Raw genomic sequence first — 111,364 nt, forward strand, 5'->3', positions numbered from 1 at the left:
CACTTTGAGCGTCGCGCCGCTGGCGCGGGCACGCCAGGCGGCCGAGCTGTGTCCGGGGTGGGCCGCAATCTTCGCCAAGGCCTTCAGCCTGGTGGGGCGCGACCAGCCGGTCCTGCGCACGCTTTATGTCACCTGGCCGTGGCCGCATCTGTTCGAATTGCCGCACAGCATCGCGATGGTGGCGATCGCGCGGCAATGCGACGGCGAGGACTGCGTGATGACGCAGAAGCTGATCGGCGCCGACGCCATGGCGCTGGCCGAGATCGACGCCGCGATCCGCCACGCCAAGACCGCGCCGATCGGCGAGGTGCGGGCGTTCCGCAAGATGCTGCAGGTGACGCGGCTGCCGCTGCCGCTACGCCGGCTGGCCTGGCTGTTCGCGCTCAATGTCGGCCGCCAGCGCGCCAACCATTTCGGAACTTTCGGCCTGTCCTCGGTCGCCGCCTTCGGCCCCGGCGCGCTGTATCCGATCGGGCCGGGACCCTTCATCCTCAGCTACGGGGCGGTGTCGGCCGAGGGGACCATCGACGTGGTGATCCGCTTCGACCATCGGGTCACCGACGCTGCCCTGATCGCCACCGCCATGACCCGGCTGGAACAGGCGCTGAACGGCCCGATTGCGGAGGAATTGCAGGCCCTGCCGCGCATCGTCGACAAACCGGCACGGGCAGTCCGAGGTTAAACCGGCTGATCCGCGCCCCGGATGCTGCGCAACGCTCCGCAGGGCGGCGCGGTGCGCTGCTGATCCGGGGCCCGGCGCCGGCGAATCGATTGACTTGATGACGGTTTCTCCCTAGAACCCGGCTGCTCGCGGGCCGTTTTGGCCCGCGAAGCGTTTCGCACCCGTGGATCGTGCTTCAGCTTGAAGTCCGAGCCTGTCGGCTCCGGGATCGTCCCGGAGCGTAGGAGGGCGCGTCTCCTCATCATCACCAAATCGAGGACGCGATGACAAAGCGCAATGAAGCGAAGTATAAAATCGACCGTCGTATGGGCCAGAACATCTGGGGCCGTCCGAAGAGCCCGGTCAACCGCCGCGAATACGGCCCCGGCCAGCACGGCCAGCGCCGCAAGGGCAAGCTGTCCGACTTCGGCGTGCAGCTGCGCGCCAAGCAGAAGTTGAAGGGCTATTACGCCAACATCTCCGAGCGCCAGTTCCACAGCATCTATGTCGAAGCCGGCCGGATGAAGGGCGACACCGGCGAGAACCTGATCGGCCTGCTCGAGCGCCGCCTCGACACCGTGGTCTATCGCGCCAAATTCGTCGCCACCATGTTCGCCGCCCGCCAGTTCATCAATCATGGCCACATCAAGGTGAACGGCAAGCGCGTCAACATTTCGAGCTACAAGGTCAAGGTCGGCGACCTGATCGAGATCAAGGAATCCTCCAAGCAGCTCGCGATCGTGCTGGAAGCAGCTCAGCTCGGCGAGCGCGACGTGCCCGATTTCATCGAGGTCGATCACAACAAGGGCACCGCCAAGTATCAGCGCGTCCCGGTTCTGTCCGACGTGCCGTTCGCGGTGCAGATGGAGCCGCATCTGATCGTCGAATTCTATTCGCGCTGATTTCGTTTCAGCGACAGACGGTATCAGGCCCCGGTTTTACCGGGGCCTTTTTCGTATGAGCGCTGTTTCTTATGAGCACTGTCATTCCGGGGCGCGAGGCCGCAGGCCGAGCGAACCCGGAATCTCGCCACAGGCAGGGCGCTTGCCCCGCCGCAAGATTCCGGGTTCGCCCGCAGCTTCGCTGCTCGCGCCCCGGAATGACCAGGCAAATTTCTCGTGGCGAAAATCGTCTATGCTCGGTTGAACCAGTTTTCATGAATCGAGAGTGCCATGGTCCACTACACTCCTGCCCCGCGTGATCCCGCCCTGCCGCCGGTCCGCATCAATCTGTTGTCCGATACCCAAACCCGGCCGACGCCGGCGATGCGCGAGGCGATGGCGCGGGCGGAGGTCGGCGACGAACAGGGCGGCGACGATCCCACCGTCAATCTGTTGAATGAGCGCGTCGCCGAATTGCTCGGCAAGGAAGCCGCGGTGTTCCTGCCATCGGGCACGATGTGCAACGTCACCGCGACGCTGTCGACCTGCCGGCCCGGCGACGAAATCCTGGCGCATGCGACCGCCCATATCCTGTCGCGCGAAGGCGGCACCCATGCGGCGCTCGGCGGCTTCCAGATCACCGCGCTGCCAGGGCCGAACGGGCAGTTCTCGCTGGAGGCATTCCGCGCCGCGCTGCATCCGCGTAACCGCTACGAGCCGCCGCAGACCCTGGTCAGCGTCGAACAGACCGCCAATATCGGCGGCGGCACGATCTGGCCCAAGTCCGTGCTCGACGACATCGCCGAGGCCGCCAGCGCCGCGGGTCTCGCCACCCATATGGACGGCGCCCGGCTGCTGAACGCCACCGTCGCCACCGGCATCAGCGCGCGCGAGATGACTGCGGGCTGGGGCTCGGCCTGGATCGATTTCAGCAAGGGATTGGGCGCGCCGGTCGGCGCGGCGATCGCCGGCTCGCGCGACTTCATCGATCAGGTCTGGCGCTGGAAGCAGCGGCTCGGCGGATCAATGCGCCAGGCCGGCATCATCGCGGCGGCCTGCATCCATGCGCTCGATCATCATGTCGCGCGGCTGGCCGACGACCACGACAACGCCCAGGCGCTGGCGCAGGGGCTCGCGCAAATTCCCGGCGTCACCGTGCAGCCGCCCGAAACCAATCTGGTGTTTTTCGATCCGAGGGACGCCGGCATCGACGGCCAGGCGATGGTCGCGGCGCTGCGGCAGCGCGGCGTTCTGCTGGCGACGATGGACGGCCGGATCCGCGCCTGCACCCATCTCGATGTGAGCAGCGCCATGATCGACGAGACGCTCGGGCTGATCCGCGACATCGTGCGCGGCGTCTAGTAGCCGCCGCGACGGCACAAACAGAAGCGGGCCCGATCTGACGATCAGGCCCGCTTGAGAGTCGCAAAGTCGAGGTAGCTTAGAGGCAGATCCGGACACCGGCGGCATTGATGAGGCAGCCGCCGCGGCCACGGCCACGACCGCGACCGCGATCGCCACGACCACGTCCGCGATCACCACGGGCACGGCCACGGCCACGCCCACGATCACCACGACCACGACCATCGCCGCGCTGCGCCTGAGCCGACGTGCTGGACACGCCGAACACGACGGCGGTCGCGCCGATGAGCGCGAAGCTATAAATGCCCGTCAGAATGATCGCCGCGATCGCGCGCGATACGATGCTGGCTCGACCAGGTTGTTTATACGACATCAGATTCCTTTCTGGTTGCAAAAGCCATGCGCGAGCATGGCAAGCAAGGCGCGCCGACGACGCCGGGGCCTTGGTGGTCCAGTCAAATACGCAAATTGAGAAAGATGACTAACCCGCCTGCGACGACTCACTGCCGAAGATGGCAACGAGAATGCCGGAAGGCGTCGATGTTACTGCAGTCCGGTCGGCAATCAGCACGACCGCGCCCGAAACCTAGGCGGAATGTTTGAAAATGTATACAGGGTTGTCGCCGCAGCGATTGCTGCGGGGCAATGCGGAACCGGGCGAGAGCGGCGAAGCCGTGAGCAAAAGGAACTCCCGCGGCGATGACACATCACCTTCAGCTTTGGGCCTGAACTTCAAGCCTGAGCTTCAAACCCGCCGGCCCGCCCCGCTTCAATTCTCCATCGCTTCGTAGATCAGCTTCTTGGTTTCGCGCTGGATCGGCTGGCGCTGCGACGGGGTCTGCTGCATCAACACGAAGAACATGTCCTGCTTGGGATCGACCACGAAATAGCAGCCGGTGGCGCCGTCCCATTTCAATTCGCCCAGGGAACCGGGCGGCGGCGGCTTGGCGTTGCCGGGATCGGTGCGCACCGCCAGACCATAGCCATAGCCGAAGCCGTCGCCGGGGAAATAGAAATAGTCGCGCTCGATCCCCGACGTCGGGCCGATATGGTCGGTGGTCATCAGTTTGAAGGTGGCCTCGCTGAGATAGCGCTTGCCGTCGAGCTCGCCGCCATGCAGCAGCATCCGCACGAAGCGGATCACGTCATGCGGCGTCGAGACCAGGCCGCCGCCGCCGGATTCCCAGTTCTTGACGATGTCCGGCGTGCTCGGCCGCCCGACATGAAAATCGGCATCGTTGGGCATCGGCTGCGCCATCCGCTGTTTCTGCTCCGGCGTGGTCAGGAAATAGCGGGTGTCGGTCATGCTCAGCGGGTCGAACAGATTGGCCTTCTCGAACTGATAGAAGGACTGGCCCGATGCCACCTCGATGACGCGGCCGAGCACCTCGTAGGAATTGCCGTAGTCCCACAGCGTGCCGGGCTGCTCCTGCAATGGCAATCTGGCGATGCGCTCGGCGAATTCGGCGGTGGTGGGATTGCCGTCATAGATCCTGGCGGCGTCGATCGCCTTGCGCACCAGGCTGTCGCCGAAAAAGCCGTAAGTAATCCCCGACGTATGCAGCAGCAGGTCGCTGATCAGAATCGGCCGTTTCGGCGGCTCGAACACCAGCGTCTTGCTGCCGTCGGCCTGCTTCTTTTCGACGCCGACCTTCACCGTGGCAAAGGCCGGGACGTATTTCGACAGCGGATCGTCGAGCTTGAGCTTGCCGCGCTCGACCAGCATCATCGCCGCGAAGGCGGTGAACGGCTTGGTCAGCGAGGCCAGCCGGAAGATGGTATCGTCGGTCATCGGCTGCTTGGTGGCGGTGTCGCGGACGCCGAAATAGCGTTGATACACCGGCTTGCCATGCTGCTCGATATACAGCACCGCGCCGGGAATCTTGCCCTCAGCGATCTGGCCCTTGAAGAACGCGTCGATCCGCGCCAGCTTTTCCTGCGAGAAATGCGCCCCGGCCGGCAGATCGAAGGTGCCTTGCGCGAAGGCCGCCGGCGCCGCCATCATTGCCAGCAACGCGCCGCCCACCACCGCTCGCATTGCCTGCCGCCACATTCGCATTCCCTCCCGATTGATGTTGCAGGGATCGTAGCGGGGGATCTTATCGATTCAAGTGCCGGGCTTGCTCAGCGTGTCAGGCGGCGGAACCGGCCAGCGCCGCCGCGTGCAGGCGGGCGGACGATTCGGAAAAGCAGCAGAACACCACCTTTGCAACTGCGGGGACGGCGTCAAGCGCGTCGATTGTTGTGTTGATCGCAATGGAAGCGGCGCGCTCGGCCGGAAAACCATAGACCCCGGTGGAGATCGCCGGGAACGCGAGCGAGCGCAGATCGTGGCTCTGGCACAGCGCCAGCGCGCGGCGATAGCACGATTCCAAGGCGGCATCCTCGCCGCCATCGCCGCCGCGCCACACCGGACCGACCGCATGGATCACATGCCGCGCCGGCAACAAAAAGCCTGGGGTGATCTTGGCCTCGCCGGTGGCGCAGCCATTCAGCAGGCGGCACGCGGCGAGCAATTTCGGCCCGGCGGCGCGGTGAATCGCGCCGTCGACGCCGCCGCCGCCGAGCAGCGAATTATTGGCGGCGTTGACGATGGCGTCGACATCGAGCGTCGTGATGTCGGCGACAATCACCTCAAGCCGGGTCGCGCCGAATTGTCGGGCGAACACGCGCGATCAGCGGGGTCAGGCAGACGCCGCCACCGTGACGCCCTTGTCGGCGAGCAGTTTCTGCAATTCGCCAGCCTGGAACATTTCGCGGATGATGTCGCAACCACCGACGAATTCGCCCTTGACGTAGAGCTGCGGAATCGTCGGCCAGTTCGAATAGGTCTTGATGCCGTCGCGCAAATCCGCTGATTCGAGCACGTTCAAGCCCTTGTAGCCGACGCCAACATGGTCAAGAATCTGCACGACCTGACCTGAAAAGCCGCATTGCGGAAACTGAGGGGTGCCCTTCATGAACAGCACCACGTCGTTCGACTTCACTTCGTTCTCGATGAATTGCTCAATGCTCATTTCACACCCCTTTGCGGCACGGTCGTGCTGGCCATCAGCGCTCCGCTCAAACCTACCCTATATCTAGCGTTAAATATCTAGACCGAAACCCCGCCGGCCCCAAGTAAAATGCCGGCGAGGGGAAATTCCGGCCGCAGCCGCCGGGGTTTTATCTGCGACGGGATGACCTATCTGGGTGAAGCCGCTGTCAAAAGCCGCTCTAGGAAGCTGGAACTCGTTTTGGAACTCATCTTCAAAGGTGACGTTACATCCCCAAAACCGGAGATCTTCGTGACAACCATTGTATCCGCTGGCGCCCCTTTGGCGGCCCCTCACGCGTCCGCGATCTCCGCCTCGAGCGATCTGGCGCAAGATCTGGCACGGGCCTATCGCGCGGTCCGCGACGAGACCGAACGCCGCGCAGCGCCGCTGTCGCCCGAGGATCAAGTCGTGCAATCGATGCCGGACGCCAGCCCGGCGAAATGGCACCGCGCCCACACCACCTGGTTCTTCGAGCAGTTTCTGCTCGGCCAGTATTGTCCCGATTATGCGGTCTACCATCCGGACTACGCCTATCTGTTCAACTCCTATTACGTCACCGCCGGCCCCCGCCACAGCCGCGCCGCACGCGGGCTGCTGACACGTCCCGGCGCCGCCGAGGTGACCGCCTATCGCCGCCATGTCGATGCTGCGATCTTGCGATTTTTCGGTGAGGCCGAACCGGCCGAGCTGGCCGCCGTGGCGCCGCTGCTCGAAGTCGGGCTCAATCACGAACAGCAGCATCAGGAACTGATGATCACCGACATCCTGCATGCCTTCGCGCAAAATCCAATTCCGCCGGCCTATGATCCGGCGTGGCAATTTCCGCGCGCGACGCGGCAGGGCGACGATTGGGTGACGCTGGCGGAGGGCATCCATTCGATCGGTCATGTCGGCGACGGCTTTCATTTCGACAATGAAGAGCCGGCGCATCGGGCGCTGGTCGGCCCGGTAAAGCTGGCGCGGAACCTGGTCAGCAATGCCGAATGGCTGGACTTCATCGCCGATGGCGGTTACCGCACCGCCACGCTGTGGCTGATGGACGGCTTCGCAACGGTCGAGCGCGAGGGCTGGGAAGCGCCCGGACATTGGCGCGAGGTCGACGGCGAATGGCAGATCATGACGCTCGGCGGTTTGCAGAAGGTCGATCCGGATGCCCCGGTGTGTCACGTCAGTTATTACGAGGCCGATGCCTTCGCGCGCTGGCGCGGTCAGCATCTGCCGACCGAGATGGAATGGGAAGTCGCAGCGCGCGCCGGCCAGCTCAACGATGCCTTCGGCATGGTGTGGCAATGGACTCGCAGCGCCTATGCGGCCTATCCGGGCTATCGCGCCATCGAGGGCGCGCTCGGCGAATACAATGGCAAGTTCATGATCAATCAGCTGGTGCTGCGCGGCTCCTCTTTGGCGACGCCGAAGGATCACAGCCGACTCACCTACCGCAACTTCTTCTATCCGCATCACCGCTGGCAATTCACCGGACTTCGCCTTGCCGATTACGCCGTCTGATTGCTACTGAACCGCGCCGCGGGCGCAGCAGGAGACCCTCATGAATGTTCACGTTGCCGCGCTGGCGAAACAGCACCAGCTCGATGAATCGACTTCGACATTCGCCCATGACGTGATCGAAGGCCTGTCGCGATCCCAGAAGCGCCTATCGCCGAAATATTTCTATGATGCCGCCGGCTCCGAATTGTTCGAGCAGATCACCGTGCAGCCCGAATATTACCCGACCCGCTGCGAGCTCGAGATCCTACGCGATCGCGGCGAAGAGATCGCGGCGCGGATTCCGGCTGACGCGGCGATCGTCGAATTCGGCGCCGGCGCCACCACCAAGGTCCGCACGCTGCTGCAGGCCTGTCACACCCACGCTTATGTGCCGGTGGATATTTCCGGCGACTTCCTCAACGCCCAGGCCGACGAGCTGCGCCGCGATGTCCCGGGCCTCGCCGTCTATCCGGTGACGGCGGATTTCACCACGCCGTTCGAGCTGCCCGAGGCGGTGGTGGCGATGCCGAAGGTCGGGTTCTTTCCCGGCTCGACGCTGGGCAATTTCGAGCCGCACGAGGCCTGCGCCTTCCTGCGCAGCGCGCGGCGGATTCTCGGCGAGGGTTCGGAGCTGCTGATCGGCGTCGATCTGGAGAAGGACGATCGCGTACTGGCCGCCGCCTATAACGACGACGCCGGCGTTACCGCGCAGTTCAACCTCAACGTGCTGGTGCGGATCAACCGCGAGCTCGGCGGCAATTTCGACCTGTCGGCGTTCAAGCACCGCGCGATTTTCAATCGCGAGCTACACCGCATCGAGATGCATCTGATCAGCCGCAAGAGCCAGAGCGTTCGCATCCTCGGCCGCAATTTCTCGTTCCGCATCGGCGAAACCATCCATACCGAAAGCAGCTACAAATACAGCCTCGAGCGCTTCGGCGCGCTGGCGCAGGGTTCGGGCTGGACCCCGCTGCAATGCTGGACCGATTCCGAGGGGATGTTCTCGGTGCACGTCTTGAAGGCCGCGGAATAGGTCGTGGCCGACAAGGCCGCGCACCCTGCCCCGGTGAAAACGCAAATGAACCATCGCCAGGGCAAGTCCGGCCCCCTTCGCATCCGCGCCGATCAGTGCTGTGCCGCGATCATTGATTACCAGGAAGGATTTCTCGACCAGCTCGAACCGCGCAGCCGCGCGCGGCTGGGGCGCAATATGCGCAGCTTCGCGGCTCTGCTCGGCTATTTTCGGATTCCGACGCTCATCACGCTGGAGCGCCCGGTGGACCGCAAGGGCGCCGAGGCAACCGATCTCATGGCAACGCTCGGCGATGCCGCCAAGGTGTTCGAGAAGGATTTCTTCGATCTCACCAAGGAAAAGCCGATTCGCAGCCATCTGCAGCGCTTGAAAAAACCGCAGATCATTGTGGCGGGCTGTGAAACCGATGTCTGCGTGTTGCAGTCCTGCCTTGGCCTGCTCGATCTCGGCTTCGACGTGTTCGCCGTCGACGAATTGCTGTTTTCATCGACCCACCGCACCGACGACGCCGTCGACAGATTGAAACACGCCGGCGTCGTCTTTGTCACCTACAAGACGCTGTTTTTCGAACTGGTCGAGGCCGTCGACGATTCACCGCATATCAACGCCCTGATCGCTAGGCTCGGCGACTTCCCGGATGATCTTCCGGACCAGGCCGAGCACTGAGCGAGCCGAGGCGTAAATGGGGTCGCCGAGGGCGGCACTTGCCGGCGTCATTGCGAGGAGCGAAGCGACGACGCAATCCAGCAACGTCGTGTGAGCAGCCCTGGATTGCGTCGCTTCGCTCGCAATGACGGGCGCTTGAACTTGCCGGCCGGCAGCGCGGGCGATCAGGCGATTTCCGCCGCTGCCCCGCGCGCGAGGCTTCGGTCCCGCGCCTCGGTCGCACATTTTTCAACATGGACCTCGCGGTTGATCACCTGCAGGTTCGGCAGTCCCCAATAGCCGAGCAGCTCCGGCCACGGCGCGTCGCGGTGCTGGCGCCAGACCTGGAATAGCGGGACGCGGTGGTCGACTTCGGCGGTCCGCCACAGCCGTCCACTGCTCTGCCGACAGCGCCGGCTCTGCAGGCGTCGCAGCAGCTTGGCCTCGCCGCTCGGCGCGTTCCAGAATTGCCAGGCGACCACGCAGGCGCTGTGCCAGTTCGCATTCTTGTTGATGTCGCGATCCCACAGATCGACATGCCAGCCGAAGCGATAGACACCCTGGCCGCAGACGCAGCAAAAGCCCGGGCCCTTGGCGTGGGCCGCTTCGCGATAGGGCGCCGGCGGCGAGCGGAATGTGGCCGGCAGGCCCTCGGCGCGATCGTCGGCGAGCCGCCAGCGCCAGCCCTCGGGGGCGCCGCTGCGCCCAGCCAGCGCGCGGGCCAGCCGGTCGGCGCGCAGCGGATGGTCGCGCCAATAGCCGTCGACCGCCAGCCTGGGCGTCGGCGGAATGAAGCGGCAGGCCAGCGCCCGCGCCAGCACGGCGGCGGGAAACGCCGGCGGCAGCGACTTCTCCAGCCGCGCCAGCGCCAACTGATTGGCCCTCGCTCTGTCTTCCTGCCATTTCGACAATCGGCAATCTCCCAGCCCGCGCGGCACGGTGTCATCGGGCCGTTAAGCCTTCGTTAAGGCAAGTGACGCTGACGCTACAGCTCCGGCGCGCGCGCGGCGGCGCCGAGCGAGAGCGCTTCCCAGGCGCCGACCGCCAGCAGGATCGCGGTGGCGAGGCTCGACAGGCCGAGCGGCGACAGCCAATGCGCCAGCGGCGCCAGCGCCAGCAGCGCCACGATGCCGGCCAGATGCGACAACGCCCAGCGGGCGCGCACGCTGTGCTTGAATGCCAGCATGCCGAGCAGGAACAGCAGCGGCCCGCCGATCATGCTCAGCGTCGCCTTGATGTCGGCGTGGCCGGAGGGATGCGCCAGCAGCAATTCGTCGCCGACCGCGCTGACCACGATGCCGGCCACGATCGGCAGATGCAGATAGGTATAGGCGTTGCGCGCCAGCCGGCCGGGATCGGCGGAATGCGAGATCTTGTCCGATCCCAGATGCACCCCGATGTGGAAATAGATCCACCACATCGCGATCGCGCCGCCAAGCGCCACCGCGAAGGCGGCCAGCGTGATCGGTGTCCAGTCGATCTCCGCAAAAGTGGCGCCGGTGACCACCACCGATTCGCCCAGCGCAATGATGATGAACAGCGCGCAGCGTTCGGCCATATGGCCGCCCTCGACGCTCCAGTCGGTGGTCGCCGAGGCGCCGACCGCCGGCACCCAGAACCGCGCCACCGGCCCGCAATATTCGATCAGCAGCGCCAATAGCCACAGCGCCAGCCGCGCCTCGCTTTGCGCCAGGCCGCCGGCGATCCAGAACACACCGCTGACGCTGAGCCAGATCAGGATCCGGACGAAGCCGAGTTTCAGTTTCGGCTCGCTGCGCGGCACCGCCAGGGCGAAAAACGCGGTGCGGCCGACCTGCATCGCGGCAAACGCCCCGGCGAAGGCCAGACCCCGGCTGTCGAACGCCTTGGGGATCGAGGTCGACAGCAACAGGCCGGCGATCATCAGGGCGAACAGCATCAGCCGCACCGCGGTGCGTTCCGGATCGAGCCAATTGGTGATCCAGGAGGTGAAGACCCAGACCCACCACACCGCGAGCATCAGGATCGCGGCCTGCAACACGCCAAGCGGCGTGAAATGCGCCAGCAGGAAATGCGAGATCTGGGTGATGGCAAAGACGAACACCAGGTCGAAGAACAATTCGACATAGGTGACGCGATTATGCTGCTGCGGCTTGCGTTGCCGCAGCAGGCTTGGGCCGGGCGGCGCCGTCACGGCGTTGTCGTCATCGCTCAGGATTCAGGCACCCCGGTCTGCAGCGCCAGCGCGTGCAGCACGCCGCCCATCTGGCCCTTCAGCGACTGATAGACGATCTGGTGCTGCTGCACCCGGGACTTGCCGCGGAACGATTCGGAGATCACGGTCGCGGCATAATGGTCGCCGTCGCCGGCCAGATCGCGGATCGTGACCTGCGCGTCGGGAATCGCGGTCTTGATCATCGCCTCGATATCGTGGGCATCCATCGGCATTCAATTTCTCCCAAACCGCTTGTGTCGGACCCGGCGGACCCTCGGCGATCGCTGCTCAATCCGGCGCGGCCCCGCGCGGCGCCGTTATCCCGATACTATATTGCGGCGCGGGTCTTTCAAAGCCCGCAGAAAGCGCACATCTGCACGGCAATGCACCCACGAGAGGACCGCCCATGAAAAATCCCGGCCCCGACCATCCGATCGCCATCGTGCCGCATCCGAATCGCCTCCGCATCTCGGTCGGCGGCGTGGTGCTCGCCGACACCACCCGCGCCCTGACCCTGCGGGAGGCGAGCTATCCGCCGGTGCACTATATCCCCCGCGACGACGCCAATATGGCGGTGCTGGCGCGCAGCGCCCGCGTCACCCATTGCCCCTATAAGGGCGATGCCAGCTATTACAGCATCGATGCCGGCGGCACCGCCATCGCCGACGCGATCTGGAGCTATGAGCAGCCGTTCCCGGCGATGGCCGAGATCGAAGGCTATCTGGCGTTCTATCCCGACAAGGTTGAAATCGAGGACGTGCCGGCCGATTGACCGTCGAGGTCGCCGAGCGCATGGCAAGATTGAGCTTGCCAAGATTGACCTTGCGGAGTCCGGCGTGCGACTGCAGCATCTCCTGACGACGCCACCGCGGAGGGGCGGATGATCACCACCATTGCACCACCTGCGGCAGCCGCGCTCGCCCCGGCGGCGGTCCTGTCCGCCAAGCGCAATGCGGCGCTCGACCGCACCCGGACGTTTCTCACCGTGCTGGTGCTGATCCACCACGCGGTGATCCCCTATACGTATTTCGGCCATACCGACCCGAAATCCTGGCTCGGCTTCGACTGCGTCGTGCTCGCCACCGACAGTTTCTTCATGGCGATGTTCTTCATGCTGTCGGGGCTGTTCCTGTGGCCGAGCCTCGACCATCGGCCGGTGCCCGGCGCGTTTGCGCGCGACCGGCTGGTGCGGCTGATGCTGCCCTTCGCGATCGCCGCCGTCACCATCATCCCGATCGCCTATTACGCGCTGGCGCTGCGGCAGGCGCCGCAGATGGGCTTTGGCGCGTTCTGGTGGCACATGATCACGGTGGGGCCGTGGCCGAGCGGTCCGCTGTGGTTTCTGTGGGTGCTGTTCCTCTTCAACATCATCGGCGGCCTGCTGTACCGGATCTCGCCGGGCGTGATCGCGCCGATGCGGCTGCTGGCGCAACACGGCTTCACCCATGCCGGCCGGTTCCTGCTGATCGTGTTCGCCATCACCGCGCTGGTCTATGTGCCGATGCGGCTGTATTTCGGCCCCAGCTATTGGTTCGAATACGGGCCATTCTCGGTTCAGGCCAGCCGGGTGATGTTCTACGTGCTGTATTTCTTCATCGGCGTCGGCATCGGCGCCGGCGGGATCGACGGCGGCGTGCTGTGCGTCGATGGACAATTGGCCAAGGGCTGGTGGCGCTGGGCGTTGCTGTCGCTGCTGCCCTATGGGGCGATGTGGACGCTGATCTACATCAAGCGCGAAATCCTCGGCAATCCCGACATGCTGCCGCAATGGTATGAGCTGTGCTACGGCTTCGCCTTCGCGGGTTTCAGCGCCGCCTTCATCTTCGCCATCCTGGCGTTCTTCCTGCGCTTCCGGCGCGGCGGCTGGAGCGTGCTGGATCCGTTGCAGGCCGACGCCTATGGCATCTTCCTGGTGCACTACGCCTTTGCGCTGTGGATGCAATACTGGCTGTTCGACTACGACCTGCCGGCCATCGCCAAGGCCCTGATCGCCTTCGCGGGCGCGCTGGTGCTGAGCTGGGCGACGACGGCGGCGCTGCGGAGGATTCCGGGCGCGCACCGGGTGCTGTAGACTTGTTAGTTCGCTCCGCGCCGCGATACATTTCTGCTGTCATTCCGGGGCGCGAGCCCATTGGGCGAGCGAACCCGGAATCTTGCGGCACGGCCGAGCGCTTCAGCGAGATTCCGGGTTCGCTCACCGCTGGCGCGGTTCGCGCCCCGGAGTGACAGCCGCGTTGTCGTGAGACGCTGCACAGGGACAGCGCCCCAACGAAGCCGCTGTTACGCCTTGCCCGCCATGTAGTCCGGCAGCCAATGCGCGAAGGCGTGGGTCAGGGCCTTGATGTCGACGGCGCGTTCGCCCGCGATGGCGAGCGCCGGGCCGCCGGTGAGCCCGAGCTGCGTACACGGCACCTCGACGGTCTTCAGCTTGGTCAGCACGGCAAGCAGATCGTCTTGCCGCACGGTGACCAGATAGCGCCCCTGATCCTCGCCGAACCACCAGGCCTGCGGCACCGTCGCCGCCGGGGCGGCGTCGAGCGCCGCGCCAATGCCGCCCGCGATCGCCATCTCGGCCAGCGCCACCAACAGGCCGCCGTCGGACAGGTCATGCACGGCGGTCGCGGTGCCGGAATGGATCATGCCGCGCACCACGTCGCCGTGGCGCTTCTCGCAGGCCAGATCGACCGGCGGCGGGGCGCCCTCCTCGCGGCCGCAGATATCGCGCAGATACACCGACTGGCCGAGCCAGCCCTGGGTCTCGCCGATCAGCAGGATCGCCTCGCCCTCGGCCTTGAAGGCCAAAGTCGCCGATTGGGTGAAATCGTCGAGCACGCCGACGCCGCCGATCGAGGGCGTCGGCAGGATGCCGCGTCCATTGGTCTCGTTGTAGAGCGAGACATTGCCGGACACGACCGGGAAGTCGAGCGTGCGGCAGGCCTCGGCGATGCCTTTGAGACAGCCGACGAACTGGCCCATGATCTCGGGCCGTTCCGGATTGCCGAAATTCAGATTGTCGGTGATCGCCATCGGCTTGCCGCCGACCGCGGTGATGTTGCGCCAGGCTTCGGCCACCGCCTGCTTGCCGCCCTCGTAAGGATCGGCCTCGCAATAGCGCGGCGTGACGTCGACGGTCAGCGCCAGGCCCTTGGGGCCGTCCTTGATCCGCAGCACCGCGGCGTCGCCGCCGGGGCGCTGCACGGTGTTGCCGCCGATGACATGGTCATATTGCTCCCAGACCCAGCGCTTGGAGCACAGCTCGGGCGTCGCCAGCAGCTTCTCCAGCGCATCGATGGTGCCGATCGGCGCGGCGATATCGCGGGCGTGCAGCACCGACAGCTTCGGCGTCTCGACATGCGGCCGGTCATAGAGCGGCGCCTCGTCGCCGAGCTCCTTGATCGGCAGGTCGACCTTCACCTCGCCGCCATGCCGAACCACGAAGCGCTTCGACGCCGTGGTGTGGCCGACGATGGCGAAATCCAGCCCCCATTTCCTGAAGATCGCCTCGGCCTGCTTTTCCTTTTCGGGCTTCAGCACCATGAGCATGCGCTCCTGGCTTTCCGACAGCATCATCTCATAGGCGCTCATGCCGGGCTCGCGGGTCGGCACCGCGTCGAGATCGAGATCGACGCCGAGATTGCCCTTGGCGCCCATCTCGACCGCCGAACTGGTGAGGCCGGCCGCGCCCATGTCCTGGATCGCGATCACGCAATCGGCCGCCATGATTTCCAGGCAGGCTTCCAGCAGCAGCTTTTCGGCGAAGGGATCGCCGACCTGCACGGTCGGGCGCTTCTCGTCGGAATCGTCGCCGAATTCCGCCGAGGCCATCGAGGCGCCGTGAATGCCGTCGCGCCCGGTCTTGGAGCCCAGATAGACGATCGGCATGCCGACGCCGGACGCCGCGGCCAGGAAGATCTTGTCGGCGTCGGCGAGGCCGACCGCCATCGCGTTGACCAGGATATTGCCGTCATAGCGGGTGTGGAACCGGGTCTGGCCGCCGACCGTGGGCACGCCGAAGGAATTGCCATAGCCGCCGACCCCGGCGACCACGCCCGACACCAGATGCCGGGTCTTGGGATGCTCAGGCGCGCCGAACGACAGCGCATTGAGGCAGGCGATCGGCCGCGCCCCCATGGTGAAGACGTCGCGCAAAATGCCGCCGACTCCGGTGGTCGCGCCCTGATAGGGCTCGATATAGCTGGGATGGTTGTGGCTCTCCATCTTGAACACGATGGCCTGATTGTCGCCGATATCGATCACGCCGGCGTTCTCGCCCGGCCCCTGCAGCACCCATGGCGCCTTGGTGGGCAGCCCGCGCAGATGCAGCCGGGAGGATTTATACGAGCAATGCTCGTTCCACATCGCCGAAAAGATGCCCAATTCGGTAAAGCTCGGCTCGCGGCCGATCAATTTCAGAATGCGCTGATATTCGTCCGGCTTCAGGCCATGGCTGGCAACCAGTTCCGGGGTGATTTTCGGCTCAATCGAGGGCATATCGGCGCAATCCTGGGTGCGCCGGAGGGCCCGGCGGGTGCCCGTTGTTTAGAAAGATCGGGCAAGCGGGGAAAGCCCTTTTTGCGGGTTTCTGGGGGCGATGCGCCGGGCGCGATGCGGCGCGCAGCGCTGCGCCGGATCGCAAATCCATCCCGTGTCCCGGGCGCGATGCGGCATTCTTCATGCCGCGTCGCAGAACCGGGACCCCGGTTCAGGCGCCAACAACAGCGGGGCCCCGGTCCTGACGCCAACAATACAGCGGGGCCCCGGATCTGCAGCGCACCACGCCGCAAGGGCGGCGCGTTGCGCTGCGTCCGGGGCACGCAAGACAGTGAACCAGAACGTGTCGGTCTAGGCAGCCACCGCCGGCAATCCGGCCAGCGCCATCGCCAGATCCGACTCGTTGTAGTCCTGATCGACCAGCTTGCCCTCGAAGTAATTGATATAGGCCTGCATGTCGAAATGGCCGTGACCCGACAGGTTGAACACGATGGTCTGCCCCTTGCCCTCTTCCTTGCAGCGCAGGGCCTCGTCGATGGCGCAGCGCACCGCGTGGGTGGCTTCCGGCGCCGGCACGATGCCCTCGTTGCGGGCGAACATCACGCCGGCCTCGAAGCACTTGACCTGCTGATAGGCGCGCGCCTCGATCAGGCCGAGTTCATGGGCGTGCGACACCATCGCCCCCATGCCGTGATAGCGCAGCCCGCCGGCGTGGAAGCCCGGCGGCATGAAGGTCGAGCCCAGCGTGTGCATCTTCACCAGCGGCGTCAGATGCGCGGTGTCGCCGAAATCATAGGCGTATTTGCCGCGGGTCAGCGACGGGCACGCCGCCGGCTCTACCGCGATGATGCGCCGCGTGCGGCCGCCGCGCAGCTGCAGCCCCAGATAGGGGAATGCCAGACCGGCGAAATTCGAGCCGCCGCCGGCGCAGGCGATGACGATGTCGGGATCGTCGCCCGCCATCTCGAACTGCTTGATGCATTCCTCGCCGATGATGGTCTGGTGCAGCATCACGTGATTGAGCACCGAGCCGAGCGCGTATTTGATCTCCGGATTCTTCGCCGCGACCTCGACCGCTTCGGAAATCGCGATGCCGAGCGAGCCGGGACTGTCGGGATGCTCGGCCAGAATGGCGCGGCCGGATTCGGTTTCGGTCGATGGCGAGGCGATGCAGCGCGCCCCATAGGTCTCCATCAGCGCGCGGCGATACGGCTTCTGGTCGAACGACACCCGGACCTGAAACACCAGCACGTCGAGCCCGAACAAGGAGCCGGCGAAAGCCAGCGACGAGCCCCACTGCCCGGCGCCGGTCTCGGTCGACAGCTTCTTGATGCCGGCCTGCTGGTTGTACCAGGCCTGCGGCACCGCCGTATTCGGCTTGTGCGAGCCGGCCGGCGAGACGCCTTCATATTTGTAGTAGATCTTGGCCGGGGTATCGAGCGCCTGTTCGAGCCGGCGGGCGCGCACCAGCGGCGACGGCCGCCACATCCGGAATACGTCGCGCACCGGCTTGGGGATGTCGATATAGCGCTCGGTGGCGACCTCCTGGCGGATCAGCTCCATCGGAAACAGCGGCTCGAGATCAGCCGGGGTGATCGGCTGATGGGTGCCGGGATGCAGCACCGCGGGCATCGGCTTGGGAAAATCCGCGTTCAGATTGTACCAGGATTTCGGAATGTGCTGTTCGTCGAGAACGTATTTGATCTGGTCGCTCACTCTTGGTCTCCCTCATTGGCGCCGACCGGGGAAGCCTATACAGCCGCCGCAAAGCTGGGAATTGCGCAGCATCAATCGGGCCGCCGGCCCCGGCCGCGCCAGATGGCATTGCATTGCAGCGATCGATCGGTTTTATGCACGGAGCATTCGACGAAAGGATCAGACGCGTGACCAAGCAAGCCGACATCGCCCGCGCCCATCGCCCCGATCTGATGATCGCGACCGAGGGCGAATTCGCCGGCTGGCGAACCTGGAGCCGCGACACCTTCGAATCCAATAACGGCCCGTTCTGGCATCGGGTCGAGGCCGACGGCAGCGTGCGCTGCGCTTTCCGGGTCGAGAAGAAGCATCTCAACGGCATGCGCAACGTCCATGGCGGCTGCTTCATGACCTTCGCGGATTACTGCCTGTTTGCCTTCGCGGCGCATGAATTGCAGGCGCCCGCGGTGACGGTGGCGTTCGGCTGCGAATTCCTCGACGCCGCCCAGGAGGGCGAGCTGATCGAAGCCACCGGCGAAATCACCCGCGCCGGCGGCTCGCTGATCTTCATCCGCGGCATGCTGAAAAGCGCCGAGCGGCCGCTATTCACCTTCTCCGGGACGATCAAGCGGGTGAAGAAGAAGCTGCCGCCGAGCGAGGTCGGGGATAGTCACTGAGCGCCGACGGCGCCGCTGGGGGCAATGCTAACGAAGGAATAGCCTGAACAGAATTCCAAAGCAGAGCGCCCAGGTAATTCCGTTCATCCACTTCAGCAGATTGAGGTCGCTCTCGATCTTGTTGAAGCGCCCCTCATAGGCGGCCATCGCTTCGGCCGCCTTGCGCGCCTTGTCCTCCGGCGCGCCGGACGCAAGAAAAGCGTCATAGACCTCGGAAATCATCGTCGCCATGGATGCCTCCTCGGGCCAAGATAGTGGCCTGCCCCGATCGCGTCCAGAGGGCCGCGGCATGACAGGCCTAGCCCAAAACTGTCATTCCGGGGCGTGAGCAGCGATAGCTGCGAGCGAACCCGGAATCTTGCCGCAGGCGATAGCCGACCGTCAGCAGGTACGCTGCGCGAGATTCCGGGTTCGCTCGGCCTGCGGCCTCGCGCCCCGGAATGACAGTGAACGTGGACGGCGAAAATAGTAGCCGCGCTACGCCGCGCGTTCCAGATGCTGCACCAGGCCGGCGAACAACCCGCGGCCGTCAGTGCAGCCCATGATGGCTTCGACGTGGTTTTCCGGATGCGGCATCATGCCAAGCACATTGCCGCGGGCATTGACGATGCCGGCGATCGAGGCCGCGGCGCCGTTGATGTTATGCGCCTCGCCGACTTCGCCCTGCGCTGAGCAATAGCGATACAGCACCCGGCCGTCGCCCTCGAGCAGCTTCAGCGTCTCTTCGTCGGCCTCGTAATTGCCTTCGCCATGCGCCACGGGCACGCGGATCACCTGGCCGGCATTGTAGCCGCGGGTGAACGGACTATCGGAGCGTTCGACCCGCAGATGGACGTCACGGCAGATGAATTTCAGCCGCGCATTGCGCATCAACACGCCGGGCAGCAGGCCGGACTCGCACAGGATCTGGAAGCCGTTGCAGACGCCGAGCACCAGTCCCCCGCCTTCGGCGAAGCTGCGCACCGCGTCCATCACCGGCGCCCGCGCGGCGATCGCGCCGCAGCGCAGATAGTCGCCATAGGAGAAGCCGCCGGGCACCACCACGAGGTCGGTGCCTTTCGGCAATTCGGTCTCGGCGTGCCAGACCATCGCGGGCTCGTGGCCGGAGATCAGCGTCAAGGCCCGCGCCATGTCGCGCTCGCGGTTGATGCCGGGGAAGACGAGGATGGCGGATTTCATCAAATGGTTGCTTCGTTGAGTTCGAGGCGCTGCTCGATTCGATCGAGCCGCAGTTCATGGCGGATCAGCGTGGCGTGGATGCCGGCCAGTTCGGTATGGATACCGGTAATTTCCTGGCGTAGGCCGTTCTGGGAAAACCGAAGCCCTTGCATTTCCTGCTTGAGCTCATCGACCTTGCCATCGACCTGCGCAAGCCGTCCCTGAACGGATTTGAGCACTTCATAAATCAACTCATTGCTGACCTCAGCCATGACCCGATCTCCTAAAGCTCAGCCCTGCACCTCGATAGCATAATTCTCGATCACGGTGTTGGCCAAGAGCTTGTCGGCGGCGTTCTTCAACGCCGCTTCGGCCTTGGCCTTGTCGGCGCCGGGGATCTCGATGTCGAACACCTTGCCCTGGCGGACGCTGGCGATGCCGTCGACGCCGAGCGATTTCAGCGCGCCTTCGATCGCCTTGCCCTGCGGGTCGAGGATGCCGTTCTTCAATGTGACTGTGACGCGGGCTTTCATCTGGCGACGTAACCTATGTTTGCTCCCCTGCGGGAGCTGTCTGCAGCTTCGCCTCCCCCTTCGAGACGCGGGCTCCGCCCGCTCCTCAGGATGAGGCTTCGAGACGCGGGCTGGCCCGCATCTCAGGGTGAGGCTCCAAGACGTGGGCTCGCCCGCGCCTCGGTATGGGGTGTCCTCATGGTGAGGAGCGCGCCCGTTGGCGCGCGTCTCGAACCATGAGGGATGCGTTATCCCTTCACCAGCACCGGGCCGGAGCCGGCCGGGCGCTCGTTTTCCATCAGGATGCCGAGCCGCTTGGCGACCTCCGTATAGGCCTCCAGCACGCCGCCGAGATCGCGGCGGAAGCGGTCCTTGTCCAGTTTCTCGTTCGACTTGATGTCCCACAGCCGGCACGAATCCGGCGAGATCTCGTCGGCGACGATGATCCGCATCATGTCGTTTTCGAACAGCCGGCCGCATTCCATCTTGAAGTCGACCAAGCGGATGCCGATGCCGAGAAACAGCCCGGTCAGGAAGTCGTTGACCCGGATCGCCAGCGCCATGATGTCGTCGATTTCCTGCGGCGTGGCCCAGCCGAAGGCGGTGATGTGCTCCTCGGAGACCATCGGATCGTTGAGCTGGTCGTTCTTGTAATAGAACTCGATGATCGAGCGCGGCAGCTGGGTGCCCTCCTCGATCCCGAGCCGCTCCGACAGCGAGCCTGCGGCGACGTTACGCACCACCACCTCAAGCGGCACGATCTCGACCTCGCGAATCAGCTGTTCGCGCATGTTGAGCCGGCGGATGAAGTGGGTCGGTACCCCGATATCGTTCAGATGCTGGAACAGGAATTCCGAAATCCGGTTGTTGAGAACGCCCTTGCCCTCGATCACCTGGTGTTTCTTGGCATTGAACGCGGTCGCGTCGTCCTTGAAGTGCTGAATCAGGGTTCCGGGTTCGGGTCCTTCATAAAGAACCTTCGCCTTGCCTTCGTAAATGCGACGTCGACGGCTCATGGGGATGTACCGTGTGTTGTTGAAATCCATGGGATTGGTGGGCTCCGTCTGGCGATTACGACCCACGGCGGAGCTGCCGTGAAGGCCTGGTACAGGAAACAGAACAAGAACCTTGCCTGAGGGCAACCTAGCTGATTGGGCACTCCAGCACAATCGATCCGGTGTCCAGGCCCCAAGTTTTACCGATCTGCTTGCGGCATCGCGGCAGTTGTCTTGACCGCGCTTGCTGGTTATCTAGGCATTCAAACAACGCAGCGCAAATGGCCAGCCAAATTATGAGCGGCCGCAAAGGGACCGGAGCCGCAATCATGACGACATTCGACAAGCGTGAGGAAGGCTTCGAGAGGAAATTCGCGCTCGACGAAGAGCAGAAATTCAAGGCCGAAGTCCGCCGCAACAAGCTGCTCGGGCTGTGGGTGGCGGAGCAGATCGGGCTGTCGGACGACGCCGCCGCGGCCTATGCCAAGGAAGTGGTGGCCGCCGATTTCGAGGAAGCCGGCGACGCCGATGTGATCCGCAAGGTCACCAAGGACCTCTCCGACAAGGGCGTGACCCTGACCGAGCAGCAGATCCGGGTGAAAATGGACGAATTCTTCGCCCGCGCAGTGATCGAGGTGAAGGCAGGGACCTGACGCCCCGCCGTCACTGCGGCGCCTTCTCCCTAGGCACAATCCCGGCGAACCAGGCTAGGCGATCGCCATGATCTCGAGTTCCTGATCACCGGCGCCGACCACATCCCCCACGGCTTTGCGCAGCAGCAGCCGGGCCACCGGGGAGACGAAGGAAATCGATCCGGCCTTGGGATCGGCCTCGTCCTCGCCGACGATCCGATAGGTCTGCACCCGGCCGTCGCTGCGCCTGAAGGTCACCTTGCTGCCGAACGCGACGCTGTCGGTCGAGGTGGGATCGGGCATCAGCTCGACGCTGCGCAGCCGCGCGGCGAAATAGCGCGCATCGCGCGAGGGGCTGGCTTCCGCCCGGCGCCGTTCATTGACATCCTCGATCGCCGCGGCGGCCTCGCAACCTGCCTGCGCCTGCGCCAATTGCGCCTCCAGCGCCTTCAAACCGGCGGCGGTGACCCAATTGGGGTGCGACGAAATGGGCCGCTCCGGCAGCATCGTCTCCGACGCCGTCTCGGCACTGTCTTCCTTGGTGAAGGCGACGCTCAATCAACAACTCCGGGTTAGATGGGGGATAGCCCGCCAGCATAGCGGGTTCTCCAAGCCGGGCAACGCGACGAAAGCGCGGTCGTTCCCGACAAGCCGCCAATGCCCCGCCCTCCCCCGTCGCGCCCACATCGCATCGTCCGACGGCCGGAGCAGGCGTGACGCCCCCGAACAGCTCCAGCGCCGCGCTGCACTTGCTCATTTCCGGTTTAGGCTTATATTCCTTTGGCGATCGAATCTCGGCCCCTGGGAGTCAGTATGCCCTATCCTCTTGTCCCTTTGTTCGCCCCCCGCATTCGCGTCATCGATTCCTCGGAGCGGCCGATTCTGGCCACGCAGGATGACGGGCCGCCGCCGGTTCCGGGCGGACGCCCGAAGGGCTGCAAGCGGCTGCACACCAATGCCACCGTCGCCACTGTGCGCCGGCTCATCGAACAGACGACGCTGACCTACAAGCAGATCGAGGCCAGGACCGGCGTCAGCGCCGGCACCGTCGGGCGCTGGGCGCGCGAGGGTGGCTGGCCGCGTCACCCCTTCGCGCCGCGCGCCTCCGACACCGTGCCGACCGCCCGCGCCGGCCGCCGGCTGAAGCTGCGGATGCTCGGCACCAGGCTGCACCAGCTCGCCGAGCGCTGCGTCGACGAGCTGTGGCAAAGCCCGAGCGTCGATCTCGACCGGCTGATCGAGGCGATGCAGGTGCTGAAGATGGCGCGGCTGGAAGCCATGGGCAGCCGGCGCCCGCGCCGCTATCGCGCCCTGGCGGCGCGCAGCGGCCAGGACTGGATCGACCGCGACGCCGCGCTCCGCAAGGCGCTGAAGGATATGCGCGCGGGCGGCGTCAATCTCGACCGCATCCCCGCCGCCGCGATGGCCCTGCTGGAAGACGCCCATACGCCGCCGGACTGGGATCACCCGGCGCTGCGGCCGAGAGGGCCAAGCCGGGGACCAAGGCGAAGGCGATAAGGGTAGCGTTCGCACATGAAGGTGCGGTCGCAGCGGGATCACCCTCCCCCTTGTGGGGAGGGTCGCCCGGCGCAGCGCAGCGAAGCCGGGCGGGGTGGGGGTTGCGGCGAATAGCAGCGCCCGTTGCACGCCCAACCCGGCGCGGCTTCGCAGCGCTTCAAATGCCATCGCCCTGCTGGGCGGGAGGAGAGTGTCGACAGCATGATCGGTGTGCTGCGCGCTGCGCCGATGTGCCCACTCTGATCGGATCACAACTGCCCCATCCGAAATAACACCTTGAAGTTCGGGGCCCTTTGGCCACAAACAATTTAACCGGGACAGCGGCGCCGAGGCGCAGCAAAAACGAATCGAGTTGGGACGGAATGGCCAGTCAGACGCGAAAAGATAAATTCCTGGCTGTCTTGGCCGAACTCGGCGGCGCCGCCGGCAACGGACGCTTGCGCGAGGCGCTGCAATGGCAGGATACCACCTACAACTCGGTGAAGGACGAGCTGGTCGCCGAAGACCTCGTGACGCTCGGCCGCGGGCGCGGCGGTTCGGTGGCCTTGGCTGAGGCCGAGACAATGAAAGTCGTAAAGACCGAAGTCGCGCAGCCGGCGCCGATCGCCCCTCCGGCCAAGGCACCCCGCCCCAATGGCAATGGCAGCCTGGAGGCCGACCTGTTCAAGACCGCCGACAAGCTGCGCGGCAACATGGAGCCGTCGGACTACAAGCACGTCGCGCTGGGCCTGATCTTCCTCAAGCACATCTCCGACGCTTTCGAGGCCAAGCGCGCCGAGCTGCTGGCCGACTATCCGGACGGCGCCGAGGACCCCGACGAATATGCGGCCGAAAACGTGTTCTGGGTACCGAAGGAGGCGCGCTGGTCGCATCTGCAGGCGAGCGCGAAGCAGCCGTCGATCGGCAAGCTGATCGACGAGGCGATGATCGCGATCGAGAAGCGCAACGACAGCCTGAAGGGCGTGCTGCCGAAGGACTACGCCCGGCCTGCGCTGAACGCGGTGATGCTCGGCGAATTGATCGACCTGATCTCCGGCATCGCACTCGGCCAGGAAAAAGGTCAGGCCCGCGACGTGCTCGGCCGCGTCTACGAATATTTCCTCGGCCAGTTCGCCGGCTCCGAAGGCAAGCGCGGCGGCGAGTTCTATACGCCGCGCTCGGTGGTCCGCGTCATGGTCGAGATGCTGGAGCCCTACAAGGGCCGGGTCTACGATCCCTGCTGCGGCTCGGGCGGCATGTTCGTGCAGTCGGAAAAATTTGCGCTGGAGCACGAAGGCCGGATCGGCGACATCGCAGTCTACGGCCAGGAGTCGAACTACACGACGTGGCGGCTCTGCAAGATGAACCTCGCGGTGCGCGGAATCGACGCCGACATCAAGTGGAACAGCGAGGGCAGTTTTCACAAGGACGAGTTGCGCGATCTCAAGGCCGACTACATTTTGGCCAATCCGCCGTTCAATATCTCCGATTGGGGCGGCGACCGGCTGCGCGAAGACGTGCGCTGGAGCTACGGCGTGCCGCCGGCCGGCAACGCCAACTTCGCCTGGATCCAGCACATCGTGCATCACCTCGCGCCGAGCGGCACCGCCGGCGTGGTGCTCGCCAACGGCTCGATGTCGTCGACCCAGAGCGGCGAGGACACCATTCGCCGGGCGCTGATCGAAGGCGTCGACGGCAAGCCCGGCGTGGTCGATTGCATGATCGCCCTGCCCGGCCAGCTGTTCTATTCGACGCAGATCCCGGTCTGCCTGTGGTTTCTCGCCCGCGACAAATCCAACGGCATCGCCCGCGACGCAAAACTGCGCGACCGGCGCGGCGAAATCCTGTTCATCGACGCCCGCAAGCTCGGACATATGGTGGACCGTACGCGGAAAGAGTTTTCGGACGCCGATATCGACAAGATCACGCGGGCTTATCATGCGTGGCGCGGCGAGAGCGACGCTGGCGCCTACGAGGACGTGCCGGGGTTCTGCAAAGCGGCGAAACTGGAGGAAATTGAGGGCCACGGTTACGTACTGACGCCGGGGCGTTATGTCGGCGCAGCCGATGCTGAAGACGAAGAAGCTCCATTCGTCGAGCGATTTTCCACGTTGAAAGCGACACTTAGTGAGCAGTTCATCACGGCAGAGAACTTGACGGCAAAGATTTTTCAAGCATTGGCGAAGGTAACCCCAAATGGTTGAGTGGAGCGTTCGGACGCTCTCCGAACTGACCGAAAATCTTGACGCTCGACGAATCCCGATAAAGGAGACGGATCGCCGATCTGGACCCTACCCCTACTATGGCGCTTCCGGCATCGTTGACTATGTCGACGATTACTTATTTGAAGGACTACATCTTCTTATAGCCGAAGATGGCGAAAATCTTAGGACCCGCAAGCTACCAATCGCTTTTCTAGCCGACGGTAGATTCTGGGTGAACAATCATGCGCACATTGTTAAAGGCAACGATAACGCTGATACTCGGTTTCTATTGTACGCACTTCTGACAGCTGACGTGACGAGCTACTTGTCCGGCTCGACGATGCCAAAACTTACGAAAGGAAATCTCAATCGAATTCCAATCTTTGCGCCAGGCAAAAAGCATCAGCAGGCCATCGCCTCGGTCCTCGGCGCCCTCGACGACAAGATCGAATTGAACCGGCGGATGAACGAGACGCTGGAAGCGATGGCGCGGGCGATCTTCAAGGACTGGTTCGTCGATTTCGGCCCAACCCGCGCCAAGATGGAAGGCCGCGCGCCTTACCTTGCGGCGGATATCTGGTCGCTATTCCCTGACTCAATCGATGATGGCGGCATACCCGAGGGCTGGACTGTTGGCGCTCTGTCGGATGTGGCAAACTTGAACCCAGAAAGCTGGTCCCGGGCGAACTATCCGGCCACGGTCGACTATGTCGATCTCTCCAACACAAAATGGGGGACTATTGAAGCGATCACCCCATTCGCAAGTGACGCAGCACCAAGTCGTGCACAACGCATCTTGCGCCCCGGCGACACGATTGTTGGAACTGTCCGCCCCGGCAACGGATCATATGCTTTCGTTTCCGCACCGGGTTTAACGGGAAGCACGGGGTTTGCCGTGCTTCGGCCGACCAAGAATATCTTTCGGGAAGCTGTTTACCTCGCCGCCACCTCAAAGGAGAACATAGACCGACTCTCGCACTTGGCCGATGGCGGCGCCTATCCGGCAGTACGCCCGGAGCTCGTTGCAGCAACCGAAATTGTTGGCGCTCCCGAAAGCCTCTTCGCGGCCTTCAATGCTGCGACGAGCGCGCTTTTGGATCGCGCGGAAGCAAACAAGCTGGAAAGTCGCACCCTCGCCGCCACCCGCGACCTTCTCCTTCCCAAACTGATGTCCGGCGAAATCCGCATCAAGGACGCCGAGAAAATCGCCGGGGAAGCCGCATGAGTGCTGAGGGCGGCCAGGGGGAAGGCGAACTGATCCTCTACCGCACCGAGGACGGCCGGGACGCGATACAGTTGCGGCTGGTGGACGGGACCGTCTGGCTGACCCAGGCCGAAATTGCGCTGCTGTTCGACACCACCAAGCAGAACGTCAGCCTGCACTTCAAGAGCATCTTTGCCGACGCCGAACTGGCCGAGGGGGCAGTTGTCAAGGAATCCTTGACAACTGCGGCAGATGGCAAGCGCTATGCGACAAAGCTCTACAATCTCAATGCCATCCTGGCGGTCGGCTACCGCGTCCGCAGCGCCCGCGGGGTCCAGTTCCGGCGCTGGGCCACCGAGGTGTTGAACGACTATCTGGTCAAGGGCTTCGTCATGAATGACGACCGCCTGAAGGACCCGGCCGGCACCGACTATTTCGACGAGCTGCTCGAACGCATCCGCGACATCCGGGCATCCGAGAAACGGTTCTACCAAAAAGTCCGCGACCTGTTCGCCGCCACCAGCGCCGATTACGACCCCAAGGCGGAGACCGCCAAGACCTTCTTCGCCACGATCCAGAACAAGCTGGTGTTCGCCATCACCGGGATGACCGCCGCCGAACTGATCGTCGCCCGCGCCGACCCGTCGCGGCCGAACATGGCGCTGACCAGTTGGAAGGGCGAGCGCGTCCGCAAGGCCGACGTCGCGATTTCGAAGAATTATCTGACGGCGGAGGAGATCAGCGACCTCAACCTGCTGACCACCGCCTTCCTGGATTTCGCCGAGCTGCGCGCCCGCAACCGCCAGCCGACCACCATGGCCGAATGGATGGCGCAGACCGATCGCTTTGTCGCCTTCAACGAACGCGCCCTGCTGCAGGGCTCGGGGCGCGTCTCCCATGCCCGCATGGAGCAGATCGTGGCGGAGCGTTTCGACGCCTTCGACCAGCGCCGCCGCGCCGCCGAGACCGACGCCGCCGAGGCAGAGGCAATCAGCGACCTCGCCGAACTCGAGCAGCAGGCGCGGCAATTATCCAAACCGCCTGCCGGCAAAAAGCCGACGAAGAAGTCATCATGATGGACGCCCTCACGGGCTGAACGGAGGTTGGCGTGGCGTACCTGTCCGAAGCCGATGTCGAGGGGATGGTTCTCGATCACCTCGGCAAGCTCGGCTATGCGGTGTCATCCGACGCCGAGATCGGCCCGGACGGCAAGGCCCCTGAGCGGGAAGCCTATGCGGATGTGGTGCTGGTCAAGCGGCTCGCGGCCGCGATCGAAAGACTCAATCCGGCCATCCCGGCGGAAGCACGCGGCGACGCGCTACGCAAAGTCCTCGCCACCGAAAAGCCGTCGCTGATCGAAGAAAACCGTCGCCTGCACAAGCTGCTGGTCGAGGGTATCGATGTCGAATTCTATGGAGACGACGGCACCATCCGCGGCGACAAGGTCCGCCTGATCGAATTCGACGATCCCTCGGCCAACGACTGGCTGGCGACCGGCCAGTTTTCGGTGATTGCCGGCCCGATCAACCGCCGGCCCGATGTCGTGGTGTTCGTCAACGGCCTGCCGCTCGGCGTGATCGAACTGAAAGCGCCCGGTGGCGCCGGCGCCACGCTGGCGGGCGCCTACAACCAGTTGCAGACCTACAAAAGCCAGATCCCAGCCCTGTTCCGCACCAATGCGGTGCTGGTCACCTCGGACGGCATCATGGCGCGGATCGGCTCGCTGACCGCCGACCAGGAACGCTTCATGCCCTGGCGCACCACCGACGGCGAGGTGATCGCCGCCAAGGGCCTGCCGGAACTGAGCGTACTGATCGACGGCATCTTCGAGCGCCGCCGCCTGCTCGACCTCGTGCGCGACTTCACCGTGTTCGGCGAGACCGACAAGGCCGTCGCCAAGATCATCGCCGGCTATCACCAGTTTCACGCGGTGAAGCGCGCGGTGGACTCGACGATCCGCGCTCTGGCGCTGAATGTCGGCACGCAAGCGGCGTCGCCGGGCCTTCAGGGCTTCAGCGAAGACCCCGCCGCCTACGGCCTGCCCGGGGTCGAAAACTACGCGAAAGGTGACAAGCGGATCGGCGTGATCTGGCACACCCAGGGCTCCGGCAAGAGCCTGCTGATGGCGTTCTATGCCGGCCAGCTGGTGCGCCATCCGCAGATGGAAAACCCGACCATTCTCGTCATCACCGACCGCAACGATCTCGACAACCAGCTGTTCGGCACCTTTTCGATGTGCCGCGACCTGATCCGGCAGACGCCGATCCAGGCAGAGAACCGCAACGATCTGCAGTCGGCGCTCAGCCGCGCCGCGGGCGGGGTGATCTTCACCACCATCCAGAAGTTCGCGCCGGCCAGCGGCGAGACGATCTACCCGATGCTGTCCGACCGGCGCAACATTGTGGTGATCGCCGACGAAGCCCATCGCAGCCAGTATGGCTTCGGCGCCAAGATTGCGCAGAAGACCGGTGTGATCGCCTACGGCTTCGCCAAATATCTGCGCGACGCGCTGCCGAACGCGTCTTTCATCGGCTTCACCGGAACGCCGATCGAGCACGACGACGTCAATACCCCGATGGTGTTCGGCGACTATATCGACATCTACGACATCAGCCGCGCGGTCGAAGACGGCGCCACGGTGCCGATCTACTACGAAAGCCGCCTCGCCCGCATCGAGCTTCGTCCCGAAGAGAAGCCAACGATCGACGCCGAGATCGATGAACTGACAGAAGACGAAGCGACCACCGAACAGGAGCGCATCAAGCGCAAATGGGCGACCGTCGAGGCCTTGGTCGGCTCGAAGAAGCGGCTCGAGATGGTTGCGGCCGATCTGGTCAAGCATTTCGAGGACCGGATCGCCGCCCTCGACGGCAAGGGCATGGTGGTGTGCATGAGCCGCCGCATCTGCGTGGCCCTCTACGACCACATCATCGCACTGCGCCCGGACTGGCACAGCGACGATGACGCGTCGGGCGCGATCAAGGTGGTGATGACCGGCTCGGCGGCCGATCCAGAGAGTTGGCAGCGCCATGTCGGCCCGAAATCGCGCCGCGACCTGCTGGCCAAGCGCGCCAAGGATCCGAACGACCCGCTCAAGCTGGTGATCGTGCGCGACATGTGGCTGACCGGCTTCGACGCGCCGTCGATGCACACGATGTATGTCGACAAGCCGATGAAGGGGCACGGGCTGATGCAGGCGATTGCCCGCGTCAACCGCGTTTTCCGCGACAAGCCGGCCGGGCTCGTCGTCGACTATATCGGCATCGCGCAGAACCTGAAGAATGCGCTCGGCGATTATTCCCGCGCGGACCAGCGCCAGGCCGGCATCGACGAGGCCGAGGCGATCGGCGTGCTGCTGGAGAAGTACGAAATCGTCAAGGCGATGTATCACGGATTCGACTATGCGCGGGGCCTAGCCGGTACGCCGCACCAGCGTCTGGTCGTTCTAGCCGAAGCCATCGAATGGATTCTCGCGCGCCAGCATGAGGCCGCGGCGCGGGAAACCAGCGAAGACGGCAAGCGCCGCGAGAACCGCCGCTATCAGGACGCCGTGCGCGCGCTGTCTGTTGCGTTTTCGCTGGCGGCGGCCAGCGACGAGGCTCGTGCGATCCGCGATGAAATCGGGTTCTTCCAGACCGTGCGAATTGCGCTGGTGAAATCAGCCGAAAGCTCAGGTCAGAGCAACGCCCAGCGCGAATTTGCTATCCAGCAGATCCTTGATCGCGCGGTGGTCTCGACCGAAATCGTCGACATTCTCGCCGCCGCGGGAATCTCCACGCCGGATATCTCGATCCTGTCGGATGAATTTTTGGCGGAAGTGCAGCAGCTCGACAAGAAGAACCTGGCGCTGGAGGCGCTGCGTAAACTGCTGAACGATGAAATCCGCTCGCGCAGCAAGACCAATGTAGTCGAGACCAAACGGTTTTCAGAGCGGCTGGAAGCCGCGATCGCCCGCTATCACAGCAACGCCATCTCGACCGTCGAAGTGTTGCAGGAACTGATCGCGCTGGCCAAGGAGGTGCGCGCCGCCCGCCAGCGCGGCGAAGAACAAGGGTTGTCGCCGGAGGAAATTGCCTTCTATGACGCGCTCGCCGAAAACGTCAGCGCCGTCGAGGCGATGGGCAACGATTCGCTCAAGCTGATCGCGCACGAATTGCTCGTCTCCCTCAAGAAGAGCGCTTCAGTGGACTGGTCCCACCGCGAAAGCGCGCGGGCGCGGATGCGCGTGCTGGTGAAACGAATCTTACGCAAACACGGCTATCCGCCCGACTTGCAGGACGAAGCGGTGCAAACAGTGCTGCGGCAGGCGGAGGCACTGTCGGCGAGTTGGGCGGCGTGAAGGCGGCCGGGGTTCCTGTGCTGAGCATCTCTGGATTCCGGGTTCGCTCGAGCTTCGCTCTCAGGCCCCGGAATGACAAGACTACTCCCCCGCAAACAACCCGTTCAGCTCCGCGCCCTTCGCCGCCCCGGCGAATGCCGTGAACGTGCCCTGCTCCGCGATCTCCTGCCCGGCGCGCATGAAGCCGGCCCAGGCGGTGCGGGCCAGCGCGCCGCCGACGCTGATGCGGCGGACGCCGAGGGCGGCCAAGGCGGCGACTGTCATCGAAGGCTGCACGATCAGCACGTTGACCGGCTTCGGATGCACCGCCTTGACGACGGCGGCGATGTCGTCCGCCGCGCTGAGGCCCGGCGCGTAGAGGCAATCGGCGCCGGCGTCCGCGAAGGCGACCAGCCGCGCGATGGTCTTGTTGAGATCGCGCTCGCCGGTCAGAAACCCCTCGCAGCGCGCCACCAGCATCACGGCGGGGTCAGTTGCGTCGATCGCCGCGCGGGCGGCGGCGATGCGTTCGACAGCGAGGCGGTCGTCATACAGCGGCTGGTCGGGCCGGCCGGTTGAATTCTCGATCGACAGGCCGGCCAGGCCGGTGGCGATCGCGCGCGTCACATTGGCGGCGACGCCCTCGGCATCGTCGGCGAAGCCGGCCTCGAAATCGGCATTGACCGGCAGATCGGTCGCCGCGCATAGCGTGGTCAGATGGTCGATGACGTCGGCGCAGCCGACATGGTTATCGGCGCGGCCGGTCGACCAGGCATAGCCCGAACTGGTCGAGGCCAGCGCCTTGAAGCCGGCGTGCTGCAGATAGCGCGCCGAGCCCACATCCCACGGATTGGGAATGACGAAACAGCCATCGTCATGCAGCTGGCGAAACGCCGCGCGCTTGGCGGCAGTCGATTGCGTCATCAGATCCTCCCTCGCATTGGCCGCACGGTAGCATGTGGCGACGCGGCCGCAGCGCCTCAGAGCCACCGCCGATCAGCGCGGCGGCTATGCGCCGAAGCCCCACGCCCGGTGAGCGGCCAGTGCGCCCCGCAAATTCTTCGTTAAAGAATGTAATTTGACTTACATTCTTAAATAGAGAATCATATCCCTCAATTCATTCTCTGGAGAATTGCCGTGGATCTCGCCTCGCTTTCGGTTTTTCGCACGGTGGCAAGGGAGCAAAGCGTGACCCGCGCGGCCGAGTTGCTCGGCCGGGTGCCCTCCAACGTCACCACGCGGATCCAGCAGCTCGAGGCGGAAATCGGCGTGGCCTTGTTCCAGAGGGACCACAAGCGTATGGCGCTGACCGCCGAGGGGCGCACCTATCTCGATTATGCAGACCGCATCCTCAACCTGGCCGACGAGGCGCTGCAGACCGTGCATCCCGGGGCCCCGCTTGGCGTTTTGCGAATTGGCTCGATGGAATCAGCCGCCGCTGCGCGATTGCCGCAGCCTTTGGCGCGGTTCAATGCGACATGGCCCGAGGTGACGATCGAGCTGTCGACGGGCCCGACCCGGCAACTGATCGACGCCTTGCTGGCGCAGCATATCGACTGCGCCGTCATTGCGATTCCCCCCGGCGATTGGGGGCTCGAGCAAGATGCCCTCGATACTGTCGCTTTGTTCAGCGAAGAACTGCTGCTGGTGCTGCCGCCCGGCCACCCCGCGGTCGCGCGCGCCGACGACATCAAGCCGCGCTGTCTTGCGGCCTTCGCGCCAGGCTGCACCTACCGGATACTCGCCGAAGACTGGATGACGGAGTCCGGCTCCAGACCCGCACAGATCCGGTTTCAGGAGGTCAGGTCGTATCACGCCATGGTGGCCTGCACCGCGGCGGGCTCCTGCTTTGCGATCCTGCCGCGAAGCGTGCTCGATCTCGTTCCGGATGCCGAGCGCTTCACCATCAAGCCGCTGATGAAGGTCGAGACGGTGCTGGCCAGCCGGCCCGGATTCAAGACACCGGCATTCATGGCGTTGCGCGGCATGCTGGGCGCGGTCTCGGAGATTGAAAGCCCCCATGCGTCGAACTAATCAGCTTGCGGCGGCGGCCGCGGCCTTGACGCTGGTTGTCGGCATGGGGTTCGGCCGCTTCGCATTCACCGGCCTTTATCCGCTGATGGTCGCTGACGGCCAGATCTCGCTCGATGGCGGCTCCTATGCGGCCTCGGCGAATTATGCCGGCTACCTGATCGGCGCTTTGCTGGCGGGCGTGCTGACGCGGATATCCAGCCGTCAGCTTTGCGCATGGGCAAGTGCCACCACCATCATCATGCTCGGCGTTCTCGCCCTGGCCAATCCGGAGTGGCTGATCGTTGCCATTCGCGGCCTGGCGGGCGGGGCGAGCGCGGTCGCGATGGTGGCCGCCTCGCATTGGCTGATCCATGATCGCCGCCATCACCATGGCGCGCCCACCTTGTTCGCCGGCGTCGGCATCGGCATCCTGGTCTCGGCTGAAATCATCGCGGCCGGCCATGCGGCCGCGATATCAAGCCGTGCCAACTGGTTGACGCTTGCCATCGCCGCCCTGGTGATCGGGGCGATCGCGGTGACGATCCAGTTCCGCATCGATCGCACCGCGCCTCACGACGAGCCTCACGACGCGCCCGCCGCGCAGCAGCCGCGCGCGGCGGCACCGCCTTTCGGTGCGGCCCGGCTGGTGGTGATCTATGGTCTGGCCGGTTTTGGCTACATCATTACGGCGACCTATTTGCCGCTCCTGGTTCGTAGCGCACTCGGCTCGCTCGATCCGGTGCATGTCTGGGCGATCTTCGGCCTCGGCGCTGCGCCGTCCTGCTTCATCTGGCACGCCCTCCACCATCGCTGGGGCACCCGCGCCAGCCTGATGGTCAATCTGGCGCTTCAGGCGATCGGTGTTGCCCTGCCGGTTCTGCACAGCCCGGTGGCCTATATCGGCTCCGCTTTATTGGTCGGCGGCACCTTCATGGGCACCGTGACCATCGTCATGCCGGCGGCGCGACGGCTGGCTGCGACACAGCGTTTCAGCATGCTGGCCGTTTTGACCGCCGCCTATGGGGTCGGCCAGATCATCGGCCCGCTGATCGCCTCCGCGATCCATGGCAGGACCCAATCCTTCGACGCATCCCTTGGCGTCGCCGCCATCGCGCTGGTTGTCGCGGCCAGCCTTTGCCTTGGCGCGAATGCGTCGCGTCGCCCTATGGCAGGCAGCAAGTAGCAAGCAGCCCGCATGAGCGGAGCGATATGCGGGATGGGCGACAACCGGCCGGCCGCCGCCCATCGCTTATTTGGCGCGGGTCCAGGTCGAGGATTTGCAGATCAGCCCGGCCATCGCGCAGCCCTGGGTGGTCAGCGTGCCGCCGGAGAGGCTCATCTTGCCCGTATAGGTCTTGCCGTCCTCGGGGTTGAAGGCGCTGCCGGCCCAGGCGTTCGGGCCGGACGGCTTCATGTCGTAGAACACCCGCTGGCCGACCTTGGCGGGTGTATCGGTCCCGGGCTTGATCCAGACCAGGCTGCCGCACAGCGCGCCGCCGCAGGGCGCGAATTTCACCTTCGAGGCTCCGGTGTCGCGCAGCCAGATGCCGCTGACGTCATCGGCGCGGGCCGGCATGGCCGCCGTCATCGCCATGGCCAGCAGCGCCGCCGCCACGATCCCACCGGCGCCGACCGCCCTGTCGATTTACTTGGCATGTCCCCTCCTTGCACGGCATTCCGCCGCTTGGCGCCCAGCCAATCCCGCGGCGCGGCGCAAGTCAACCGGCCCATCGCGCCCGTCGTGCTCACCCCGCCAGCGCGGTCTCCAGCAAGTAGATGGGGTAACGGGCCGGCCGCTGGAGCCGCACGCTCGCTACGGCGCGATTTGAGAGCGCGCTCGCGTGCGGCTTCCCCGGGAGGCGGTCGTCCCTCAAAATGATGGTGTCAATGAACCGGAGTTGGGCAAGCCCGCTCCAAGCATCATCGAGGGACGACCATGTACCACTATGCAGGAATTGACGTGTCTTTGGAACAGTCTGCGGTTTGCATCGTCGACGGCGCGGGCAAGATTTTGCGCGAGGCCAAGGTCGCGAGCGAGCCGGAGGCGTTGATTGCCTGGTTCGGGTCGCAGGGCTGGACTCTCGAACGGATCGGCCTTGAGGCGGGACCGCTGTCGCAATGGTTATACGCCGGGTTGCGCGGTGCCGGTCTTGCGGTCGAACTACTGGAGACCCGGCATGTCCGCGACGCCTTCAAGGCGATGTCGGTGAAGACCGATCGCAACGACGCCCGCGCCATCGCGCAATTGATGCGGCTGGGCTGGTTCCGGCCGGTTCATTGCAAGTCGATCGAAGCGCAGGAGGTTCGGGCGGTGTTGACCGCGCGCAAGCTGCTGCAGTCGAAGCTGCTCGACGTCGAGAACAGTCTGCGTGGGGTGTTGCGCGGCTTCGGGCTGAAGGTCGGCAGGACCACCGAGCGCAGCTTCGCGGCGCGGATCGAAGAATTGGTCGCCGGACACGCGGCGCTGGCGTCGATTGCGAAGGCGCTGCTCGCGGTTCATGCGGTGCTGCTGCGCGAGTTCAAATGCCTGAACAAACAAGTCGTGCAGCTCGCCAGAGCGCAACCGCAGGCGCGGCTGCTGATGACGACGCCGTCGGTCGGCCCGATCGTGGCGCTGACCTATGCCTGCGCGATCGACGATCCGGCGCGCTTCAACTCGTCGAAGGCGGCCGGCGCGCATTTCGGCCTGACGCCGAAGAAGTATCAATCGGGACAGACCGATTACACCGGCCGCATCACCAAGATCGGCGATGCTTCGGTGCGCGAGGCGCTCTATCAGGCGGCTCATGTCATGCTGACCAAGCCGGTCAAGAACTGCACCGAACTGAAGAGCTGGGCGATGCGGATCGCCCGGCGCGCCGGCCTGCGCAAGGCCAAGGTCGCGCTGGCGCGCAAGCTCGCGGTCGTCCTGCATCGCATGCTCGCCGACACCAAGCCGTTCAACCCCAACGCCAAGGCGCTGGCAGCTTAACAGGGAGAAATCATCGGTTCGGGGAGGCCCACGACACCAGGTCTTCCCCGCGCGAGGTCCCTTCGCCGGGACGATGGATCCGGTCAGGCCGCCATGCGGGAAGTCGGCTCACAACCACGCTTCCGTAGATTGGCCGGCCGGCTCCTCTTACGCACCCCTAAAGGTGACGGCCACCGCGCCGATCCCGGACAGAAGCAAGTCGCCGGCGAGAGGATCACGTAAAAAGGGATTGACTAACCACTGCCCGTTACAGAAGCCCGCATGAGCGCAGCGATATGCGGGAAGTGCGAATACCCGGATCTCGCTAGACCGAGGGTAACACTTATGTTACCCTCTCTGATGCTTGAGATTCGCTACTATCTCTCGGGCGGCGACAGCCCGTTTGCGGATTGGTTCGCGGAAAGGAGCAGGAAATGGCACAGACAAAAAGCTTCAAGGGACTGGTTCAGCACCATGTCAGCGCCGACCCTGCCTTCGCCGACGCGCTGTTGCGCGAGGGGATCGAGGTGATGCTCCGGGGAGACATCGACGCCGGCAAGACCATCCTCCGCGATTACATCAAGGCGACGGTCGGTTTCGAGCAGCTTGGCGCCGCGACCGATACACCACCGAAAAGCCTGATCCGGATGTTCGGGCCGCGTGGCAATCCGCAGGCCAAAAACCTGTTCAGCGTGATCGGCTATCTGCAACAGCGCGCCGGGCTCGAGCTGACATTCAGCAAGGCGCCCCTGGATTAGCGCCAGAGCCGCGTCACCCGATCCGGGGTCCCGGCTCTGCGGAGCGGCATGACGAATACCGCACCGCGTCCGGGACACATCGCGCCCGTAAATGACGCCGCTGCGCTCACCCCGCCAGCGCGGTCTCCAGCCGGCCCAGCACCGCGGGAAGGTCGGTGGTGACGTCGTCGGCCGCGATGCTGACGACGCGGTAGTCGCGGGCCTCGAGCCATTGCTGCCGCGCGGCGCGGTCCTGGCGAATCACATCGGTCTCGTCGGGATTCACCAATTCGATCGCCATGCGGCGGACGAAGGAGACGAAATCCGGGATGTGGCGGCCGACCGGGGTCTGGCGCTTGAAGGTGCCTGCGAAGCGACGGTCGGTGCGCAGCGCGTCCCACAGCAGCCGTTCGGCGTCGGTCGGGTTGCGGCGCAGCAGCCGCGCCAACCCACGCACCGTGCCGCTTTCATGCGGCAGCGCGCTTTGGCCGTGCTCGGCCAAGAGCGCCCGCAGCCTGGTCGCCTGTTCGCCGTCGAGCACGCCGCCCTTGGCCGGGCCCTTGCGGCCTTCCGCGATCGCCATCACCACGCCGTGCAGCGTGTGCATGTCCTGCTTGGTCGGCTCCATCCGGGTGAAGATGTTGCGCAGATTGACCAGCATGGTGTCGCGCTTCTCGACCGGGCGCAGGAACTCGACCTTGTCGAGCTCGCGCACCAGATTGTCGAAGAACGCCTGCATCTGATGCTGCGAGGCGCGCTCGGAGCGCTCGGGCATGCCGAACGGCAGCGCGCCGGCGGTGGCGAGCTTGAACCATTCATAGCCGATCAGCAGCACCGCCTGCGCCAGGTTGAGCGAGGCAAAGGCCGGGTTGACCGGAAAGGTGATGATGCGATCGGCGAGCGCCACCTCCTGGTTCTCCAGCCCGTAGCGCTCGCGGCCGAATAGGATCCCGGCGGTGCCGCCCACCGCCACCTGCGCGGAGATTTCGCGGGCCGCGGGTTCCGGTGCCAGCACCGGCTTGGCCTGGTCATGGGCCCGCGCGGTGGTGGCGAAAAGCAACGTGCAATCGGCGACCGCGGCCTCGACTGTGTCGAACAGCTGCACCGCATCGAGAATGTAATCGGCGCCGGAGGCCGCCCGCCTGGCATGGACATTGGGCCAGCCGTCGCGGGGTTTAACAATTCTTAAGCGGGTTAGGCCAAAATTACCCATGGCGCGGGCGCACATGCCGATGTTTTCGCCCAGTTGCGGTTCAACCAGAATCACAACCGGACCGGCCAGATCGGCCTGCGGCTTGGTCTTATCGGTGCCTGAACCGGACATAGTGCGTCACTTTCTGATTCGGTTTCTGATTCGGGCCGCAGCCTGCCCGGCCATACAGCGCCGCGGCCCCGCCGTCGAACTGGGGCGTTGAGGCAGTGCATCAGGCGGCGACCACAACCGCCCGCCGCACCGGTCCATCCGGCCGCCCAGTTGCGAATGATTTCCAGAGCAAACTCTTGCGCTTACAGCCATTCTTTACGCTTCATTAAGAACTTCAGCCGCGTGCCTTAACGCTTCATTAAAAATCTCAAGCGGCGGGTCCACACCCCCGCCAGGTGCCGATTGCGCCGATTGCGCCCGCCGGTGATGCGATTCCGTCCAGTTTGCATCTCCATTCACCTTCCAGCCCTCGCCGCGCAGTGCTATAGCGGCCTCGGCAATCCACGCCCCATCCAGCCCTTCAAGCGCTGTCTCAAAGAGGCCCGATCCCGCATGGCGAAAATCAAGGTGACCAACCCCGTCGTTGAACTCGATGGCGATGAAATGACGCGCATCATATGGCAGTACATCAAAGACAAGCTCATCAACCCCTTCCTTGATATCGAGCTGATGTATTTCGACCTCGGGATGGAATATCGCGATCAGACCGACGACCAGGTCACCATCGATGCCGCCAATGCGATCAAGAAGGTCGGCGTCGGCGTCAAATGCGCCACCATCACCCCGGACGAGGCCCGGGTGAAGGAATTCGGCCTGAAGCAGATGTGGAAGTCGCCGAACGGCACGATCCGCAACATCCTCGGCGGCGTCGTGTTCCGCGAACCGATCATCTGCAACAACGTGCCCCGCCTGGTGCCGGGCTGGACCAAGCCGATCATCATCGGCCGCCACGCCTTCGGCGATCAATATCGCGCCACCGATTTCAAGTTCCCCGGCAAGGGCACGCTGACGATGAAATTCGTCGGCGAGGACGGCCAGGTGATCGAGCGCGAGGTCTACAAGTCGCCCTCCGCGGGCGTCGCGCTGGCGATGTATAATCTCGACGACTCGATCGCCGATTTTGCCCGCGCCTCGATGAATCAGGGCCTCGCCAAGGGTTATTCGGTCTATCTGTCGACCAAGAACACCATCCTGAAAGTCTATGACGGCCGCTTCAAGGACATCTTCCAGGAGGTGTTCGACGCTGAATTCAAGGACAAATTCGCCGCCAAGAACATCACCTATGAACACCGCCTGATCGACGACATGGTGGCGGCGGCGATGAAATGGTCCGGCGGCTATGTCTGGGCCTGTAAGAACTATGACGGCGACGTGCAGTCCGACACCATCGCCCAGGGCTATGGCTCGCTCGGCCTGATGACCTCGGTGCTGATGACCCCGGACGGCAAGACCGTCGAGGCCGAGGCCGCCCACGGCACCGTGACCCGGCATTATCGCGAGCACCAGAAGGGCAAGGAGACCTCGACCAACTCGATCGCGTCGATCTTCGCCTGGACCCGCGGTCTGTCGCATCGCGCCAAGCTCGACAACAACGCCGCCCTCGAGGCCTTCGCGCTGACCCTGGAAAAGGTCTGCGTCGACACCGTCGAGGCCGGCTACATGACCAAGGATCTGGCGCTCTTGGTCGGCGCCGACCAGCGCTGGCTCTCCACCACCGGCTTCCTCGACAAGGTCGCCGAGAACCTGACCAAGGCGATGGCGCCGGCCGCGGCTTAAGGCGGCTGCGCGGACATCTCGTTCGTCATCGCGCGTCATCGGTCGACGCAAAGCGCCGACCGATGACAATCTCTTGTGTCCCGGGCGCGATGCGGCACACCCGGGTCCGCGCTTCGCGCGGGCCGAGCACGGGCTCCGCGCCGCTTCACAGAACCGGGACCCCGGTGTCAGCGCCAACACCAATAGAGGGGCCCCGGCTTAGCAGCGCACCACGCCGCAAGCGCGGCGCGTTGCGCAGCATCCGGGGCACGCTGCAACACAATTGGCCGAAAGCGCTAATCCCCACTCCGGCGCCGCGAAACATTGCCGCAGTGGGCGACGGAATTTGATCCGCTCGCTCGCCAGCTCCGGCTCACCGTGGTTGAGTTGAGTCATGGCCGCTGCAACTGACATCGGAGTCTATCGCGAAGCGCTGGTGTTTCTCGGCACCGCCGGCGTGGTGATTCCGCTGATGGCGCGGCTGCGGGTGTCGCCGGTGCTGGGCTTTCTGATCGCCGGCCTGGTGCTGGGGCCGAACAGTCTCGGCCGGCTCGACGGCGCCCTGCCCTGGCTCGGCTGGATTTCGATCACCTCTCAGGACGCGGTCGACCGGCTCGCCGAGCTCGGCGTCGCCTTCCTGCTGTTTTCGATCGGGCTGGAATTGTCGTTCGACCGGCTGTGGACGATGCGCCGGTTGGTGTTCGGCTTCGGCATGCTGCAGGTGGTGCTGACCACCGCGGCGATCAGCGCCGTCTCCATCGCCTTCGGCAATCCGGTCGACGCCAGTCTGGTGATCGGTGCCTGCCTGGCGCTGTCCTCCACCGCGATCGTGCTGCAGCTGCTCGCCGAGCAGAAGCGGCTGGCCTCGGTGACGGGACGCAGCATCTTTTCGGTGCTGCTGGCGCAGGATCTGGCGGTAGTGCCGATCCTGTTCCTGATCGTGGTGTTCGGCGGCAACGGCTCCGGCGGCATCGCCGCGCTCACCACGGATTCGGTGTGGGCGGGGCTGGCCTTGGCGCTGCTGCAGGCAGCGCTCGCGATCGTGCTGATCGTCGGCGTCGGCCGGCTGATCCTGCGCCGGCTGTTTCGCCAGGTGGCGCAGACCCACAACCGCGAATTGTTCATGGCGACGATCCTGTTCGTGGTGGTCGGCACCTCGCTGCTGACCCATGTCGCCGGCCTGTCGATGGCGCTCGGCGCCTTCCTGGCCGGGCTGCTGCTGTCGGAGACTGAATTCCACCGCCAGGTCGAAGTCGATATCGAGCCGTTCAAGGGAATGCTGCTTGGGCTGTTCTTCATCTCGGTCGGGATGCGGATCAACCTCGCCGAAGTGGCGAACCAGCCCTTGATGCTGGCGACATCGGTGCTGGGCATGGTGGCGCTGAAGGCGGCGATGATCGTCACGCTGGCGCGGCTGTTTGGCCTCGCTTGGCCGGTAGCGGTCGAGACCGGCCTGTTGCTCGCCGGCGGCGGCGAATTCGCCTTTCTGGTACTCGGCCTCGCCAGCTCCAGCGGGCTGCTGACCCACGATGTCGAGCAATTCATGCTGCTGGTGGCGTCCGGCACCATGCTGCTGACGCCCTATCTGGCCCGGCTCGGCCGCAAAGCCGGGGCGCGCGTCAGCAACAAGGTCGCGGTCGAGGACGGCTATGGCAATCCCGGCCCGATCGAGCCCGGGCGGACCATCGTGGTCGGGCATGGCCGGGTCGGTCGGGTCGTTTGCGACATCCTGCAAAAGCAGGGGCAGCCGCTGATCGCCATCGAGATCGACGCCGATCTGGTGTCGACGAGCCGCAAATCCGACCGCCAGCTGGTCTATGGCGACGCCTCGCAGCGCGCCTTCCTGCGCAAATGCGGTCTGGCCGAAGCTCCCGCGCTGGTCATCACCATGCACGATTCAGTAGCCGCCGAGCGCGTGGTCGCCGCCGCCCGCGCCGAGCGCGCCGACATTCCGGTGATCGTGCGCGCCCGCGACGCCGAACATGCGGTGCGGCTGTTCCGGCTCGGCGCCAGCGAGGTGGTGCGCGAAGTCCTGGAGGCCAGTTTCGAGATCACCAGCACGGTGCTGCAGACGCTCGGCCTGCCGATGGGCAAGGTGATCGCGATCATCCATGAGGAGCGCGACGAGCGCAGAAAACCATTGCGCGAAGGCCGCGCCACCGCCGAGTGATCAGGCGTTGCGGATCGCCGCCAACAGTCTATCTGATGCGGCTTGTGCTACGGCCCGCCCGCGTCAGGAGAGCAAATGACCATTCCCCCCAATCCCACCGACGGCAGCGCCGATCCCTTGCTCTGGCTCGAACAGATCGAGGGCGAGCGCGCGGTGGCCTGGGTCGAGGCGCAGAACGCCCGCACCGACACGGCGCTTTGCGACGATTCCTACCGCGCCGATTTCGACGCCGCGCTGGCGATCCTCAATGCCGACGACCGCATCCCCTTCGTCGGCAAATCCGGCGACTGGCTGTATAATTTCTGGAAGGACGCGGCCCATCCGCGCGGGCTGTGGCGACGCACCACGCTCGACAGCTATCGCAGCGCCGCGCCGGACTGGGACGTGCTGCTCGACATCGACGCGCTCAACGCCACAGAGAGCGTTTCATGGGCCTTCGCCGGAGCCGTGCGCTCGCCCGACAAGAGCCGGGCGCTGGTCAGCCTGTCATTCAACGGCACCGACGCAGTCGAGGTCCGCGAATTCGACCTCGCCGGCAAGAGCTTCGTCGCCGGCGGCTTCGTGCTGCCGCAGGCCAAGACCCAGGTCGCCTGGCTCGACCGCGACACCATCCTGTTCGGCAGCGCCTTCGGCGCCGACGACACCACCGCGGCCGGCTATGCGCGGCTGGTGCGGCGCTGGCGGCGCGGCACGCCGCTCGCCGCCGCCGACACCGTGTTCGCCGTGGAGCCGGACGACGTCGCCGCCTGGTTCGGCGTCAACCATCGGCCCGGCCATGAATCGGTCAGCTATGCGCGCGCGCTGGACTTCACCCGCTCGCAGAGCTTCATCGAACCACGGCACGGCGCTTATGCCGGGCAACGCATCCGGCTCGAGCTGCCCGAGGAAGTCGCCTTCTCGCACGAGGCCGCCACACTGCTGGTCAGCCCGAAACAGGATTGGGCCATCGGCGGACAGACCATCGCGTCCGGCGCGCTGGTGGCGATCGCGCTCGATCGTTTTCTCGCGGGTGTGCGCGATTTCGAGATCGTGTTCAGGCCGGAGCCGACCCGCGCGCTGCAATCCTGGCTGGAGACTCGCCACGGCGTGGTGCTGGAGATCCTCGACAATGTCCGTGGCCGCGTCGTGCTCGCCAGCCGCGGCGAGGCCGGCTGGACCGAGAGCGCGATTCCCGGCCTGCCCGACAACGCCTCGATCGGCGCGCAGGCTTTCGGCGGCGAGGACGATCCTGATCTCGGCACCGACATTCTGCTCACCATCACCAGCTTCGAGCGCCCGACCTCGACCGCGCTGTGGACCGGCTGCGGCGCGCCGCAGCCGCTGAAACAGGCGCCGACCTCGTTCGACGCCACCGGCATCGAGGTCAAGCAGTGCCACGCCGTCGCCGCCGACGGCACGAGGATTCCGTATTTCCTGATCGGCAAGGATCTGGCGGCGAAAGGCCCGCGCCCGACCATCCTGTATGGCTATGGCGGCTTCGAAGTGTCGCTGACGCCGGCCTATCTGGGCGTCACCGGCAAGCTCTGGCTCGAACGCGGCCACCTTTATGCGCTGGCCAATATCCGCGGCGGCGGCGAATTCGGCCCGGCCTGGCATCTGGCTTCGCGCAAGGCCACCAAGCACGTCGCCCATGACGATTTCGCCGCGGTGGCGCGCGATCTCGCCACCAGCGGCGTTACCACGGCGCAGCAGCTCGCCTGCCAGGGCGGCAGCAATGGCGGACTGCTGGTCGGCAATATGCTGACGCGCTATCCGGAGCTGTTCGGCGCGGTGTGGTGCGCGGTGCCGCTGTTGGACATGGCGCGCTACACCAAGCTGTTGGCGGGGCAAAGCTGGATCGCCGAATATGGCGATCCCGACAATGCCGAGGAGTGGGACTTCATCCGCAAATTCTCGCCCTATCACCTGATCGAAGCCGGCCGGCCCTATCCACCGATCTTCATCACCACCAACCGCACCGACGACCGCGTCCATCCCGGCCACGCCCGCAAGATGGCGGCGCGGCTCGAACAATCGAACTATCGGGTCTGGTTCAACGAGACCGTCGCCGGCGGCCATTCCGGCGGGGTCGACAATCTCAAACAGGCGCAGAGCCAGGCCCTCGGCTTCGCCTTTCTGCGCCGGACGATTGCGGTGGCGTGAGCGCGACGTGGCGCGAGCGCGCGACGCGGCACCATTAAACCCTCAAACTGTCATCCCGGGGCGTGAGCAGCGCAAGCTGCGAATGAACCCGGGATCCATAACCCCTGTGCCCGCGTTCGACATCCAAGGCCGACGTCAGCGGGTGATCTTGCACACCGGGAGTATGGATTCCGGGTTCGCTCGGCCTGCGGCCTCGCGCCCCGGAATGACTGGCGGGCGTGATGCGCGTCGCGCCGATCAGCTACCCGGCCGGCGCCCGGCGATAGTGATAGCGATGCAATTCGGTATCGAGCTTGAGGCTGCGATACAGCGCGCGGCCGGCGGCATTGTCGGCGGTGACCTGCAGGCAGGCGGCCTCCGCGCCGCGGGTCGCCGCCCAGGCGAACAGCGCCAGCATCATCCGCGCGCCGAGGCCGGCGCCGCGATGGCGCTCGCTGACCACCACCGATTCGCAGCACAGCAAGCGGTCCTGGATCGCCCCATAGGCGGTGGCGACGATCTCGCCGTCGCGGCGTAGCGCCACAAAGCCGGCCGGCAGCGCGATCGCATCAATCACGCGGCCATAGATCGCGGCCTGCGCCGGCGCATGGTTCTGCAATCGGCTCATCGCCGCGCGCCAGTCGGCGCCGGCCGCCGTCTCGATCGTCACCGCGGCATCGGCCGCCTGGCTGCGGCCGGCAAGGTCGCCATAGAGCGTGCAGCTCTCGCCTTCGGCCGCAAAGCCGAGCTGCTCCAGCTCGCCCGCGATTTGCGGATCGAGCAAAGCCGGCACCCGCACGATCAAGGGCTCGTTCTGCGCGTGATAGAGCTGCGTGAAGAACGGGAGCTCGGCGGCGATCGAGGTGGCATCGCCGCGTAGCGGATTGACCGAATTGGCGCGGCGCGACACGCCCTCGCCGAACCGCGCCAGCCAGCCGCCATGCACCACGCAGCGCAACGCCGGCCAGGCGTTCAGGCAAATCTCCTCGACCCGCCAGCCCAGCGCGCGGTCTTGAGCACGGTCTGATTGCATTGTCATAATCGTCGATCCAGTTTGAAATTGCCCCGTCCGCGCGAGCCGCTCTCTTATTGAGCTTGCCGCATCAATGCAAACCGCAGGTCGGCAAGTCGGCTCAGACCGTCGACGCCGGCTTCGGCCGCTGCAGCGCCAGCGCGACGCCGGCCAATGTCAGCACCAGGGCCGCGACCTGACGCCAGCCCAGCGGTTCGCCCAGCGCCAACGCGGCTGCGACCACGCCGATGATCGGCACCACCAGGATGGCGATCGACGCCGTCGTGGTCGGCAGCCGACCGAGCGCAGCGAACCAGCTGAGATAGCACAGCCCCATCGGCACCAGCGTCATATAGAGCAACACCGCGGCGCCGCCGGCGCTGAGCGCGCCGATATCAGGTCGCTCGAACATCAGCCCGAGACCGATCATCGGCAGGCAGCCGAGCCCGACCTGCCAGGCCACCAGCACAGTCGGCGGCATCGGCAATGCGGTCCGGGTCAGCACGCCGCCCAGCGCGAACAGCGTCGCGGCTGCCAGCGCCAGGCCGACGCCGATCAGCCGATCGGGACCCAGCGCCAGCGACTGGCCGCCGAACAGCACGGCGATGCCGCAGATCCCGAGCAGCAGGCCGACGCCATCGCGCCAGGCCGGTCGTTGGCCGAGCACCGGCCAGGCAAACAGCGTCGCCCAGATCGGCATCGTATAGACCAGCAGCGATCCTTCGCTGACGCTGAGATATTTCATCGCCATGGTGCCGAAGCCCATCCAGGCGAACACATTGGTGAAGGCCGCGAACGACAGCCGGGCGCCGAAACCGCGCGGCACCGCGAGGCTCTCGCCGCGCCCGCGCGCGATCAGCGCCAGGATGATCGCGGCGGCAACGCCCGACACGCCGCGCGAGAACAGCGGCGGCCAATCGGCGAGCAGGATCTTGATCGCCGGCCAGTTCAGCCCCCAGCCGAAGGCGGTGACCGCGAGAAGGGCCAATCCGATCCAGCGATCGTGCGGTCGTCGATTCAGCGATGGCGAAGGCGGCATGGTGATAACTTCCCGCCCGAGGCAGCGTCGCGACGATTCAGCCGGCGCGACCCATTGGGTCGCGCGTCAGGATGCGCCCATCGCGGCCGCGATGGCGTCGAGTGCCGCTGCCGCCTTGGTGCCGTCGGGGCCGCCGGCCTGCGCCATGTCGGGGCGGCCGCCGCCGCCCTTGCCGCCGAGCGCGCCCGAGGCGATCTTGACCAGATCGACGGCGTTGAAGCGCTTGACCAGATCCGGAGTGACGCCGACCACGACGCCGGCCTTGCCGTCGTCGGTGACGCCGACGATTGCCACCACGCCGGAGCCGAGCTGCTTCTTGCCGTCGTCGGCCAAGCCCTTGAGATCCTTCATCTCGATGCCCTCGACCGCGCGCGCCATCAGCTTGACGTCGCCGACCTCGCGCACGCCGGCGCCATTGGCCGCAACACCACCGGCCGCGGCGCCGCCACCCATCGCCAGCCGCTTGCGCGCCTCGGCTAGATCACGTTCGAGCTTCTTGCGCTCGTCCATCAAGGCGGCGATCCGCGCCGGCATCTCCTCGAGCGGGGTACGTAGTTCGGCCGCTGCCGCGCGAGCGGTGGCGATCGCCGCATTGGCATTGTGGCGGGCCTGACGCCCGGTCAGCGCCTCGATCCGGCGCACGCCGGAGGCGACCGCGCTCTCGCCGGTGACCGAGATCAGCCCGATATCGCCGGTGCGCCGGACATGGGTGCCGCCGCATAATTCGACCGACCAGCCCAGCGCATTATTGCCGGTCTCGCGCGCGGTCTTGCCCATCGACACCACGCGGACCTCGTCGCCATATTTCTCGCCGAACAGCGCGCGGGCGCCGGCCTCGCGGGCGTCGTCGACCGCCATCAGCCGGGTGGTGACTTCGTCGTTTTCCAGCACGATCTCGTTGGCGATGTCCTCGACGCGGCGCAACTCGTCGGCCGTGATCGGTTTTTGATGCACGAAGTCGAAGCGCAGCCGGTCAGGCGCCACCAGCGAGCCCTTCTGGGCGATGTGATCGCCCAGCACCTGGCGCAGCGCCTCGTGCAGCAGATGGGTAGCGGAGTGATTGGCGCGGATCGCGCTGCGCCGCGTGTGATCGACCTCGAGCAGCAGCGCCGCGCCGGGTTTCAGCGTGCCGCGCTCGACCGTGCCGATATGAACGAACAGATCTCCAGCGCGCTTCTGGGTCTCGGTGACGTGGAACACGACGCCCTCGCCCGCCATCGTTCCGGTGTCGCCGACCTGGCCGCCTGACTCCGCGTAGAACGGGGTCTGGTTCAGCACGATCGCGCCGGTCTCGCCGGGACCGAGCTGATCGACCTGCTGGCCGTCCTTGACCAGCGCGCCGACCACGCCTTCGGCGGTCTCGGTCTCGTAGCCCAGGAATTCGGTGGCGCCGAGCGTCTCGCGCAGGCCGAACCAGACATTCTCCGAGGCGGTGTCGCCGCTGCCCGACCATGACGCCCGCGCCTTGGCGCGCTGGCGGTCCATCGCGTCGGTGAAGGAGGCGATGTCGACGCTGATGCCGCGGTTGCGCAGCGCGTCCTGGGTCAGGTCCAGCGGAAATCCATAGGTGTCGTACAGCGTGAATGCGGTCTCGCCGTCGAACATGTCGCCCTTTTTCAGGCTGCTGCTCTTCTCGTCGAGAATGATCAGCCCGCGGTCCAGCGTCTTGCGGAAACGGGTTTCTTCCAGCCGCAGCGTCTCCTCGATCATCGGCTCGGCGCGCACCAGTTCAGGATAGGCCTGGCCCATCTCGCGCACCAGCGCCCAGACCAGCCGCCACATCAACGGTTCGGTGGCGCCGAGCAGCTGGCCGTGGCGCATCGCCCGGCGCATGATCCGGCGCAGCACATAGCCGCGGCCCTCATTCGACGGCAGCACGCCGTCGGCGATCAGGAACGACGATGCCCGCAGATGGTCGGCGATCACCCGCAGCGAGGCCTTCTGCGGGCCGTGCGGATCGGCGCCGGTCAGTTCGGCGATGGCGCGGATCAGGGAAACGAACAGGTCGATGTCGTAATTGTCGTGCTTGCCCTGCAACACCGCGGCGACCCGCTCCAGCCCCATGCCGGTGTCGATCGACGGTTTCGGTAGCGCCAGCCGGTTGCCCGGCGCGATCTGCTCATATTGCATGAACACCAGATTCCAGATCTCGATGAAGCGGTCGCCATCCTCATCGAGCGAGCCCGGAGGGCCGCCGGGAATCTTGTCGCCATGGTCGAAGAAGATTTCCGAACACGGCCCGCACGGGCCGGTGTCGCCCATCTGCCAGAAATTGTCCGAGGTCGGGATCCGGATGATCTTGGAGTCCGGCAGGCCGGCGATCTTTTTCCACAGCGCAAACGCTTCGTCGTCCTCGGAATACACCGTCACCAGCAGCCGGTCCTTGGACAGGCCGTATTCCTTGGTGATCAGGTTCCAGGCCAGCTCGATGGCGCGATCCTTGAAATAATCGCCGAACGAGAAATTGCCCAGCATCTCGAAGAAGGTGTGGTGCCGCGCGGTGTAGCCGACATTGTCGAGGTCATTGTGCTTGCCGCCGGCGCGGACGCATTTCTGCGAGGTGGTGGCGCGCGGATTGGTGCGCTTCTCGACCCCGGTGAACACGTTCTTGAACTGCACCATGCCGGCATTGGTAAACATCAATGTCGGATCGTTGCGCGGCACCAGCGGCGACGACGGCACGATCTCGTGGCCGTTGCTGGCGAAGTAGTTCAAAAACGTGGACCTGATTTCGTTAACGCCGCTCATGTTCATCCAATCGCCCAGGATCGCCTCGCGTGTGCCGGTCGGATAGATCGCTTCCTGGCGCACCGCTTTTAGACGCGAGCAACCCCGCTGTCCAGAAAGTGGGCGCGTATTCAGGGGCTTGCCGCTGGCCCCGCGACCTGGCGGCAATCCCGCCGTCACCGGCCGCGCAACTCACCCGCGATATAACAGCCGTTGATAGATACCGCAGCTGCGTTGACAGCCTTGTTCAAGCCGTGTTTGTCTCTTATTTGTAGACTTAAGTCATGTCGGGAGAGATCGGCCGCAAGGCCGGCGCCGAAGGAGCAACCGCCCCGGAAACTCTCAGGCAAACGGACCGCGTGACTTGATGACATCTGGAAAGAGACCGGCCGGCCAAATGGTCCGGCGCGGGTCCGCCGACGGGATAATACTCTCAGGCACAGCGACAGATGGGGCTCTATTGGTTAACGGGAAATAGGTCTCGGGAACCGCGGGAGCCCATTCATGGTTGCGCGTGACGCTAGCCCATTGCCGATCAAACGTACTGCGCTCCACGCGCTGCATCTGGCACGCGGCGGAAAAATGGTGCCGTTCGCCGGCTATGAAATGCCGGTGCAATACGCCGCCGGCGTCCTCAAGGAACATCTCCACACCCGCGCCAAGGCCGGCCTATTCGACGTCTCCCATATGGGGCAGATCGAATTGCGGGCCAAATCCGGCCGGCTGGAAGACGCCGCCAAGGCGCTGGAATGGCTGATTCCGCAGGACGTCATCGCGCTGGCGCCGGGCCGGCAGCGCTACGCCCAATTCACCAATGAAGCCGGCGGTATTCTCGACGATCTGATGGTGACCAATCTCGGCGACCGGCTGTTGCTGGTGGTCAACGCCGCCTGCAAGGACGCCGACGAGACCCACCTGCGCGCGCATCTGTCCGACCTTTGCGACATCGTCGCGCTGCCGGACCGCGCGCTGCTGGCGGTCCAGGGACCGCAGGCCGAGGCGGTGCTGTCGAAATTTTGTGCAGAGATTGCCGCGCTGAAATTCATGGACGTCGCCGAGCTGCGCCTGATGGAGCTGGACTGCGTGGTATCGCGCTCCGGCTATACCGGCGAGGACGGTTTCGAGATCTCGGTGCCGGCCGACGGCGCCGAGGCCTTCGCCACCGCGCTGCTGGAGCATCCCGACATGATGCCGATCGGGCTCGGCGCCCGTGACAGCCTGCGGCTCGAAGCCGGGCTTTGTCTCTATGGCCACGACATCGACACCGTGACCACGCCGGTCGAGGCGGCGCTGAACTGGTCGATCCAGAAGAGCCGCCGCATTGGCGGCGCGCGGCCCGGCGGCTTTCCTGGCGCCGACGCCATTCTGACCCAACTCAATAGCGGTGCGCTGCGCCAGCGCGTCGGGCTCAAGCCCGAGGGCCGCGCCCCGGTGCGCGACAACGCGCCCTTGTTCGCCGCGGCCGACGCCACCACCTCGATCGGCACCGTGACCTCGGGCGGCTTCGGGCCCAGCGTCAATGGGCCGGTGGCGATGGGTTATCTGCCGACCGCGCAGGCCGCCATCGGCGGCACGGTGTTTGCTGAAGTTCGGGGCCAGCGTCTGCCGCTGCGCGTGGCGCCCATGCCTTTCGTTTCCCACGGCTACAAGCGTTGAGGACCTGACATGACCACCCTTTACACCTCCGATCACGAATGGCTGCAGATCGAGGGCGATATCGCCACCATCGGCATCACCGACTACGCGCAGAGCCAGCTCGGCGATGTGGTGTTCGTCGAACTGCCCAAGGTCGGCCGCCAGTTCAAGAAGGCCGAGGCCGCCGCCGTCGTCGAATCGGTCAAGGCCGCCTCGGACGTCTACGCGCCGATCACCGGCGAAGTGCTCGAGGTCAACGAGGCGCTCGGCGCCGAGCCGGCGCTGGTCAATTCCGACGCCGGCGGCAAGGCGTGGTTCTTCAAATTGAAGATCGCCGACAAGAGCGAACTCGACGGCTTGATGGACGAAGCCGCCTATACGACGCACACCGCCTGACGGCGAGGAGATCCCATGAGCACCCAGCATAGACCGGTCGACGCCGCCCATGATTTCGTGCGCCGCCATATCGGCCCGTCGCCGCAGGACATCGACTCGATGCTGCGGACGGTGGGTGCCGGCAGCCTCGATCAGCTGATGGACCAGACCATGCCGGCTTCGATCCGGCAGCGCGCCGAGCTCAAGCTGGGCGCACCCTTGTCGGAAACCGAGGCGCTGGCCCATATCGGGCAGATCGCCGCCCGCAACCAGGTTTTCACCTCGCTGATCGGCCAAGGCTATTCGGGCACCCACATGCCCGCGGTGATCCAGCGCAACATCCTGGAGAATCCGGCCTGGTACACTGCCTATACGCCGTACCAGCCGGAAATCAGCCAGGGCCGGCTCGAGGCGCTGTTCAACTTCCAGACCATGATCTGCGATCTCACCGGGCTCGACATCGCCAATGCCTCATTGCTCGACGAGGCCACCGCGGCCGCCGAAGCGATGGCCCTGGCCGAACGCGCCGCGCAGAAAAAGACCAAGGCCTTCTTCGTCGACCACGACGTGCATCCGCAGACCCTGGCGGTGCTGCGCACCCGCGCCGAGCCGCTGGGCTGGACCCTGATCGTCGGCGATCCGGCGACCGAATTGGCCGACGCCGACGTGTTCGGCGCGCTGCTGCAATATCCCGGCTCCTCGGGCGCGTTGCGCGATCCGCGCGGCGCGATCGCGGCGCTGCACGCCAGGGGCGCGCTGGCGATCATCGCCGCCGACCTGCTGGCGCTGACGCTGATCGCCTCGCCCGGCGATCTCGGCGCCGATATCGCGATCGGCTCGGCGCAGCGCTTCGGCGTGCCGATGGGCTATGGCGGGCCGCACGCCGCCTTCATGGCGGCGCGCGATTCGCTGAAGCGCTCACTGCCCGGCCGCATCGTCGGACTGTCGATCGATTCCCACGGCCAGCCGGCCTATCGGCTGGCGATGCAGACCCGCGAGCAGCATATCCGCCGCGAAAAGGCCACCTCCAACATCTGCACCGCGCAGGTGCTGCTGGCGGTGATCGCCGCGATGTATGCGGTGTATCACGGCCCCGACGGCCTGGCCGAGATCGCCGCGCGGGTGCATCGCCGCGCCTGCGTGCTGGCCGCCGGCTTGAAGAAGCTCGGCTTCGCGCTCGCCAGCGAAACGTTCTTCGATACGCTGACCGTCGATGTCGGCGCCAAGCGCGACGCCATCGTGGCCGCCGCTTTGGCCGAGAAGATCAATCTGCGGATCGGCAAGACCACGCTCGGCATCGCGCTCGACGAGACCACCACGTCGGCGATTGTCGAGGCGGTGTGGCGCGCCTTCGGCGGCACGCTGAGCTATGCGCAGATCGAGCACGACGCCCCCGACACGCTGCCCGACAGCTTGCATCGCGCCAGCGACTTCCTGACCCAGGAGGTGTTCTCGGCCTATCGCTCCGAGACCGAGCTGTTGCGCTACATGCGCAAATTGAGCGACCGCGATCTGGCGCTCGACCGCGCCATGATTCCGCTCGGCTCCTGCACCATGAAGCTGAACGCCACCACCGAGATGATCCCGCTGACCTGGCCGGAATTCGGCGCGCTGCATCCGTTCGCGCCGCGCGGCCAGGCGCAAGGCTATCACGCGCTGTTCGCCACGCTGGAAGGTTGGCTCGCCGACATCACCGGCTATGACGCGGTGTCGCTGCAGCCCAATTCCGGCGCCAATGGCGAATATGCCGGGATGCTGGCAATCCGCGGCTATCACGCCGCGCGCGGCGAGCCGCAGCGCCGGATCTGCCTCATTCCCTCCTCGGCGCATGGTACCAACCCGGCCTCCGCCAGCATGGCGGGCATGGACGTGGTGGTGGTGAAATGCGATTCGCGCGGCGACGTCGACGTCGACGATCTGCGCGACAAGGCCGAGAGCCACGCCGCCGATCTGGCGGCGGTGATGATCACCTATCCGTCGACCCATGGGGTGTTCGAGGAGCATATCGGCGAGATCTGCGACATCATCCACGCCCATGGCGGCCAGGTCTATCTCGACGGCGCCAATATGAACGCCCAGGTCGGGCTGGCCCGGCCCGGCGATTACGGCGCCGATGTCAGCCATCTCAATCTGCACAAGACCTTCTGCATTCCGCATGGCGGCGGCGGCCCCGGCATGGGACCGATCGGCGTCAAGGCGCATCTGGCGCCGTTCCTGCCCGGCCATCCGGCCGAGGGCGAACCGAGCTCCGGCACGCTGCATGGCGGCGGCACGGTGTCGGCTGCGCCCTATGGCTCGGCCTCGATCCTGACCATCTCCTACCTGTATATCGTGATGATGGGCGGCGCCGGCTTGCGGCGCGCGACCGAGGTGGCGATCCTCAATGCCAACTACATCGCGGCACGGCTCGATCCGCATTTCCCGGTGCTGTATCGCAATGTCCGCGGCCGCGTCGCGCATGAATGCATCGTCGACCCGCGCGCGCTGAAGACCAGCGCCGGCGTCACCGTCGACGATATCGCCAAGCGGCTGGTCGATTACGGCTTCCACGCCCCGACCATGAGCTTCCCGGTGCCGGGCACGCTGATGATCGAGCCGACCGAATCCGAATCCAAGGCCGAGATCGACCGGTTCTGCGACGCCATGATCGCCATTCGCGGCGAAATCGCCCAGATCGAACAGGGCCGCTTCGGCGTCGAGGCCTCGCCGCTGCGGCACGCGCCGCATACCGTGCACGACGTCACCAGCGCGGAATGGACCAGGCCCTATTCGCGCACCGAGGGCTGTTTCCCCGCGCCGCATTCGCGCACCGACAAATATTGGTCCCCGGTCGGCCGCGTCGACAATGTCTATGGCGACCGCAATCTGGTCTGCTCCTGCCCGCCGATCGAGGACTACGCGCTGGCGGCGGACGGCGCGCGAAACGGAGCGCTGGCGGCGGAGTGAGCGAGGCGCTCCGCCCGGCGGAGCGCGACGCCATCAAGCGGCACACGCCGAAGCGCTTCACAGGATGCGCCTCATACCAAAGGGCACGGCCTGTCGTTTGTCATGCCCGGCCTTGTGCCGGGCATCCACGCCTGAAAGTCGTACTGGATCATAGACGTGGATGGCCGGGACAAGCCCGGCCATGACGCGTGGATGAGTCGAAGCCAAACGCCTTTGGTATCACATGGCGCGCCCATCAACGAAGCGTCTCACCGGCGCGCCTCGCAACGAGGCGCCTCACGAAGCGCCACCCGTGACGCGCCTCGCAACGATGCGCCTCATGGTGAGGAGCGCGCATCTTAGCGCGCGTCTCGAACCATGAGGATGGTGCGCTCATCCTTCGAGACGCGGCGAAGACGCCGCTCCTCTTGGCTAACGCAAAGAAACTGATCGAACCCCGCCTGATTCCGTCATTGCGAGCGGAGGGCGGCGCGCAGCGCCGTCCGACAGCGACGCAATCCAGGGGCGTCAGCAGACTGGATTGCTTCGTCGCTTCGCTCCTCGCAATGACGGCGTCGAAGGCCTGATTTCGCTGAACGATTATCCTGATTTCGCTGAACGATTATTATGTCAGGCTCTCATGATGAGGTCTGTGCATGACGCGGGCTGCGTCCTCGCAGCGCGGCCGTCGCATGACGCTGCCGTATCGCGCCGGCGCAGTGGCCGACAATCTCAAATGGAAGGTGCGGCAGGCACTGCGGGGCATCGGCAACAGACCCCCACGGCGCCCGCCGCGAAACCTCAATCCTCGGCCGGCTCTTCGCCCTCGGCGTCGCGCTCCGGCGAACCCGCCAGGATCTGCTCGGCGATCAGCCCGGAATTCTGCCGGATCGAGACCTCGATCTTGGCGGTCATCTCCGGATTGGCGCGCAGGAACGCCTTGGAATTCTCGCGCCCCTGGCCGAGCCGCTGGCTGTCATAGGAGAACCAGGCGCCGGATTTCTCGACAATGCCGGCCTTGACGCCGAGATCGAGGATCTCGCCCAGCTTGGAGACGCCCTCGCCATACATGATGTCGAATTCGACCTGCTTGAACGGCGGCGCCAGCTTGTTCTTGACCACCTTGACCCGGGTCTGGTTGCCGATCACCTCGTCGCGCTCCTTGATCGCGCCGATGCGGCGGATGTCGAGCCGCACCGAGGCGTAGAATTTCAGCGCGTTGCCGCCCGTTGTGGTTTCCGGCGAGCCATACATCACGCCGATCTTCATCCGGATCTGGTTGATGAAGATCACCATCGTATTGGACTTGTTGATCGAGGCGGTGAGCTTGCGCAGCGCCTGGCTCATCAGCCGGGCCTGCAGGCCGGGCAGCGCGTCGCCCATCTCGCCTTCGAGTTCGGCGCGCGGCACCAAAGCGGCGACCGAATCGATCACCAGCACGTCGACCGCGCCGGAGCGCACCAGCGTGTCGCAGATCTCCAGCGCCTGTTCGCCGGTGTCGGGCTGCGAGATCAGCAATTCATCGATATTGACCCCGAGCTTGCGGGCATAGACCGGGTCGAGCGCGTGTTCGGCGTCGATAAAGGCGCAGATTCCGCCCTTCTTCTGGCCTTCGGCGACGGTGTGCAGCGCCAGCGTGGTCTTGCCCGAGGATTCCGGCCCGTAGATTTCCACCACCCGGCCGCGCGGCAAGCCGCCGACGCCGAGCGCGATGTCGAGCCCGAGCGATCCCGACGAGATCGTCTCGATATCCATCGAGCGATCGTTCTTGCCGAGTTTCATCACCGAGCCCTTGCCGAACTGCCGCTCGATCTGAGAGAGCGCGGCAGCCAGGGCCTTGGTCTTGTCCATGGAGGATCCTTCGACGATACGCAGCGCAGTGGGGGCAGCCATAGTGAGCTCCTTATGAACGGGATTCGCCAGTGGGACAAACGGCGGCGGACAAAGCCAACAGAAAACAATGTACCCCATTTGTTCTAAGTTCGCAATATGTTCTTTTCGGGAGAAATGGTAGTGTCTCAGTTTGAAAACTGAACTTTTTGCTTAGGGGTTGCGCGGTTGGGTTGCATCACGCGTCTTTGCTGATATTTAGGTCGCATAAATAGGGCGGCTGGCTATGAATACTGTTGTCTATATTTTCCTAAGGTTATTTCTTTGGTGCTTTGGTGTAGCGATCCCCCTGTACCCAACTCTGAGAGAGGCTCCAAGCTATGCCAGATGGGATGACCCTCTCTGGTCGGTTGGAATGGTCAACGATGCTGGCTTATTCAGAGATCTCTTTTTCGTGATAGGTCCAGCATCAGCCATAGCGCTTAGCACCACGCTTGAATATCTATGGACCCACGTTATCCTTCCGAAAAAGCAGATCGTTCCGGCGTACTTTGGGGGGTTGACCGCTGTCTTGGTGCTTCTAAATTTCGTAGTTCTGCTGTCTGGGTTCATTGGGTTTTTGGCCCTGCCAGCTCCATCTGCTCACACTGTACTCGGGCCGCCAGCCCTGTCGCTATATTCTTGGGTGATCGGGCTTGGTCTGCTTGTTTCTTTCGGAACAGAGATGTTGATGGCGGTATCTAATGGAAGGTTCCAGAATAGCGGCCCCGACCACGACACAAACGGCTGAAATAATGCAGCTTGCGATTGAAACTTATGAACTCGTTAAGTCGTTGTCGCCACAAATGTGAAGACGAAAGGAGGGTGCAATGAGTGCTCCAATCTTAATTCTTGCTGTCGAAGGTGCGCTTATCGCGGTTGGTGCGATGCTCGTAGGCATTCACCTTGTGGCTCCGCTGAAGACCCGCGAATGGCTCAACCGGCTATATAAACGGCGACTGCACTATAGATGACAATTAAGGCCACCGAGTTGGTGGCCTTAATTTTTTCTGCGATTTACGACGGTCCCTCGCATCAATAAGCGCAACGATATCCTCCATATCCCAGAGCTTATTAGAAACGCCGGCAGCCATTGCCGGTGCGACTTTCAGCGCCTTATGGATTCGGCAGAAATTGTAGAACATGAAGTAGAGCGCCAGCGCATGGCAGTGGTTGTCGATCTTCTTTGAGAAGGCGTTGGTCAGCCGTGTGAACCGGCGCATTCCCATCCGCATATTGAGGTTCTGGCGTTCAACGTAGGACGTTGAAACGTGCTTCACGTCCGGGTCGCCGTCCACCTTGACCTTCTTGGTGCCGGTGCATTGTGCCGGGCTGTAGCGGCGCTCGTCGCCCCGACCTTCCGGCGCTCCGAACATCTTGATCAGCATGGCGTAGTCAACGCCATCGTTGCCGAACGCTTCCTGAACCGCGTCCAGATACAGCCGCAGGCCGTCCGTGGTCAATTGCATCCGGGTTTTTACTCGGCTTTGCAAATCTTCCATGATGCGTTGTGCGCTCTCCGCATCGCGCCCGCCGACCGCCCATGTGCAGATGAGCTTGGTGTCAGCATCCAAGGCCGTCCAGGTCCAGACGTTGCCGGCGCCTTCCGGAGCGGCTTTGGCGTCCTTCACGTTCTTGTCCTTGGAATAGCAGAACGACCAGATTTCATCGCACTGGACGCGCTTGCAAGTCAGCCCCCGCACATACTGGTCGTGGTAGGCGGCGCAGACCTGACCGGCATCTACCAGCAGTTTTGAAACCGTGTTGATCGACACGTCGCAAACACGCGAGATCGATCGCATCGAGCTTCCCTCGCAGAGCATCGAGAGGATTTGGACACGGGTTTGCAGGGGCAAATTGTTCATGCCCCGAGTATCTGAACTTTTATGCTTAGCGTCAAGCAATATCATAGCAAGCATACTAATTTTTTTATGCTTGCTGAATGATGGGTTCTCGGGCTAAATGCAAGCATTGCAAAACTGAAGGATGCTTGCATGAACGATAAACCTACGGACCCACGTTCCAAGGGCGGCATTGCTCGCCGCGACGCTTTATCCCCTCGGCGCGGGCCGCGATTGCAAAGAAGGCTGCCGCAGCCCGCTGGGGTGTAAAAGCCAGCCATAAGGGCAATTTCCAAGAACAGCTTGGCGTTGATGTCGAATGTTACGTTCTTGAAGACGAACAGAAGACGGCTGTTATCAGCCAAACTGGCATGGGCCGCGCGCTTGGCCTGTCGTCACGCGGCAATGCCTTGCCTCGGTTTTTGTCCAACCAGGTAATGATCGAAGCCGTCGGCGCCGAAGTTAAGGGAAAAATCGAAAATCCTCTTAAATTTCAATGGGCCGACCTCGGCGCCGGCACGCCCCCTGTAACGGTCCACGGCTTCGAATCTTCCCTCTTGATCGACATCTGCAATGCAATCATTGCATCCGAAAAACAGCTCGGGGATCGCTACGCTAACATTGCTCGGCAAGCCCATATCATCGTGGGTGCTTCGGCACGCCTCGGCATCCGAGACCTTGTTTATGCTCTTGCCGGGTACAACCCCACCACTGAAGAAGTTATTGCTGCGTTCAAGCTATACGTGGCAGAGGAAGCAAGAAAATATGAGCCTGAATTTCCAAGCGAACTATACGTCCAGTGGCACCGTCTCTATAACCTTGCGGTGCCAGATCGCGGCAGACCATGGTATTTCAAATTTCTGACCGTCGACCACGTCTACTGGCCTTTGGCCTCAAGTAGCGGCCACATCCTCGAACTAACGCGTGCGCAAAAGGCCGCGCGGAACGAGCGCAGTAAGAAACTCCACCAATTCCTATCAGAGGTAGGCGTAAAAGCTTTGCGTCAGCACCTTGGTCAGTTGCTGGGCATAGCCCAAGTGTCCGCTGATAGGGCAGAATACGAGAAGCACGTTCGCAGGATATTCGGCACTCAGCATGAAATGGATATCTAGGCTTTACCGCCCCAGCGTTTCGCAGCGGCCTTCTTGGCGATCTCCGACCGCTTCTTAGCCGTCATGCCAGCCGCCCGCGCCTTGCCGCCCATGCGCCCCAGCGCCACGGCGGCGGCGTTCTTGCCGTCCTCGGTCTTGGCCGATTCCTCGATTTCCCCGGTGGCGATCCGGGCAACCATGACGGCAGCGCCGATCACGTCGGCGGGGCGCTTCTCGCCTTTAGGGCCTCTAGGCATCAGGATTCACCTCAAATGGCCCTAAGCCGACGCCGTTTCGCGTAATCTGTAGACGAACGCGACGAACGCCATTCTCGGTAAGCCACGTCATGGCGCGCATTATCCCGAGCGCCTTTGCGGCGTTGTCGTCGTCGGCATCGGCGACGTCTATCGGCCCCAAGTCGCGGTAATCGTCCCAATCAAGAAGGACGGCACTGTAATTCGGCACACACGCCTCCTGCTTTCCGCTAAGCATAACACGGTGGCAGGGCTGGCGAAACCGTCCGTCAAGTGGGAATATTTTCAAACTGAGACACTACCGGAGAAATACCTTGCGCCTTAATTCGCGCCATGGTTGAGATCTGACGGAACTCTATCCTCGCGCGCAAGTTGGTGTTGCGAAGGATAATCCATGACAGGCTCGGATCAATTGCGCAGCGCGCGGCAGCTGCAGCTGGAACGCGACCGCGCGCGGTCGGAGGCGCTGGTGCTGGCGATCTGCGAGAGCGACCATCGCTGGGGCGCCGATTGGCTCGCCCAGCTTGCCGGCAAGGTCGGCTGGATCGGCCGCGGCCGATCGGCGGCGCCTGATCGCGCGACCGCTGCCCAACGCGACGGCGCGCAACAGGCTGGCTGCCGCGAACGTGCGGGATGAGCCAGCAAGCTTTGCCGCCTGGACCGCGGCCGCCCCGTCGCGACCCGCAGCTCCGCGTGCCGCTCGGCCTCGTATGATCACGGGGTCAGTCGCAAATCCGACATTGTCACTGGAAACTGACACATGGCGGCAGCATTGTGCGGACATGACCAGTGAAACGAGTGAAGCGTCGTCCCCAACTTGCGATCTCTGCCGCAGTCCGATGGAACTGCTCGGGCGCCTGCCGCGGCGTGGCATCAAGCCCACCGTCGATGTGTTCCGGTGTGCCGACTGCAAGACCGTCGTGTCCGAGCAGCGTCTCTAGCGCAGGATGACTTATCTTCGAATCGTCATCCCGCTCTCACTTGTGTTCGAGCATGGTCTTTTCCGAAATCGGGATCCACGTTGCGGGATCACGCTGTAGCCGCCCGGGCCCTGGCGCGGCCTCATTTGGTCCGTTCGAGGCCCCACATGATCGCCAGCATGATCGGAACCGAGATCGCGGAAAATTTCAGCCATGTCAGCACGCCGGCCCCGACGCCGCGGCGGAAGGCACCGAGAATCCGATAGGTCACGATGATCCAGGGCAGAACCAAGCCGACAAGAATTGCATAAAGATACCAGGTCATTCAGAGCGTCCCGCCAGATCGGCTGCCGGCGCCATCGCGATGGCGCCGGCATTGTGCCGGCATTGTAATGAGCCGCGCCGGCGCGACCAGCCATCCGTTGGGATGACACCCGCCGCACCCGGCCTGGTAATTTTTCCAAATGCGCCGCAACAAAATGAGCAAAATTGAGCAGATAATCGGCGGCGACTTGAGCACCATCATGCCGATTGGCAGCTTGGCGTTGCAAGCTTGGCCAAAGCCAGGACCAAGACCAGAACAGCCGGCGGGGGCTCCGATCCTCACGCCGGTCTGGCGCCTTGATGATGTCCGGTCGCAATCGCGCCGGTCTTGTTTGGTCGTGACCGTGCACGCCCCCGCGCGGTCATGCCCTGGATCCTCCGGGCTGACCGCCGCTCGCCCGGGGGATCCCACTCTCCTGCGCCTCGCTCGGGGATTGACCATTCCGCTGCTGCTCAATGGCGACATGACGGAAGCACACGGCAGCGATCATCGCCAACCCGTGGATCGCCCTCATTGCGCCCACGCCGCTCGCCACAATGGTATTTGATATTACGCAATGCGCCCCTCGGCCTGCCGGCTAATTTGAGCGTCGTCATTGCCGAACTTTCTAGAGGTGGGGAGTTCCGACGCTGACCGAGAGCCCCGGACATGGCCTCGTTCGGGGCTCTTTGACTCCCGCTGCCGCGGGTCATTTCATCCGGTCTCGTTGAAGCCAGTCCGCGGTTCGGCTGGCGCCGTTATGGCCCACCCTGGCAGGCCATCGCGGCGACACGGCGCCATGCCGATTTGACCAAGACCGGGGCGGGTGCTTGTATTCTCATCGCTGTCGGCGCCACGCCGCGGCCGGCGAGCGGTTGCATGCCGGCGACCTTCGAGACGTTCGACCGCCGCGGTTCGGGGGTCACATGTGTGCCGGGTCCGGAATGGTGGCCGTCGCGACCGCGCGCAACTCACCAAAGCATCATCAGAAGCGACCGGGCAATTGCGGCCCAGTTCGCCCGACAGCGTATCGTGTCTCTGACCACCGCAACGTCTGACAAGGGAGTAAGGAATGCGTGTTCCGACATTGATCGTCTTGCTGACCGCCGCCGTCGCACTCGCCGGCTGCAATGAAGGCTCAGGGGCGCCGGGCCCCAAGGGTGAACAGGGAATTGCCGGACCGCCCGGCCCCGCCGGTCCCGCCGGGCCTGCTGGCCCTGCCGGACCCGCCGGCAAGGACGGCGGCACCACGCTGCGCACCACGACGTCGACGAGCTGCTCGGCCGACGGCTGTCCGAGCGCCTGCGCCAGCGACGAGACGCTGATCTCGGCGATCTGCGTCGGCCCGACCGGCGCCAAATTCAGCGACACGCTGGCGATCGAGAACGGCGTGATGACGGCCAAATGCGGGCCGAGCTACACCAGCATCGCGCTGACCTGCGCGAAGAATTAATCAGCGCCCGAAGATCACGGAGGCCGCCATGCAGGCGGACTCCGTGACGCGGCACGTCCTGCTTGCGCTGCCAATCGCCGTCATGGCCGGATCATCGGCGCCGCCGCTGCGGCTTAACCGGCGTAATCATACCAGCACGATTTGCCTCGCTTTCGCGCGCGAGGTGATCGACAGTCGGGCGTCGTCGCAACTGCTGATTTGGTCCGCGGCGACGACAAGCGTGTTGGTCACCGGCTCCGTTCGAGGACAAGCATCGTGCCAAATCACGTGCATAATCACTTGCCGACCCCAACCTGCACGCATCATCGGACCACCGAGATCCGATGCCTGACCTGCCGCCAGCCGATGCGGCTGCTCACCACCGAACCCAGCCTGCCGAATTTCGAACTGCGCAATTATGGCTGTCCGCATTGCGGCACAGACGAGCGGTTCCTGATGTCGATCGAGGCCGCGGCAGGCGCCTCGATCGGCCAGGCGACAAGCTCATCATGACGGCCCGGCTGGGCGCGGCCGGCAAGGCCGCGCGTGCCGGCGTGATCGAGGACCGTTTCCTTGATCTAGATCAAGTCGCCCAAGGCGGCGTGGCGACTATTAGACCAATGGCTCATATCCTTTTCCGTTGTCCTCGGACGAACATGAACGTCCAAACATGGCTGGCGGATGAGCCGCCGTCCGGCCAATCCAAGGCCTTCGAAGCCCTGGATTGTCCGGCTTGCACCCAGTTGCATTTCATCAACCGCACGACCGGCAAGCTGCTGGGCGAGAAAAAGTGAGCGCTCGCCGGCTTGGCCGGCTTCGACGCGCCGCCGGCGATCCGGCTTATTCGTGCTGTTCGGCGATGACCCGAAGGCTCAGCAGCGGCTTGCGGGTGTCGTCCGTGACATCCATGCGCAGCACGGCGCCGGGGGCAACCGCGTGGTTGATCTCGCGCAGCAATTCGCCGGTCGATTTGGTGGCCTCGATCCAGGCGGACTCGAGATCCGGCAGATCGATGCCGTCATGGTCGGTGTTGGTGCGATCGGCGTTGCTGACGGTGAAAAAATAAAGTGGCATCTGCTCAGACCTCGGCGGCCTCGCGCCACGGACCGCACATTGATCGACGCGGTTCGGCCAGTCTGTTCAAAATTGCACGTCCTAGTCAGACCGTTTCCAACAAGGTTACCGGCCGGGCTGCCCCCGGTTGTGAGAGCCGCGGTCCCACACTTGCCGTTGGCCGAAGCGCCGCGATGCCGCTCATTCATAATTCGCGCTGCTCTTGTCGCTTTCGATTCGCGGCTTGTCGTGCAGCACCGCGTTGAGCAAAGAGGTGTGAACCTCGATCCTGCCATTGTAGCTGATGAAGCCGAGCTTGCGGAACTTGTTCATGAAGAAGCTGACGCGCGAGCGCGTGGTGCCGATCATGTCGGCCAGCGTTTCCTGGCTGATCTCGACCAGGATGTGACTGGTTTCGCCTTCCTTGCCGAAATTGGCGAGCAGCAGCAGCAGCCGAGCCAGCCGCTTCTCGCTGGAATTGAACAGCTGATCGACCAGGTCTTCTTCGATCCGACTGTTACGCGCCAGCAGATGGGCCAGAAACATTTCCGCCATCGCCGGCTCGCGATGGATGGTGTCGATCAAGGTGGCGACGTTGACCATGGTGATCTTGCAAGTCTCCATCGCGGTGGTGGTGGAGAGGCGCAGTTTCTGGCCGTTGAGGCAGCCTTCGCCGAAGAACTGTCCCGCTGACAATATCCCGACCACCGCCTCCTTGCCCTGTTGCGACACGACGGTGAGCTTCACCTTGCCGTGCTGAATATAAAGCACCGTGTCGGCGACGTCGCCCTGGGCGAAGATGGTCTGGTTCTTTCGAAAATCCAGAATGGTTTTGCCCGCCCCCACATGGGCGAGGAAAATCTTGGGCTGGAAAATCTCCATAGCGGCACTCGCGGACTGACCGCCATCATGTTGGTCAAATCGTAAGATGAGTCTGTGCATAATTGGACACATCGTTCATTCGCAGCACCGTCTGCAAAACCGTCGATCAGATCATTCCGGAACTGCGCGGTCGCGCGCGGCTTGCCATGATGTGAATTGACGCCAAGAGGGTTAGAGTATGCAGATCAGCAAAAAACCGTCGCCCGCAGGTCACGCCGCAAAGCCGGCGCCGGACCGGACGCAGCAGCAGGCCGCAGCAACGATCCGCCTCGCCAGACCGACGGCGGCGATGAAACGACGGGCGCTCAAGAAGAAGCCATGCCAGGCCGTCACGCCGCCGCATTAGGCCGTCGGTCACCAGATCGACGCATGGGCGACGATTTTCCGCATCCCGCCAACATGGCGCCGAATTTCGAATTGCCACGGCAGCGAACAGCGCGCTGGATCGATGATCGGCGCCATGCCGCAACCGTGAGCGAAAAGGCAAGGCCATGTCGGATCGAATCGAGACACTGAAAAAAGCGCGCGCCCGCATGGTCGAGGACCAGGACGCCTTCGTCAAAGTGCTCGCTGCGCCGTTCGATCGCGGCAATGCCGAGCGCGCGCGGCTGAAATTCATCGAGATCCAGCAGCTGATCGATGCGATCGACCGGGCGATCACCGGCGAGCGCGCCAACGCGGCATCAACCGTTGGCGATGTCAACTGACGGCGTGATCACGCCGGCGCAGCGATGGCGGGTCAGCGTCGGCCGTTCTTCGGCGCCGCGGCGCCGCGCACATTGCCCCACGGATCGGTCGATCCCTTGGCGTCGGGAATCTTGCGCAGCGAATCCCGATAGGCCTGCTCGCGGATTCGGTCCTGCTCTTTTTCCTCGGGAGTCTTGTGGGTGATCTCCGGCATCAGGTTGACGTTCGGCATCTCGGCAAAGGCCGGTCCGGCCAGCACCGCCAGCATCGCGGCTGCGCACAACAACAGTCTCATCAGTCAACTCCCTCGCGGCGGCTCCGCCAGATAGGCAGGGCCAAGCCCGTATGGTCCAAATCGGCCATCGGCGGCGCACATGACGATCAGATCGCCTGCGGCCTCAACCTGTCCACGCGCTGCCCCGGCGACCATAAGGGATGCACCATGGCGTTTTCAAGCCATGCAAAACTGCGCCGGATGGTGGACACTGCGAGAATTCGAACGACCACGGACCCGGATCAACCCGGCGCCGGGTTCAACAGGGGAAGCGGCCAGAATGACATCGGAGCAGTTGCAGGCAGAATTCGACATCGACGAGGCCAGGCGGGTATTGGGCGAAGTATTCGCACCGTGGGTCCAGGACCTCGGGCTGACGGTTGCCAGCATCGAGACCGCGCCGCCGCCCGGCGCCGGCGCCGACTGGCAGCCCGGCGCGGTGCTGCGCATGGGGTTTTCGCAGCGGCTTTGCCGCAAAGACGGCATCGTCTGCGGCCAGGCGCTGATGGCGCTGGCCGACACCGCGATGGTGATCGCCATCATGGCGGCCAACCGCGGCTACCGGCGGATGACCACGGTCGATCAGACCACGCATTTTCTCAAGGCGGTGGTCGCCGCCGACGTGCTGGCGGAAGCCCGGGTGGTCCGGCTCGGGCGCACCATGAGCTTCGGCCGGGTGACGCTGGCCAGCGCCGCCGACGACAAGACCGTGGCGATGGTGTCGAGCGCCTTCGCGATGCTGTGATAGCGGGGTTCGAACCGTCGCCGGCCGCACGCAGTTGGTAAACCAATCCTGAATCGGAGGCGCTGCAGGCCGGCGATCGGATTCAATTGTCCGCAATCCGGTCATGCCAGATTGGGGAAACTTCCACATAGCCGGACCATCACGATGATCGAGAAACGAGCAACGCCCAGGCACAGAGTCTTCAAGCGCGGCACCATCGCCTTTGGCGGCGGCGGCTTCGATTGCACGGTTCGCAATCTGTCGGCGAATGGCGCGCGGATCGAGGTCGCAGGCCCCGTCCACCTGCCCGCGACATTCATGCTGGTGATCGAGTCCGATCAATTCATGCGGCGATGCCGTCCAGTCTGGAGCCAGAGCCAGCGGATCGGCGTCGCCTTCGAATGAAGCCGGCGCTAATTCCGATAGTTGAAGATCCAGATTCCGCCGTCGCTGGCTGACTGCACGCGCACCTGGATCGGACTGTTGCGATCGTCGAAGTCGCCGACCCAGCCGATCTCGAGATCGACCCCGCCGCGGCGCCGGGCGTCCTGGATGCGCCCCTTGAAATCATCCGAGTTCATGCACGGCGCGACCGCGTCAAAAAAATCCAGGCCGAGCGCCGGCCGGCTGCCATAGCCCGACTCGACCGCTTCGGTGGTGTTGTAGACCGCGACAATGCCGGCTGAGTCCAATTTGATCACGCCAAACGGCAACGCATTGATCTCGCCAAGGCTGAGTGTTTCAACCCGTCGCGCCAAATCCGGTTTGCTGAACATCATCGTGCCATCTGCGGATTCTCGGCCCAATACTGGGCCGCGCCCAAATTGGCGCGTGATGCATCAGTGTGTCACGCTTTCTCCGCTTCGCGCCAGCTCGGATCGCCGCCCCCCGCAGAGGCATCCTGTCGCGCCCGGTCCGCCCGGCTGGAGCAATTCCGGTTCTGATAGATCAGAACCGGAGCTCTAGATTCTTATTTTGACGCGTTTCTTTACGCGAACCGGTACCCACTTCGCTCGAAAACGCTCTAGTAGCGGCCGATGCTCTGGCCGCGCCCGCCGCCGCGACCACCACCGTCATAGCTGCCGCGATAACCGCCGCGCGGAAAGCGAATGATCGGACCGCCGCCGATGATCGGCCCCGGATAAATACGAGGAGGACGCCGGACGACCACGTCGTCATCGTAATAATCATCATCCGGCTGCGCCCTGCCGCGCGGCCGCGTCGCGCGCGGCTTCGACCGATCGTCGCGCTCGACCTGCGGCTTGGTCACTCGTCGCTTCGGCCGGTCAGCGCGCTCGACCTGCGGCCTGGCCTTGGGCAGATCGACCTTCTTCTGCAGCACCGGCGGCGTCGGCGGCGGGCCGCATGGGCAGGTCAGCGCGGCGGTGCTGGCCGCGGCGTTCGGCGCCGCCAGCACGGCGATGGTGTTCGGGCGATTGCGGGTGCGCTCCTCCAGCTTGCGCGCGGTCGCGGTCAGATCGCTGTCGGGATATGCGTCCAGGAACGCCCGATACGCCGCGCCGGTGTTGGCGAGCACAGCGTTGTTCCATGCGATCATCCGCGCCCGGCGTTCGAGCCATTCCCTGGCCTGCGGAGCAAACGGCTTGTCGCTGTACAACTCCACGAAGGCCTCATAGGCCGGAGCCGAACCGTCATAGACCACCAGCTCGTTGGCTTGCTGTGCGCTCTTGCCCTTCAACGCCGCGCGCCATTGCTCGACCGTGCGCTTGGCGCCGGGCTCGTTGTCGGCGCGTTGCTGATCGTCCGCCGCCTTGTCCGACACCGGCTTGGGGTCGGATTCGCCGGCGCCGAAGAAACTGAAATCGTTGACCAGCGACGAACTCTCCCACGGCGTCTGGCGACCGTCGGTGGCCTGATTGACGGCCAGCCGCACCCGTTTGAAGGTGTCCTCGATCGGCAGCCCCGGCTCGCGCCCGGCCTTCAGCAGCGCGGTGGTGTAGGGGCTGTTATCGCCGGACCCATCTTCGGCCTCGGCGCCCGGCGAAGTCGAGAACGCCAGCAGCGTGCCGGCGGTGCCGAATTTCACATCGACATGCGCCAGGCCGCGGCCGGCGGTGCCGTTGATGGCGGGAAACGGATTGTTGCGGCAGGCATCGAGCAGGATGATCCGCGTCTTGCTCGGCACCGAGGTCAACGTATTCAGGATGTCATTGAGCCGCACCGCCTGCAGCGGAATATCGGCCTCGCGCTGGGGATCGACGTCGATCGGCACCAGATAGTTCTCACCGTCGATCTGCAGCCCATGGCCGGCATAGAACATCAGCGCGATGGTGTCCGGACCCTTGGCCGCCACTTTGGCGGCGAAGTCGCTGACCTGCTGGCGCAGCTCGATCTGCGACAGATCCGACGCCGAGGTCACCTCGAAGCCGGCATCGCCGAGCATCTGCCCGATCGCCTTGGCGTCGTTGGCGGGATTGGGCAGCGCCGTCACCGCCCGATAGGCCGATTGGCCGATCACCAGCGCGACCCGGCTTTCCGCCAGCGCCAGATCGCCGCCGAACATCATCCCGGCCGCGAGCGTGGCGCCGCAAAGCATCGAACGAAACATGCCCTCACCTCCTGCTTCACCTTGGTCGGGGCCAGCCGGGATCCGGTTCATGCGCGATTGGTCGCAGTACAAAGCCGTAACCGCCCGCAAGCGGTTCCCGGCACCGCATCAACAATCCGCGGTTCATATGACCAGTCAATTTGCCGTCGACGACCCGCGTTGCTTGGCCAGTCTGCATTCGATTTGCAGTTGGCGCGATCGGCGGCGCCGTCGACCGCGTTTCCTCTTCAAGATCGGCATCGACGAGGGTTTCGCCAAATGCTCGCCCGGCGTGCCGCTGATCGAACTGGCGCTACGCAGCTACAATCTGGCGCGCGACATCGTGGTGCAGTTATTGCGGCGCTGAGCCGACCAGCTACTCCGCCGCCTCGGCGTTGATTTCCGCCGAGATCTGACGGATCGCGCGGGCCAGCTTCTGCGGGTCCTGCGCGCCCGACACCGCGTATTTCTGCGCGAACACGAAGGTCGGCACGCCCGAAATGCCCTTGTCGGCGGCGTCCTTGGCCTGCGCCGAGATCAGCTCGACATCCTCGTCGGTGGCGAGCCGGGCGCGGATGTCGTCGGCATCGAGCCCGCAATCGGCCGCGGCCTGCACCAGCACATTGATATCGGTGAGATCGCCGCCGTCGCGGAAATACAATTCCATCAGCCGCTGCTTGACCGCACCGGATTTGCCGGCCGGGTCGGCCCAATGGATCAGCCGGTGGCAATCGATAGTGTTGGGCTGACGCTGGACCAGTTCCGGATGATAGGACAGCCCCTCCTCCTCGGCGGCGGTGACGACGCGGCCGGCGATCTCCTTATAGGCCTCGACCGAACCGAATTTCGCGGTGAGATATTCATCGCGCCCGATGCCCTCGCGCGGCACCCAGGGATTGAGGAAGAACGGCCGCCAATTGATCTCGACCGGCACCTCGGGCGCCAGCGCCAGCGCGTTCTCGATCCGGCTCTTGCCGATATAGCACCACGGGCACACCACGTCGGAGACGATGTCGATCTGCAGCGCTCGGGTCATGGCCGTCTCCTCTTGTTGTTCATCGAAAGGATAGGCGGCGCATGGCGACCCGGCAAGGCCGCTCAGCCAGTTCCGCCCGGATCGGCCGCGGCCCGATCACCGACAGTCTAGGCCGAGGCCTGCGATTCGGCGGCGGCCTTGGTCTTGCCGGAGGACTTGGACTTGCCGGAGGACTTGGACTTGCTGGCGGTCTTGGCCTTACTGGAAGTCTTGGCCTTGCTGGGCGTCTTGCCGCTGGCCTCGGTCGCCTTGACCTTGGTCGCTTTAGCCTTTGCCCCTTTAGCCTTTGTCGCTTTAGCCTTTGTCGCTTTAGCCTTGGCGGTCTTGGTCGCGTCCGTAGCCTTGGGTGCCGGTTTGCCGGCCTCGCGCGCCGCCTTCTTCGCCGCCTTCTTGTCTTCCTTGGCCTTCAGCGCCGCTTTCTCGGCGCGGGCCTCGGCCTGCTTCTTCTTGCGCTTCTTCTCGCAGGCATCGCATTTGCAGCCGATCGGCTTGAGATATTCCTTGAAGTAATCGGTGCCGTAATCGTAGTTGATCTCTTCGCCCGGCTCGATGTTCTTGATGGCGCGGATGATGATCCGGCGCTTGCGCACATTGACATCGGACTCGGCGTTGGGCTTGCAGGCGTGGTTGATGTAGCGCGCGATGTTCTTGCGCACCGAGCCGTCGACGGTCCAACGCTTGTTGATCTGGAACAGATATTTGTTCTCGACCGCGTCGTCCTTCTTCTTCTTGCAATCCAGCATCGGCCCGAAATAGCGGATGATCTTGGTGCCCTTCTTGATCGGCGCGGTGGCGAACAGGCCTAGGCCGGTCTTGGCGCGGCCAACGCGGTATGGCTTCTTCGGCGACGAAACGGGCATGATCGGGGAACTGACACAGCTGATGAACAGGAACGCGAAGCGCAATTCTAAAGCGATTCCGCAGCCAATGTCAGTCCTATCGCGGCGATGTTGTCAACCTTCCCCAGCTTGTCGCGGTCCATTGCGAAGTTCTGGCGCGGACGCCGCCGTGGCCAAGCGCCGCGCAGATCGCCCTTGTTCGCGGCGCCCGCGCCATATTAAGACGGGATCGCCCGCAACCATAATGGTTGGCGCGGGCCGAAGGGGAGAGACAGATGGCGGTTGACGGAAACTGGAAGATCACCATGAGCACGCCGATGGGCGAACGCCAGGCAGACCTGACCTTGACCAGCGACGGCGGCACGCTGACCGGCACCCAATCGGCCGACGGCGACAGCGGCGAGATCTTCGAGGGCACCGTGAGCGGCGACGACGTCGCCTGGAAGCTCGCCATCGTCAACCCGATGCCGCTGACGCTGAGCTTCACCGGCACCGTCGACGGCGACATGATGTCGGGCGAAATGGGCATCGGCCCGATGGGCAGCTTCCCATTCACCGGCGTGCGGGCGTAAGGCGCCACACGCTTTTGCGTGGCGCAGGGAGGCGCCACGACCTGCGAAGTCATCACCGGGCTTGACCCGGTGATCCATCGCTTCAAGTGATGGATGGTCGGCTCAGGCCCGGCCACGAAGGAGGTGGAGGACGCGCCGCCGCGCTTTGCGCCAACACCGCATTCCACCCTCATGGTGAGGAGCGCGCTCTTTGCGCGCGTCTCGAACCATGAGGCCAATGTGGTGCCGACACGCCTCCTCATCCTTCGAGACGCCCGTCTGCGCCCTTCGGGCTGCGCCGGGCTCCTCAGGATGAGGAGCACCCTCACCCCAGATTCAATTCCTTGAAGAAATCATTGCCCTTGTCGTCGATGATGATGAAGGCCGGGAAATTCTCGACCTCGATCCGCCAGATCGCCTCCATGCCGAGTTCGGGATATTCCAGCACCTCGACCTTGCGGATGCAGTTCTCGGCGAGGTTGGCGGCGGCGCCGCCGATCGAGCCGAGATAGAAGCCGCCATGTTTCTTGCAGGCCTCGCGCACCGCGACCGCGCGGTTGCCCTTGGCGACCATCACCATCGAGCCGCCGGCCGCCTGGAACTGATCGACGAAACTATCCATCCGTCCCGCCGTGGTCGGCCCGAAGGCGCCCGAGGCATAGCCCTCCGGGGTCTTGGCCGGGCCGGCATAATACACCGGATGGTTCTTGAAATAATCCGGCAGCGGCTCGCCCTTGTCCAAGCGCTCGCGCAGCTTGGCATGGGCGGAATCGCGCGCCACGATCATGGTCCCTGTGAGCGACAGCCGGGTCTTGGTCGGATAGCGCGACAGCGTCGCCAGAATGTCTTTCATCGGCTGGTTGAGATCGATCTGCACCACCTCGCCGCCCAGCGCTTCTTCGACCGCCGGCAGATATTGCGCCGGATTGTGCTCGAGCTGCTCCAGATAGACGCCGTCCTTGGTGATCTTGCCCAACACCTGGCGATCCGCCGAGCATGATACGCCAAGCCCAATCGGCAGCGAAGCGCCGTGGCGCGGCAGCCGGATGACGCGGACGTCGTGGCAGAAATATTTGCCGCCGAATTGCGCGCCGACGCCGAGCGACTGCGTCATCTTCAGGATCTCCTGCTCCATCTCCAGATCGCGAAACGCGTTGCCGTATTCCGAGCCATGGGTCGGCAGCGCGTCGAGATATTTCGCCGAGGCCAGCTTCACCGTCTTCATCGTGGATTCCACCGAGGTGCCGCCGATCACGATCGCCAGATGATAGGGCGGGCACGCCGCGGTGCCGAGCGTCAGCACCTTTTCCTTGAGGAACGCCAGCAGCCGGTCGCGGGTCAGCACCGAGGGCGTCGCCTGGAACAGGAAGCTCTTATTGGCCGAGCCGCCGCCCTTGGCCATGAACATGAATTTATAGGCGTCGTCGCCCTCGGCATAGATCTCGCACTGCGCCGGCATGTTGTTGGCGGTGTTCTTCTCCTCGAACATCGACAGCGGCGCGACCTGCGAATAGCGCAGGTTGCGGCGCAGATAGGCATCGCGCGCGCCCTCGGAAAGCGCGGCCTCGTCGCTGCCGTCGGTGATGACGTTGAACCCCTTCTTGCCCATGATGATCGCGGTGCCGGTGTCCTGGCACATCGGCAGCACGCCGCCGGCGGCAATATTGGCGTTCTTCAAAAAGTCGAGCGCGACGAATTTGTCGTTGGGGCTGGCGTCCTTGTCATCGAGGATATTGCGCAGCTGCTGCAGATGGCCCGGGCGCAGATAATGATTGATGTCGCCAAACGCCGCCTCCGACAGCGCCCGCAGCGCCTCGCGCTCGATCACCAGCATGTCGCGGCCGAGCACTTTTTCGACCCGAACGCCCTCGGTGGTGATCTTGCGATAGGGCGTGGTGTCCGGCCCGAGCGGAAACAGCGGGGTGTGGCTGTAGGGCGGAACCGGGGTGGCGGCGGCGGGAATCGGCGTGGGGGCGTTCATGGGCATGCCTCGATAGGGAATTTGCGCCCCTGTCTAGGCGGTTTTGCCGGGGTTTTGAAGGGTTCAAATGCGACGGCCGACGCGGCCCTCGAAGGCGTTAACGTCGCCCACCTGCGTCATTCCCTTCCATCGCCACTGGGGGAAACCACCGCCCTGCGGCGCGCCGTCGGGCGAGCTCGGCCACCACATTCTCATGTTTACGATCTAGGCTCTCAAGATAAATGGTCTCGGCGTCCTCCCAGAACGCTATGATTGCGGCAACGAAGTCACGAAGATGATCGAGCGAGACCATCGGAGTCGTAATTTGTGGATTAAGCCAAAAGTCCGGCCGGAGCTTCCGGAGAGCCTTCTCAGAGGCGCCTCCACCATGTCTGGCGACGTTTCCGAGCAGGTTAAGCTCGGTCAGTTTGGGATGGCTGGGAAAGGCACTGAGAGGGATTTGGCGCAATTCCGAGAATGCATTCTCGACTTTCTGCCAGCTTGTATGTTGAGCTTGCTGCTCACATTCGTCACCTGGGCGCAGCTGCGACGCGCAGGCCTGGAGATAAGTCCGCAATTGCCTTTCCCACAGCGACTGCACGGCCAGACTGGACGCCAGTAGAGTCTCGCATCGAACTACTTCCATGTCGCTCAGGGCGAATGGCGCCCATCCCTCTGCGCTTTGCGCAAGATCACTGATACTTGTCTCGATCGCCAAGAGCGCCGGTGCAATCACATTCTCCAGATAGTTGTGAAGCGTTCGAGGATAAAATACAGCATAAATATCAGCCATGCATGTACGCCAAATGAACGGCCGTTCGGCCATGGTTACATCAGATAGCATTACTGTCGGAACCTCGGGTCCAGCTACGATCGAATTCATCCCTTCTCTTCCTGCTTCTCCGCATAGGCATCGACCAATGCGCGGATCATGCGCTGATACGGCACACGGCGCTTCTGCGCGGCGCGCTTGAAGTAGTCCACCGAACGCTGCGACAGGCTCAACGTCACCTTGACGTTGTCCTCGCGCAGCGCCAACCTATCTGGCGACGGCAGAAAATCTTCGACCACCCTCACTCGGCCAATCTCGCCCTTGCTGTATTTAACCGTTGGCTTCTTCATAGATTGCCTTTCCTTTTCGCCAATAACCGGCACCGAAAATCCTGATCACGCCGTTGCGCCAAGTGAAACGAACCGTCAGGATGCCGCCCTCGACCTGCCCGAAACAGAAGTACCGCGGCTCATTCAAGCTGTGATCGAGGTCTTCGGCAATCACACGCCAAGGGTCCAAAAATGCACGCTGAGCCAGCTCGAACGCGACGCCATGCTTGGCTCGATTGAGCCGATCTTTCGCTGGATCCCACTCAAAATCGGGCATCGCCGACTCTCTCGACCATACAATATACCATACGTTTATATGGCTGGAAAGATGGCAGGTTGACGTATCCATCCGCCTGCGACCGCGCATGCCACCCGCCGCTGCCAATTTGCTTTCCCCGTACGCCGCTGTAAGACGTAACAAGGGTTGCGTCGCGTGGAGGACTTAATGGCTGGATTTCGATCATCGCCGGCGCGCGCGGCGTTGCTCGGCGCCGGCGCGTTGCTACTTGCCGCCGCGCCGGCCCGCGCCGATCGCTGCGACGATCTGGCCAAAGAATTGAGATCCCAGATCGACGGCATCACGATCGGGCGCACCGCCGCCAATGTGATCTATCTGTCGCATCCGGCGGCGAAGCAGCTGCGGCTGGGTTGCCGCAGCCGCCGCGTCAGCAACGAGATCTATGGCGCCACCGATGCGCGTAAGCCGTCGCCGGCGTTCCGGCAATTGATCGCCAGCGCCGCCGCGATCGTGTTCACGATCCCGAAGCCGGACACGCTGCGCGGCGTCAATCGCTGCCTCGGCCGCCTCGGACTACTACGTGGCAACGACATCACGACGCGATTCCGCCGGCTCGACATGAATTGCACCCGCTCCAAGACCGGCGCCACCGTGACGATTTCGCGCGGCAGGGACGAGTAGCAGCCCGTCCCGGCACGGTTCATCCGGCCGACGGTCCCGGTCGATCGCATTTGAGCGGCATTTGAACAAGCGCAGGCGCGCAAATTTCACCAGCCGGCCCGATATCGCCGCCTTGGGCCGGCGCGGCGGCCTATTGTTCATGACTATTCGCCGCCATGGCGCGATGATGATCGGAGCGATGCAAAGCAAGGATAGTATGATGAGTAGCATTTCGAGCGTCACGTCGTCGCCGCCGCCGAAGCCGGTCAAGGCCACCGAGCCGCAGCGGCCGGCCGTCAAGGCCGACACCGCCGACAAGGATGCCGACAAGGTCAAGGACGCGTCCCGCACGCCGCCAGCGCAGCCGGCGCCGTTGCCGCCCGGCCAGGGCACACGGGTCAACATCTTCGCCTGATCCGCCGGATTCGCCTGCGATCGGAGCCCCGCCTTGCGCGGGGCTCTGTCGTTTGGGCCATCGGCACATCGATTTCGTTCGGGGACAGTGGACATGAGCGGGCGTCATTGGATCAGAGCGATCGTCCATTGAGTCGAGACGCTTGAACCGCTCAAACCAAGCACGGTCATTCCGGGGCGCGAACAGCGCAGCTGTGAGCGAACCCGGAATCTTGCTGACATGCATTGCCTTGCCGCGAGATTCCGGGTTCGCTCGGCCTGCGGCCTCGCGCCCCGGAATGACAGACGCAAGGCCATGCACCTTCGCAGCACCCGCCGGCTAGATGCGCCGAACGGCCGCGCGATCAGTCGCGGTCGAGCGGTTTGTAGTGCCGGAAGATGCCGTCCTCGTTGAAGGCGATGCGGCGCTCGCTGGCGAGATAGGCGGCGATATTGGGCTGCTGCGCCACCTTGTCGTGCAGCGCGACGAGGCCGGGGATGGTGCGTTCGAAGCGCTCCATGCGGTTAGGAAAGGCGTAGCGCAGCCCGGCCACGATCTGGAACAGCGACAGGTCGACATAGGTCAACCTGCGGCCGGTCAGGTAAGCGCCGCCGCTGCCGGCCTGCAATTGCGCGAAGTAGCCGAGATATTTCGGCACGCGCTGCTGCCAGAATTCGGCGCTGCGTCGCTTGGCGGCGGCGCGCTGGTCCTCGTAATACAAAGACGGCCCGAGCGGATGATGGCTGTCGTGAATTTCCGCCACCAGATCGGCGATGGTGAGCTGCAATTGATGCAGCCACATCTGTCCGGCCGCGGCCTTCGGCGCCAGGCCATGGCGCGCGCCGAGATAGAGCAAGATATTGGCGGTCTGGCCGATGACGAGCTTGCCGGCTTTCAGGAATGGCGGCGCGAAGGGCGGGCCGCCATTCGGCCCGGGCTTCACACCGGCCTTGGTGCCGGCTTTGGCGTCCATCATCCGCATCATCGCGCCGCTGTCGTGGCGCGCCACATCGTCATAATCGGCGCCAGCCTGTTCCAGCGCCAGGCGCACGAATTCGCCGCGGCCCTGAATGCCCGGCCAGTAATACAGCTCATAGCGCATCGGCGATCCCCTGCTCCGGCGTCCGGCAGGGTAACGCAAAGCGGCTGCGACGTTTCCAAAAAAAAGCGCCGCGGTTTTCACCGCGGCGCGCATGACGACATGCAGTCGGCTCAGGCTTGCTCGTCGCCGGTCTGCTGGATCGCCGACAATTCCCAATCCGAGCCGCGGCGGCGCGCGAAGGTCCAGACCTCGGTGGCCTCGATCGGGGTCTCGCTGCCATCGACCAGGCGGTTGGTGCCGCGCTCGAGCGTCTTGTCGATCAGAGAGAACCGCATCGCCACGCTGGCATAGTCGGTTTCACCCTCCCGCCAGGCTTCGGCGAGGTCGCCCTGCAGCAGCTTGACGTCGGAGACCTTGTTGATGTCGTTGTTCTTCTTGTTCTCGGCCAGATCGGCGCTGAAATACGACACCATTTCGGGGGTCGCCAATTCGTGCAGCTTGCCGATATCCTCGTCCGACCAGGCCGCCTGGATCTCGCCCAGCAGCTGTTCGAATTTCTCGTAATCGGCCGGGCCGATTTCCAGCGGCGCGGCGGCCGGTGCGTTGCTGCCAAAGCCGAAGCCGGAGCCGAACCCGGCCTGCTGGCTGGGAGCGGGACCCGTAGCGGGGCCAGCGGCGTTGTTGGCATAGGCCGGCGACGCGGCGCCCTGTTTGCGCCGCTGCCACCAGGACATCGCCAGCCGCGCCACGATCACGATCAGGCCGATCTGCAGGATCAGCCCGATGATCGAGGACAGTCCGCCGAGGCCGCTGAACATGCCGCCACCGAACAGCATGCCGAGCAGGCCGGCGCCGAGGAAGCCGGCGGCGAGGCCGCCGAGCATGCCCATGCCGGGCCGGTTGAACATGCCGCCCTTGGCGGCGGCCCCGGCACCGGCAGCACCGGTCGCCGCGGTCCCCGGCTGGGTGATGGTGCGGTTGAACGGCTGCGCCGCGCTGGGCGCGGTATTGGTCTTCGGCGGCGCCGAGAAGGTCCGCGCGCCGCGCGAACCCATGCTGGAGCGACCGCCGATTCGGGCCTCAGCCGCGGACGAAAGCGTCAGCATCAACGGCAGAGCCAGTGACATAACCACGGCGATTGCACCGACAATGCCGCGCGTGCGATGCGCAAATTTCATAAAATTCCCTCAATCCCCGGCAGGGGGAAGCGACGCTAATGTGGGCACTGTCGGGCGAAAGTGAAGCCGGCATAACGTCTCAGGGCTGCGGCCCTCGGTCGCGGGCATCAGGAGATGGCGACCGGTAGCTTCTGATCCTGAGAATCTGACGCAACAAACCAAGCTTGATGGCGTCATTGCGTGCCGAGGTCGGGCGCGCAGCGCCGTCCGAAGGCGAAGCAATCCAGGAATGCGCGGCGAAGCCTGGATTGCGTCGTCGCTGCGCTCCTCGCAATGACGGCGATGGAGACCGGCGCGCGACAACTGAAGATCGGCGCGCTGCTCACCATGAGGCTATTCCAGCGCCATCGTCTCCTTGACCTTGGCGACCAGCGCGCTGAGCGCGAAGGGCTTGGCGAGGAAGGCGAACTGGTCGGTGGCGCTGAGCATGCTCTTGTCGAAGGCGTCCTCGGCGTAACCGGACACGAAGATGATCTTGAGATCGGGGTTCTTGCCGCGCATCGCCTTCAGCATCGTCGGCCCGTCCATTTCGGGCATCACCACGTCCGAGACCACGAGGTCGACCGCGCCGTCCTGCGCCTCCAGCACCTCCAGCGCCTCGATGCCGTTCTCGGCCTCGAGCACGCTGTAGCCGCGCGAGCGCAGGCCGCGGGCGTTGAGCGAGCGCAGGCCCTCTTCGTCCTCGACCAGCAGGATGGTGCCCTGCCCGGTCAGATCGGCGGCGCGCTGCCTGGCCTCGGCCGGTTCGATCGGCGCGGCCGTGTCGGCCGCGGCCTCCGGCTGCTCGGCTTCCGCTTCGGCATGATGGCGCGGCAGGAAGATGTGGAACGTGGTGCCCTTGTCGGCCTCGGACTCGACATAGACGAAGCCGCCGGTCTGCTTGACGATGCCATAGACCGTCGACAGCCCGAGCCCGGTGCCCTTGCCGACCTCCTTGGTCGAGAAGAACGGCTCGAAGATCTTGTCGACGATGTCGGCGGGAATCCCGGTGCCGGTGTCGCTGACGTCGATCCGCACGTAATCCGCCGCCGGCATGCCCTTGTGGGACAATTGCTCGGCTTCCTGCGCGGTGACATTGGCGGTGCGGATCGTCAGCCGGCCGCCGAGCGGCATCGCGTCGCGGGCGTTGACGGCGAGATTGACGATGACCTGCTCGAATTGCGAGATATCGGCCTTGACCCGCCACAGATCGCGGCCGTGCAGCATTTCCAGCGTCACCTTCTCGCCGATCAGCCGCTTCAGCAGCCGGTCGATGTCGCTCAACGCCTCGCCGAGGTCGAGCACCTGCGGCCGCAGCGTCTGCTTGCGCGAGAATGCCAGCAGCTGCCGCACCAGCGTCGCGGCGCGGGTGGCGTTCTGCTTAATCTGCATGATGTCCTGGAACGACGGATCGGTCGGCTTGTGGGCGTTTAGCAGGAAGTCGTTGGCCATCATGATGGCGGACAGCACATTGTTGAAGTCATGGGCGATGCCGCCGGCGAGCTGGCCGATGGTGTCCATCTTCTGCGCCTGGTTGACCTGGTTCTCCAGGACCCGCCGCTCGGTGGTCTCCAGGATGTAGACGATCGCCACTTCAGAATCGCCTTCGTCCTCCAGCACCGCGGTGACGAAGAACTGGCCCCAGCGCTCGCGCGCGCTTTCCAGCATCGCTTCGACCGGGGCGATGTCGCCCTGCCCCTGCGCGGCCTGGGCGATCGCGTTGACCAGCAGATGGCGGTCGCGGTCGTTGGCCGCGGCGAGGATCGACTTGTTGACGGCCGGGTTGAGGCTCTGCGCCAGCTTGGCGAAACGGGCATTGGCCAGTACCACCGCGCCGGCCTTGTCGACGGTGGCGATCGCCATCGGGGTGTGGTCGAAGAACCGCACGAAGCGGACTTCGGCGGCGCGCTGCGGATCGAGCCGCTCGTCGCGAGCCCGGCTGATCACCAGGGTCCGCGACGCGCCGGGGGCGCCGTCGGCGCCGAATGCCAGCTTGTGATACAGCCGCGCCGGCATGGTCTTGCCGCTGCGCATTTTGAGGTCGATGTCGAACACCTCGGTCTTGACCTCGCCGGGCTCGGGCGGAATCGAAGTCAACAGCGCGGCGCCGTCGCCGGAGACGATGTCGCCGAGCTTCAGCCCGCCGGAGCCGATCTCGGCCAGATCGTGGTCGAGCCAGTTCGCCAAGGTGGCGTTGACATAGACCAGGTTGCCGGCGGCATCGACCGAGAAGAACCCGCAGGGCGCGTGGTCGAGATATTCGATGGCGTGCTGCAATTCCTGGAACACGTCTTCCTGGCGTTCGCGGTCGCGAGTAATGTCGGCCAGCGACCATACCGAATATTTCGACTCGCGCGTGGTGGTGCCAAGGGGGCGCACCCGCATCCGCAGCCAGCGGCCGTGGACGCCGTCCGGACTGGCGACGCGGACCTCTTCCTGCTGGCGCTTGCCTTCGCGCGCCGCCTTCAACAGCCGGAACACGGCCTCGGAGACGTCCGGATTGCCGATGAAGACCCGCTCCACCGGCCGCGCCTCCTCGCGGTTGGCCGCCCCAGTCAGCGACAGATAGACTTGGTTGGCATAGATCACATGGCCGCGGGAATCGGTCACCGCCAGGCCGTCGAAGGCGTGATCGGCGATCGGACGCATGATCGGGTCGTCGGCGGCGCGGTCGGCGAAGCGCACGATGCCGGCCGCGAAGGCGAACAGCATGAACAGGCCGACCATCGCCAATAGCGCCAACAGGCCGAGGATGAACGGCTGCGCCTCGGCGCGGCCGAGCGTCATCAGCGCCACCGCGGCGGCGACAATGGCGCCCGCCACCACCAGGACCAGCACGATGCTGCCGCCGCGTCGCGGTGACTCCTGAGCGGTGCTCAGCGCCTCGGACGAACTGTCGTGGTCGTTGCTGGTCATGAAACCGAACACATTTCCTGGCGCGGGCGCTGCGCCCGCCGCCCCTTGAGTGCCTGAATCGGAGCCGCCAAGGCAAGCGGATCGTGTGGCGACCGGGCGCAATCCGGCCGCATTGTTAAGGAAAACGGCCCGAACCCGGCCTTGAAGCCAACCTTAATGGTGATCTCGACGCTGACCTTGGGGGTCATCTCACGCCCTGCGGCCCGACAGGCCGCGCTTGAGCCCCATGACGTAGCCGATGATCTCAGCGACCGCCTGATAGTGTTCGACCGGGATTTCGGCGTCGACCTCGACGGTGGCGTAGAGCGAGCGCGCCAACGGCACGTTCTCGATGATCGGGATGTCGTTGGCCTTGGCGATCTCCCGGATCTTCAGCGCGATCATGTCCTGGCCCTTGGCGACGCAGATCGGCGCCGGCATGCCGCGCTCGTATTTCAGCGCCACCGAAAAGTGGGTCGGGTTGGTGATGATCACCGAGGCCTGCGGCACCCCGGCCATCATCCGCTTGCGCATCCGCTCGTGCCGCAACTGCCGCAGCTTGCCCTTGATGTGCGGGTCGCCTTCGGCCTGTTTGTGCTCTTCCTTCAATTCCTGCATCGACATCTTCTGCTTCTCGTACCAGGTCCGGTACTGGAAGAAGAAATCGGCGATCGCCACGAAGGCCAGCATCGCCACGACGGCGGTCATCAGCTTCAGCGTCAGCGTCACGATCACGCCCATGATCGCCGCGGTGTCGAAATGGATCATCGCGTCGAGCCGGCCGCGCTCCGGATACAGCACCGCCACCATCACCGCGCCGAGCGCGATGATCTTGAAAATGCCCTTGAGGAAGTTTGCCCCGGCCTGCTTGCCGAACAGCCGCTTGGCCCCGGCCATCGGCGACAGCTTGCTGAATTTTGGCGTGAGCGATTCCGCCGAGAACACCAGGCGGTGCTGCACCAGATTGCTGCCGATCGCCACCAGCATCAGCATCAGCAGCGGCACGCCGAGCGCCGAGATCAGCACCACCAGCAAGCTCTTGGTCAGTTGCAGCAGCCCCGGGCCGTCGGTCCGGATCATCCAGGAATTCTCGATCAGATTGCGCATCGGAATCTGGATTCCGGAGCCGATCGAGCTGCCGAACGACGACAGCACCAGCGTGGCGCCAGCGATCAAGAACCAGGTATTGACCTCCTGGCTCTTGGCGACGTCGCCGCGCTCCAACGCGTCATCGAGCTTTTTTTGCGATGGGTCCTGTGTTTTCTCTGAGGTATCGTCGTCCGACATAGTTCAGGCCTTCGCAACAATCAGGTTCGCGGGATCATCTCGTGCATCACACCGATGAAGTAGTCGAGGAAGGTCCCCATCATGGTGGCGAGCACGGCGGCCAGGATCACGAAGCCGATCATGATCGACATCGGCACGCCGACGAAATACACCTGCATCTGCGGCATCAAGCGCGCCAGCACGCCGAGCCCGATATTGAACACCAGGCCGAACACCAAAAACGGCGCGGCCAGCTGCATCCCGATCTTGAAGGCGGCCGCGAAGGCGCGGGTGGCGAGCGCGGCGACGTCCCCGCTGCGCATCAATTCGCCCGGCACGAAGATCCTGTAGCTGTCGTCGAGCGCGGCGATCACCAGATAATGGGTATCGGTGGCGAACAGCAGCGTGATGCCCAGCATGGTGAGAAAATTGCCGATCAGCAGGCCCTGCTGGCCCTGGGTCGGATCGATCGCCGTGACGAAGCCTAGCCCGAGCTGCTGGGCGACCACGGTGCCGGCGACCTGCAGCGCCGATAAAGTCACCCGCGCGGTGGCGCCGAGCACGACGCCGATGATGATTTCCTGCAGCATCAACACCAGCAGCGGCGCCAGCGAAGTCATGTCGACATGATAGGCATTGCGGTGCAGCGGCAGGATGATCAGCGTCAGCGTCAGCGCGATCGCCAGCTTGACCCGCACCGGAATGTTGACCTCGCCGAGGCCCGGCATCAGCATCACCATCGTGCCGATGCGCGCGAACACCAGCATGAAGGCGGCGGCCAGCGCCGGCAAGAATGAGACGTCAATGCGCATGGCGGTCCCTGCGCTGCCGCGGTGTCAAGCGATGCGGACGCGGATTCGAATCGCGGCGATCATGCGCTAACCACCGATGATTCGCGACGTGATCCGCATCATGTAGCTGTGCAGCGCGTCGGACATGAACGGCAAAGCCAGCACCAGCGTCATGAAGATCGCGATGATTTTCGGCACGAACACCAGGGTCTGTTCCTGGATCTGTGTCAGCGCCTGCACCAGCGAGACGACGACGCCGACCACCAGCCCCACCACCATCAGCGGCGACGACACCACCACGATGGTCCAGACCGCATCGCGGGCGATGTCGAGGGTTTCAGCGCCTGTCATTCCAATTTCCTTCGAGCCAAAATCATGCCCCTCACGGTGAGCAGCGCGCTGTTGGCGCGCGTCTCGAACCAAGGGGTCTTCAGTCCCATCCTGCGAGACGCGGCCTGCGGCCGCTCCTCAGGATGAGGTTCGTTGGTCGTTCTCAGATCTGCATCTTCATGATGTCCTCGTAGGACTGGATCACCCGATCGCGCACCGACACCAGCGTCGACACCGCGACGTCGGTCTCCGAGACCGCGGTGACGACGTCCATCACGTTGGATTTGCCGGACGCCATCGCCATGGTCTGGGCGTCGGACTTGCGGCCGGCGTCCATCACGCTGCCCATCGCGTCTTTCAGCAGCGCGCCGAACGACGGGCCGCCGGCGGTGTCGCCACCGCCGAGGGTCTTGCCGGCGCCGCCGGCGCTGGTGAGGCGGGCGAGGCTCGCATAGGCGTTCGCGGCTGTGATCGGAGATGCCATGGCTCAGCTGTCCTGTTCAGGCTTTGAGAATGTCGAGGGTGCGTTGGATCATCCGGCGCGTGGCGCTGATGATGTTGAGATTGGCCTCGTAGGACCGCTGCGCCTCGCGCATGTCGGTCATTTCCACCAACGGATTGACGTTGGGGTATTTGACGTTGCCGGCGGCGTCGGCCACCGGGTTGCTGGGCTCGTATTTGACGCGAAAATCCGAACTGTCCGGCACCACCCGGCCCAGCGTCACCACCTTGGCGTCCAGCGCCCGGTCCAGCGTCGAGGTGAAGGTCGGCACTTTGCGGCGATAGGGATCGCCGCCCACGGTCAGCGCGGTCGATTCGGCATTGGCGATGTTTTCGGAGATCACCCGCATCCGCCCGGCCTGCGCCCGCAGGCCGGAGGTGGCGATTCCCATCGATCTGGCGAAATCGCTCGAATTGTCAGCCATTTCATGCCCTCCCGGTTGCGGTTACGTCAGCGCTTGCCGATCGCGGTCTTCAGCAGTCCCAGACTGCGGCCGTACAGCGAGGTCGCGGCGGCGAAATCCATCTGGTTGGCCGAGACCTTGAGCATCTCGTCCTCCAGATTGACGGCGTTGCCGGCCGGGCGGGTCTGGAACCCGCCATTGCCGTTCTTGGTGAAAGTGTCGACCGCGCCGGGCGCGGTCATGTGGCTGGCGCTGGTGCGCAGCATCGGCAGCGTCCCCATCGCGCCGGCGACATTGCCGGTGGCGTCGAATTTCGGTTCGACCAGGTCGCGCGGCTTGAAGTTGGGCGTGTCGGAATTGGCAATGTTCTCCGCAAGCACCCGCTGGCGCTCCTGATGCCATTGCATCTTGGTGCGCAGCGCCGACAAGATCGGAAAATCACTGATGGCCATGGCCTGTCTCCACCCCTGAACCGCGACACCGTCGCTGAGGTGGGCAGAATTTGCCGCCCTTATGGTTAACGCCGGGTTAATCTGCGATTAATGCGTCGCCGCCAGCGCTCCGGACCGGGGCAGCGTTCGCCCTTGGTGGGGGCCAAGCCGCAAAGCGACCTGAGGATAGCCGACAGAAGTTGTTTTGGTGGCTCGATTCGTGGGGTATGAGAAGCTTGGTACGGCAGAACTTGCCGCCGCTTGTTAAGCATTGCGTCTTGAGTTAGGCGAACCGCGCGTCGTTTGATGTGTTGTAAATTCTGGAATCCGTGTTCGGCGATGTCAAAACCACGCTCAGGACCACACGCGGGATCACGCAATGGCGCTCATTGCCGGGGATAATCTATGCCGCAGCCTGTGATTTTCTTTTTCGCCTTTCTGGCCGTCCTGGCGTTGATCGGCCTCGTGGCATGGCTGGTCCGCCGCTTCGCCGGCAACCGGCTCGGCGCCAATTCCAATCGCGGCCGGATGCCGCGGCTGGCGGTGATCGACGCCGCCGCGGTCGATGGACGCCGCCGCCTGGTGCTGGTGCGCCGCGACAATGTCGAACATCTGCTGATGATCGGCGGGCCCACCGATATCGTGGTGGAGCCCAACATCGTGCGCGCCGGCCCGATCCGCGAGCAAATGCCACCGCGCCAAGGCAGCGAGCTGCCGCGGCCGACATCGCTCGATACCGGACATTGGGATGGCGACACCCACGCTGATCAGCACGAGCCGCAGCTGCCACCGCTGCCGGATTTGCCGCCGCGGGCGCAGCGACCGTCTTTTGCCGAAGAGGTCCGCCGCAGCGCGCCGCCGGCGCCGTTCCAGGACGAGCTGCGCCGCCCGACGCCGCCGATCCCGCCGCGCAATCCCGACCACATGCCGGGGATCATGCTGGACACGATCAGCCGCCCGGAGCCCCGCCCCGAACCGCGGATGGAACCGCGCGAATCGCGCATCGAGCCGCGCGAGCCCCGCATGGAACCGGTGCCCCGCGCCCAGCCCCGCCCCGACCCGGTGATGCCGCCGATGCCGCGGCCGCCGCGCCCGGCCGAGCCGCCAAAAGCACCGCCGCTACGCGCCGAACGCCCCGTGCCGTCGCCGGCACCCGCACCTAGCATCTCGTCGGCCGACCAGAATCTGGCCGAAATGGCCAATCGGCTGGAGGCCGCGTTGCGGCGGCCGGCCGGCGAGGTCCGTTCCGAGCCCGAGGAAGCCCAAGACGCCGCTCAGGGCGCCGCTCCGGTCGCATCCGAGCCGGCGGCGAACCGTCCGCGTCCCGAACCCCGCCAGGAGCCGCGTCCCGAACCGCGTCAGGAGCCCCGTCAGGAGCCGCCGATCGCCGCACCGCTGTCGGCCGCGCCGAAGTCCGGCTTCGAGAACCTGGAAGACGAGATGGCGTCGCTGTTGGGACGTCCGAAGACCCCTTCGTGAGGCCGCAGGCTCCGCCGCGTAGAGTTGTCACCTTTGTCCTGACCCTGATCGTCGCCGTAACGCTGAGCGTTCCGGCGCTGGCGCAGGACATCAGCATCAATCTCGGCGGCCAGGGCCCCGGCGGCGGCGTCACCGAGCGTGCGATCCAGCTGATCGCGCTGCTAACGGTGCTGTCGATCGCGCCGTCGATCCTGGTGATGATGACGTCGTTCACCCGGATCGTGGTGGTGCTGTCGCTGCTGCGCACCGCGCTCGGCACCGCGACCGCGCCGCCGAATTCGGTGATCGTCGCGCTGGCGGTGTTTCTCACCGCCTTCGTGATGGGGCCGGTGCTGCAGAAATCCTATGATGACGGCATCAAGCCGCTGGTCGCCAACCAGATCACCGTCGATGAAGCGCTGGTGCGCGCCGCCGCGCCGTTGCGCGGCTTCATGCAGAAGAACGTCCGCGAAAAGGATCTGAAGCTGTTCATGGACCTGTCGGGCGAACCGCCGCCGGCGACGCCCGAGGAGATGTCGTTCCGGATTCTGGTGCCGGCCTTCATGATCTCGGAATTGAAGCGCGCCTTCGAGATCGGCTTCCTGCTGTTCCTGCCGTTCCTGATCATCGACATGGTGGTGGCCTCGGTGCTGATGTCGATGGGCATGATGATGCTGCCGCCGGTGGTGGTGTCGCTGCCGTTCAAGCTGATCTTCTTCGTGCTGGTCGACGGCTGGTCGCTGGTGGCGGGCAGTCTGGTGCAAAGTTACACCGGCGGGTGAGACTGCGGGACCCCGATGCTGCGCAATACGCCGCGAAGCGGCGTGGCGCGCTGCTGATCCAGGCCCATAACGAAATGTCGTATTCGCAACCGTCCCGGCTTTGCAGAGCGGCATAAAGAATGCCGCGCCCGTCCGAGGTACGGCGCCCTTTCAGGAATGCCTTATTGCCCCGCCGCGGTCGGCAGCGTGTTGCAGTTGCTGATCGCCGGCTTGCCGGCGAAGCGGGCCTTGACGAAGGCGTGCGACAGCCGCTTGCCCTGCTGCACCACGGTCTCGTGATCGGCGCTGGGAAACACCTCGTACATCAACTCGGTGCCGGATTTGCACAAGGCCCGCGCCAGCGCGTCGTTGGTCCGCGGCAGCACCGTGACATCGCGGCCGCCCTGCATGATCAGCGTCGGTGCCGCGATCTTGAGGCGGTCGGGATCATTGGCCATTGCGAGTTTCAGCACCGGGCCGAGATCGGCGCCGGGCAGGAACTGATCCTTCGGAATGGCCTTGGGCCAATAGCCGGAGCCGCGCGAGCCGGAGATACCGAGCGTCTCGGAAATGCATTCGTGCTTCATCTCGTCGAGATGCGCCAGCGCCTGCGGCGTCAGGATCGTTGCAAGGTCGATCTGCGGATGGTTGGCGGCAAGCCCCTGCAGAAACGCCATCGCATAGACCAGCGCCACAGATGGCTTGTTGGCCTTGCTCATCTCGGTGATGCGCTCGCCGATCTGCGACGCCGGGGCGAAGGCGACATTGCCGAGCAGCTTGAATTCCGGCGCGTAGGTGGGACCGAGCGCCGCGGTGAACAGATTGGCCTGGCCGCCCTGCGAATGGCCCATCACCACATAGCGCGTCCCGATCCGCGGATCGAGCTGCCGCGCCGCGCGCATGATGTCGAGCGCGCCATGGGCCTCGGCCTCGCCTTGCAGGAACGGGTGCACGGCGGTCGAACCGCCGAGCCCCTCGAAATCGCTGAACGCCACCGCATAGCCGCGGCGGACATAGACGTCGAGCATGGCGCGCGCCGGAGCCAGCGCGTAGTGCTCCGGCCCGCGACGCGTGTCGCGCGACGGCGCGCATTTCGCCACCAGCCCGGTGGTGCCGTGGGTCCAGGTGATCAGCGGCCAGCCGGTCTTCGGCGGCGTGCCGCGCGGAATGTAGAGCGTACCGGACACCGCGATGTCGCGGCCGTCGATGGCGCGGGAATGATACAGCACCAGATGCTGGCGCCGCGCGCTCGGCAGCGCGATCGCCCTGGGCGCGCGGCGGCTCCAGATCACGGTGCCGGGCTTGGCCTCGGGCAGCGGCGATGGCGGTGTGTAGAAAGCAAGCCCGGCCGGCGCGCGCGCCGTTGCGGCCGCCACCGGACAAGGCGTCGCGACGCCGATCAGCATCGCCACCGCGATCGCCGCCAAACCTGTTCCGAGATCGATCCGCATGATGCTTGCCTTACGCTTGGGGCCGATGCGCCCGATCCCTGACGGCTGGCGACGGCATGGTGATGTCTTTACCGGCGGTGTTCGTCCAGGTCACCCGTCCGATTGGTCGCACGCCAAGCGCGTGCCGAGCCGGCGCCGTGCCGCTTTTTTGCGCGCCGCTACGTGATCCGGATCAAAGCCATCCGACAGCAAAGGCGGTAGTTGAGTGCCCTGCCGGACGATGGATCGCAGGAGCGCCGCCATGGATACGCAACTTTTTGCCGGACACGACAAGCGGCTGATGGCCGTCACCGCCATTGCGGTCGAGGCCAATGCGCTGGTCTATGATCACGGCTGCGAAGAGGTCATTGCCAATGATGATCCGGACGCCGGCCGCAAGGTGTTCGCCGCGGCGTTCCTGGCCTGGGCCGAAGGCAAGATCGACGGCACCGCCGAGGAGGTGTTCGCGGCGGTTCAGGAAGTGCTCGAGGCGTAGCTGCGGGCCGCGAACTTCACCGCCTCCCGCGCCATGATCAATGCGCCGCGGTGGTCGTCACGCCTTTGATCGCCGGCAGCGTGCCGGTGGCCTCACGGTCGGCGGCCGGGATGATCGCCCTGGCGCTGGCGTCCGGGAATCGCTGTTTCATCTCGCGCAAGAAGCCGCCAAGCGTATCGACGCCGGCCGCCATCTTGGCGATCGCGCCGAATTCCGAGCTGTTGCCCGAACTCGGCATGCTGGCGGCGTTGAACGCGGCGCGGTCGTCGGGGGCCGTCATCAGCGGCATGAATTTGTCGCGAAACCGCATCAGCCCCAGCGCGTCCTGGGCCAGCGCGTAGCCGACCGCGGCGCGGATCACGTCGCCCTTTTCGGCGGCGGTGAGCGGGGTGAAATCGCGCCAGCGGTCGCCGAGATAGAGTTCGATCTGTTCGGAGGCCTCGCGCCAGCGCCGCGCCGCCCAATAGATATCTGAGCGCAGCCGGATCGCCTCGCGACCGCCGCTGTTGGAGATGATGTCGAGCGCCAGATCGTGGCGGCCGATATCGCTTTGGGCGCGGGCCTCGAGCAGCAGCCGCTGCTGGCGTACCTCGCCGGAGAGATCGGAAATCCGCGTGGTGCGCAACGCCGCGATGGCGCGGTCCGGCTTGCGGTTCATCAGATAGATCATCGCCAGCTTGGCGGCGACGCCGGCCCGCGCCGCGCCCTCGAGCCGCTTGTCGATCTGGTACTGCAGCAATTCGGCGCCCTGATCGAGCAGATCGACAGCCACCAGCCGGTCCGCCAGCCGGCGGATCATCTCGTCGCCGCGCCGCCCGATCGGCGTCAATTCGCGGAATTCGTAGAAGGTCGCCAGCGCGTCGATCGGCGGCATGTCGTCGCCCTTGCTGCCGAGGAACAGGTCCGAGAACAGCGCGCGGGCGGCGTCCTGCGCCGCCCGCGCCGCTTCCGAATTCGGCAATAATTGGGTCGCCGTCTTGGCCGCGGCCAGCGATTCGCGGTAGCGGCCGAGACCGGCATAGAATTGCGCCAGCAGCTGCTGCACTTTGACTTCCTGCTCGTCGCCGCGCCAGGTGACCGCCAGCCGCTCCAGCTCCGGCAGCGCGTCGGTCGCGCTGATTTCCTTGCGCTTCTGCTTCAGGATCAGTTCGTGCAGCTTGGCCTCGCTGGCCGATTTGCGGTCCGATGACACGATCACATTGTGGTACTTGACCAGCGCCTCCTGATCACGCCCGAGCGCTTCGTCGAGCCTGCCGCGCATCAGCGTCATCATCGGCGTCATCGCCGGCGGCACCCCGACCAGATCGAGATCGCGGCTGCGATCGGCGGCGCCGGAATAATCCTTGACCTCCAGCGAGGCGTGCATGGCGCTGGCGATCAGCACGCGCTGAATGTCCAGCGGCAGTGCCGTCATGGCGAATTCGACGCTCTTGAATTTTTCCCGCGCCTCGGCCCATTTGCCTTGCCGGGCCATCGCATAGGCCTTCCACAGCTGCGCGTCGTAGCCGGTGGCGATCGCCGGATTGGTGATGTCCTTCAAGGTCTGCTCGGGCCGCCCCATCAGCGCGCTGGCGGCGGCATGGCCGATCATCGCCGACGGATCTTCCTGCCCGACCGGCGTATCGGACAGCGCCAGATCGAGCACACCCTTGGCCTCCTGATACATCCCCCGCGCCATGTAGAAGCGCGCCAGGTCGATCCGCGCCGGCAGCCGCGCGCTGCCGCTGGCCATCGCCGCGGCCTCGACCAGCGCGTAGAGCCGCTCGGTAAACGGCGCCTGCTGATCCTTGGTCCATTGGTCGATATCGAAGAACGGCCGCGTCGCCGAGGCGGCGTCGCGCGCGCCGGCATCGGCGGATGACAGCGTCAGACCGTCCGGCCGGCTCAGCGTCACCGCGCCGCCCGCGGTCTCGATCTTGACGTCGTCGGCATAACGCTGAACCACCAGGCCGTGGATCGATTCCAGCAGCGCGAATTCGACGAAATTCTGCCGCTTGATCAGTCCGCGCGGCGGCGGCAACGCGGTGATCACCTCGAGGGCGTCGCCGGCCTCCGGGTCGACCAGCCTGTGGGTCTTGCCGGCCCCAGCCAGCGCCACCGTCAGGCTGGCATGGGCCGGGTCGGAAATGTTGCGCACCGCGGTTAGCGGCGCCGAGGGCGACTGCCCGGTATCGGCCAGCACCACCGACCATTTGCGGCCGGAGCCGGAATCCTCGTCGCGTAGCGCCGCCAGTTGCGGGCGGTTCAGCCGGATTCGGATCGCCTGCCCCTCGGGCAACACCACCGTGCTGACGTCGCCGACGGAGCTGCCGCCCTCGCGGCGGATCGCATCGAGATTGAACGGCGCCTTGCTGTCGAGCACCAGCCACAGATTGTCGGCGCGCCGAAACAGCGCCGCCGGGGTCGGGCCGGCGAAGTTGAAGGTCAGGCGCAAACCCTCGGCGCTGCGCCGCGCTTCGACCGGATTCGCCAAAGCGCTGGGCGCGGCCAGCGCGGCTTTTGCGGGGCTGGCCGCCGGCGCCATCGGCATCTCGGGCTGCGCCGCGGCGACAGCCGGTGCCGGCCTGTCGACCTCCGGGCCGGCCGGCGCCGGCGCCATCGGCTTCGCCACGCGCGCCGTCATGGGGGTCGGGTTGGCAGCGCCCGCGGCATTGGCCGCGCTGGGGCCGGCCGGCGCCGGCCTCATCGATTTGGGAGCGGCCGGCGGCATCGGAGCGGCATCGGCGGTCGCCATCGCCGAGGGGCCGGCCGGCGCCGGCGCGATATAGGATGGGGCTGCGGCCTTGAGAGCGACTTTCGGTTCGGCCTTTGGTTCAGACTTGGCTTCTGCCTTGGCTTCCGGCTTGGCGGCGTGACTGGCGTCGGCGGCGTGCCCGGCCGGCCGCGCATTCGCCTCCGGGTTCGGCGGCGACGGCTCGGCGCCGTGCGGCGCGCTGTCATGGCTGGCAGTGTCATGGCCAGCCGGGTCATGGCCGCTCGCGCCGGGTTCGGCATTCGGCTTGGCGCCGGCCGCCATCGGCAGCACCAGACCGCCGGCTCCGATCCGGGCCCGCGGCGTTCCATCCGGCGCCTCGAAGCCGACATCGACGATGAAGTTGCGGTCCTCGCGGAACGAATGGACGTCGACATTGCCGATCAGCGCCACTTCGACGGTGGAGGTCTGGCCATCGACCCTTTGGCTGATCGAGCCGATATTCGCCGGCGTCGCCAGCTTGGCATCCGCCAGGTCAAAGTTCAGCGGGGCATTGAACAGGATCGACAATTTCTGGTCGCCCAGCGTCGAGGACACCGCGACATCGTCGGGGGTCTCGAACACGTAGCGCACGAAGGTCGGCTGCACCGAGGTCCGAACCCGGATCGGCGGGCGTTTCTTGCGGTCGGCGCTGGCGCGTTGCAGCCGCAGCGCGCGTTCGGCGGCGCGGGCGCGCTCGGTCAATTCGCGCACCACCTCCTGCGGCAGCCCGGGCGGCGCCCCGGTCCAGCCCTCCGGCAACAGATCGATGAACAGTTGCTCGCCGGCCGCCATCGCATTGACGGTGACCTTGCGCGACAGCGCCAGCCGGATCGCCGACCCGTCCGGATCGCGCCGCGCCGAGCCGATATAATCCGCCGAGGCCTCGGGGAGTTTCTCGACCGAAATATCGACCGGGCGCTTGAAGCGGATCACCACGATCATGCCGGCGGTGCTGACGTCGGTCTCGACGTCCTCGGCGAGCCTGAACACCAGCCGGCCATAGCCGCCGGTGGCGGTGAAACTGGCCTCGCCTCTGACCGGCTGGGCGCGACAATCCTGCGCGGTCAGCGCCACCGCGAGCAGCACGGCGAACGCAAGGCAGTATTGGACCACGCGCGCATAGGCGCGCGCTTGCGACCAAACTCCAGCGGCAGCCATCCGCACCATTCGTCGTATCTTCCGGTCAACGCGCTTACTGTCGACGATTCCGATCGGGCCGCATGCCCTGATTTACCTCAGTGTATATTTTCGCCGTTGAACGAGCTGTTAAGTCGAACGCTCTGATGCGATCCGCACCTCGCCCACCGGCAACCCGCGCGCGGCGTCGCAGCCAGCCGCAAGGCTCGCCCACTAGGGCATGAAAGCTGTTAACGATCGTTTAACCATCCAATGAGCCGGGCCAGGACGAAAGCCGCCGATGGTGACGTTGACACGACGTGCGTCATTGCGCCCTATGCAACCAAAGTTGACTGTCATGGCTCGACAAGTCAGGCACAGTCGGCTCCGTTCAACGCGAGATTGCCGACCGATGCTCAAGGGCTTGTACAAGGTCGAGTTCGAAACGCCGCGGCAGAAGGCCGTCGGCGTGATCTTTGCCGAAAACGGCCGGTTGCACGGCGGCAGTTCGGCATTCGCCTATATCGGCACCTATGAGGTGCAGGGTGACACCATCACCGGCGCGGTGATCAGCAAGCGCCACACCAAGGATTCCGGCCTGCCGTCGGTGTTCGGCCTCGACGAGGTCCGGGTCAACTTCCAGGGGTCCTCGATCGGCGATTTCGCGCAGTTCGAAGGCACCGCCGCGGAGGCACCGTCGCTGGGTTTCAAGGCGGTGCTGACGCGGATTTCCGCCTGAGCATCTGACTACAGGCCGTCATTGCGAGGAGCGCAGCGACGAAGCAATCCAGTCCTGCCTCGCGGCCCTGGATTGCTTCGCTATCGGACGGCGCTTCGCGCCGGCCTCGGCTCGCAATGACGAGATCGAGGTCGATTCTATCGGCCGCATTCTCGGTCAGGCTCTGAGCGCAACCGATTGATCGCGCCACCGCGTCAATTGCCGTTCGGCTGCGCCGGACGTCCCTCGATCTTCGGCAGATTGGCCGCGGAGACCGATTTGTCGCCATTGGCGCGACGGGCCAGTTCGACGGTCAGGCGTTCGGCCGCCGCCGGCGACATCTGTCCGAGAATGTCGGACATTTTCCGGGGCGCGATCTGCGAGGCGATGTCGAACAGCACCGGCATTTCCAGCCGGTCGAAGATCTTGGCGGCGTCCTTCGGCTTCATCCCCTCATACATGGTGATGATGCCCTTGAAGCGGGCGGCGTCGGCCTCGGTCTTCTTTTCGGTAGCGGCGTCGATTCGGCCCTCGACCGCCTTGATTTCCTGGGCCTTGGATTCGATCCGCCGCTCGGCGGCCTTGAGCAGGCTTTCGCGGATTTCGACCTCGCGCGCCCGCGCGTCCAGCTCCTGGCGCCGGGCCTGCAGCCGCTCCAGGATGGCGCGCTCGGCCGCCGACACCGGCGCCGGCGGCTCAGGCACCGGCTCGGCCGGCGGAGCCGTTGCGGGTGCGGCGACCGCGGGCTTCGGCTCCTCTTTCTTCGCCGCGCCGTGCGCGGAACCGGTGATGTCCTGATCCTGCGCCTGGACCTGGCGGCCGGTCGGGAAGTTGAAATTCTCCTCGGCCCATGACGGCTTGGTCTTTACCGCCTGATAGTCGAACACATAGCCGCCATCGAGCACCAGCCCGGCGATCTTCAGCACCGCCAGGCTGCACACCGCGACAATGACCACGGGGATCAGGCGGATATCGCGCATCACGCTCATGCGGCGATGCCGGTCGGTCGCCTGCGTTCGGCGAAGGCTTCGGCGGCGGCCGCATTGGCCCGCGCCGCCGACACCGGCGCCGCAGCCGGCGCCGGTGCCGGTGCCGGTGCCGGGCTCGGTTCGGCGGAGTGCTGCTCGGCGATCGGCCGGGCCGCGACCGCGATCTTGGTCAGCCGCCGCAGCACATTGTCGCCTTCCGCCAGCTGCCGCTTCAGATGATCCGACAGGCTGGTGGCGGCGGCGATATCGCGGCCGAGGTTTTCGTTGACCTCACGCACCGTATGCTTGAGCCCGCCGATCGCGCGTTCGGCGATCTCGGTCACGGTGATCAGCTCGCCGATCGTCGCCTTCAGCGATTGCTCGTCGGCCTTCAGCCGCAGCAGGCGCTTGTTGAGCAGCATGCAATATCCGATCGTCAGCAGCAGCAGCACCGCAACCAGGCTCTCGATCACAATTCCGATGGTATGGTTCATTGTGCCTCCATCAACTTGGTTTGCTCGTCCGCGCGTTCGAACATCGCGAAGGTGGTGACCGGCTTGCGCAGTGGTTTGGTGATGCGGATCGCGACGCGGTCGCCGACCCGGCCCATCCGGCCTTCGGTCAGGATGACGTCGCCGCAGCGCACCGACACCAGCGCGTCGGAGCGCATCTCCAGCGGCAAGGTGTCGCCGACTTTCAGGCTCATCAGTTTCTTCAGCGGGATTTCGGCTTCGTACAGCACCGCATCGACCGACATCTGCGCCTGGGCGATCTCGGTGGCGAGATGGCCTTCCCAGACCGGATCGCGGCCGAATTTCTCGCCCATGAACATCTGCATCAGAACCGAGCGGATCGGTTCGATGGTGGCGTAGGGCAGCAGCAATTCGATATTGCCGCCGCGATCTTCCATATCGATGTGCAGCCGCACCAGGATCGCCGCATTGGCGGGGCGGCTGATGGCGGCGAAGCGCGGATTGGTTTCCAGCCGGTCGATCGAGAACGACACCGGCGACAGCGGCCGGAACGCCTGTTCGGCGTCGGCCAGCACCACTTCCAACAGCCGCTTCACCAGATTGGTCTCGATCGTGGTGTAGGGACGGCCTTCGACCCGCAGCGAGGCCTGGCCGCGGCGGCCGCCGAGCAGCACGTCGATCATCGAATAGATCAGGCTGGAATCGACGGTGGCGAGGCCGAAATTGCCCCACTCCTCGGCCTTGAACACGCACAGCACCGCCGGCAGCGGGATCGAATTCATGTAGTCGCCGAACCGCACCGAGGTGATACGGTCGAGCGAGACCTCGACATTGTCGGAGGTGAAATTGCGCAGGCTCGTCGTCATCAACCGCACCAGGCGGTCGAACACGATTTCGAGCATCGGCAGACGCTCGTAGGACACCATCGCCGAATCGATGATGGCGCGGATGCCGGAATTCTCGTCGAGGTGAATTTCGCCGACGCTGAAACCGAGCAGGTTGTCGATTTCCTCCTGCGACAGCACGCGCTCGCCGCCGTTCTTGCCGCCGCCGAGATCGCGGCCGCCGTCCTCCACCATCGCGGCCCATTGCTCGGCCATCGTTCCGGTGAGTTCGTTTTCGGCAGCCGCCTTCGCGGCCTCCTCGGGATCCTCCGAGGCCATCGACGCTTCCCATTGGGCCGCGATGGCGTCCTGATCGAGTTGTTCCTGGCTGGCCATGGCCTAGATGAATCCCGTCACTGAACCAGCATTTCCTTGAACAGCACCGCCGAGACCTGATTGGGCGCGACCGCCAGATTAACCCGCTTGGTCAGCTCCTCGCGCAGCCGGAACAGCCCGACCGAGCCGTTGAGGTCGCTGGCGCGCAATTCGCGCATATAGGTCTGGAACAGATCGGTGACGCGCGGCATCGACGGCTTAATCAGTTCGACCTGCTTCTCCTCCTTGACCTCGAGCACGATCTTGGCCTTGAGGTATTGCACCCGCTCGCCCGGCGTGCCGGCGAGATTGACCATGATCTCCGGCACGTCGATGAAGTTCGGCGGCTTGACGGCCTCCTTGGCGGCCTCGGCGTGGGTGTCCTCGCCATGGCCGCCCATCAGGAAGAACCAGCCGCCGCCGCCGACCGCCACCAGCAGCAGCGCGCCGGCAACGATCATAATGAGCTTCTTTTTGCTCTTCGGCGCGTCGGCGCCGGCTGCGCCCTCGTCTGTTGTCTTGTCGTCGTCCGCCATCGACTGTCGCCCGGTTTTCTGGGGGATGATCTCGATGCCGCAGGCAGGCAGAAACAGAATATGATTGCCGCCAGCGCCCAAGGCCCTGATGTGACGACGCTAGGTCGCAATGGTTAATGGAACCTTTCTTTCGGCCGCCAGCTAGGAAAATTCTGCCGGTCGGCATGGTCAACAATACCTTATTGCCGCCCTCCCGGCCTGTCTGAAAAAGACCAACTCTCTGAAAATAAATAACATTTCCAGTTGGCACGGCGTTCGCTTGAGGGAATGCGAGCCGCAGCTTGGGAGAGCGTCGCGGCTCGCACGATCCGCGGTCGGCCTGGGAGGGCGGGACACGGCTCATTGAGGGGAGAACCACCGATGGAGAATATGTTTCTCGTCGGCTTGTCGCGGCAAATGGTGCTTGAGCGCCAGATGGATGTCGTCGCGAACAACGTCGCCAACGTCAACACCAACGGTTTCAAGGCCGACAAATCGGTGTTCGAGGAATATCTCAACACCGGCGCCCATGAAGACAACTTCTTGCGCCGCGATCGCCGCGTCAGCTTCGTGCAGGATCGCGCCAGCTATCACGATTTCGCCGCCGGCCCGATGGAGCAGACCAAGAATCCGCTCGATGTCGCGATCGACGGCTCCGCCTTCCTGGTGGTGCAGACCCCGGCCGGCGAGCGCTATACCCGCGACGGCGGGCTGTCGATCAATCCGCAGGGCCAGCTGGTCACCGCGGGCGGCAATCCGGTGCTCGGCACCGGCGGCCCGATCGTGTTCCAGCCCGGCGACAAGAACATCAACATCGCCGCCGATGGCGGCGTCAGCGTGGTGGAAGGCGCCAATACGATCGACTCGCTGCGCGGCAAATTGCGGCTGGTGAAGTTCGCCAGCCCGCAGAGCCTGCTCAAGGAAGGCAACAATCTGTATTCGTCGCCGAACGGCCCCGGCCAGCCGGACGCCACCGCGCAGGTGCATCAGGGTTACATCGAAAAGTCGAACGTCAATTCGGTCGCCGAGATGAGCCGGATGATCGAGGTCACCCGCAGCTACACCCAGATTTCGGCGATGCTGCAGCAGCAGGGCGACCTGCGCAAAACCGCGATCGAGAAACTCGCCGACGTTCCGGCTTAACCATTCAAGCGAGCCTGATCGCGCCGAACGCCGTCGTTTCGGACATCACGCTCAAGGGAATCTGATCCATGCGCGCTCTTTACACCGCGGCTAGCGGGATGGCGGCCCAGGAACTCAACGTCCAGGTGATCTCCAACAACATCGCCAATATGCGCACCACCGGCTTCAAGAAGCAGCGCGCCGCGTTCCAGGACCTGATCTATGACCACGTCCGCCGGGTCGGCGCGCAGGCTTCTGATCAGGGCACCATCCTGCCGGTCGGCGTCGACATCGGCGGCGGCGTCAAGACCGTCGGCACGCCGCGGATCATGACCCAGGGCACGCTGTCGCCGACCGGCAACGATCTCGATCTGGCGATCCGGGGCGAAGGCTTCTTCAAGATCCAGATGCCGGACGGCACCTTCTCCTATACGCGCGACGGCTCGTTCACCACCGACAACACCGGCCGGGTGGTCACCTCGGGCGGCAATCCGCTGCAGCCGACGATCACGGTGCCGACCGGCGCCACCGGCATCACCATCGCCAGCAATGGCCAGGTCTCGGTCACCGTGACCGGCTCCACCACCCCCACGGTGCTGGGCCAGATCAGCCTCACCCGCTTCATCAACAAGACCGGCCTGCAGCCGCAGGGCGACAATCTGTTCGTCGAAACCCCGGCGTCCGGCGCGCCGCAGGACGGCATCGCCACCGCCGACGGCTATGGCGACATCCAGCAGCAGAGCCTGGAACAGGCCAATGTCGAAGTGGTCACCGAAATCTCCGATCTGATCTCCGCACAGCGAGCCTACGAGATGAACGCCAAGGTGGTCAGCGCCGCCGACCAGATGCTGCAATCCACCTCCAACATGTTCCGCTGAGGGAGCCGATCATGATCGCTCGTTCACTCCTGCTTGCCGCCGCCCTGTTCGCCGTGGGCACCGCCGCCGCGACCGCACAGACGGCCGAGGCCGAGCTGCCCACGATCCAGTCCGGCAAGGCCGACGTGTTGATGCGTCCGGTGCTGCGCGCCAATGTGAGCGTCACCGACGATCTGGTGCGGATCGGCGACGTCATCGACAATGCCGGCTCGGCGGCGCTGATCGCGATCTACCGCGCGCCCGATCTCGGCACCACCGGCTCGCTGCCGACTGCCAGCGTGCTGGCGGCGTTGCGCGCCCATCAGGTGATCGGCGTCGAGACCAACGACATCCGCGAAATCTCGGTGACCCGGCTGTCGCGGACGCTGCGCGGCAAGGAGATCGAGCAGCAGATCGCCAATGCGTTGGCCAACCACAACGGCCTCGGCGACGCCGAAAATCTGGTGCTGACCTTCTACCGCGACGTGCAGACACTGCAGCTCGACGCCGCCAACAGCGGCGCGATGCGGCCGGCCGACGTCAACTACCAGTCCCGCAACGGCCGCTTCGACGTCAGCTTCGTGATCGCCGGCGAGCCCGGAACCCAGCCGGCGCGGCTGCGCTACAGCGGCACGGTGGTGGAAACCGTCGAAGCCGCGGTGCTGGCGCGCGCCGTCGAGCGCAATGAAATCATCAAGGCCTCCGACGTGGTGATCGAGCGGCGGCCGAAGGCCGAGGTCCCGAAGGACGCCGCCGGCCGCGACCAGGCGGTCGGCATGCAGGCGCGGCGGCAATTGCGCTCCGGCGCCGCGCTGCGGATCGCCGATCTGGTCAAGCCGGATCTGGTGTCGCGCGACCAGAGCGTGACACTGACCTACCAGGCGGTCGGGCTGTATCTCACCGTCCGCGGCAAGGCGCTGGAATCCGGCACCGAGGGCGACGTCGTCAGCGTGCTCAATCTGCAATCCAAGCGCACTGTCAGCGGCACCGTGATCGGCCATGGCCAGGTCGCGGTCTCGGTCCCCCGACCGCGGCTGATCGCCACCGCCGCCCCCATCGCCGCCGCGCCCGACACCACTGCGTCCATCGCCCCGAAAGCCGAGTAATGTCCATGTTGAAGTCAGTTCAGATCAACCGCCTGGTCCTCGTCGCCGCATTGCTGGCCACCGGGGGACTGGCCGGCGGCTGCTCCTCGATCGACCGGCTGGCTTCGATCGGCGAGAGGCCGGCGCTGACGGCGATCGAGAACCCGACCACGCAGCCCGGCTACAAGCCGGTACAGATGCCGATGCCGAAGCCGGAGACGGTCTCCTACAATGCCAATTCGCTGTGGCGCAACGGCTCGCGCGCGTTCTTCAAAGATCAGCGCGCCGCACGGGTCGGCGACATTCTCACGGTGACGGTCAACATCACTGACAACGCCAACATCGCCAACGAGACCAAGCGCAGCCGCAGCAACAAGGAGGATTCCGGCGTCACCGATTTCGTCGGCAGCAAGTTGCTGACCGGCACCACGGCGCTGCCCGGCCGGCTGCTGACCACCGATTCCACCTCGTCGAGCGACGGCAAGGGCACCGTCGATCGCCAGGAGAAATTGCAGACCAGCGTCGCCGCGGTGGTGACGCAATTGCTGCCGAACGGCAATCTGGTGGTCGAGGGCAAGCAGGAGGTGCGGGTCAATTTCGAGGTCCGCGAGTTGATCGTCGCCGGCATCGTGCGGCCGGAAGATATCCAGAGCGACAACACCATCGATTCCAGCAAGATCGCCCAGGCCCGCATCGCCTATGGCGGCCGCGGCCAGATCTCCGACGTCCAACAGCCGCGCTACGGCCAGCAGGTGATGGACGTGCTGCTGCCCTTCTAATTCCGAGCTCCCCTTCGCCCCGGCTCCCACCGTGGCGAAGATCTCCCGCATCGAAGCGCGAACCTAGGCGCGCGACGATGCTCCGACGCGGCCTCCGTCAGCTCCCCTGACGGAGGCCGTGGTCGTGTTGGGGGTTAGAACGCCAATCGATTGACGATCGAGATTCAGTCTGCCAAGCCTCGAAAGGCGACGCAGGAATGGGGGAAACGATGTCATACAGTGCCACGACAGTCTCGCGAATTGTGGATCGCATAAACCGGAGCTACTTTCTACCTGCGATCCAACGACCATATGTTTGGGAGCCAAGCCAAATCATTGCTCTGTTTGACTCGTTAATGAAGGGCTACCCAATTTCCTCTTTCCTATTCTGGGAAGTGAAGCCGGAAAACAGAGAGAATTGGGACATCTATCAGTTCGTCGAACATTTCCGATATGGCCAGGTTCACAATGAACCGGCAGAAACCGACGGGCGGGATGTCACGCTTGTTCTCGACGGCCAGCAAAGGCTGACTTCGCTGTTTATCGGCCTGCGCGGCACTTACACAGTTAAGATAAAGAACAAGCGTTGGGATAATCCCGACGCGTGGGTGAGGCAGCGCCTCTATCTGAACCTTTTGCAGGACCCCAATGCAGACGATGAGATTGTCGGCGAATTGGGCATTGGCTACGGCTTCAAGTTCTCAGCAGACGATCTCACCACTAAGCCAAATCAACTCTGGTTCAAAGTGGGAAAAATGCTCGACTTCGACAGTGAGGACGAATTCTACCGATTTCAAGACAAGCTTTTGGAAAGCCTCCCCGGCGACATTACGATCGCTCAGCAAAGGACAGCTCGTCGAAACCTTGAACAGCTCTACCGAGTGATCTGGAAGGACGAAGTGGTATCGTTCTACACAGAAAAGAACCAGTCTTACGACCGGGTTCTCGACATCTTCATCCGAGCGAACGATGGCGGGACAAAATTGAGCAAATCTGATTTGCTACTGTCTATGATTACGTCCAAATGGGAGGGAATAAGCGCACGAGAAGAAATCTATGGTTTTGTGGAAAATCTCAACGAATCGTCGCTTCGGAAGAACGACATTGACAAAGATTTCGTCATGCGAGCATGCCTCGTCTTGTCTGACCTCGAACATGTCTACAAGATCAGCAATTTCACAAACAAGAATTTAGCGCTCATTCAAGCCAATTGGAGCCATATAAGGACATCCATCGAAGATACTTTTAGATTAGTCAACCGCTTTGGGATCGATCGAGATACACTGACCAGCGCCAACGCGCTGCTACCAATTTCATATTACCTCTTTAAAGTCAGAAGGGGATCACTCGACGGAAGCACCTCATTCGAAGCAAAAAATTCGCAGCGAGTTCATCGATGGCTGCTTGGCTGCCTAATTAACAATGTATTTGGCGGAAATTCGGACCAGACAATCGGCGTGTCCCGCGCTATCATTCGCGAATCCCTGGAAAACTCCGAAGACTTCCCCTACTTCGAATTAATCGACGGCCTGAAGAAGCGTCGAGGAAGGGTTGTCAATTTCGACGATCAGAACTTGGATGCGTTGCTGGAAATCCGCTACGGTCATCGGACCGCATTTTTGGCATTGTCTTTACTCTACGACAAGCAAGCTTGGGGGACGGCTAATTACCACATCGACCATATTATCCCCAAATCGCTGGCCAGCCGCAGATCGTTGATGGCCGCGAACATATCGGAAGACCGCATACTTAAGATCTTGAACTTCGTAGATAGCTTGGGAAATTTACAGCTCTTGTTGGGGCGAGAAAATTTGGAAAAATCGAACACTGATTTTTCCGACTGGATCAACACCAGAGACGCAGATTTTCTGAAAGAGCACCTCATTCCAAACGACCCTAGCCTTTGGCATGTAAGCCGCCTGCCGGAATTTGTCGCGCATCGCGAAAGGCTCATAAAGCAGTATCTTACCCCGGGACTGCGAGCGCTCGGTGAAGGCATGGAGGCTACGGCAGCCATGGGAAAATAGGTGGCGATGGGCAACCGAGACCGCCCGTCGCCGAACTTTTTGATGCGCTCAACAGCAGCGACGAAAATGCTGACAACAGAATATGGGTTCCGGAATGCCGGGACGGTTCTCGATTTGATCCCGCCCTGAGGCGAGCGGGATCATTTCGGATAGGTCCAAAGACCAACGAGGAAACACACAATTCCTTCGAAGCAGCCTTGGCCCGCCTTCGTGAGATGCATCCTCCTCAATGGAGGCGTCCCAACGCAAAGGGAAACTGGGGCATCGTGACAGGCGTTCGTTGGGTAGAGCTCGGAGAGTAGCAGATACCGGCGAGACCCTAGCCTTCAGGCCCTACGGTGCTGAAAATCGGCAAGCGACCCGCGCCCCGGTCACGGCCGCTGTTGCAGCGCGCGCTCCAGCGCCATGCGGATGAAGCGCTGATAGGGAACGCCGAGCTGTTCGGCCTTCTGCTGCACGGCCTTCAAGAGCTGTTCGGGCAAGCGTAGATTCACCGATTTATCCTTCGGCTTCATCTCGAACTGCATCGTCACCATGCCGGAGAGGTCGTAGTCAGTGAGATCCGCGCCGGCGACGAACGCTTCAGCTTCGGCGTCACTCTTCAGGTTTGGCAGTTTCTTTTTCATAATGAGCAACCTCCTTGCGGTGCATGTAGCGCGCGCTGACCGGCCGGATCAGCGTGTCGCTGCCGCGTCGTCGCAAGGTGAAGACGACGAAGACATATCGGCCGGCCTCTGTTGTTCCGATCGCCTTGAACCGCTCTTCATGTGTCGAATGGACGGGATCAGGCGCCACCCGCACTTGCCGCGTGAACAGGCTCTCGATTTCCGCAATCGAGACCCCGTGCATCTGGCACTTGGTTCGATTGCCTCGGTCCCAATCGAAGCCGAACAATTCCATGGCTCGACGCCATCACTTCGCCTATGCAATTGTATAGGCAATTGTGATGACGTTCAAGTGTCCGGCAATGCCAATCGGCAGCCCCCCTCGGCCGGCCTCAGCCGCGGTTCTTGTTCTTGGCCTTGTTCTTCTTCGAAGCGTTGGCGTAGTCGCGCGGTTTGTCGTCGCGCGACGGCTTGGCGTCGCGCTTGACGTAGTCGGGCCGGGTCTGGAACGGCTTGTCGTATTTCGGCTTGGCCTTGGCGCCGGCCTCGCCGCCCTTGAAGTCGAACGGCTTGGGACGCGGGCGCTCGGCGCGCGGCTCGGGCGGCGCGTTCTCGAAACCGGAGCCATTGTCGGAGACGGTGTAGGCGTCGCGGCGCGGCGGTTTCTCGCCCCGCGGCTCGGCGGCGGTGGGCTCGCCGAGCGGCTCGATCCGGATATTGTCTTCCTTGTCGGGACGGCCGACCAGAGCGGCGAAACTGTCGGCCGCGGAAGCCGCGATCTCGAATTCGGTCGAGGTATCGAGAATCCGGATCGCGCCGATCTCGTGCTTGTCGATGCCGCCGCGGCGGCAGATCATCGGCAGCAGCCAGCGCGCCTCGGCGTTCTTCTTGCGGCCGATCGCAGCGCGGAACCAGACGCTGCCGCCATCCATGCCGTGCTTGCCCGGCTTGGCCTTGTGGGCGCGCGGCGGCTCGTCACGGCTGCGCGGCTCGCGCGGCGCTCGCGCCTCGCCGCGCGGGGCGCGCACACCCTTGGCGGCGCCGCGGTCATCGCGCGACGCGCGATTGCCGCGGTCATTGGCGTCGAGAATATCTTCCGGCGACGGCAAGCGGGCGCGATACAGCCGCGCCAGCGCCACCGCGATGTCTTCGGCCGAGCGCTCGGCCAGCAGGGTGCGCGCCAGCACCAGATCGTCCTCGGTGGCGGCGTCGGCGAACAGCGCGTCGCCCAGCATGCGCTTCTGGTCGAGGCTGCGGATCTCGTCGGCGCCGGGCGCCACGCCCCACACCGCGTCGATGCCGGCCAGCTGCAACAGCAATTCGGCGCGGCGCTTGCGCGCCGGCGGCACCAGCAACACGCTGATGCCCTTGCGCCCGGCCCGGCCGGTGCGGCCGGAGCGATGCTGCATCACTTCGGCGTCGTTGGGCAGGTCGGCGTGCACCACCAGATCGAGATTCGGCAGATCGATGCCGCGCGCGGCGACGTCGGTGGCGACGCAGACGCGGGCGCGGCCATCGCGCAGCGATTGCAGCGCCATGGTGCGCTCATTCTGGGTCAGCTCGCCCGACAGCGCCACCACCGAGAAGCCGCGCTCCAGCAGCGAGGTCTGCAGATGCTTCACCGCGTTGCGGGTGTTGCAGAACACGATCGTACTGGGGGATTCGTAGAACCGCAGCACATTGACCACGGCGTGCTCGCCGTCGCTGGGCGCGATCCGGATGGCGCGATATTCGATATCAGCGTGGCCGCCCTCGGTGCCGGCGACTTCGACGCGGAACGCGCTGCTCTGATATTGCTTGGCCAAGGCCACGATGCCGCGCGGCAGCGTCGCCGAGAACAGCAAAGTGCGGCGGGTCGCCGGCGTGGTCTTGAGGATGAATTCCATGTCGTCGCGAAAGCCGAGATCGAGCATCTCGTCGGCCTCGTCGAGCACCACGGCTTTCAGTTCCGAGACATCGAGCCGGCCGCGGCGCAGATGGTCGCACAGCCGTCCCGGCGTGCCGACCACGATATGGGCGCCGGCCTGCAGCTCGCGCATCTCGGCGCGCGGGTCCATGCCGCCGACGCAGGAGACCACCCGGGCATTGGCGTATTGATACAGCCAGGCGAGTTCGCGGTGGACCTGCAGCGCCAATTCGCGGGTCGGCGCCACGATCAGCGCCAAGGGCGCCGCGGCGCGCTCGAAGCGTTCGGCGCCGGCCAGCAGATTGTCGGCGATCGCCAGCCCATAGGCGACGGTCTTGCCGGAGCCGGTCTGCGCCGACACCAGCAGATCGCGGTCGACGGCGGCCTCGGCCAAAACCGCGGTCTGCACCGGGGTCGGGTCATTGTAATTGCGCTCCGCCAAGGCTCGGGCGAGCGGCGGGCTGGTGGTCAAGAATGTCACGGACTGAACCTTGGCTGGCGCGTTGCGCCTGAACGGGAAAGGGCCTCGGCCGGTCCGGCCGAAGTCGCGCGCCGGATCGGCGTGCAGCCGCCCTGAAGCAGCGGAATGAGGAGATTGCCGCCTGCTTTAGTCCAGAACCGCACCAAACGCCACTGATTGCTTGCAGCAGTCGTAACGACCCCGCCCTGCCATCACCTCCCCAAAAACCATCTAATCTATTGAAATAATGATATAGTTTTTCCAGATGTGGGAATCGCGGCAATCACGACAGGTCGCCGCTGCGGATTTGCGCCATCCAGCGGGTGCCTTGCCACAGCTCGATATCGTGGGTGATGGCCTGTTGCTGCGCAGCCGCCAGCGCGGCGCCATCGTCGCGGGCGACAAGGTCGATGCCATCAATAAAGCTGCCGTCTTCCCGGCTGATCAGATAGAGCCGGTATTCGTGCATTACACTCATCCCCTCGCCCACGATGCTCATCCCGCAGCATAGCTGCCCTGCGAAGACAAGTCGGCTCGCTTTCCGACATAAACGCAAGCACTTAGGTGGGATTTTACCGAAAAACCGCCTGTTCGTTAATCGATGGTCAACAGAGCGGGGTCAAATCACGGCGGCGTGCGGCCATGCGGTGGAACGAACATTTGGCCTCAAATGTTGACGGATTGGAAAATGGAGCGACCGCAATGATCAGATCCTATCTGCCACTGCTCGCAATCGCGGCGACGCTATTCGCCGTAACACCCGGACCAGCCTCGGCCCATGACTACGCTTATTGCCTGCAGGGGCGAACTTGGGGCTATCCGGGAAATTGCGCCTTCACCAGCTACGCACAATGCATGGCCACCGCGTCAGGCACGACGGCTGACTGCGGAATCAATCCCCGCGTCGCCTTTGGAATTCAGGACTCGCGCTGGCGGCACGCTCGCCGCGGCGATTACTACGATCGCCATCGCGAAGCTTTCTGACAGGCCACTTCGTCCTGCTGGAGCGTTTTCGAGCGAAGTGGAAACCGGTCCGCGTAAAGAAGACGCGTCAAAACCAGAAGCTCAAGTTCCGGTTCGGATTCTATCCGAACCGGAGTTCTAGTCTTTGAATGACGCGCCGCGGACGGGCGTTTTCCCGCCGTGTCCCCCCGGGGCCTGTTGATGCGCTCAGGCGGCCCGAACCGTTTCGAGAAAGTGCGCCACTTCGCTTTTGAGCTTTTCGCTGTCGCGCGACAGCGACTGCGCGGCTGACAGCACTTGGGATGACGCCGAGCCGGTTTCGGTGGCGCCGCGCTGGACGTCGGTGATGTTGGACGACACCTGCTGGGTGCCTTGCGCCGCCTGCTGGACGTTTCGGGAGATTTCCTGGGTCGCCGCGCCCTGTTCTTCCACCGCCGAGGCGATGGTCGAGGCGATTTCCGACATTTTGCCGATGGTGGTGCCGATCTCCCGGATCGCCCCCACCGATTCCTGGGTCGCCGACTGGATGCCGCTGATCTGCTGGCTGATCTCGCCGGTGGCCTTGGCGGTCTGTTCGGCCAGCGCCTTGACCTCGGAAGCGACGACGGCGAAGCCGCGGCCGGCTTCCCCGGCGCGCGCCGCCTCGATGGTGGCGTTGAGCGCCAACAGATTGGTCTGGCCGGCGATGGTGTTGATCAGTTCGACGACGTCGCCGATCCGGGCCGCGGCGGCCGACAATTCGCCGACGCGGTCATTGGTCTTGCGGGCCTGATCCACCGCCTCATTGGCGATCCGGGCGGATTCCTGCACCTGGCGACTGATCTCATTGACCGACGAGGCCATTTCCTCGGTCGCCGAGGCCACCGACTGGACATTGGTGGAGGCTTCCTCGGACGCCGCCGCGACGGCCGTGGTCAGTTCCTGGGCGCGGGCGGAGGTGGCGGTGAGCGTGCCGGCCGAGGCTTCCAATTCGGTCGAGGCCGACGAGACGGTCTGGACGATGCCGCCGATCATCGATTCGAAATTGCGGGTGATCGCGTCGACCCGGCGGCCACGTTCGATCTTCTCCTCGGCGTCGCGGCCGGCGGCCGCATCGGCGGCCTTTTTGGCGATCAGCGCTTCCTTGAAGACCTGCAGCGCATCCGCCATCGCGCCGATCTCGGTGCTGACGCCGCGATACGGCACGTCGGCCGAGAGGTCGCCCTGGCCGAGCGTCTGCATCGGCTTGATGATCGCGGCGATGCCGGAGGCCACGTCACGGATCACCATCACGCTGGCCACGATGCCGAACGCGATCGACAGGCCGAGGATCGACAGCACGACGAAGAAGGCCGAGCTGTAGGTCGCGGCTGCCGCGGCGCTGGCGGCGGCGGCGCCCTTGTTGTTGAGGTCGATATCCTTGCGCATGGCCTCGTCCATCTGCGCCGCAAACGGGCCCATCGGTACCGAGAGAAGCTTCACGCCCTCGACGGAAATCGCTCCGTTGCTCTTGCGCGAGATATCGAGCACCTTCGGCACTTCGGCCGTGTATTTGTCCCACGCACTGCGCCAGCTGTCATAGATCTGCTTCTCCTCGGGAGACGAGATCAGCGCCTCATAACCCTTCTGACCGATCTTGATCCTTTCGCTCGCGGCCGCGAGTTCCTTCTCGAGGGCTTGCATCGTGGCATCCTCGGTCGCCAGCAGATGGTCGCGAAGTTTCAGCCGATAGTCGACGACCTCGGCCCGCAATTCGCCCAGCACGGTAACAGTCGGCAACCAGTTGGTGGTGATCTCCACCGTACTGGTGTTCATCGACTGCATCTTGAGCAGGCCGAGCGCGCCGAGCCCTGATATTGCCAGCAGCAATGCTGCAACGAGGGTCGTGATCTTGGTTCGGATCGAAAATCTGGCGAGCATGACCTGGTTTCCTGGCGACCGACGTCCCGGCCCCGCGCTTAGTCTGCAAGCAGCAAAAGCTGCCAGTCGGACGTATGGCCTGATGAGGTGGTTTGATATCCCGGCGGGACTGGCTGCAACGTGCGCCACAATCCTTGTTGCACCGTTAACCACCTACCTGGTGCGTCTACGAGGACTGGTAACAACTGCGGATATCGGTCTCACAGGCGCGCGCCGATTAGTCCGATGACAGCGACGGGCGAATGGGGGTGACGAACGGGCCGCTACGACGCGGATCCGAAATCCCAGCGCGCGATCTCGCCAGAGTCCGCCTCGCGGATTAGTCGGCGCGGTTGACCAGCGCGATTTGCCGGCGCCCCGGGGAAAGCCGCCGAACCCCTCACTGCCGCCGGCGCCGTGTCGCGCCGCCGTAACACGGCAGCGCCGCTGGCTGCGCAGCCGCGCCATCCACGGCGCTGGTCAGGCGATCCTACGATCACCGTCGCCGGGTCGTCCTATCGCTCGTCGCGATCCGCGACGGCCTTGCTACTCGTCGCGATAGACCTTCTCGCGCTTTTCGTGGCGCTCCTGGGCTTCGACAGAGAGCGTCGCGATCGGACGCGCCTCGAGCCGCTTCAACGCGATCGGCTCGCCGGTCTCTTCGCAATAACCGTAGGTGTTGTCTTCGATACGTTGCAGCGCAGCATCGATCTTGGAGATCAATTTGCGCTGCCGGTCGCGCGCGCGTAGTTCGATGGCGCGGTCGGTTTCTGAAGAGGCACGGTCCGCCAGATCGGGATGGTTGACGTTCTCTTCCTGGAGCGTCTGCAGCGTCACGCGTGACTCCCGCAGGATCTCCTCCTTCCAGGTCAGCAGCTTGGCGCGAAAATACTCGCGCTGCCGGTCGTTCATGAAAGGCTCTTTGTCGGATGGTCGATAGCTTTTCAACTTTTCCAAGGGCAATCCATTTGTCATCAGGAGCCAGAAAATATCGGCCTCGCGCCGCAGCTTATATAGCGGAGCCATGTGACAGACAATATCGTCGAGCGCCGGCAAAACCGGCCACACAGAGTTTCAGCAGGGAACCGGGTCCGGTATTTGACGGGGCGGTTTACGCCGCTTTTTTGAGCGCTCGGGCGGCGCCTGGCCTGGTCGAACGGCCCTTGTCGCTCAAGCTCTGGCGATCAAGCTTTGGCGATCAGGCTTTGGCGATCAGGCCTGGCCGGCCTTGGCCAGTTCGACCTCGACCCTGAGTTCGATTTCCGCCAGCACGGCGTCGAGGCCGGGATCACCAGAGGAGGATTTCAGGTCGGCGGCGGCCGCGCGCAGCCGCGCCAATGTCGAGTTGTCGAACGAGCCGGCCAGCAGACCGAGTTTGAGATCCTCCAGCACATCGAGCGCGCCGCGGCCGCGGGCCACCGAGCGCTTGCGGCGCTCGAGCGGATCCTCGATGCCCTGCATCGCCAGCAGCGCGTCGATATTGGACGGCGCGATCGGGGCGCCGACCGAGCGGCGTTCCGGGGTCGCTGCCGCCTCCGGCAACGAAAATCCGGTCGAACTGCTGCGGCGGGCGCCGCCCGCCGGGGAATTGAAGGTCGTACCGTTCGGGCCGTAGATCTTCATCGTGCTGTCTCGCCGCGCCGTCGCGAACCGGGCGCCGTGGGTCGCTGGTCGGATTGAACGCCGGGAGCGGCAATCAAGATATGAGCGTTGTTACGAAGGTCGCGGTTTATGGTTAACGGCGGGTAAACAGCCCGGCAAATTCTGCCGGTGACGGCAGTTTCGCCGCCGCCGCGGCCGCCGCGCGATCCCGGGCCGAAATGTTTTTTTCAACAACATCAATGAATTGCGCAAAAAATCCGATTGGCATGAGGCTCGCATAAGGAAGCCCGGGACAGCCGTATGGGAGTGCGGCGTGGCCCGGACCACCTCAGCGGGGAGCAGAGGATGCCGAGTGGACTGACGAGAATCCTGCAGCTGGCCTGCGCCGCGCTGATGGCGCTGGCGCTGGGCGGACTGCCCGCGAGCGCAATGTCGCGGATCAAGGACCTCGCAAATATCGAAGGCGTGCGGCAGAACCAGCTGATCGGCTATGGCCTGGTGGTCGGCCTCAACGGCACCGGCGACACCCTCAACAACATCCCCTTCACCAAGCAATCGCTGCAGGCGATGCTGGAACGGATGGGCGTCAACATCCGCGGCGCCACCATCCGCACCGGCAATGTCGCGGCCGTGATGGTCACCGGCAATCTGCCGGCCTTCGGCACCCAGGGCACCCGGATGGACGTCACCGTCTCGGCGCTCGGCGATTCCAAGAATCTGCAAGGCGGTACCCTGCTGGTCACCCCGCTGCTCGGCGCCGACGGCAATGTCTACGCGGTGGCGCAGGGCTCGGTGGCGGTCGGCGGCTTCCAGGCCGAGGGCGCCAGCGCCAGCATCACCCGCGGCGTGCCGACCGTGGGCCGGATCGCCAACGGGGCGATCATCGAGCGCGAGATCGAATTCGCGCTGAACCGGCTGCCCACGGTGCGGCTGGCGCTGCGCAATGCCGACTTCACAACCGCCAAGCGGATCGCCATGGCGATCAATGATTACCTCGGCGCCAAGAGCGCGGAGCCGCTGGATCCGTCGACCGTGCAGCTCAACATCCCGCCGGAATTCAAGGGCAATGTGGTGGCGTTCCTGACCGAGATCGAGCAGCTGCAGGTCGAGCCCGACCTCGCCGCCAAGATCGTGATCGACGAACGCTCCGGCATCATCGTGATGGGCCGCGACGTCCGCGTCGCCACCGTGGCGGTGGCGCAGGGCAACCTCACGGTGACGATCTCCGAAAGCCCGCAGGTCAGCCAGCCCAATCCGCTGTCGGGGGGCCGGACCGTGGTGACGCCGAACTCCAAGGTCGGGGTCAGCGTCGACGGCAAGAAGCTGGCGCTGGTCAAGGACGGCGTCTCGCTGCAGCAGCTGGTCGACGGCCTCAACGGGCTCGGCATCGGGCCGCGCGACCTGATCGGGATCCTGCAGGCGATCAAGGCCGCCGGCGCGATCCAGGCCGACATCGAGGTGATGTGATGATCGCAACCGCAAATTACGGCCGCAACGGCCAGCTCCCGATGCTCAACGGCCGGCCCGACACCGTGCTGGCCGACGCGATGAGCAAGGTGCCGCAGCCGATGCAGAACAAGATCAGGGAGAAGGCGCAGGATTTCGAAGCCGTGTTCCTGAACTCGATGTTCTCGCAGATGACCAGCAGCATCAAGGGCGAGGGCCCGTTCGGCGACACCGTCGGCACCGGCGCGTGGCGTTCGATGCTGACCGAGCAATATTCCAAATCATTCGCCAAGGCCGGCGGCATCGGCATTTCCAACGACGTCTTTCGCACCCTGATCCTTCAGCAGGCCAACCGCGCCACCGCACCGCAAGGAACACCCACGCCATGACCCAACCGCAACATCAACAGGCCCCGGCTGCGATCGTCGCGGTCACCACCATCGCCGACGCCCGCAAGCTCGCCGACGGGTTGATGGAGATCATGACCACGCTGCTGGCGGTGATCGAGCGCGAGACCGAACTGGTTCGCGCCGGCCAGATCGTCGAGGCGATCCGGCTCGAGCCGCAAAAGACCGATCTGTCGCGGCGCTATATCGGCGCCATCACGCTGGTCAAAGCCAGCCAGCCGTATCTGGCCAAGGCGACACCGGATCTGCTCGCCGCGCTGCACCGGCATCACGACGTGTTCCGCGCCATGCTGCAGGTCAATCTCACCGTGCTGGCGACGGCGCACGCGGTCTCCGAAGGCATCGTGCGCGGCGTCAACGCCGAGATCCAGCGCAAGAACAGCCCGCAGACCTACAATTCCGACGGCAGGCGCGCGGCGCCAGGGCCGCGCAACATCATGCCGATTGCAGTCAGCCGCTCGCTCTGATCGGATCGGCTCGCGATCGGCGTCGCCGTACCGCTCCTCCGGCCGCGCTCCACGACTGTCCGGCTCATCACCGTTGCGGCTTTCGCCGCGGCGGTTTTGCGCCCCGACAATATCGACCATTTGAAACAAATAATCGGAGTTAGCTAAGCGTCGAGTTTAGACGTTTTGGGCAATATATCTTTTGGATAGGGTTGGGATTGATCTGATGGAAGCCAGGAGGCTGACATGAGTAGCGATTTCAACATTAGACCGGCGGGGGCGCCGGTTGCGATACCGGTGCTCAAACCCGCGCCCGAAGCGGTGCGGACGGCCGTGCCGACGGAATTGCCGGCGCCGAAAAGCGTCGCCGCCGCGGAAGCGTCGAACCGCCCTGCTCCGGCCGTGCCGCAAAGCCAACCCCCTCCGGGCGACGAGGTCTCGCACCAGATCGTGATCGATCGCGCGGCGGCCGAAATCGTCTACCGGGTGGTCGACAACAAGACCAGCCAGGTCGTCAATCAATATCCCGACGCCTCGCGGCTGCGTGCCAGGGCCTATCTGCGCGCCCAGGACAACGCCAAGCTGGACGGCCAGCGGATCGCCACTGATCGCCAGGCCTGAGCGGCACCGGAGCGGCGCAACGACAAACGCGGCAAGCCGTGGCACGACGGCCTGAACGCGCTCTTTGTCGTGCCCGAACCCGACCATCGGCAAGATGTTGACGCCGCGACTTTGAGCGGACTCGTCGGACCCTACTGCGCGGAAATTGGAAACCGTTTGTCGGCGCAGCGCCGCGATCGCTCGACCGGCGCGGCAATGTGGCCGCTAGGTGGCGCGGCCGTTGAGACCGGCGGCGATGTTGCGGTTGATGTCGATCAGCGCCTGCAACCGTTCTACTTCGGGCTTGAGCAGCAGCGCCGACGATTGCGTCATCACGAAGATGCCGATATTGGCGATGTTCTGACGGATCGAGATCTGCTCGGGATTCTCGTCGCGCATCGCGTCGCTGACGAAGATCGACCAGAGCTTGCGGTTGAACATCAGGGCCTCGGTCAGTCCGGCGTCGGTCTGGTCCCAGTTCGTCATCACGTCCTGAAGCTGACGTGCCGCCTTT

The 111,364-nt window shown here is 64.5% G+C and carries 113 protein-coding genes and 1 riboswitch (2 of these 114 cut by a window edge); of the genes, 51 read left to right on the forward strand and 62 right to left on the reverse strand.

The annotated features are described in order from the left end of the window. The 3 genes from RBJ75_RS11910 to RBJ75_RS11920 all read left to right on the forward strand — a co-directional run. On the forward strand, positions 1–682 hold the 3' portion of the coding sequence (locus RBJ75_RS11910; protein ID WP_044410381.1) for an acyltransferase. Its footprint begins 95 nt before the window's first position; only the last 682 of its 777 coding nucleotides appear in the window; its start codon lies off the left edge, out of view; its stop codon occupies positions 680–682. Positions 683–945: 263 nt separating this feature from the next. Next, on the forward strand, positions 946–1,563 hold the full coding sequence (gene rpsD, locus RBJ75_RS11915; RefSeq protein ID WP_044410380.1) for a 30S ribosomal protein S4: 618 nt from the start codon (positions 946–948) through the stop codon (positions 1,561–1,563). 270 nt (positions 1,564–1,833) lie between these two features. Beyond that, the gene (locus RBJ75_RS11920) at positions 1,834–2,904 is read left to right on the forward strand and encodes a threonine aldolase family protein (RefSeq protein ID WP_044410220.1); all 1,071 of its coding nucleotides are present in this window, start codon (positions 1,834–1,836) and stop codon (positions 2,902–2,904) included. Positions 2,905–2,983: 79 nt separating this feature from the next. On the opposite strand, the gene RBJ75_RS11925 is transcribed toward RBJ75_RS11920, so the two are convergent. The 4 genes from RBJ75_RS11925 to grxD all read right to left on the reverse strand — a co-directional run bounded on the left by RBJ75_RS11925 (position 2,984) and on the right by grxD (position 5,921). After that, entirely contained in the window at positions 2,984–3,277 is a 294-nt protein-coding gene (locus RBJ75_RS11925; protein WP_080901000.1) for a hypothetical protein, read from the reverse strand. 396 nt (positions 3,278–3,673) lie between these two features. Further along, positions 3,674–4,957 (reverse strand): serine hydrolase domain-containing protein, encoded by a 1,284-nt coding sequence (locus tag RBJ75_RS11930; protein WP_044410222.1) that lies wholly within the window; start codon positions 4,955–4,957, stop codon positions 3,674–3,676. A gap of 79 nt (positions 4,958–5,036) precedes the next feature. Then, the gene (locus RBJ75_RS11935) at positions 5,037–5,573 is read right to left on the reverse strand and encodes an O-acetyl-ADP-ribose deacetylase (RefSeq protein WP_044410223.1); all 537 of its coding nucleotides are present in this window, start codon (positions 5,571–5,573) and stop codon (positions 5,037–5,039) included. Positions 5,574–5,588: 15 nt separating this feature from the next. Next, positions 5,589–5,921 carry a Grx4 family monothiol glutaredoxin gene (grxD, locus tag RBJ75_RS11940; protein ID WP_044410226.1) on the reverse strand — a complete coding sequence of 111 codons (333 nt, stop codon included), beginning with the start codon at positions 5,919–5,921 and terminating at the stop codon, positions 5,589–5,591. Positions 5,922–6,191: 270 nt separating this feature from the next. Between grxD and egtB the strand changes: the two genes are divergently transcribed. Genes egtB through RBJ75_RS11955 form a run of 3 tightly spaced genes read left to right on the forward strand, consistent with a single transcriptional unit; the run spans position 6,192 to position 9,126 of the window. Beyond that, positions 6,192–7,448, forward strand: coding sequence for an ergothioneine biosynthesis protein EgtB (gene egtB, locus RBJ75_RS11945; protein WP_044410229.1), 1,257 nt, complete (start codon positions 6,192–6,194; stop codon positions 7,446–7,448). 40 nt (positions 7,449–7,488) lie between these two features. Continuing rightward, positions 7,489–8,460, forward strand: a complete 972-nt coding sequence (gene egtD / locus RBJ75_RS11950) for an L-histidine N(alpha)-methyltransferase (RefSeq protein WP_044410232.1) — start codon at positions 7,489–7,491, stop codon at positions 8,458–8,460. A 45-nt stretch (positions 8,461–8,505) separates the two neighbouring features. Continuing rightward, positions 8,506–9,126: an isochorismatase family protein gene (locus tag RBJ75_RS11955; RefSeq protein WP_052628905.1), complete on the forward strand. Its 621-nt coding sequence runs from the start codon at positions 8,506–8,508 to the stop codon at positions 9,124–9,126. A gap of 164 nt (positions 9,127–9,290) precedes the next feature. On the opposite strand, the gene RBJ75_RS11960 is transcribed toward RBJ75_RS11955, so the two are convergent. The 3 genes from RBJ75_RS11960 to RBJ75_RS11970 all read right to left on the reverse strand — a co-directional run bounded on the left by RBJ75_RS11960 (position 9,291) and on the right by RBJ75_RS11970 (position 11,532). Then, positions 9,291–10,016 (reverse strand): hypothetical protein, encoded by a 726-nt coding sequence (locus tag RBJ75_RS11960; RefSeq protein ID WP_044410235.1) that lies wholly within the window; start codon positions 10,014–10,016, stop codon positions 9,291–9,293. A 74-nt stretch (positions 10,017–10,090) separates the two neighbouring features. Further along, positions 10,091–11,278, reverse strand: a complete 1,188-nt coding sequence (locus RBJ75_RS11965; RefSeq protein ID WP_044410238.1) for a low temperature requirement protein A — start codon at positions 11,276–11,278, stop codon at positions 10,091–10,093. Between the two features lie 17 nt (positions 11,279–11,295). Beyond that, positions 11,296–11,532, reverse strand: a complete 237-nt coding sequence (locus tag RBJ75_RS11970) for a BolA family protein (protein WP_044410241.1) — start codon at positions 11,530–11,532, stop codon at positions 11,296–11,298. 173 nt (positions 11,533–11,705) lie between these two features. Here RBJ75_RS11970 and RBJ75_RS11975 point away from each other — a divergent pair, with 173 nt between their 5' ends. After that, positions 11,706–12,071, forward strand: coding sequence for a DUF427 domain-containing protein (locus tag RBJ75_RS11975; RefSeq protein ID WP_044410244.1), 366 nt, complete (start codon positions 11,706–11,708; stop codon positions 12,069–12,071). Positions 12,072–12,179: 108 nt separating this feature from the next. Further along, entirely contained in the window at positions 12,180–13,370 is a 1,191-nt protein-coding gene (locus tag RBJ75_RS11980; RefSeq protein WP_044410247.1) for an acyltransferase family protein, read from the forward strand. A gap of 209 nt (positions 13,371–13,579) precedes the next feature. Here RBJ75_RS11980 and purL read toward each other — a convergent pair whose 3' ends face one another. The 3 genes from purL to RBJ75_RS11990 all read right to left on the reverse strand — a co-directional run bounded on the left by purL (position 13,580) and on the right by RBJ75_RS11990 (position 17,506). Then, entirely contained in the window at positions 13,580–15,790 is a 2,211-nt protein-coding gene (gene purL, locus RBJ75_RS11985) for a phosphoribosylformylglycinamidine synthase subunit PurL (protein WP_044410250.1), read from the reverse strand. Between the two features lie 180 nt (positions 15,791–15,970). Beyond that, positions 15,971–16,117, reverse strand: coding sequence for a hypothetical protein (locus RBJ75_RS29490; protein WP_411194507.1), 147 nt, complete (start codon positions 16,115–16,117; stop codon positions 15,971–15,973). Between the two features lie 24 nt (positions 16,118–16,141). After that, complete coding sequence (locus tag RBJ75_RS11990; RefSeq protein WP_044416134.1) at positions 16,142–17,506, reverse strand: TrpB-like pyridoxal phosphate-dependent enzyme; 1,365 nt, start codon at positions 17,504–17,506, stop codon at positions 16,142–16,144. A 212-nt stretch (positions 17,507–17,718) separates the two neighbouring features. On the opposite strand from RBJ75_RS11990, the gene RBJ75_RS11995 reads away from it, so the two are divergent. Continuing rightward, on the forward strand, positions 17,719–18,162 hold the full coding sequence (locus tag RBJ75_RS11995; RefSeq protein WP_044416138.1) for a PaaI family thioesterase: 444 nt from the start codon (positions 17,719–17,721) through the stop codon (positions 18,160–18,162). Between the two features lie 27 nt (positions 18,163–18,189). On the opposite strand, the gene RBJ75_RS12000 is transcribed toward RBJ75_RS11995, so the two are convergent. From RBJ75_RS12000 to purC, 5 genes are all read right to left on the reverse strand, one after another. Then, the gene (locus RBJ75_RS12000; protein WP_044416136.1) at positions 18,190–18,393 is read right to left on the reverse strand and encodes a hypothetical protein; all 204 of its coding nucleotides are present in this window, start codon (positions 18,391–18,393) and stop codon (positions 18,190–18,192) included. A 246-nt stretch (positions 18,394–18,639) separates the two neighbouring features. Continuing rightward, positions 18,640–19,341, reverse strand: a complete 702-nt coding sequence (purQ, locus tag RBJ75_RS12005; RefSeq protein ID WP_044414534.1) for a phosphoribosylformylglycinamidine synthase subunit PurQ — start codon at positions 19,339–19,341, stop codon at positions 18,640–18,642. Further along, positions 19,341–19,592 (reverse strand): hypothetical protein, encoded by a 252-nt coding sequence (locus tag RBJ75_RS12010; protein WP_044414533.1) that lies wholly within the window; start codon positions 19,590–19,592, stop codon positions 19,341–19,343. Before RBJ75_RS12010 ends, purQ begins: the two co-directional genes overlap by 1 nt. Positions 19,593–19,610: 18 nt before the next feature. Beyond that, entirely contained in the window at positions 19,611–19,853 is a 243-nt protein-coding gene (purS, locus tag RBJ75_RS12015; RefSeq protein WP_044414532.1) for a phosphoribosylformylglycinamidine synthase subunit PurS, read from the reverse strand. A gap of 227 nt (positions 19,854–20,080) precedes the next feature. Beyond that, on the reverse strand, positions 20,081–20,848 hold the full coding sequence (purC, locus tag RBJ75_RS12020; RefSeq protein WP_173427370.1) for a phosphoribosylaminoimidazolesuccinocarboxamide synthase: 768 nt from the start codon (positions 20,846–20,848) through the stop codon (positions 20,081–20,083). Positions 20,849–21,156: 308 nt separating this feature from the next. On the opposite strand from purC, the gene RBJ75_RS12025 reads away from it, so the two are divergent. After that, positions 21,157–21,480, forward strand: coding sequence for a DUF1476 domain-containing protein (locus RBJ75_RS12025; protein WP_044414537.1), 324 nt, complete (start codon positions 21,157–21,159; stop codon positions 21,478–21,480). A 54-nt stretch (positions 21,481–21,534) separates the two neighbouring features. On the opposite strand, the gene greA is transcribed toward RBJ75_RS12025, so the two are convergent. After that, positions 21,535–22,017: a transcription elongation factor GreA gene (greA, locus tag RBJ75_RS12030; protein ID WP_044414530.1), complete on the reverse strand. Its 483-nt coding sequence runs from the start codon at positions 22,015–22,017 to the stop codon at positions 21,535–21,537. Between the two features lie 255 nt (positions 22,018–22,272). Here greA and RBJ75_RS12035 point away from each other — a divergent pair, with 255 nt between their 5' ends. From RBJ75_RS12035 to RBJ75_RS12055, 5 genes are all read left to right on the forward strand, one after another. After that, on the forward strand, positions 22,273–22,977 hold the full coding sequence (locus tag RBJ75_RS12035) for a hypothetical protein (RefSeq protein WP_044414529.1): 705 nt from the start codon (positions 22,273–22,275) through the stop codon (positions 22,975–22,977). Positions 22,978–23,339: 362 nt separating this feature from the next. Then, complete coding sequence (locus RBJ75_RS12040) at positions 23,340–25,160, forward strand: type I restriction-modification system subunit M (RefSeq protein ID WP_234707466.1); 1,821 nt, start codon at positions 23,340–23,342, stop codon at positions 25,158–25,160. Then, positions 25,153–26,385, forward strand: coding sequence for a restriction endonuclease subunit S (locus RBJ75_RS12045; protein WP_276156411.1), 1,233 nt, complete (start codon positions 25,153–25,155; stop codon positions 26,383–26,385). The genes RBJ75_RS12040 and RBJ75_RS12045 overlap by 8 nt, the downstream gene beginning before the upstream one ends. After that, complete coding sequence (locus RBJ75_RS12050; protein ID WP_044410043.1) at positions 26,382–27,440, forward strand: virulence RhuM family protein; 1,059 nt, start codon at positions 26,382–26,384, stop codon at positions 27,438–27,440. Before RBJ75_RS12045 ends, RBJ75_RS12050 begins: the two co-directional genes overlap by 4 nt. Positions 27,441–27,472: 32 nt before the next feature. After that, the gene (locus RBJ75_RS12055) at positions 27,473–30,703 is read left to right on the forward strand and encodes a type I restriction endonuclease subunit R (RefSeq protein ID WP_044410045.1); all 3,231 of its coding nucleotides are present in this window, start codon (positions 27,473–27,475) and stop codon (positions 30,701–30,703) included. An 81-nt stretch (positions 30,704–30,784) separates the two neighbouring features. Here the strand turns inward: RBJ75_RS12055 and RBJ75_RS12060 are convergent, their stop codons facing one another. After that, positions 30,785–31,606, reverse strand: a complete 822-nt coding sequence (locus RBJ75_RS12060) for an oxaloacetate decarboxylase (RefSeq protein ID WP_044410047.1) — start codon at positions 31,604–31,606, stop codon at positions 30,785–30,787. 264 nt (positions 31,607–31,870) lie between these two features. Here RBJ75_RS12060 and RBJ75_RS12065 point away from each other — a divergent pair, with 264 nt between their 5' ends. Both RBJ75_RS12065 and RBJ75_RS12070 read left to right on the forward strand, forming a co-directional pair. After that, positions 31,871–32,716, forward strand: a complete 846-nt coding sequence (locus tag RBJ75_RS12065; protein WP_234707390.1) for a LysR substrate-binding domain-containing protein — start codon at positions 31,871–31,873, stop codon at positions 32,714–32,716. After that, positions 32,703–33,878: a YbfB/YjiJ family MFS transporter gene (locus RBJ75_RS12070; RefSeq protein WP_044410053.1), complete on the forward strand. Its 1,176-nt coding sequence runs from the start codon at positions 32,703–32,705 to the stop codon at positions 33,876–33,878. Before RBJ75_RS12065 ends, RBJ75_RS12070 begins: the two co-directional genes overlap by 14 nt. 66 nt (positions 33,879–33,944) lie before the next feature. On the opposite strand, the gene RBJ75_RS12075 is transcribed toward RBJ75_RS12070, so the two are convergent. Beyond that, positions 33,945–34,289, reverse strand: a complete 345-nt coding sequence (locus RBJ75_RS12075) for a DUF2147 domain-containing protein (RefSeq protein WP_044410055.1) — start codon at positions 34,287–34,289, stop codon at positions 33,945–33,947. 342 nt (positions 34,290–34,631) lie between these two features. Between RBJ75_RS12075 and RBJ75_RS12080 the strand changes: the two genes are divergently transcribed. Together RBJ75_RS12080 and RBJ75_RS12085 are read left to right on the forward strand one after the other, a co-directional pair. Then, positions 34,632–35,666 carry an IS110 family transposase gene (locus RBJ75_RS12080; protein ID WP_276156421.1) on the forward strand — a complete coding sequence of 345 codons (1,035 nt, stop codon included), beginning with the start codon at positions 34,632–34,634 and terminating at the stop codon, positions 35,664–35,666. Between the two features lie 413 nt (positions 35,667–36,079). Beyond that, entirely contained in the window at positions 36,080–36,403 is a 324-nt protein-coding gene (locus tag RBJ75_RS12085; protein ID WP_044415041.1) for a hypothetical protein, read from the forward strand. 106 nt (positions 36,404–36,509) lie between these two features. Here RBJ75_RS12085 and RBJ75_RS12090 read toward each other — a convergent pair whose 3' ends face one another. Beyond that, on the reverse strand, positions 36,510–37,706 hold the full coding sequence (locus RBJ75_RS12090; RefSeq protein WP_044415043.1) for a TrmJ/YjtD family RNA methyltransferase: 1,197 nt from the start codon (positions 37,704–37,706) through the stop codon (positions 36,510–36,512). A gap of 432 nt (positions 37,707–38,138) precedes the next feature. On the opposite strand from RBJ75_RS12090, the gene RBJ75_RS12095 reads away from it, so the two are divergent. From RBJ75_RS12095 to RBJ75_RS12105, 3 genes are all read left to right on the forward strand, one after another. Then, entirely contained in the window at positions 38,139–39,362 is a 1,224-nt protein-coding gene (locus tag RBJ75_RS12095; RefSeq protein ID WP_044415045.1) for an NADP-dependent isocitrate dehydrogenase, read from the forward strand. A 373-nt stretch (positions 39,363–39,735) separates the two neighbouring features. Continuing rightward, a complete protein-coding gene (locus tag RBJ75_RS12100; RefSeq protein WP_044413423.1) occupies positions 39,736–41,511 on the forward strand; it encodes a cation:proton antiporter in 1,776 nt (591 codons plus the stop codon). A gap of 75 nt (positions 41,512–41,586) precedes the next feature. Further along, positions 41,587–43,653, forward strand: coding sequence for a prolyl oligopeptidase family serine peptidase (locus RBJ75_RS12105; RefSeq protein ID WP_044413426.1), 2,067 nt, complete (start codon positions 41,587–41,589; stop codon positions 43,651–43,653). 241 nt (positions 43,654–43,894) lie between these two features. Here the strand turns inward: RBJ75_RS12105 and RBJ75_RS12110 are convergent, their stop codons facing one another. From RBJ75_RS12110 to alaS, 3 genes are all read right to left on the reverse strand, one after another. After that, a complete protein-coding gene (locus RBJ75_RS12110; RefSeq protein WP_234707401.1) occupies positions 43,895–44,671 on the reverse strand; it encodes a GNAT family N-acetyltransferase in 777 nt (258 codons plus the stop codon). Between the two features lie 94 nt (positions 44,672–44,765). Beyond that, positions 44,766–45,683 carry a DMT family transporter gene (locus RBJ75_RS12115; RefSeq protein WP_044410746.1) on the reverse strand — a complete coding sequence of 306 codons (918 nt, stop codon included), beginning with the start codon at positions 45,681–45,683 and terminating at the stop codon, positions 44,766–44,768. A gap of 66 nt (positions 45,684–45,749) precedes the next feature. Continuing rightward, positions 45,750–48,431, reverse strand: coding sequence for an alanine--tRNA ligase (gene alaS / locus RBJ75_RS12120; RefSeq protein WP_044410751.1), 2,682 nt, complete (start codon positions 48,429–48,431; stop codon positions 45,750–45,752). A gap of 256 nt (positions 48,432–48,687) precedes the next feature. Beyond that, a riboswitch (glycine riboswitch) is annotated at positions 48,688–48,778 on the forward strand. A gap of 136 nt (positions 48,779–48,914) precedes the next feature. Here alaS and gcvT point away from each other — a divergent pair. Genes gcvT through gcvP form a run of 3 tightly spaced genes read left to right on the forward strand, consistent with a single transcriptional unit; the run spans position 48,915 to position 53,366 of the window. Next, complete coding sequence (gcvT, locus tag RBJ75_RS12125; protein WP_044410743.1) at positions 48,915–50,066, forward strand: glycine cleavage system aminomethyltransferase GcvT; 1,152 nt, start codon at positions 48,915–48,917, stop codon at positions 50,064–50,066. Between the two features lie 9 nt (positions 50,067–50,075). Continuing rightward, positions 50,076–50,441, forward strand: coding sequence for a glycine cleavage system protein GcvH (gene gcvH / locus RBJ75_RS12130; protein ID WP_044410740.1), 366 nt, complete (start codon positions 50,076–50,078; stop codon positions 50,439–50,441). 15 nt (positions 50,442–50,456) lie between these two features. Next, positions 50,457–53,366, forward strand: a complete 2,910-nt coding sequence (gene gcvP / locus RBJ75_RS12135) for an aminomethyl-transferring glycine dehydrogenase (protein WP_276156795.1) — start codon at positions 50,457–50,459, stop codon at positions 53,364–53,366. A gap of 780 nt (positions 53,367–54,146) precedes the next feature. Here the strand turns inward: gcvP and recA are convergent. Next, entirely contained in the window at positions 54,147–55,238 is a 1,092-nt protein-coding gene (gene recA / locus RBJ75_RS12140; RefSeq protein WP_080901192.1) for a recombinase RecA, read from the reverse strand. A 953-nt stretch (positions 55,239–56,191) separates the two neighbouring features. Next, positions 56,192–57,079, reverse strand: coding sequence for a DDE-type integrase/transposase/recombinase (locus tag RBJ75_RS12145; RefSeq protein WP_044416212.1), 888 nt, complete (start codon positions 57,077–57,079; stop codon positions 56,192–56,194). Between the two features lie 347 nt (positions 57,080–57,426). On the opposite strand from RBJ75_RS12145, the gene RBJ75_RS12150 reads away from it, so the two are divergent. Next, positions 57,427–58,167 (forward strand): P63C domain-containing protein, encoded by a 741-nt coding sequence (locus tag RBJ75_RS12150; protein ID WP_201776332.1) that lies wholly within the window; start codon positions 57,427–57,429, stop codon positions 58,165–58,167. Here the strand turns inward: RBJ75_RS12150 and RBJ75_RS12155 are convergent. Both RBJ75_RS12155 and RBJ75_RS12160 read right to left on the reverse strand, forming a co-directional pair. After that, on the reverse strand, positions 58,164–58,403 hold the full coding sequence (locus tag RBJ75_RS12155; protein WP_044416209.1) for a hypothetical protein: 240 nt from the start codon (positions 58,401–58,403) through the stop codon (positions 58,164–58,166). The two genes, RBJ75_RS12150 and RBJ75_RS12155, sit on opposite strands and share 4 nt — an antisense overlap. Continuing rightward, positions 58,396–58,611, reverse strand: coding sequence for a hypothetical protein (locus RBJ75_RS12160; RefSeq protein ID WP_152647839.1), 216 nt, complete (start codon positions 58,609–58,611; stop codon positions 58,396–58,398). Before RBJ75_RS12160 ends, RBJ75_RS12155 begins: the two co-directional genes overlap by 8 nt. A gap of 183 nt (positions 58,612–58,794) precedes the next feature. On the opposite strand from RBJ75_RS12160, the gene RBJ75_RS12165 reads away from it, so the two are divergent. Further along, positions 58,795–59,037 (forward strand): hypothetical protein, encoded by a 243-nt coding sequence (locus tag RBJ75_RS12165; protein ID WP_152647840.1) that lies wholly within the window; start codon positions 58,795–58,797, stop codon positions 59,035–59,037. Between the two features lie 425 nt (positions 59,038–59,462). On the opposite strand, the gene RBJ75_RS12170 is transcribed toward RBJ75_RS12165, so the two are convergent. Then, positions 59,463–59,645: a hypothetical protein gene (locus RBJ75_RS12170; RefSeq protein WP_044414389.1), complete on the reverse strand. Its 183-nt coding sequence runs from the start codon at positions 59,643–59,645 to the stop codon at positions 59,463–59,465. A 1,051-nt stretch (positions 59,646–60,696) separates the two neighbouring features. Here RBJ75_RS12170 and RBJ75_RS12175 point away from each other — a divergent pair. The 3 genes from RBJ75_RS12175 to RBJ75_RS12185 all read left to right on the forward strand — a co-directional run bounded on the left by RBJ75_RS12175 (position 60,697) and on the right by RBJ75_RS12185 (position 61,850). Next, positions 60,697–61,077 carry a hypothetical protein gene (locus tag RBJ75_RS12175; RefSeq protein WP_044414383.1) on the forward strand — a complete coding sequence of 127 codons (381 nt, stop codon included), beginning with the start codon at positions 60,697–60,699 and terminating at the stop codon, positions 61,075–61,077. Between the two features lie 255 nt (positions 61,078–61,332). Next, positions 61,333–61,569, forward strand: coding sequence for a hypothetical protein (locus tag RBJ75_RS12180; protein WP_152647776.1), 237 nt, complete (start codon positions 61,333–61,335; stop codon positions 61,567–61,569). Further along, on the forward strand, positions 61,566–61,850 hold the full coding sequence (locus tag RBJ75_RS12185; protein ID WP_044414378.1) for a hypothetical protein: 285 nt from the start codon (positions 61,566–61,568) through the stop codon (positions 61,848–61,850). The genes RBJ75_RS12180 and RBJ75_RS12185 overlap by 4 nt, the downstream gene beginning before the upstream one ends. 46 nt (positions 61,851–61,896) lie before the next feature. On the opposite strand, the gene RBJ75_RS12190 is transcribed toward RBJ75_RS12185, so the two are convergent. Together RBJ75_RS12190 and RBJ75_RS12195 are read right to left on the reverse strand one after the other, a co-directional pair. Next, positions 61,897–62,130, reverse strand: a complete 234-nt coding sequence (locus RBJ75_RS12190) for a DUF6894 family protein (RefSeq protein WP_044414377.1) — start codon at positions 62,128–62,130, stop codon at positions 61,897–61,899. A gap of 180 nt (positions 62,131–62,310) precedes the next feature. Then, positions 62,311–62,991 carry a Crp/Fnr family transcriptional regulator gene (locus RBJ75_RS12195; RefSeq protein WP_044414375.1) on the reverse strand — a complete coding sequence of 227 codons (681 nt, stop codon included), beginning with the start codon at positions 62,989–62,991 and terminating at the stop codon, positions 62,311–62,313. Between the two features lie 491 nt (positions 62,992–63,482). Here RBJ75_RS12195 and RBJ75_RS12200 point away from each other — a divergent pair, with 491 nt between their 5' ends. Continuing rightward, the gene (locus tag RBJ75_RS12200; protein ID WP_044414370.1) at positions 63,483–63,698 is read left to right on the forward strand and encodes a hypothetical protein; all 216 of its coding nucleotides are present in this window, start codon (positions 63,483–63,485) and stop codon (positions 63,696–63,698) included. Between the two features lie 32 nt (positions 63,699–63,730). Here RBJ75_RS12200 and RBJ75_RS12205 read toward each other — a convergent pair whose 3' ends face one another. Further along, entirely contained in the window at positions 63,731–63,973 is a 243-nt protein-coding gene (locus RBJ75_RS12205) for a hypothetical protein (RefSeq protein ID WP_044414367.1), read from the reverse strand. 259 nt (positions 63,974–64,232) lie between these two features. Between RBJ75_RS12205 and RBJ75_RS12210 the strand changes: the two genes are divergently transcribed. Together RBJ75_RS12210 and RBJ75_RS12215 are read left to right on the forward strand one after the other, a co-directional pair. Further along, entirely contained in the window at positions 64,233–64,697 is a 465-nt protein-coding gene (locus RBJ75_RS12210) for a PaaI family thioesterase (protein WP_044414365.1), read from the forward strand. Between the two features lie 144 nt (positions 64,698–64,841). Continuing rightward, the gene (locus RBJ75_RS12215; RefSeq protein ID WP_044414362.1) at positions 64,842–65,081 is read left to right on the forward strand and encodes a PilZ domain-containing protein; all 240 of its coding nucleotides are present in this window, start codon (positions 64,842–64,844) and stop codon (positions 65,079–65,081) included. A gap of 8 nt (positions 65,082–65,089) precedes the next feature. Here RBJ75_RS12215 and RBJ75_RS12220 read toward each other — a convergent pair whose 3' ends face one another. Both RBJ75_RS12220 and RBJ75_RS12225 read right to left on the reverse strand, forming a co-directional pair. Then, the gene (locus RBJ75_RS12220; RefSeq protein ID WP_044414360.1) at positions 65,090–65,455 is read right to left on the reverse strand and encodes a hypothetical protein; all 366 of its coding nucleotides are present in this window, start codon (positions 65,453–65,455) and stop codon (positions 65,090–65,092) included. A gap of 245 nt (positions 65,456–65,700) precedes the next feature. After that, positions 65,701–67,245, reverse strand: a complete 1,545-nt coding sequence (locus RBJ75_RS12225) for a caspase family protein (protein ID WP_044414062.1) — start codon at positions 67,243–67,245, stop codon at positions 65,701–65,703. Between RBJ75_RS12225 and RBJ75_RS12230 the strand changes: the two genes are divergently transcribed. Continuing rightward, a complete protein-coding gene (locus RBJ75_RS12230; protein WP_317529031.1) occupies positions 67,217–67,591 on the forward strand; it encodes a hypothetical protein in 375 nt (124 codons plus the stop codon). The genes RBJ75_RS12225 and RBJ75_RS12230 overlap by 29 nt on opposite strands. Before the next feature lie 9 nt (positions 67,592–67,600). On the opposite strand, the gene RBJ75_RS12235 is transcribed toward RBJ75_RS12230, so the two are convergent. Then, a complete protein-coding gene (locus RBJ75_RS12235; protein WP_044414068.1) occupies positions 67,601–68,260 on the reverse strand; it encodes a DsbA family oxidoreductase in 660 nt (219 codons plus the stop codon). A 107-nt stretch (positions 68,261–68,367) separates the two neighbouring features. Next, complete coding sequence (locus RBJ75_RS12240; RefSeq protein WP_044414087.1) at positions 68,368–69,120, reverse strand: SET domain-containing protein; 753 nt, start codon at positions 69,118–69,120, stop codon at positions 68,368–68,370. A 254-nt stretch (positions 69,121–69,374) separates the two neighbouring features. Between RBJ75_RS12240 and RBJ75_RS12245 the strand changes: the two genes are divergently transcribed. Continuing rightward, positions 69,375–69,671 carry a hypothetical protein gene (locus RBJ75_RS12245; protein ID WP_044414071.1) on the forward strand — a complete coding sequence of 99 codons (297 nt, stop codon included), beginning with the start codon at positions 69,375–69,377 and terminating at the stop codon, positions 69,669–69,671. 304 nt (positions 69,672–69,975) lie between these two features. On the opposite strand, the gene RBJ75_RS12250 is transcribed toward RBJ75_RS12245, so the two are convergent. The 4 genes from RBJ75_RS12250 to RBJ75_RS12265 form a co-directional block, all read right to left on the reverse strand. Continuing rightward, positions 69,976–71,631: a fumarate hydratase gene (locus RBJ75_RS12250; protein WP_044414074.1), complete on the reverse strand. Its 1,656-nt coding sequence runs from the start codon at positions 71,629–71,631 to the stop codon at positions 69,976–69,978. Positions 71,632–71,728: 97 nt separating this feature from the next. Then, positions 71,729–72,403, reverse strand: a complete 675-nt coding sequence (locus RBJ75_RS12255; protein ID WP_152647771.1) for a hypothetical protein — start codon at positions 72,401–72,403, stop codon at positions 71,729–71,731. Positions 72,404–72,489: 86 nt separating this feature from the next. Then, complete coding sequence (locus RBJ75_RS12260) at positions 72,490–72,732, reverse strand: hypothetical protein (RefSeq protein ID WP_044414077.1); 243 nt, start codon at positions 72,730–72,732, stop codon at positions 72,490–72,492. Then, positions 72,713–72,988, reverse strand: a complete 276-nt coding sequence (locus RBJ75_RS12265) for a BrnT family toxin (RefSeq protein ID WP_044414079.1) — start codon at positions 72,986–72,988, stop codon at positions 72,713–72,715. The genes RBJ75_RS12260 and RBJ75_RS12265 overlap by 20 nt, the downstream gene beginning before the upstream one ends. A 168-nt stretch (positions 72,989–73,156) precedes the next feature. Between RBJ75_RS12265 and RBJ75_RS12270 the strand changes: the two genes are divergently transcribed. After that, entirely contained in the window at positions 73,157–73,630 is a 474-nt protein-coding gene (locus RBJ75_RS12270) for a hypothetical protein (RefSeq protein ID WP_044414082.1), read from the forward strand. 199 nt (positions 73,631–73,829) lie between these two features. Then, complete coding sequence (locus RBJ75_RS12275; protein WP_152647772.1) at positions 73,830–74,024, forward strand: hypothetical protein; 195 nt, start codon at positions 73,830–73,832, stop codon at positions 74,022–74,024. Positions 74,025–74,367: 343 nt separating this feature from the next. On the opposite strand, the gene RBJ75_RS12280 is transcribed toward RBJ75_RS12275, so the two are convergent. From RBJ75_RS12280 to flgB, 9 genes are all read right to left on the reverse strand, one after another. After that, entirely contained in the window at positions 74,368–75,105 is a 738-nt protein-coding gene (locus tag RBJ75_RS12280; protein ID WP_276156443.1) for a glutathione S-transferase, read from the reverse strand. A gap of 110 nt (positions 75,106–75,215) precedes the next feature. After that, complete coding sequence (locus RBJ75_RS12285; RefSeq protein WP_044418473.1) at positions 75,216–76,223, reverse strand: Tim44 domain-containing protein; 1,008 nt, start codon at positions 76,221–76,223, stop codon at positions 75,216–75,218. A 333-nt stretch (positions 76,224–76,556) separates the two neighbouring features. After that, positions 76,557–79,118, reverse strand: a complete 2,562-nt coding sequence (gene cckA, locus RBJ75_RS12290; RefSeq protein WP_276156441.1) for a cell cycle histidine kinase CckA — start codon at positions 79,116–79,118, stop codon at positions 76,557–76,559. A gap of 189 nt (positions 79,119–79,307) precedes the next feature. Further along, positions 79,308–80,384, reverse strand: coding sequence for a flagellar biosynthesis protein FlhB (flhB, locus tag RBJ75_RS12295; RefSeq protein WP_044412082.1), 1,077 nt, complete (start codon positions 80,382–80,384; stop codon positions 79,308–79,310). Positions 80,385–80,404: 20 nt separating this feature from the next. After that, complete coding sequence (fliR, locus tag RBJ75_RS12300) at positions 80,405–81,175, reverse strand: flagellar biosynthetic protein FliR (protein ID WP_044412084.1); 771 nt, start codon at positions 81,173–81,175, stop codon at positions 80,405–80,407. A 66-nt stretch (positions 81,176–81,241) separates the two neighbouring features. Further along, a complete protein-coding gene (gene fliQ, locus RBJ75_RS12305; protein WP_044412085.1) occupies positions 81,242–81,505 on the reverse strand; it encodes a flagellar biosynthesis protein FliQ in 264 nt (87 codons plus the stop codon). A gap of 142 nt (positions 81,506–81,647) precedes the next feature. Next, positions 81,648–81,968 (reverse strand): flagellar hook-basal body complex protein FliE, encoded by a 321-nt coding sequence (gene fliE / locus RBJ75_RS12310; protein ID WP_044412087.1) that lies wholly within the window; start codon positions 81,966–81,968, stop codon positions 81,648–81,650. A 16-nt stretch (positions 81,969–81,984) separates the two neighbouring features. Continuing rightward, positions 81,985–82,410 (reverse strand): flagellar basal body rod protein FlgC, encoded by a 426-nt coding sequence (gene flgC / locus RBJ75_RS12315; protein ID WP_044412090.1) that lies wholly within the window; start codon positions 82,408–82,410, stop codon positions 81,985–81,987. 26 nt (positions 82,411–82,436) lie between these two features. Continuing rightward, positions 82,437–82,841 carry a flagellar basal body rod protein FlgB gene (gene flgB, locus RBJ75_RS12320; protein ID WP_044412092.1) on the reverse strand — a complete coding sequence of 135 codons (405 nt, stop codon included), beginning with the start codon at positions 82,839–82,841 and terminating at the stop codon, positions 82,437–82,439. Positions 82,842–83,225: 384 nt separating this feature from the next. On the opposite strand from flgB, the gene RBJ75_RS12325 reads away from it, so the two are divergent. Further along, positions 83,226–84,299 carry a flagellar biosynthetic protein FliO gene (locus RBJ75_RS12325; RefSeq protein WP_044412095.1) on the forward strand — a complete coding sequence of 358 codons (1,074 nt, stop codon included), beginning with the start codon at positions 83,226–83,228 and terminating at the stop codon, positions 84,297–84,299. Next, a complete protein-coding gene (gene fliP / locus RBJ75_RS12330; RefSeq protein ID WP_044412097.1) occupies positions 84,296–85,060 on the forward strand; it encodes a flagellar type III secretion system pore protein FliP in 765 nt (254 codons plus the stop codon). The genes RBJ75_RS12325 and fliP overlap by 4 nt, the downstream gene beginning before the upstream one ends. Positions 85,061–85,221: 161 nt before the next feature. On the opposite strand, the gene RBJ75_RS12335 is transcribed toward fliP, so the two are convergent. Next, positions 85,222–86,490, reverse strand: a complete 1,269-nt coding sequence (locus RBJ75_RS12335) for a lipase family protein (protein WP_052628944.1) — start codon at positions 86,488–86,490, stop codon at positions 85,222–85,224. 241 nt (positions 86,491–86,731) lie between these two features. Here RBJ75_RS12335 and RBJ75_RS12340 point away from each other — a divergent pair, with 241 nt between their 5' ends. After that, complete coding sequence (locus tag RBJ75_RS12340) at positions 86,732–86,965, forward strand: hypothetical protein (RefSeq protein WP_044412099.1); 234 nt, start codon at positions 86,732–86,734, stop codon at positions 86,963–86,965. A 37-nt stretch (positions 86,966–87,002) separates the two neighbouring features. Here the strand turns inward: RBJ75_RS12340 and RBJ75_RS12345 are convergent, their stop codons facing one another. After that, complete coding sequence (locus RBJ75_RS12345) at positions 87,003–90,866, reverse strand: hypothetical protein (protein ID WP_044412102.1); 3,864 nt, start codon at positions 90,864–90,866, stop codon at positions 87,003–87,005. A 361-nt stretch (positions 90,867–91,227) separates the two neighbouring features. Between RBJ75_RS12345 and RBJ75_RS12350 the strand changes: the two genes are divergently transcribed. Continuing rightward, complete coding sequence (locus RBJ75_RS12350; protein WP_052628945.1) at positions 91,228–91,554, forward strand: GrlR family regulatory protein; 327 nt, start codon at positions 91,228–91,230, stop codon at positions 91,552–91,554. Between the two features lie 194 nt (positions 91,555–91,748). On the opposite strand, the gene RBJ75_RS12355 is transcribed toward RBJ75_RS12350, so the two are convergent. The 4 genes from RBJ75_RS12355 to fliL are packed head-to-tail and all read right to left on the reverse strand — an operon-like array spanning position 91,749 to position 94,709. After that, entirely contained in the window at positions 91,749–92,522 is a 774-nt protein-coding gene (locus tag RBJ75_RS12355; protein ID WP_044412108.1) for a MotE family protein, read from the reverse strand. Then, positions 92,519–92,995: a DUF6468 domain-containing protein gene (locus RBJ75_RS12360; protein ID WP_044412111.1), complete on the reverse strand. Its 477-nt coding sequence runs from the start codon at positions 92,993–92,995 to the stop codon at positions 92,519–92,521. Before RBJ75_RS12360 ends, RBJ75_RS12355 begins: the two co-directional genes overlap by 4 nt. After that, a complete protein-coding gene (gene fliM, locus RBJ75_RS12365) occupies positions 92,992–94,194 on the reverse strand; it encodes a flagellar motor switch protein FliM (RefSeq protein WP_044412114.1) in 1,203 nt (400 codons plus the stop codon). The genes RBJ75_RS12360 and fliM overlap by 4 nt, the downstream gene beginning before the upstream one ends. Positions 94,195–94,211: 17 nt before the next feature. Then, positions 94,212–94,709, reverse strand: coding sequence for a flagellar basal body-associated protein FliL (gene fliL, locus RBJ75_RS12370; RefSeq protein WP_044412126.1), 498 nt, complete (start codon positions 94,707–94,709; stop codon positions 94,212–94,214). A gap of 360 nt (positions 94,710–95,069) precedes the next feature. Here fliL and flgF point away from each other — a divergent pair, with 360 nt between their 5' ends. The 5 genes from flgF (at position 95,070) to RBJ75_RS12395 (ending at position 100,537) form a co-directional block, all read left to right on the forward strand. Further along, positions 95,070–95,831: a flagellar basal-body rod protein FlgF gene (gene flgF / locus RBJ75_RS12375; protein ID WP_044412117.1), complete on the forward strand. Its 762-nt coding sequence runs from the start codon at positions 95,070–95,072 to the stop codon at positions 95,829–95,831. 68 nt (positions 95,832–95,899) lie between these two features. Further along, positions 95,900–96,688, forward strand: coding sequence for a flagellar basal-body rod protein FlgG (gene flgG, locus RBJ75_RS12380; protein WP_044412120.1), 789 nt, complete (start codon positions 95,900–95,902; stop codon positions 96,686–96,688). Positions 96,689–96,699: 11 nt separating this feature from the next. Further along, a complete protein-coding gene (gene flgA / locus RBJ75_RS12385) occupies positions 96,700–97,773 on the forward strand; it encodes a flagellar basal body P-ring formation chaperone FlgA (protein WP_276156626.1) in 1,074 nt (357 codons plus the stop codon). Positions 97,774–97,778: 5 nt separating this feature from the next. Next, positions 97,779–98,531: a flagellar basal body L-ring protein FlgH gene (flgH, locus tag RBJ75_RS12390; RefSeq protein ID WP_044410668.1), complete on the forward strand. Its 753-nt coding sequence runs from the start codon at positions 97,779–97,781 to the stop codon at positions 98,529–98,531. A 209-nt stretch (positions 98,532–98,740) separates the two neighbouring features. Next, on the forward strand, positions 98,741–100,537 hold the full coding sequence (locus RBJ75_RS12395; RefSeq protein ID WP_080901015.1) for a DUF262 domain-containing protein: 1,797 nt from the start codon (positions 98,741–98,743) through the stop codon (positions 100,535–100,537). A gap of 371 nt (positions 100,538–100,908) precedes the next feature. Here RBJ75_RS12395 and RBJ75_RS12400 read toward each other — a convergent pair whose 3' ends face one another. The 4 genes from RBJ75_RS12400 to RBJ75_RS12415 form a co-directional block, all read right to left on the reverse strand. Beyond that, a complete protein-coding gene (locus RBJ75_RS12400) occupies positions 100,909–101,163 on the reverse strand; it encodes a CopG family antitoxin (protein ID WP_044410661.1) in 255 nt (84 codons plus the stop codon). After that, the gene (locus RBJ75_RS12405; RefSeq protein WP_044410663.1) at positions 101,132–101,437 is read right to left on the reverse strand and encodes a BrnT family toxin; all 306 of its coding nucleotides are present in this window, start codon (positions 101,435–101,437) and stop codon (positions 101,132–101,134) included. The genes RBJ75_RS12400 and RBJ75_RS12405 overlap by 32 nt, the downstream gene beginning before the upstream one ends. A 97-nt stretch (positions 101,438–101,534) precedes the next feature. Then, positions 101,535–103,529 carry a DEAD/DEAH box helicase gene (locus RBJ75_RS12410; RefSeq protein WP_276156627.1) on the reverse strand — a complete coding sequence of 665 codons (1,995 nt, stop codon included), beginning with the start codon at positions 103,527–103,529 and terminating at the stop codon, positions 101,535–101,537. A gap of 262 nt (positions 103,530–103,791) precedes the next feature. Then, complete coding sequence (locus RBJ75_RS12415; RefSeq protein WP_152647856.1) at positions 103,792–104,007, reverse strand: hypothetical protein; 216 nt, start codon at positions 104,005–104,007, stop codon at positions 103,792–103,794. 203 nt (positions 104,008–104,210) lie between these two features. On the opposite strand from RBJ75_RS12415, the gene RBJ75_RS12420 reads away from it, so the two are divergent. Continuing rightward, entirely contained in the window at positions 104,211–104,492 is a 282-nt protein-coding gene (locus RBJ75_RS12420; protein WP_080901213.1) for a DUF3551 domain-containing protein, read from the forward strand. A 186-nt stretch (positions 104,493–104,678) separates the two neighbouring features. On the opposite strand, the gene RBJ75_RS12425 is transcribed toward RBJ75_RS12420, so the two are convergent. The 4 genes from RBJ75_RS12425 to RBJ75_RS12440 form a co-directional block, all read right to left on the reverse strand. After that, a complete protein-coding gene (locus RBJ75_RS12425; protein ID WP_276156628.1) occupies positions 104,679–106,370 on the reverse strand; it encodes a methyl-accepting chemotaxis protein in 1,692 nt (563 codons plus the stop codon). 525 nt (positions 106,371–106,895) lie between these two features. Further along, a complete protein-coding gene (gene dksA, locus RBJ75_RS12430; RefSeq protein WP_044406415.1) occupies positions 106,896–107,324 on the reverse strand; it encodes an RNA polymerase-binding protein DksA in 429 nt (142 codons plus the stop codon). Positions 107,325–107,561: 237 nt separating this feature from the next. After that, positions 107,562–107,972: a flagellar assembly protein FliX gene (locus RBJ75_RS12435; RefSeq protein WP_044406393.1), complete on the reverse strand. Its 411-nt coding sequence runs from the start codon at positions 107,970–107,972 to the stop codon at positions 107,562–107,564. Between the two features lie 112 nt (positions 107,973–108,084). Then, entirely contained in the window at positions 108,085–108,219 is a 135-nt protein-coding gene (locus RBJ75_RS12440) for a hypothetical protein (RefSeq protein ID WP_276156629.1), read from the reverse strand. Positions 108,220–108,296: 77 nt separating this feature from the next. Between RBJ75_RS12440 and RBJ75_RS12445 the strand changes: the two genes are divergently transcribed. The 4 genes from RBJ75_RS12445 (at position 108,297) to RBJ75_RS12460 (ending at position 110,871) form a co-directional block, all read left to right on the forward strand. Continuing rightward, positions 108,297–109,418 (forward strand): flagellar basal body P-ring protein FlgI, encoded by a 1,122-nt coding sequence (locus tag RBJ75_RS12445; RefSeq protein WP_044406395.1) that lies wholly within the window; start codon positions 108,297–108,299, stop codon positions 109,416–109,418. Further along, entirely contained in the window at positions 109,418–109,786 is a 369-nt protein-coding gene (gene flgJ, locus RBJ75_RS12450) for a flagellar assembly peptidoglycan hydrolase FlgJ (protein WP_044406398.1), read from the forward strand. Before RBJ75_RS12445 ends, flgJ begins: the two co-directional genes overlap by 1 nt. Further along, complete coding sequence (locus RBJ75_RS12455; RefSeq protein ID WP_044406400.1) at positions 109,783–110,271, forward strand: hypothetical protein; 489 nt, start codon at positions 109,783–109,785, stop codon at positions 110,269–110,271. The genes flgJ and RBJ75_RS12455 overlap by 4 nt, the downstream gene beginning before the upstream one ends. Positions 110,272–110,496: 225 nt before the next feature. Then, positions 110,497–110,871 carry a hypothetical protein gene (locus RBJ75_RS12460; RefSeq protein WP_044406404.1) on the forward strand — a complete coding sequence of 125 codons (375 nt, stop codon included), beginning with the start codon at positions 110,497–110,499 and terminating at the stop codon, positions 110,869–110,871. Positions 110,872–111,075: 204 nt separating this feature from the next. Here the strand turns inward: RBJ75_RS12460 and flaF are convergent, their stop codons facing one another. Then, positions 111,076–111,364, reverse strand: partial view of a flagellar biosynthesis regulator FlaF gene (gene flaF / locus RBJ75_RS12465; protein WP_044406406.1) — the 3' portion only. The gene runs 83 nt beyond the window's last position; only the last 289 of its 372 coding nucleotides appear in the window; its start codon lies off the right edge, out of view; the stop codon is at positions 111,076–111,078.

The sequence above is a fragment of the Rhodopseudomonas sp. BAL398 genome (assembly GCF_033001325.1).
Taxonomy (GTDB): Bacteria; Pseudomonadota; Alphaproteobacteria; order Rhizobiales; family Xanthobacteraceae; genus JARJEH01.

Bases quoted from the DNA above. Each gene is read 5' to 3' on its own strand.
- RBJ75_RS12270 (WP_044414082.1), top strand. From the start codon at position 73,157: ATGGCTGGATTTCGATCATCGCCGGCGCGCGCGGCGTTGCTCGGCGCC.
- RBJ75_RS12100 (WP_044413423.1), top strand. From the start codon at position 39,736: ATGGCCGCTGCAACTGACATCGGAGTCTATCGCGAAGCGCTGGTGTTT.
- RBJ75_RS12010 (WP_044414533.1), bottom strand. From the start codon at position 19,592: ATGGCTGAGGTCAGCAATGAGTTGATTTATGAAGTGCTCAAATCCGTT.
- RBJ75_RS12040 (WP_234707466.1), top strand. From the start codon at position 23,340: ATGGCCAGTCAGACGCGAAAAGATAAATTCCTGGCTGTCTTGGCCGAA.
- RBJ75_RS11980 (WP_044410247.1), top strand. From the start codon at position 12,180: ATGATCACCACCATTGCACCACCTGCGGCAGCCGCGCTCGCCCCGGCG.
- RBJ75_RS12335 (WP_052628944.1), bottom strand. From the start codon at position 86,490: ATGCGGATCGATCTCGGAACAGGTTTGGCGGCGATCGCGGTGGCGATG.
- RBJ75_RS12070 (WP_044410053.1), top strand. From the start codon at position 32,703: ATGCGTCGAACTAATCAGCTTGCGGCGGCGGCCGCGGCCTTGACGCTG.
- flhB (WP_044412082.1), bottom strand. From the start codon at position 80,384: ATGTCGGACGACGATACCTCAGAGAAAACACAGGACCCATCGCAAAAA.
- flgJ (WP_044406398.1), top strand. From the start codon at position 109,418: ATGATCGCAACCGCAAATTACGGCCGCAACGGCCAGCTCCCGATGCTC.
- flgA (WP_276156626.1), top strand. From the start codon at position 96,700: ATGATCGCTCGTTCACTCCTGCTTGCCGCCGCCCTGTTCGCCGTGGGC.
- flgH (WP_044410668.1), top strand. From the start codon at position 97,779: ATGTTGAAGTCAGTTCAGATCAACCGCCTGGTCCTCGTCGCCGCATTG.
- RBJ75_RS11920 (WP_044410220.1), top strand. From the start codon at position 1,834: ATGGTCCACTACACTCCTGCCCCGCGTGATCCCGCCCTGCCGCCGGTC.
- RBJ75_RS12325 (WP_044412095.1), top strand. From the start codon at position 83,226: ATGCCGCAGCCTGTGATTTTCTTTTTCGCCTTTCTGGCCGTCCTGGCG.
- purL (WP_044410250.1), bottom strand. From the start codon at position 15,790: ATGCCCTCGATTGAGCCGAAAATCACCCCGGAACTGGTTGCCAGCCAT.
- grxD (WP_044410226.1), bottom strand. From the start codon at position 5,921: ATGAGCATTGAGCAATTCATCGAGAACGAAGTGAAGTCGAACGACGTG.
- RBJ75_RS12210 (WP_044414365.1), top strand. From the start codon at position 64,233: ATGACATCGGAGCAGTTGCAGGCAGAATTCGACATCGACGAGGCCAGG.
- RBJ75_RS12185 (WP_044414378.1), top strand. From the start codon at position 61,566: ATGACGGCCCGGCTGGGCGCGGCCGGCAAGGCCGCGCGTGCCGGCGTG.
- RBJ75_RS11955 (WP_052628905.1), top strand. From the start codon at position 8,506: ATGAACCATCGCCAGGGCAAGTCCGGCCCCCTTCGCATCCGCGCCGAT.
- RBJ75_RS12085 (WP_044415041.1), top strand. From the start codon at position 36,080: ATGGCACAGACAAAAAGCTTCAAGGGACTGGTTCAGCACCATGTCAGC.
- RBJ75_RS11970 (WP_044410241.1), bottom strand. From the start codon at position 11,532: ATGCCGATGGATGCCCACGATATCGAGGCGATGATCAAGACCGCGATT.
- RBJ75_RS12090 (WP_044415043.1), bottom strand. From the start codon at position 37,706: ATGTCCGGTTCAGGCACCGATAAGACCAAGCCGCAGGCCGATCTGGCC.
- RBJ75_RS12425 (WP_276156628.1), bottom strand. From the start codon at position 106,370: ATGCTCGCCAGATTTTCGATCCGAACCAAGATCACGACCCTCGTTGCA.
- RBJ75_RS11975 (WP_044410244.1), top strand. From the start codon at position 11,706: ATGAAAAATCCCGGCCCCGACCATCCGATCGCCATCGTGCCGCATCCG.
- RBJ75_RS11925 (WP_080901000.1), bottom strand. From the start codon at position 3,277: ATGTCGTATAAACAACCTGGTCGAGCCAGCATCGTATCGCGCGCGATC.
- gcvT (WP_044410743.1), top strand. From the start codon at position 48,915: ATGGTTGCGCGTGACGCTAGCCCATTGCCGATCAAACGTACTGCGCTC.
- RBJ75_RS12440 (WP_276156629.1), bottom strand. From the start codon at position 108,219: ATGCCAATCGGATTTTTTGCGCAATTCATTGATGTTGTTGAAAAAAAC.
- RBJ75_RS12235 (WP_044414068.1), bottom strand. From the start codon at position 68,260: ATGACCCGAGCGCTGCAGATCGACATCGTCTCCGACGTGGTGTGCCCG.
- egtD (WP_044410232.1), top strand. From the start codon at position 7,489: ATGAATGTTCACGTTGCCGCGCTGGCGAAACAGCACCAGCTCGATGAA.
- RBJ75_RS12035 (WP_044414529.1), top strand. From the start codon at position 22,273: ATGCCCTATCCTCTTGTCCCTTTGTTCGCCCCCCGCATTCGCGTCATC.
- RBJ75_RS12155 (WP_044416209.1), bottom strand. From the start codon at position 58,403: ATGCCTAGAGGCCCTAAAGGCGAGAAGCGCCCCGCCGACGTGATCGGC.
- dksA (WP_044406415.1), bottom strand. From the start codon at position 107,324: ATGACAAATGGATTGCCCTTGGAAAAGTTGAAAAGCTATCGACCATCC.
- RBJ75_RS12455 (WP_044406400.1), top strand. From the start codon at position 109,783: ATGACCCAACCGCAACATCAACAGGCCCCGGCTGCGATCGTCGCGGTC.
- RBJ75_RS12170 (WP_044414389.1), bottom strand. From the start codon at position 59,645: ATGACCTGGTATCTTTATGCAATTCTTGTCGGCTTGGTTCTGCCCTGG.
- RBJ75_RS12225 (WP_044414062.1), bottom strand. From the start codon at position 67,245: ATGTTTCGTTCGATGCTTTGCGGCGCCACGCTCGCGGCCGGGATGATG.
- purC (WP_173427370.1), bottom strand. From the start codon at position 20,848: ATGAGCCGTCGACGTCGCATTTACGAAGGCAAGGCGAAGGTTCTTTAT.
- RBJ75_RS12435 (WP_044406393.1), bottom strand. From the start codon at position 107,972: ATGAAGATCTACGGCCCGAACGGTACGACCTTCAATTCCCCGGCGGGC.
- purQ (WP_044414534.1), bottom strand. From the start codon at position 19,341: ATGAAATCCGCCATCCTCGTCTTCCCCGGCATCAACCGCGAGCGCGAC.
- RBJ75_RS12105 (WP_044413426.1), top strand. From the start codon at position 41,587: ATGACCATTCCCCCCAATCCCACCGACGGCAGCGCCGATCCCTTGCTC.
- RBJ75_RS12200 (WP_044414370.1), top strand. From the start codon at position 63,483: ATGTCGGATCGAATCGAGACACTGAAAAAAGCGCGCGCCCGCATGGTC.
- RBJ75_RS12025 (WP_044414537.1), top strand. From the start codon at position 21,157: ATGACGACATTCGACAAGCGTGAGGAAGGCTTCGAGAGGAAATTCGCG.
- RBJ75_RS12215 (WP_044414362.1), top strand. From the start codon at position 64,842: ATGATCGAGAAACGAGCAACGCCCAGGCACAGAGTCTTCAAGCGCGGC.
- RBJ75_RS12280 (WP_276156443.1), bottom strand. From the start codon at position 75,105: ATGCGCTATGAGCTGTATTACTGGCCGGGCATTCAGGGCCGCGGCGAA.
- RBJ75_RS12080 (WP_276156421.1), top strand. From the start codon at position 34,632: ATGTACCACTATGCAGGAATTGACGTGTCTTTGGAACAGTCTGCGGTT.
- RBJ75_RS12415 (WP_152647856.1), bottom strand. From the start codon at position 104,007: ATGAGCATCGTGGGCGAGGGGATGAGTGTAATGCACGAATACCGGCTC.
- RBJ75_RS12175 (WP_044414383.1), top strand. From the start codon at position 60,697: ATGCGTGTTCCGACATTGATCGTCTTGCTGACCGCCGCCGTCGCACTC.
- RBJ75_RS12115 (WP_044410746.1), bottom strand. From the start codon at position 45,683: ATGCCGCCTTCGCCATCGCTGAATCGACGACCGCACGATCGCTGGATC.
- RBJ75_RS11930 (WP_044410222.1), bottom strand. From the start codon at position 4,957: ATGTGGCGGCAGGCAATGCGAGCGGTGGTGGGCGGCGCGTTGCTGGCA.
- RBJ75_RS12360 (WP_044412111.1), bottom strand. From the start codon at position 92,995: ATGAACCATACCATCGGAATTGTGATCGAGAGCCTGGTTGCGGTGCTG.
- RBJ75_RS11995 (WP_044416138.1), top strand. From the start codon at position 17,719: ATGATCGCGACCGAGGGCGAATTCGCCGGCTGGCGAACCTGGAGCCGC.
- gcvP (WP_276156795.1), top strand. From the start codon at position 50,457: ATGAGCACCCAGCATAGACCGGTCGACGCCGCCCATGATTTCGTGCGC.
- purS (WP_044414532.1), bottom strand. From the start codon at position 19,853: ATGAAAGCCCGCGTCACAGTCACATTGAAGAACGGCATCCTCGACCCG.
- flgG (WP_044412120.1), top strand. From the start codon at position 95,900: ATGCGCGCTCTTTACACCGCGGCTAGCGGGATGGCGGCCCAGGAACTC.
- RBJ75_RS12395 (WP_080901015.1), top strand. From the start codon at position 98,741: ATGTCATACAGTGCCACGACAGTCTCGCGAATTGTGGATCGCATAAAC.
- RBJ75_RS12265 (WP_044414079.1), bottom strand. From the start codon at position 72,988: ATGCCCGATTTTGAGTGGGATCCAGCGAAAGATCGGCTCAATCGAGCC.
- RBJ75_RS12150 (WP_201776332.1), top strand. From the start codon at position 57,427: ATGGGCCGCGCGCTTGGCCTGTCGTCACGCGGCAATGCCTTGCCTCGG.
- RBJ75_RS12050 (WP_044410043.1), top strand. From the start codon at position 26,382: ATGAGTGCTGAGGGCGGCCAGGGGGAAGGCGAACTGATCCTCTACCGC.
- RBJ75_RS12460 (WP_044406404.1), top strand. From the start codon at position 110,497: ATGAGTAGCGATTTCAACATTAGACCGGCGGGGGCGCCGGTTGCGATA.
- RBJ75_RS12355 (WP_044412108.1), bottom strand. From the start codon at position 92,522: ATGAGCGTGATGCGCGATATCCGCCTGATCCCCGTGGTCATTGTCGCG.
- rpsD (WP_044410380.1), top strand. From the start codon at position 946: ATGACAAAGCGCAATGAAGCGAAGTATAAAATCGACCGTCGTATGGGC.
- RBJ75_RS12275 (WP_152647772.1), top strand. From the start codon at position 73,830: ATGAGTAGCATTTCGAGCGTCACGTCGTCGCCGCCGCCGAAGCCGGTC.
- RBJ75_RS12350 (WP_052628945.1), top strand. From the start codon at position 91,228: ATGCTCAAGGGCTTGTACAAGGTCGAGTTCGAAACGCCGCGGCAGAAG.
- RBJ75_RS12095 (WP_044415045.1), top strand. From the start codon at position 38,139: ATGGCGAAAATCAAGGTGACCAACCCCGTCGTTGAACTCGATGGCGAT.
- fliR (WP_044412084.1), bottom strand. From the start codon at position 81,175: ATGCGCATTGACGTCTCATTCTTGCCGGCGCTGGCCGCCGCCTTCATG.
- RBJ75_RS12000 (WP_044416136.1), bottom strand. From the start codon at position 18,393: ATGGCGACGATGATTTCCGAGGTCTATGACGCTTTTCTTGCGTCCGGC.
- gcvH (WP_044410740.1), top strand. From the start codon at position 50,076: ATGACCACCCTTTACACCTCCGATCACGAATGGCTGCAGATCGAGGGC.
- RBJ75_RS12240 (WP_044414087.1), bottom strand. From the start codon at position 69,120: ATGCCCGTTTCGTCGCCGAAGAAGCCATACCGCGTTGGCCGCGCCAAG.
- RBJ75_RS12190 (WP_044414377.1), bottom strand. From the start codon at position 62,130: ATGCCACTTTATTTTTTCACCGTCAGCAACGCCGATCGCACCAACACC.
- RBJ75_RS12110 (WP_234707401.1), bottom strand. From the start codon at position 44,671: ATGACAATGCAATCAGACCGTGCTCAAGACCGCGCGCTGGGCTGGCGG.
- RBJ75_RS12250 (WP_044414074.1), bottom strand. From the start codon at position 71,631: ATGAACGCCCCCACGCCGATTCCCGCCGCCGCCACCCCGGTTCCGCCC.
- RBJ75_RS12245 (WP_044414071.1), top strand. From the start codon at position 69,375: ATGGCGGTTGACGGAAACTGGAAGATCACCATGAGCACGCCGATGGGC.
- RBJ75_RS12420 (WP_080901213.1), top strand. From the start codon at position 104,211: ATGATCAGATCCTATCTGCCACTGCTCGCAATCGCGGCGACGCTATTC.
- RBJ75_RS12195 (WP_044414375.1), bottom strand. From the start codon at position 62,991: ATGGAGATTTTCCAGCCCAAGATTTTCCTCGCCCATGTGGGGGCGGGC.
- RBJ75_RS12285 (WP_044418473.1), bottom strand. From the start codon at position 76,223: ATGAAATTTGCGCATCGCACGCGCGGCATTGTCGGTGCAATCGCCGTG.
- fliE (WP_044412087.1), bottom strand. From the start codon at position 81,968: ATGGCATCTCCGATCACAGCCGCGAACGCCTATGCGAGCCTCGCCCGC.
- RBJ75_RS12405 (WP_044410663.1), bottom strand. From the start codon at position 101,437: ATGGAATTGTTCGGCTTCGATTGGGACCGAGGCAATCGAACCAAGTGC.
- recA (WP_080901192.1), bottom strand. From the start codon at position 55,238: ATGGCTGCCCCCACTGCGCTGCGTATCGTCGAAGGATCCTCCATGGAC.
- RBJ75_RS12060 (WP_044410047.1), bottom strand. From the start codon at position 31,606: ATGACGCAATCGACTGCCGCCAAGCGCGCGGCGTTTCGCCAGCTGCAT.
- flgC (WP_044412090.1), bottom strand. From the start codon at position 82,410: ATGGCTGACAATTCGAGCGATTTCGCCAGATCGATGGGAATCGCCACC.
- RBJ75_RS12145 (WP_044416212.1), bottom strand. From the start codon at position 57,079: ATGAACAATTTGCCCCTGCAAACCCGTGTCCAAATCCTCTCGATGCTC.
- RBJ75_RS12045 (WP_276156411.1), top strand. From the start codon at position 25,153: ATGGTTGAGTGGAGCGTTCGGACGCTCTCCGAACTGACCGAAAATCTT.
- RBJ75_RS12220 (WP_044414360.1), bottom strand. From the start codon at position 65,455: ATGATGTTCAGCAAACCGGATTTGGCGCGACGGGTTGAAACACTCAGC.
- RBJ75_RS12260 (WP_044414077.1), bottom strand. From the start codon at position 72,732: ATGAAGAAGCCAACGGTTAAATACAGCAAGGGCGAGATTGGCCGAGTG.
- RBJ75_RS12205 (WP_044414367.1), bottom strand. From the start codon at position 63,973: ATGAGACTGTTGTTGTGCGCAGCCGCGATGCTGGCGGTGCTGGCCGGA.
- flgF (WP_044412117.1), top strand. From the start codon at position 95,070: ATGGAGAATATGTTTCTCGTCGGCTTGTCGCGGCAAATGGTGCTTGAG.
- RBJ75_RS12340 (WP_044412099.1), top strand. From the start codon at position 86,732: ATGGATACGCAACTTTTTGCCGGACACGACAAGCGGCTGATGGCCGTC.
- fliQ (WP_044412085.1), bottom strand. From the start codon at position 81,505: ATGACAGGCGCTGAAACCCTCGACATCGCCCGCGATGCGGTCTGGACC.
- RBJ75_RS12075 (WP_044410055.1), bottom strand. From the start codon at position 34,289: ATGGCGATGACGGCGGCCATGCCGGCCCGCGCCGATGACGTCAGCGGC.
- RBJ75_RS12255 (WP_152647771.1), bottom strand. From the start codon at position 72,403: ATGGCTGATATTTATGCTGTATTTTATCCTCGAACGCTTCACAACTAT.
- fliM (WP_044412114.1), bottom strand. From the start codon at position 94,194: ATGGCCAGCCAGGAACAACTCGATCAGGACGCCATCGCGGCCCAATGG.
- RBJ75_RS12445 (WP_044406395.1), top strand. From the start codon at position 108,297: ATGCCGAGTGGACTGACGAGAATCCTGCAGCTGGCCTGCGCCGCGCTG.
- cckA (WP_276156441.1), bottom strand. From the start codon at position 79,118: ATGACCAGCAACGACCACGACAGTTCGTCCGAGGCGCTGAGCACCGCT.
- RBJ75_RS12400 (WP_044410661.1), bottom strand. From the start codon at position 101,163: ATGAAAAAGAAACTGCCAAACCTGAAGAGTGACGCCGAAGCTGAAGCG.
- fliL (WP_044412126.1), bottom strand. From the start codon at position 94,709: ATGGCGGACGACGACAAGACAACAGACGAGGGCGCAGCCGGCGCCGAC.
- RBJ75_RS12345 (WP_044412102.1), bottom strand. From the start codon at position 90,866: ATGGTGCGGATGGCTGCCGCTGGAGTTTGGTCGCAAGCGCGCGCCTAT.
- flgB (WP_044412092.1), bottom strand. From the start codon at position 82,841: ATGGCCATCAGTGATTTTCCGATCTTGTCGGCGCTGCGCACCAAGATG.
- alaS (WP_044410751.1), bottom strand. From the start codon at position 48,431: ATGAGCGGCGTTAACGAAATCAGGTCCACGTTTTTGAACTACTTCGCC.
- RBJ75_RS12165 (WP_152647840.1), top strand. From the start codon at position 58,795: ATGACAGGCTCGGATCAATTGCGCAGCGCGCGGCAGCTGCAGCTGGAA.